Annotated in this window: 100 protein-coding genes and 1 tRNA gene (2 of these 101 running past the window's edge); 46 read left to right on the top strand and 55 right to left on the bottom strand. The window is 71.2% G+C overall.

Annotated features, from left to right (window positions below; genetic code table 11):
* Both ACTMVF_RS02040 and ACTMVF_RS02035 read left to right on the top strand, forming a co-directional pair.
* On the top strand, positions 1–99 hold the end of the coding sequence (locus ACTMVF_RS02040; RefSeq protein WP_441269198.1) for a helix-turn-helix domain-containing protein. Its footprint begins 750 nt before the window's first position; the window shows 99 of its 849 coding nt (coding positions 751–849); its start codon lies off the left edge, out of view; it ends in the stop codon at positions 97–99.
* Positions 59–256 carry a DUF397 domain-containing protein gene (locus ACTMVF_RS02035; protein WP_441269197.1) on the top strand — a complete coding sequence of 66 codons (198 nt, stop codon included), beginning with the start codon at positions 59–61 and terminating at the stop codon, positions 254–256. The genes ACTMVF_RS02040 and ACTMVF_RS02035 overlap by 41 nt, the downstream gene beginning before the upstream one ends.
* Here ACTMVF_RS02035 and ACTMVF_RS02030 read toward each other — a convergent pair.
* Positions 220–444: an nSTAND1 domain-containing NTPase gene (locus ACTMVF_RS02030; protein ID WP_441269527.1), complete on the bottom strand. Its 225-nt coding sequence runs from the start codon at positions 442–444 to the stop codon at positions 220–222. The two genes, ACTMVF_RS02035 and ACTMVF_RS02030, sit on opposite strands and share 37 nt — an antisense overlap.
* A gap of 123 nt (positions 445–567) precedes the next feature.
* Positions 568–801 carry a hypothetical protein gene (locus ACTMVF_RS02025; RefSeq protein ID WP_441269196.1) on the bottom strand — a complete coding sequence of 78 codons (234 nt, stop codon included), beginning with the start codon at positions 799–801 and terminating at the stop codon, positions 568–570.
* Positions 802–1,120: 319 nt separating this feature from the next.
* On the opposite strand from ACTMVF_RS02025, the gene ACTMVF_RS02020 reads away from it, so the two are divergent.
* From ACTMVF_RS02020 to ACTMVF_RS02010, 3 genes are all read left to right on the top strand, one after another.
* Positions 1,121–1,771, top strand: coding sequence for a hypothetical protein (locus ACTMVF_RS02020; protein WP_441269195.1), 651 nt, complete (start codon positions 1,121–1,123; stop codon positions 1,769–1,771).
* A gap of 84 nt (positions 1,772–1,855) precedes the next feature.
* Positions 1,856–2,251 (top strand): barstar family protein, encoded by a 396-nt coding sequence (locus ACTMVF_RS02015; RefSeq protein ID WP_441269194.1) that lies wholly within the window; start codon positions 1,856–1,858, stop codon positions 2,249–2,251.
* 236 nt (positions 2,252–2,487) lie between these two features.
* The gene (locus ACTMVF_RS02010) at positions 2,488–3,279 is read left to right on the top strand and encodes a hypothetical protein (protein WP_441269193.1); all 792 of its coding nucleotides are present in this window, start codon (positions 2,488–2,490) and stop codon (positions 3,277–3,279) included.
* Between the two features lie 59 nt (positions 3,280–3,338).
* Here ACTMVF_RS02010 and ACTMVF_RS02005 read toward each other — a convergent pair whose 3' ends face one another.
* The 7 genes from ACTMVF_RS02005 to ACTMVF_RS01975 all read right to left on the bottom strand — a co-directional run bounded on the left by ACTMVF_RS02005 (position 3,339) and on the right by ACTMVF_RS01975 (position 12,314).
* Entirely contained in the window at positions 3,339–3,626 is a 288-nt protein-coding gene (locus ACTMVF_RS02005; RefSeq protein ID WP_441269192.1) for a ribosomal protein L7/L12, read from the bottom strand.
* Positions 3,627–3,676: 50 nt separating this feature from the next.
* Positions 3,677–4,417 (bottom strand): GAF and ANTAR domain-containing protein, encoded by a 741-nt coding sequence (locus ACTMVF_RS02000; protein ID WP_441269191.1) that lies wholly within the window; start codon positions 4,415–4,417, stop codon positions 3,677–3,679.
* 136 nt (positions 4,418–4,553) lie between these two features.
* Complete coding sequence (locus ACTMVF_RS01995; RefSeq protein ID WP_441269526.1) at positions 4,554–5,357, bottom strand: TIGR03943 family putative permease subunit; 804 nt, start codon at positions 5,355–5,357, stop codon at positions 4,554–4,556.
* Positions 5,354–6,358, bottom strand: coding sequence for a permease (locus ACTMVF_RS01990; RefSeq protein ID WP_441269190.1), 1,005 nt, complete (start codon positions 6,356–6,358; stop codon positions 5,354–5,356). The genes ACTMVF_RS01995 and ACTMVF_RS01990 overlap by 4 nt, the downstream gene beginning before the upstream one ends.
* A 68-nt stretch (positions 6,359–6,426) precedes the next feature.
* On the bottom strand, positions 6,427–7,797 hold the full coding sequence (locus ACTMVF_RS01985) for a helix-turn-helix domain-containing protein (RefSeq protein ID WP_441269189.1): 1,371 nt from the start codon (positions 7,795–7,797) through the stop codon (positions 6,427–6,429).
* Between the two features lie 252 nt (positions 7,798–8,049).
* On the bottom strand, positions 8,050–8,190 hold the full coding sequence (locus tag ACTMVF_RS01980) for a hypothetical protein (RefSeq protein ID WP_441269525.1): 141 nt from the start codon (positions 8,188–8,190) through the stop codon (positions 8,050–8,052).
* A gap of 356 nt (positions 8,191–8,546) precedes the next feature.
* On the bottom strand, positions 8,547–12,314 hold the full coding sequence (locus tag ACTMVF_RS01975; protein ID WP_441269188.1) for an nSTAND1 domain-containing NTPase: 3,768 nt from the start codon (positions 12,312–12,314) through the stop codon (positions 8,547–8,549).
* A gap of 424 nt (positions 12,315–12,738) precedes the next feature.
* Here ACTMVF_RS01975 and ACTMVF_RS01970 point away from each other — a divergent pair, with 424 nt between their 5' ends.
* Entirely contained in the window at positions 12,739–13,587 is an 849-nt protein-coding gene (locus tag ACTMVF_RS01970) for an NPP1 family protein (RefSeq protein WP_441269187.1), read from the top strand.
* 264 nt (positions 13,588–13,851) lie between these two features.
* Positions 13,852–15,852, top strand: a complete 2,001-nt coding sequence (locus ACTMVF_RS01965; RefSeq protein ID WP_441269186.1) for an Ig-like domain repeat protein — start codon at positions 13,852–13,854, stop codon at positions 15,850–15,852.
* Here ACTMVF_RS01965 and ACTMVF_RS01960 read toward each other — a convergent pair.
* Entirely contained in the window at positions 15,842–18,046 is a 2,205-nt protein-coding gene (locus ACTMVF_RS01960) for a hypothetical protein (protein ID WP_441269185.1), read from the bottom strand. The genes ACTMVF_RS01965 and ACTMVF_RS01960 overlap by 11 nt on opposite strands.
* A 70-nt stretch (positions 18,047–18,116) precedes the next feature.
* Complete coding sequence (locus ACTMVF_RS01955; protein WP_441269184.1) at positions 18,117–19,355, bottom strand: PP2C family protein-serine/threonine phosphatase; 1,239 nt, start codon at positions 19,353–19,355, stop codon at positions 18,117–18,119.
* Positions 19,356–19,478: 123 nt separating this feature from the next.
* Here ACTMVF_RS01955 and ACTMVF_RS01950 point away from each other — a divergent pair, with 123 nt between their 5' ends.
* The gene (locus ACTMVF_RS01950; protein ID WP_441269183.1) at positions 19,479–19,928 is read left to right on the top strand and encodes a hypothetical protein; all 450 of its coding nucleotides are present in this window, start codon (positions 19,479–19,481) and stop codon (positions 19,926–19,928) included.
* 269 nt (positions 19,929–20,197) lie between these two features.
* Positions 20,198–21,133, top strand: a complete 936-nt coding sequence (locus ACTMVF_RS01945; protein WP_441269182.1) for a hypothetical protein — start codon at positions 20,198–20,200, stop codon at positions 21,131–21,133.
* Here the strand turns inward: ACTMVF_RS01945 and ACTMVF_RS01940 are convergent.
* Complete coding sequence (locus ACTMVF_RS01940; RefSeq protein WP_441269181.1) at positions 21,048–22,370, bottom strand: PLP-dependent aminotransferase family protein; 1,323 nt, start codon at positions 22,368–22,370, stop codon at positions 21,048–21,050. The genes ACTMVF_RS01945 and ACTMVF_RS01940 overlap by 86 nt on opposite strands.
* A gap of 85 nt (positions 22,371–22,455) precedes the next feature.
* Between ACTMVF_RS01940 and ACTMVF_RS01935 the strand changes: the two genes are divergently transcribed.
* Positions 22,456–23,265 (top strand): alpha/beta fold hydrolase, encoded by an 810-nt coding sequence (locus tag ACTMVF_RS01935; RefSeq protein ID WP_441269180.1) that lies wholly within the window; start codon positions 22,456–22,458, stop codon positions 23,263–23,265.
* 47 nt (positions 23,266–23,312) lie between these two features.
* On the opposite strand, the gene ACTMVF_RS01930 is transcribed toward ACTMVF_RS01935, so the two are convergent.
* The gene (locus ACTMVF_RS01930; RefSeq protein ID WP_441269179.1) at positions 23,313–23,513 is read right to left on the bottom strand and encodes a hypothetical protein; all 201 of its coding nucleotides are present in this window, start codon (positions 23,511–23,513) and stop codon (positions 23,313–23,315) included.
* A 211-nt stretch (positions 23,514–23,724) separates the two neighbouring features.
* On the opposite strand from ACTMVF_RS01930, the gene ACTMVF_RS01925 reads away from it, so the two are divergent.
* Complete coding sequence (locus tag ACTMVF_RS01925) at positions 23,725–24,675, top strand: endonuclease/exonuclease/phosphatase family protein (RefSeq protein ID WP_441269178.1); 951 nt, start codon at positions 23,725–23,727, stop codon at positions 24,673–24,675.
* Positions 24,676–24,716: 41 nt separating this feature from the next.
* Complete coding sequence (locus tag ACTMVF_RS01920; protein ID WP_441269177.1) at positions 24,717–26,663, top strand: FUSC family protein; 1,947 nt, start codon at positions 24,717–24,719, stop codon at positions 26,661–26,663.
* Positions 26,664–26,790: 127 nt separating this feature from the next.
* Here ACTMVF_RS01920 and snpA read toward each other — a convergent pair whose 3' ends face one another.
* Positions 26,791–27,453 carry a snapalysin gene (gene snpA / locus ACTMVF_RS01915; protein WP_441269176.1) on the bottom strand — a complete coding sequence of 221 codons (663 nt, stop codon included), beginning with the start codon at positions 27,451–27,453 and terminating at the stop codon, positions 26,791–26,793.
* 172 nt (positions 27,454–27,625) lie between these two features.
* Between snpA and ACTMVF_RS01910 the strand changes: the two genes are divergently transcribed.
* A complete protein-coding gene (locus ACTMVF_RS01910) occupies positions 27,626–28,570 on the top strand; it encodes a LysR family transcriptional regulator (protein ID WP_441269175.1) in 945 nt (314 codons plus the stop codon).
* A gap of 22 nt (positions 28,571–28,592) precedes the next feature.
* On the opposite strand, the gene ACTMVF_RS01905 is transcribed toward ACTMVF_RS01910, so the two are convergent.
* Positions 28,593–30,683 (bottom strand): PhoX family protein, encoded by a 2,091-nt coding sequence (locus ACTMVF_RS01905; RefSeq protein WP_441269174.1) that lies wholly within the window; start codon positions 30,681–30,683, stop codon positions 28,593–28,595.
* 276 nt (positions 30,684–30,959) lie between these two features.
* Between ACTMVF_RS01905 and ACTMVF_RS01900 the strand changes: the two genes are divergently transcribed.
* The 3 genes from ACTMVF_RS01900 (at position 30,960) to metG (ACTMVF_RS01890) (ending at position 36,245) form a co-directional block, all read left to right on the top strand.
* Entirely contained in the window at positions 30,960–32,756 is a 1,797-nt protein-coding gene (locus tag ACTMVF_RS01900; protein WP_441269173.1) for a VWA domain-containing protein, read from the top strand.
* A 157-nt stretch (positions 32,757–32,913) separates the two neighbouring features.
* Entirely contained in the window at positions 32,914–34,629 is a 1,716-nt protein-coding gene (gene metG / locus ACTMVF_RS01895) for a methionine--tRNA ligase (RefSeq protein ID WP_441269172.1), read from the top strand.
* Positions 34,630–34,670: 41 nt separating this feature from the next.
* A complete protein-coding gene (gene metG, locus ACTMVF_RS01890) occupies positions 34,671–36,245 on the top strand; it encodes a methionine--tRNA ligase (RefSeq protein WP_441269171.1) in 1,575 nt (524 codons plus the stop codon).
* A gap of 29 nt (positions 36,246–36,274) precedes the next feature.
* Here the strand turns inward: metG (ACTMVF_RS01890) and ACTMVF_RS01885 are convergent, their stop codons facing one another.
* Both ACTMVF_RS01885 and ACTMVF_RS01880 read right to left on the bottom strand, forming a co-directional pair.
* Positions 36,275–36,622 (bottom strand): DoxX family protein, encoded by a 348-nt coding sequence (locus ACTMVF_RS01885; RefSeq protein WP_441269170.1) that lies wholly within the window; start codon positions 36,620–36,622, stop codon positions 36,275–36,277.
* 139 nt (positions 36,623–36,761) lie between these two features.
* Positions 36,762–38,114 (bottom strand): pectate lyase family protein, encoded by a 1,353-nt coding sequence (locus ACTMVF_RS01880; protein WP_441269169.1) that lies wholly within the window; start codon positions 38,112–38,114, stop codon positions 36,762–36,764.
* Positions 38,115–38,338: 224 nt separating this feature from the next.
* Here ACTMVF_RS01880 and ACTMVF_RS01875 point away from each other — a divergent pair, with 224 nt between their 5' ends.
* Both ACTMVF_RS01875 and ACTMVF_RS01870 read left to right on the top strand, forming a co-directional pair.
* A complete protein-coding gene (locus tag ACTMVF_RS01875; RefSeq protein WP_441269168.1) occupies positions 38,339–38,815 on the top strand; it encodes a hypothetical protein in 477 nt (158 codons plus the stop codon).
* A gap of 85 nt (positions 38,816–38,900) precedes the next feature.
* Complete coding sequence (locus tag ACTMVF_RS01870; protein ID WP_441269167.1) at positions 38,901–39,266, top strand: PH domain-containing protein; 366 nt, start codon at positions 38,901–38,903, stop codon at positions 39,264–39,266.
* Positions 39,267–39,390: 124 nt separating this feature from the next.
* On the opposite strand, the gene ACTMVF_RS01865 is transcribed toward ACTMVF_RS01870, so the two are convergent.
* A complete protein-coding gene (locus ACTMVF_RS01865; RefSeq protein WP_441269166.1) occupies positions 39,391–39,675 on the bottom strand; it encodes a hypothetical protein in 285 nt (94 codons plus the stop codon).
* Positions 39,676–39,780: 105 nt separating this feature from the next.
* Here ACTMVF_RS01865 and ACTMVF_RS01860 point away from each other — a divergent pair, with 105 nt between their 5' ends.
* The 3 genes from ACTMVF_RS01860 (at position 39,781) to ACTMVF_RS01850 (ending at position 44,104) form a co-directional block, all read left to right on the top strand.
* Complete coding sequence (locus ACTMVF_RS01860; protein ID WP_441269165.1) at positions 39,781–40,461, top strand: nucleotidyl transferase AbiEii/AbiGii toxin family protein; 681 nt, start codon at positions 39,781–39,783, stop codon at positions 40,459–40,461.
* A complete protein-coding gene (locus ACTMVF_RS01855) occupies positions 40,454–40,600 on the top strand; it encodes a hypothetical protein (protein WP_441269164.1) in 147 nt (48 codons plus the stop codon). Before ACTMVF_RS01860 ends, ACTMVF_RS01855 begins: the two co-directional genes overlap by 8 nt.
* A gap of 315 nt (positions 40,601–40,915) precedes the next feature.
* Positions 40,916–44,104: an FG-GAP-like repeat-containing protein gene (locus tag ACTMVF_RS01850; RefSeq protein ID WP_441269163.1), complete on the top strand. Its 3,189-nt coding sequence runs from the start codon at positions 40,916–40,918 to the stop codon at positions 44,102–44,104.
* Positions 44,105–44,155: 51 nt separating this feature from the next.
* Here ACTMVF_RS01850 and ACTMVF_RS01845 read toward each other — a convergent pair whose 3' ends face one another.
* From ACTMVF_RS01845 to aspS, 3 genes are all read right to left on the bottom strand, one after another.
* Positions 44,156–45,475, bottom strand: a complete 1,320-nt coding sequence (locus ACTMVF_RS01845) for an MFS transporter (protein WP_441269162.1) — start codon at positions 45,473–45,475, stop codon at positions 44,156–44,158.
* 166 nt (positions 45,476–45,641) lie between these two features.
* Positions 45,642–46,577, bottom strand: coding sequence for an intradiol ring-cleavage dioxygenase (locus ACTMVF_RS01840; RefSeq protein ID WP_441269161.1), 936 nt, complete (start codon positions 46,575–46,577; stop codon positions 45,642–45,644).
* A 150-nt stretch (positions 46,578–46,727) separates the two neighbouring features.
* Positions 46,728–48,491, bottom strand: coding sequence for an aspartate--tRNA ligase (aspS, locus tag ACTMVF_RS01835; protein WP_441269160.1), 1,764 nt, complete (start codon positions 48,489–48,491; stop codon positions 46,728–46,730).
* Positions 48,492–48,670: 179 nt separating this feature from the next.
* Here aspS and ACTMVF_RS01830 point away from each other — a divergent pair, with 179 nt between their 5' ends.
* Positions 48,671–50,857: a SpoIIE family protein phosphatase gene (locus tag ACTMVF_RS01830; protein ID WP_441269159.1), complete on the top strand. Its 2,187-nt coding sequence runs from the start codon at positions 48,671–48,673 to the stop codon at positions 50,855–50,857.
* Here the strand turns inward: ACTMVF_RS01830 and ACTMVF_RS01825 are convergent.
* The 4 genes from ACTMVF_RS01825 to ACTMVF_RS01810 all read right to left on the bottom strand — a co-directional run bounded on the left by ACTMVF_RS01825 (position 50,773) and on the right by ACTMVF_RS01810 (position 54,413).
* Complete coding sequence (locus ACTMVF_RS01825) at positions 50,773–51,885, bottom strand: AI-2E family transporter (protein ID WP_441269158.1); 1,113 nt, start codon at positions 51,883–51,885, stop codon at positions 50,773–50,775. The genes ACTMVF_RS01830 and ACTMVF_RS01825 overlap by 85 nt on opposite strands.
* 232 nt (positions 51,886–52,117) lie before the next feature.
* Positions 52,118–53,095, bottom strand: a complete 978-nt coding sequence (locus ACTMVF_RS01820) for a pirin family protein (RefSeq protein ID WP_441269157.1) — start codon at positions 53,093–53,095, stop codon at positions 52,118–52,120.
* A gap of 104 nt (positions 53,096–53,199) precedes the next feature.
* Positions 53,200–53,898: an aminoglycoside phosphotransferase family protein gene (locus ACTMVF_RS01815; RefSeq protein WP_441269156.1), complete on the bottom strand. Its 699-nt coding sequence runs from the start codon at positions 53,896–53,898 to the stop codon at positions 53,200–53,202.
* Positions 53,899–53,930: 32 nt separating this feature from the next.
* A complete protein-coding gene (locus tag ACTMVF_RS01810) occupies positions 53,931–54,413 on the bottom strand; it encodes an SseB family protein (RefSeq protein ID WP_399103701.1) in 483 nt (160 codons plus the stop codon).
* 130 nt (positions 54,414–54,543) lie between these two features.
* On the opposite strand from ACTMVF_RS01810, the gene ACTMVF_RS01805 reads away from it, so the two are divergent.
* The 4 genes from ACTMVF_RS01805 (at position 54,544) to ACTMVF_RS01790 (ending at position 59,061) form a co-directional block, all read left to right on the top strand.
* On the top strand, positions 54,544–55,380 hold the full coding sequence (locus ACTMVF_RS01805; RefSeq protein ID WP_441269155.1) for an intradiol ring-cleavage dioxygenase: 837 nt from the start codon (positions 54,544–54,546) through the stop codon (positions 55,378–55,380).
* Positions 55,381–55,511: 131 nt separating this feature from the next.
* Positions 55,512–57,338, top strand: coding sequence for an acyl-CoA dehydrogenase (locus ACTMVF_RS01800; protein ID WP_441269154.1), 1,827 nt, complete (start codon positions 55,512–55,514; stop codon positions 57,336–57,338).
* Positions 57,339–57,450: 112 nt separating this feature from the next.
* Positions 57,451–58,749 carry a M18 family aminopeptidase gene (locus tag ACTMVF_RS01795; RefSeq protein WP_441269153.1) on the top strand — a complete coding sequence of 433 codons (1,299 nt, stop codon included), beginning with the start codon at positions 57,451–57,453 and terminating at the stop codon, positions 58,747–58,749.
* A 60-nt stretch (positions 58,750–58,809) separates the two neighbouring features.
* Complete coding sequence (locus tag ACTMVF_RS01790) at positions 58,810–59,061, top strand: DUF6458 family protein (RefSeq protein WP_441269152.1); 252 nt, start codon at positions 58,810–58,812, stop codon at positions 59,059–59,061.
* A gap of 157 nt (positions 59,062–59,218) precedes the next feature.
* Here ACTMVF_RS01790 and ACTMVF_RS01785 read toward each other — a convergent pair whose 3' ends face one another.
* The gene (locus tag ACTMVF_RS01785) at positions 59,219–59,605 is read right to left on the bottom strand and encodes a cupin domain-containing protein (protein ID WP_441269151.1); all 387 of its coding nucleotides are present in this window, start codon (positions 59,603–59,605) and stop codon (positions 59,219–59,221) included.
* A 51-nt stretch (positions 59,606–59,656) separates the two neighbouring features.
* On the opposite strand from ACTMVF_RS01785, the gene ACTMVF_RS01780 reads away from it, so the two are divergent.
* Complete coding sequence (locus ACTMVF_RS01780; protein ID WP_441269150.1) at positions 59,657–60,658, top strand: helix-turn-helix domain-containing protein; 1,002 nt, start codon at positions 59,657–59,659, stop codon at positions 60,656–60,658.
* A 58-nt stretch (positions 60,659–60,716) separates the two neighbouring features.
* Here the strand turns inward: ACTMVF_RS01780 and ACTMVF_RS01775 are convergent, their stop codons facing one another.
* A complete protein-coding gene (locus tag ACTMVF_RS01775; protein WP_441269149.1) occupies positions 60,717–61,223 on the bottom strand; it encodes a hypothetical protein in 507 nt (168 codons plus the stop codon).
* 131 nt (positions 61,224–61,354) lie between these two features.
* On the opposite strand from ACTMVF_RS01775, the gene ACTMVF_RS01770 reads away from it, so the two are divergent.
* A complete protein-coding gene (locus tag ACTMVF_RS01770) occupies positions 61,355–61,852 on the top strand; it encodes an LURP-one-related/scramblase family protein (protein ID WP_403338153.1) in 498 nt (165 codons plus the stop codon).
* A gap of 134 nt (positions 61,853–61,986) precedes the next feature.
* Here the strand turns inward: ACTMVF_RS01770 and ACTMVF_RS01765 are convergent, their stop codons facing one another.
* The gene (locus ACTMVF_RS01765; RefSeq protein WP_441269148.1) at positions 61,987–62,781 is read right to left on the bottom strand and encodes a carbon-nitrogen family hydrolase; all 795 of its coding nucleotides are present in this window, start codon (positions 62,779–62,781) and stop codon (positions 61,987–61,989) included.
* A gap of 202 nt (positions 62,782–62,983) precedes the next feature.
* On the opposite strand from ACTMVF_RS01765, the gene ACTMVF_RS01760 reads away from it, so the two are divergent.
* Together ACTMVF_RS01760 and ACTMVF_RS01755 are read left to right on the top strand one after the other, a co-directional pair.
* The gene (locus tag ACTMVF_RS01760) at positions 62,984–63,808 is read left to right on the top strand and encodes a maleylpyruvate isomerase family mycothiol-dependent enzyme (RefSeq protein WP_441269147.1); all 825 of its coding nucleotides are present in this window, start codon (positions 62,984–62,986) and stop codon (positions 63,806–63,808) included.
* 202 nt (positions 63,809–64,010) lie between these two features.
* The gene (locus ACTMVF_RS01755) at positions 64,011–64,784 is read left to right on the top strand and encodes an SAM-dependent methyltransferase (protein ID WP_441269146.1); all 774 of its coding nucleotides are present in this window, start codon (positions 64,011–64,013) and stop codon (positions 64,782–64,784) included.
* 41 nt (positions 64,785–64,825) lie between these two features.
* Here the strand turns inward: ACTMVF_RS01755 and ACTMVF_RS01750 are convergent, their stop codons facing one another.
* Positions 64,826–66,136, bottom strand: a complete 1,311-nt coding sequence (locus ACTMVF_RS01750; RefSeq protein WP_441269145.1) for an MFS transporter — start codon at positions 66,134–66,136, stop codon at positions 64,826–64,828.
* Positions 66,133–66,825 carry a GntR family transcriptional regulator gene (locus tag ACTMVF_RS01745; protein WP_441269144.1) on the bottom strand — a complete coding sequence of 231 codons (693 nt, stop codon included), beginning with the start codon at positions 66,823–66,825 and terminating at the stop codon, positions 66,133–66,135. Before ACTMVF_RS01745 ends, ACTMVF_RS01750 begins: the two co-directional genes overlap by 4 nt.
* Before the next feature lie 206 nt (positions 66,826–67,031).
* Here ACTMVF_RS01745 and ACTMVF_RS01740 point away from each other — a divergent pair, with 206 nt between their 5' ends.
* Entirely contained in the window at positions 67,032–67,934 is a 903-nt protein-coding gene (locus ACTMVF_RS01740) for a D-alanyl-D-alanine carboxypeptidase family protein (RefSeq protein ID WP_441269143.1), read from the top strand.
* A gap of 64 nt (positions 67,935–67,998) precedes the next feature.
* Here ACTMVF_RS01740 and ACTMVF_RS01735 read toward each other — a convergent pair whose 3' ends face one another.
* From ACTMVF_RS01735 to ACTMVF_RS01720, 4 genes are all read right to left on the bottom strand, one after another.
* Complete coding sequence (locus ACTMVF_RS01735) at positions 67,999–69,417, bottom strand: dihydrolipoamide acetyltransferase family protein (protein WP_441269142.1); 1,419 nt, start codon at positions 69,415–69,417, stop codon at positions 67,999–68,001.
* A 10-nt stretch (positions 69,418–69,427) separates the two neighbouring features.
* Positions 69,428–70,405 carry an alpha-ketoacid dehydrogenase subunit beta gene (locus tag ACTMVF_RS01730; protein ID WP_441269141.1) on the bottom strand — a complete coding sequence of 326 codons (978 nt, stop codon included), beginning with the start codon at positions 70,403–70,405 and terminating at the stop codon, positions 69,428–69,430.
* Between the two features lies 1 nt (position 70,406).
* Positions 70,407–71,588 (bottom strand): pyruvate dehydrogenase (acetyl-transferring) E1 component subunit alpha, encoded by a 1,182-nt coding sequence (pdhA, locus tag ACTMVF_RS01725; protein ID WP_441269140.1) that lies wholly within the window; start codon positions 71,586–71,588, stop codon positions 70,407–70,409.
* 484 nt (positions 71,589–72,072) lie between these two features.
* On the bottom strand, positions 72,073–73,629 hold the full coding sequence (locus ACTMVF_RS01720) for a protein kinase domain-containing protein (RefSeq protein ID WP_441269139.1): 1,557 nt from the start codon (positions 73,627–73,629) through the stop codon (positions 72,073–72,075).
* 363 nt (positions 73,630–73,992) lie between these two features.
* Here ACTMVF_RS01720 and ACTMVF_RS01715 point away from each other — a divergent pair, with 363 nt between their 5' ends.
* Complete coding sequence (locus ACTMVF_RS01715; RefSeq protein ID WP_441269138.1) at positions 73,993–75,633, top strand: protein kinase domain-containing protein; 1,641 nt, start codon at positions 73,993–73,995, stop codon at positions 75,631–75,633.
* Positions 75,634–75,693: 60 nt separating this feature from the next.
* On the opposite strand, the gene ACTMVF_RS01710 is transcribed toward ACTMVF_RS01715, so the two are convergent.
* Both ACTMVF_RS01710 and ACTMVF_RS01705 read right to left on the bottom strand, forming a co-directional pair.
* Positions 75,694–76,236: a bacterial proteasome activator family protein gene (locus ACTMVF_RS01710; protein ID WP_441269137.1), complete on the bottom strand. Its 543-nt coding sequence runs from the start codon at positions 76,234–76,236 to the stop codon at positions 75,694–75,696.
* 86 nt (positions 76,237–76,322) lie between these two features.
* Complete coding sequence (locus ACTMVF_RS01705) at positions 76,323–76,868, bottom strand: PadR family transcriptional regulator (RefSeq protein ID WP_441269136.1); 546 nt, start codon at positions 76,866–76,868, stop codon at positions 76,323–76,325.
* Between the two features lie 456 nt (positions 76,869–77,324).
* On the opposite strand from ACTMVF_RS01705, the gene ACTMVF_RS01700 reads away from it, so the two are divergent.
* The gene (locus ACTMVF_RS01700) at positions 77,325–77,945 is read left to right on the top strand and encodes a hypothetical protein (protein ID WP_441269135.1); all 621 of its coding nucleotides are present in this window, start codon (positions 77,325–77,327) and stop codon (positions 77,943–77,945) included.
* A 27-nt stretch (positions 77,946–77,972) separates the two neighbouring features.
* On the opposite strand, the gene ACTMVF_RS01695 is transcribed toward ACTMVF_RS01700, so the two are convergent.
* Positions 77,973–78,953, bottom strand: coding sequence for an NAD(P)H-quinone oxidoreductase (locus ACTMVF_RS01695; protein WP_441269134.1), 981 nt, complete (start codon positions 78,951–78,953; stop codon positions 77,973–77,975).
* 160 nt (positions 78,954–79,113) lie between these two features.
* Between ACTMVF_RS01695 and ACTMVF_RS01690 the strand changes: the two genes are divergently transcribed.
* Together ACTMVF_RS01690 and ACTMVF_RS01685 are read left to right on the top strand one after the other, a co-directional pair.
* Positions 79,114–80,133, top strand: a complete 1,020-nt coding sequence (locus ACTMVF_RS01690; RefSeq protein ID WP_441269133.1) for an ATP-binding cassette domain-containing protein — start codon at positions 79,114–79,116, stop codon at positions 80,131–80,133.
* Entirely contained in the window at positions 80,130–80,978 is an 849-nt protein-coding gene (locus ACTMVF_RS01685) for an ABC transporter permease (RefSeq protein ID WP_441269132.1), read from the top strand. The genes ACTMVF_RS01690 and ACTMVF_RS01685 overlap by 4 nt, the downstream gene beginning before the upstream one ends.
* Before the next feature lie 13 nt (positions 80,979–80,991).
* Here the strand turns inward: ACTMVF_RS01685 and ACTMVF_RS01680 are convergent, their stop codons facing one another.
* From ACTMVF_RS01680 to pdhA (ACTMVF_RS01655), 6 genes are all read right to left on the bottom strand, one after another.
* Positions 80,992–82,101: a potassium channel family protein gene (locus ACTMVF_RS01680; RefSeq protein ID WP_441269131.1), complete on the bottom strand. Its 1,110-nt coding sequence runs from the start codon at positions 82,099–82,101 to the stop codon at positions 80,992–80,994.
* A complete protein-coding gene (locus tag ACTMVF_RS01675; RefSeq protein WP_441269130.1) occupies positions 82,098–83,468 on the bottom strand; it encodes a molybdopterin molybdotransferase MoeA in 1,371 nt (456 codons plus the stop codon). The genes ACTMVF_RS01680 and ACTMVF_RS01675 overlap by 4 nt, the downstream gene beginning before the upstream one ends.
* Positions 83,465–84,424, bottom strand: coding sequence for an NTP transferase domain-containing protein (locus ACTMVF_RS01670; protein WP_441269129.1), 960 nt, complete (start codon positions 84,422–84,424; stop codon positions 83,465–83,467). The genes ACTMVF_RS01675 and ACTMVF_RS01670 overlap by 4 nt, the downstream gene beginning before the upstream one ends.
* Positions 84,425–84,491: 67 nt before the next feature.
* Positions 84,492–85,892 (bottom strand): dihydrolipoamide acetyltransferase family protein, encoded by a 1,401-nt coding sequence (locus tag ACTMVF_RS01665; protein WP_441269128.1) that lies wholly within the window; start codon positions 85,890–85,892, stop codon positions 84,492–84,494.
* Positions 85,892–86,896 carry an alpha-ketoacid dehydrogenase subunit beta gene (locus tag ACTMVF_RS01660; protein ID WP_441269127.1) on the bottom strand — a complete coding sequence of 335 codons (1,005 nt, stop codon included), beginning with the start codon at positions 86,894–86,896 and terminating at the stop codon, positions 85,892–85,894. Before ACTMVF_RS01660 ends, ACTMVF_RS01665 begins: the two co-directional genes overlap by 1 nt.
* Positions 86,893–88,029 (bottom strand): pyruvate dehydrogenase (acetyl-transferring) E1 component subunit alpha, encoded by a 1,137-nt coding sequence (gene pdhA / locus ACTMVF_RS01655; protein WP_441269126.1) that lies wholly within the window; start codon positions 88,027–88,029, stop codon positions 86,893–86,895. Before pdhA (ACTMVF_RS01655) ends, ACTMVF_RS01660 begins: the two co-directional genes overlap by 4 nt.
* 190 nt (positions 88,030–88,219) lie before the next feature.
* On the opposite strand from pdhA (ACTMVF_RS01655), the gene ACTMVF_RS01650 reads away from it, so the two are divergent.
* Positions 88,220–88,705, top strand: a complete 486-nt coding sequence (locus ACTMVF_RS01650; RefSeq protein WP_441269524.1) for an Lrp/AsnC family transcriptional regulator — start codon at positions 88,220–88,222, stop codon at positions 88,703–88,705.
* A 17-nt stretch (positions 88,706–88,722) separates the two neighbouring features.
* Here the strand turns inward: ACTMVF_RS01650 and ACTMVF_RS01645 are convergent, their stop codons facing one another.
* The 3 genes from ACTMVF_RS01645 to ACTMVF_RS01635 form a co-directional block, all read right to left on the bottom strand.
* Positions 88,723–89,025: a hypothetical protein gene (locus ACTMVF_RS01645; RefSeq protein WP_441269125.1), complete on the bottom strand. Its 303-nt coding sequence runs from the start codon at positions 89,023–89,025 to the stop codon at positions 88,723–88,725.
* Positions 89,026–89,100: 75 nt separating this feature from the next.
* Complete coding sequence (locus ACTMVF_RS01640) at positions 89,101–89,691, bottom strand: TetR/AcrR family transcriptional regulator (RefSeq protein ID WP_441269124.1); 591 nt, start codon at positions 89,689–89,691, stop codon at positions 89,101–89,103.
* A complete protein-coding gene (locus ACTMVF_RS01635; protein ID WP_441269123.1) occupies positions 89,688–91,214 on the bottom strand; it encodes a 3-hydroxyacyl-CoA dehydrogenase in 1,527 nt (508 codons plus the stop codon). The genes ACTMVF_RS01640 and ACTMVF_RS01635 overlap by 4 nt, the downstream gene beginning before the upstream one ends.
* Positions 91,215–91,374: 160 nt before the next feature.
* Between ACTMVF_RS01635 and paaN the strand changes: the two genes are divergently transcribed.
* Positions 91,375–93,069: a phenylacetic acid degradation protein PaaN gene (gene paaN, locus ACTMVF_RS01630; protein WP_441269122.1), complete on the top strand. Its 1,695-nt coding sequence runs from the start codon at positions 91,375–91,377 to the stop codon at positions 93,067–93,069.
* 69 nt (positions 93,070–93,138) lie between these two features.
* Here the strand turns inward: paaN and ACTMVF_RS01625 are convergent, their stop codons facing one another.
* From ACTMVF_RS01625 to ACTMVF_RS01615, 3 genes are read right to left on the bottom strand one after another with little or no spacing between them, the layout of a single operon-like run.
* Positions 93,139–93,882 (bottom strand): TrmH family RNA methyltransferase, encoded by a 744-nt coding sequence (locus ACTMVF_RS01625; RefSeq protein ID WP_441269121.1) that lies wholly within the window; start codon positions 93,880–93,882, stop codon positions 93,139–93,141.
* The gene (locus ACTMVF_RS01620) at positions 93,879–95,105 is read right to left on the bottom strand and encodes an HTTM domain-containing protein (protein WP_441269120.1); all 1,227 of its coding nucleotides are present in this window, start codon (positions 95,103–95,105) and stop codon (positions 93,879–93,881) included. Before ACTMVF_RS01620 ends, ACTMVF_RS01625 begins: the two co-directional genes overlap by 4 nt.
* Positions 95,102–95,893, bottom strand: coding sequence for a DUF5819 family protein (locus ACTMVF_RS01615; protein ID WP_441269119.1), 792 nt, complete (start codon positions 95,891–95,893; stop codon positions 95,102–95,104). Before ACTMVF_RS01615 ends, ACTMVF_RS01620 begins: the two co-directional genes overlap by 4 nt.
* 234 nt (positions 95,894–96,127) lie before the next feature.
* On the opposite strand from ACTMVF_RS01615, the gene ACTMVF_RS01610 reads away from it, so the two are divergent.
* The gene (locus tag ACTMVF_RS01610) at positions 96,128–97,261 is read left to right on the top strand and encodes an acyl-CoA dehydrogenase family protein (protein WP_441269118.1); all 1,134 of its coding nucleotides are present in this window, start codon (positions 96,128–96,130) and stop codon (positions 97,259–97,261) included.
* Positions 97,262–97,280: 19 nt separating this feature from the next.
* Here the strand turns inward: ACTMVF_RS01610 and ACTMVF_RS01605 are convergent, their stop codons facing one another.
* The 4 genes from ACTMVF_RS01605 to ACTMVF_RS01590 all read right to left on the bottom strand — a co-directional run bounded on the left by ACTMVF_RS01605 (position 97,281) and on the right by ACTMVF_RS01590 (position 101,054).
* Positions 97,281–97,610, bottom strand: a complete 330-nt coding sequence (locus ACTMVF_RS01605; protein WP_441269523.1) for a rhodanese-like domain-containing protein — start codon at positions 97,608–97,610, stop codon at positions 97,281–97,283.
* Between the two features lie 152 nt (positions 97,611–97,762).
* Complete coding sequence (locus ACTMVF_RS01600) at positions 97,763–98,665, bottom strand: hypothetical protein (RefSeq protein WP_441269117.1); 903 nt, start codon at positions 98,663–98,665, stop codon at positions 97,763–97,765.
* Positions 98,666–98,915: 250 nt separating this feature from the next.
* The gene (locus tag ACTMVF_RS01595) at positions 98,916–100,397 is read right to left on the bottom strand and encodes a DUF2252 domain-containing protein (RefSeq protein ID WP_441269116.1); all 1,482 of its coding nucleotides are present in this window, start codon (positions 100,395–100,397) and stop codon (positions 98,916–98,918) included.
* A 294-nt stretch (positions 100,398–100,691) separates the two neighbouring features.
* Entirely contained in the window at positions 100,692–101,054 is a 363-nt protein-coding gene (locus ACTMVF_RS01590) for a winged helix-turn-helix transcriptional regulator (RefSeq protein ID WP_441269115.1), read from the bottom strand.
* Positions 101,055–101,183: 129 nt separating this feature from the next.
* On the opposite strand from ACTMVF_RS01590, the gene ACTMVF_RS01585 reads away from it, so the two are divergent.
* Positions 101,184–101,834 (top strand): FMN-dependent NADH-azoreductase, encoded by a 651-nt coding sequence (locus tag ACTMVF_RS01585; RefSeq protein ID WP_441269114.1) that lies wholly within the window; start codon positions 101,184–101,186, stop codon positions 101,832–101,834.
* A gap of 459 nt (positions 101,835–102,293) precedes the next feature.
* Here the strand turns inward: ACTMVF_RS01585 and ACTMVF_RS01580 are convergent, their stop codons facing one another.
* Positions 102,294–103,634, bottom strand: a complete 1,341-nt coding sequence (locus ACTMVF_RS01580; RefSeq protein WP_441269113.1) for a glycosyltransferase 87 family protein — start codon at positions 103,632–103,634, stop codon at positions 102,294–102,296.
* A 251-nt stretch (positions 103,635–103,885) separates the two neighbouring features.
* Between ACTMVF_RS01580 and ACTMVF_RS01575 the strand changes: the two genes are divergently transcribed.
* From ACTMVF_RS01575 to ACTMVF_RS01565, 3 genes are all read left to right on the top strand, one after another.
* Entirely contained in the window at positions 103,886–104,248 is a 363-nt protein-coding gene (locus tag ACTMVF_RS01575; RefSeq protein ID WP_441269112.1) for a DUF1304 domain-containing protein, read from the top strand.
* Between the two features lie 275 nt (positions 104,249–104,523).
* Positions 104,524–108,246: an nSTAND1 domain-containing NTPase gene (locus ACTMVF_RS01570; RefSeq protein WP_441269111.1), complete on the top strand. Its 3,723-nt coding sequence runs from the start codon at positions 104,524–104,526 to the stop codon at positions 108,244–108,246.
* Between the two features lie 476 nt (positions 108,247–108,722).
* The gene (locus ACTMVF_RS01565; RefSeq protein WP_441269110.1) at positions 108,723–109,484 is read left to right on the top strand and encodes a ribosome-inactivating family protein; all 762 of its coding nucleotides are present in this window, start codon (positions 108,723–108,725) and stop codon (positions 109,482–109,484) included.
* Positions 109,485–109,689: 205 nt separating this feature from the next.
* Here the strand turns inward: ACTMVF_RS01565 and ACTMVF_RS01560 are convergent.
* Positions 109,690–109,773: transfer RNA gene (locus tag ACTMVF_RS01560), tRNA-Leu, on the bottom strand.
* Between the two features lie 522 nt (positions 109,774–110,295).
* On the opposite strand from ACTMVF_RS01560, the gene ACTMVF_RS01555 reads away from it, so the two are divergent.
* The 4 genes from ACTMVF_RS01555 to ACTMVF_RS01540 all read left to right on the top strand — a co-directional run.
* Positions 110,296–111,174 (top strand): FhaA domain-containing protein, encoded by an 879-nt coding sequence (locus ACTMVF_RS01555; RefSeq protein ID WP_441269109.1) that lies wholly within the window; start codon positions 110,296–110,298, stop codon positions 111,172–111,174.
* A gap of 10 nt (positions 111,175–111,184) precedes the next feature.
* Entirely contained in the window at positions 111,185–111,697 is a 513-nt protein-coding gene (locus ACTMVF_RS01550; protein ID WP_003999678.1) for an FHA domain-containing protein FhaB/FipA, read from the top strand.
* Positions 111,698–111,825: 128 nt separating this feature from the next.
* Positions 111,826–113,370: a Stp1/IreP family PP2C-type Ser/Thr phosphatase gene (locus ACTMVF_RS01545; protein ID WP_441269108.1), complete on the top strand. Its 1,545-nt coding sequence runs from the start codon at positions 111,826–111,828 to the stop codon at positions 113,368–113,370.
* Between the two features lie 28 nt (positions 113,371–113,398).
* A protein-coding gene (locus tag ACTMVF_RS01540) for an FtsW/RodA/SpoVE family cell cycle protein (RefSeq protein WP_441269107.1) crosses the window boundary here: on the top strand, positions 113,399–113,500 show its 5' portion. The gene runs 1,356 nt beyond the window's last position; only the first 102 of its 1,458 coding nucleotides appear in the window; its start codon is at positions 113,399–113,401; its stop codon lies off the right edge, out of view.

Genomic DNA, 113,500 nt, shown 5'->3' with positions numbered 1-113,500 from the left:
GGCGCCCTCTCGCCCGAGGACTCGGCCAACATGATCGCCCGCGTGATGGAGGAACGCTATGGACACCAGCAAGCAGCTGAAGGCCGCGACGTGGCGTAAGTCCAGCTACAGCGGCACCAGCGGCGGCGAGTGCGTCGAGGTCGCCGCCCTCACCCCCCGCATAGCCGTCCGCGACTCCAAGAACCCCGAGCACGGCACCCTCACGCTCTCCCCGGAGGCCTACGCCGCCTTCATCGGCCACGTCCGCAGGCCGTGACCGGCACGACCTTCTGGACCTCCCACCGCACCACCCAGTCCGCGGCTCCGTCGTGGCGGGACGCGGCCCCGGCGCGACGATCCGCAGCACCCCGGACGGTCGCGGCGGGCGATCTCCCTGCGCAGGCAGGGAATCAGCCTCGCCCGCAACAGTGAGGACTTCCCGCTCCCGGACGCCCCGAACAGCACCACGAACCGGTGCCCACACACCTGCTGCCGCAGCTTGGTCAGGCCCCGGTACGGCGGCGGCCCGTCGTCCTCTTTCTCCACCGGAGCCCGGTTGACCTCGGCCTCCGCCTCCTTCCAGCGCGGCTACCACTCCTCCGGGTCGCCCCCGCACGCCCGCACGTACCCCTGGACGACGGCGAGCGACGACAGCCGTTCCCCCGGCCGCCGCCTGGGACAGCGTCGTCGCCGAGAAGCCGACGCCTCCACCATGACCCGGTACGACGGACCGCCCGCGGCCCGGCGCAGCTCCCGCAGCTCGTGGGGGAGCCACTGCACGGCACCTGCCTCCGGGTCCACGAATTTCTCCGGACGCCCCATGGGTCCACCTCCCATTCACGACACACCCAGCCAAAAAGACATCGCGGGTCATACGTCCTGCTAGATGCCGATCCGGCACAGACCGCGCCCCGGGCGGCTGTGCGTTGATGACAGTGGGCGACCGGGAGGCGAACAAACCCGGCGGCGCCGGCGAGTTTGATTGCCCAGCTGAAGTGACGTGCCGATCAATGTTCCGGTTGCCAGTCTCGGTGGCAGAACCGGTTGTTCCGCGGTCTGCGGGCGCCCGGTTCCGGCCATTACCCACCCCCCTCATGTCTGGAGCACCATCGTGCGTTTGGAACGAGTCCAGGAAGAAGACGTGTCCTCCTCTCTTGCCGAGGCGTCCGCGCCTGACACGGAAGCCCGCAGGAAGGCCCGGCTGCGGGGCCACCACCGCGTCCTCGCCATAGTGGGCGTGCTGCTCAGCCTCATGACCGGTGTATTGACGACGGCGGGCACCGCGAGCGCCCAGCCGTCACAGCAGTGCTCCGCGGTCTGCCAGGCGCCGGCGGGCTTTACCCAGCAGTCCTGGAACAACGTCCTCGGGTGGGCGCACTACTGGGCGAACCACAACGTGAACTGGGGCGCGGTGAACTGGCACAACAGCACGGCCTACTACCGCATCGACTCGACTCCGGGTCGGGGATGGCCGAGCCACAGCAACCCCAGGTCCTGGTACTCGACCGGGTCTCAGGCCAACAACAACGTGAGGTACATCTTCATCGGCGGCCAGTACCGGGACAACAGCCACGCGCTCCAGAACGAGGAGATGTACCGCGGCGTGGCTGCGGGCAACGCTGTGGGCGGCGCGAACACCGTCTACGAGGAGTACGACATGGCGTCCTTCACCACCCCGGGTGGTCAGGGTGTGAACCGCGGCGCCATCCGGATGGTGCGCAACACGATTAGCGGCCACGTCTACGTCACGTTCGACCACTACAGCACGTTCTACTTCGTCGGCCGCTTCTGAGTTCGGCGGTCGAGGACACCAGTAGGCGTCGGCCGCACGGGACGTGCGGCCGACGCCGCTGCCATCCGACAAGGAGAAATTGAAATGAGCACGGCAACATGGATTCTTCCGCTGACCGCCGCAGCGGGCGAAGTGCAGGCAAGGAGGGGCGTGCGCGGCTCTCACTGCCGCACCAGCCGGGACCTGTTCACCGAATGGGCCGCCGCGCTCGGTTTCCCGGACCACTTCGGCCACAACTGGGACGCCTTCCGCGACTGCCTGCTCGACGTGGTGCAGGACACAGTGCAGGCGTCCTCGCTGCCACTCACGATCGTCGTCCGCGAGGCAGATCAGCTTCTTGCCGACGAGCCCGAGAGCGTACTGGTGGTCTTCCTGGAGATTCTGGGCGAAGCCGGAGGCGGCACCGCACCGCGGCTGCTGCTGCTCGTCGACGACACTCCGGACGGGCTCGCCCGCCTGGTGGAAGCCATCCCCTCCTGATCCGGACCCGACTGGAGCAGGCCCCTCGTCCAAGCCGCGACGGCCCGGGTGCTCCCGCACCCGGCCGCATGAAGTGGCTGTGACCAGCACATTCGATACACGCCCTCGGGCCTGTCGGCGCTGTCGCCGTCACCCGGACGGACCGGCGCGCTGGTGGTCGTACTCCCGTGATGGTGCCTTAAGAACACGCACCCGATCTTGAGCGCACCCTCGACCCCCAGCACAGGAGGCTCGCGATGCCCCGTCCCCCGGCCCGCGCCGTCATCGCCTCGACGCTCTCCGCAGCCAGCCTGCTGACCACCGCCTCCGGCTGCTCCCTCGCCCAGCCGGACAGGACGGTCTCGGGTGTCCCCGCCGCGGTCTCGCCCGCGGACACCGCCACCGGGCCCCCGACCCCGGCGGCCGCCCCGACCCTCACCGAGGCGCAGGCGCGGGCCGCGCTCATCAGTGAGGCCGATCTCGGGGAGCCCTGGGTTCCCACCCAGGGCGTCGCCACCTGGCGGGACGCCATGCTGAAGGCGAGCGCCGAGTCGGCCGAGTGCCGGCGGTTGCTGGACGCCCTGTACACGGAGGAGCTGTTCGGGCCGGACGCCAGTACGCGCGCCTCGGTCGGGCTGGACGACGAGTACGACGAGGCCCAGCTGCGCTACCAGGTCGTGGCCCACCGGCCGGACGAGGTGGACCGGACGCTGGAGTGGCTCGGCAGCCTGCCGGACACGTGCGGGCAGTTCATGGCGAGGACCGCGCGGGGCGGGATGATGACCGTGGAGGTCGGCGAGGCGCAGATGCCGGAGGTCGGCGACGCCCGGCGGGGTCTGCACATCGTCCTCAGTGGCGTCTCCGAGTACGAGGACGAGGAGCCGCCCACGCTCACCCTCCACGTCGCCGTCGTCCGCGTCGGCGACGACGTGATCACCGTCACCAACGGCGGCCTCGGCGAGGTACCGGGCGACGCCACCCTGGCCGCCGTCGAACTGGGCGCCCAACGCCTGGCGGAGGTCAGGAAACGGGGGCGGGTGGAGGTCTGACCGCTCGGTCAGATCATGGGCTCGGTCAGATCATGGGCTCGGTCAGACCATGCGCTCGGTCAGGCCATGCGCTCGGCGAGACGCTCGACCGCGTCCTTGGCCTCCTTCAGGCCCTCCCCGGTGATCTCCCGATAGACCTTGATCGCCTCGATCTTCTTGCCGTTCCGCAGGAGCGCGAGGACCTCGTCCATGCGGGGCTCGTCGGCCTGCAGCCCCAAGTGGTCGAGAACCAGGTCGAGTTTGCGCTCGACCCGGGCAACTCGCTGATCCGTCCGGGAAATCCTGCTCTGGATGGTGATGATGCCCGCGAACGCGGCCAGCACGAGGAAGAGACCCACTATGTCCATGATCGACGATCATAGGTGAGCCCGCAGGGCCCCGCAGGGCCCACTCCGGCCTACTCCCGGTCGAACCGCAACCGGTGTTCCACCACGTCCCGTGCCGCGTCGAGTGCCGTGCTTCCGTCCGCGAAGGCGTGGGCCCGTAGCCGTGCCAGTGCCTCGTCCGTGCCGACGCCCAGCTGGGCCATGATCATGCCGGTGGCCTGGTAGACCTGGTCATGGTCGGCGGCGAGGCCGCTCAGCCACTGTTCGTCCTGGTCGCCCGCGTCCTCCGCGCGCGGCAGTGCCATCAGCGCCACCGTCATCATCCCGGCCACCAGCCGTGCCGTCCGCAGGTCCCGGTCGGTGAGGTCGCCGGGGGTGTCCCGGTAGAGGTCGAGCGTGCCCACGCACACCGTGTCGTTGCCCAGCGGCATCGAGTACACCGCCCGCACCCCGGCGGCCGTGGCCTGCTGGGCGAAGACCGGCCAGCGCAGGACGTCCCGCCCGGCCGTCAGATCACAGGCCAGCACCGGCGCACCGCTCTGTGCGGCGGACTGGCAGGGGCCGTCGCCCAAGGTGGCCTGGATCTCGGTCACATACGCGGCCTGCGCACTGCTCGCGCCCAGCTGGACGGGCATGCCGTCGCTGTGCAGCGACACGCTCGCGCCGGTCACGGGCAGCAGCTCCACGGCGACGTCGCACAGCCGCGCCGGGATCTCGCCGGGGCCCGCACCGCGTACGCCTTCGGCGATCGCGTCCGTGGCACCGGTCCACTCGCGTCCCCGCTCATCACGATGACCGTCTTTGGGCCGCACGGCAGCCTCCTCATCATGAGAGCGGCCTGCTTGTCCAGGGCCCTCGGGTGGTCGTACCACCCGCTCACCCGGACGCCGCCCGACTACCCGTGGCCCGCCCCGCGAAACCCCGCCGACCGCCGCGCGGCGACCGCCTCTACCGTTTCTCGTACGGGTTCGCGGGCTGCGCGATCCGCCGCACCGACGCCGCGTCCAGGACGGGCGGCCATGCCGCCTCCGTGCCGAGAGCGCCCTTGGGGTGCCAGATGCCGGTGACGGTGACCCAGGCGTCGACGGGCGGGGCGTCCGCGACCCGGATCTCGACCTTGCCGGTGGTGGCGTCGGCGGCACAGCAGGCGACGAAGAGGCGGGTGACGTACCAGGTGCCGTCGTCGTCGCGGGTGACGAAGCCGGTCAGCCGGACCGTGCGGCCGGCCAGCGACCGTCCGCTGTCGTAGATCGCCCGGGAACTGAACTCCGCCACCGTCAGCTCCACCGGGTTCCCGGCCACCAGCGCCGGGAAGGCCCCGACCCCTTGCGCCACTCGCTGCGCCGCCTCGCGTTCGGCGCTGTAGGAGCCGAGCGCGGGGGGCGGGAAGAGGAGGAGGGCGAGGGCGGGGAGGGTGAGGAGCCAGGCGATACGCGGGCTGTGGCTGTGGTCGTGCTTGTGTTCCTGCTCGTTGTCGTGGCTGTGGTCGTGCTCGTGATCCTGCTGGTCGTCGTGGCTGTGGTCGTGCTCGTGATCCTGCTGGTCGTCGGGGCCGTGGTCGTCCTCTTCCGGCCGCTCTCGTCCTCGTACGGCCGCCGCCACTGCCAGCGCGATGAGCACGAAACCGGACACGACCAGGTAGGGCCGTAGCCCTGCCTGCACATACCGCAGGTACAGCTCGCTGAAGAGCGAGATCCGCAGGATCGCCGCGCCCGTCAGGAGCAGCAGCACCGTCGGCCCGTAGCGCCTCACAGCAGCCACCACCCCACCAGCACACTGCTCGCCACGGCCACCACCCAGGTCACGGACGAGAACCGCACGGCGAAGGACCGCCCGAACGTCCCCGCCTGGAGGGCGATCAGCTTCAGGTCCACCATCGGCCCGACCACCATGAAAGCCAGCCGCGCGGTCGGCGAGAAGCCGCTCAGGGAGGCGGCGACGAACGCGTCCGCCTCGCTGCACACGCACAGGACGACCGCCAGCAGCGCCAGGAGCAGCACCGACAGCCACACCGACCCGGTGAAGAGATCCAGCACCGACCTCGGCACCGCGATGTTGAACGTCGCCGCGGCCGCCGCGCCGAGGACGAGGAAGCCGCCCGCGTGCAGGAAGTCGTGCTGCAGCCCGGCGGTGAAGGCGCGCGGGCCGGTGGCGGTGGGGTCGGTGTGCCGTTTGGGTGGGCGCAGCCACTCCTCGCGGCCGAACCGGGCCCACAGCCAGCCCATCACCACGGCTGTGGCCAGCGAGGCGACGAGGCGGGCGAGGACCATCTTCGGCTGACCGGGGAAGGCGACGGAGGTGGCGACCAGGACGACCGGGTTGATGGCGGGGGCGGAGAGGAGGAAGGCGAGGGCGGCCGCGGGGGCGACGCCGCGCCGCATCAGGCTCCCGGCCACCGGCACGGAGGCGCACTCGCAGCCCGGCAGGACGACACCGGCCGCCCCGGCGACGGGGACGGCGAGCGCCTGGTTGCGGGGCAGGAGTCGGCTGAAGACCTTCTCCGGTACGAAGGCGCCGATCGCCGCCGAGACGACCGTGCCGAGCAGCAGGAACGGCACGCCCTGCACCGCGATCGCCGTGAAGACGGTCCACCAGGCGGCGACGGGCGGCGTGTAGAGGTCGAGCGCGAGCGTCGGCCCGAGGACCGAGACGACCGTGACGATGGCGATGAGCGCGGCGCCGCCGAGCACGGCGTACACGAGCGCGCGCACGCCGGGTCGCAGGCCGTCGGCCACGGTCCGTTGGTTCTGCACGCTGTCCCCACCTGTCGAATGTCCACGCGCAGGCTAACCGGTGGCACCTGTGCGCGGGCTTGGGTTCCTCACAGAGGAGGCTGTGCGGGGGCCGGGCCGAGGGTGGTGGTGCCGGGGGCCGTGCGGTGGCCGAGGCCCGTGCGGTACGCGTCCAGGGCCGCCTCCACCCGTCCCGTGCGGCGGAGCAGGTCGCCGAGGAGGCGGCACAGGTCGGCCAGGTCACCGGCCGCGCCCGCCCGCTCCAGGAGGCTGAGGGCGCGGACGTAGTGCTCCTCGGCGGTCTCGGTGTCGTGGGCGTCCTCGGCGATGATGCCGAGGAGGCGGTGGGCGGCTGCGGCGTGCAGGGCGCCGCGTTCGGGACCGAGAGCCTGTCCGCGAACTCCTGGGTCGTCGAGGACCTCGTGGAGGAGGGCGGCGGCCTCCTCGGACTTGCCGCGCCGGTGCAGTACGTCGGCGAGTTCGACGGCGACCTGGCTGGTGTAGAGGGCGGCGCGCTGGGCGGTGAGCATGGAGCGGGCCTCGCGCAGTTCGGCCTCGGCGCGCTCCAGTTCGCCGTTCTGGGCGTAGACGTAGCCGCGCATCCAGTGGCAGTTGGCGAGTTCGGTACGGATCTGGAGTTGCCGGTACAGCTCGGCGGCCTTGGCGAGGGAGGCGTCGGCCTCGGCGATCCGCCCTTCGGCGAGGAGGGTGCGGGCGACGGACCGGTGCATACGGGCGACCAGGGCCGGTTCCGCCGCCTGCGGGGCGAGGGCGAGGGCGTACTCGGCGGCCTGGGCGGCGCGGGCGTGGGCGCCCATGTCCATGTAGGGGCCGATGACACTGGTGTAGAGCAGGAGCAGGGCGTCGGGGTCGTGCAGTCCGCCGCGGTTCAGCTCGTCGAGGGTGGATTCGAGGAGGTAGACGGCGTATCGCAGCTCCCCGGCGAGGTAGTGGGAGACGGCGCGCCCGCGCAGGGCCGGGACGCGGGCGGGGAGCGGGGCGTCGGCCTGGGCGAGGACCTGCTCGGCCCGCTCGAAGTGGCGCCGGGCGGAGGTGAGTTCACCCCTGTCGATGCCGCACTCACCGAGCCCCAGCAGCGCGACCGCCCGCTCCTCGGCGAACCCGTGCGTCTCCGCCTCCGCGAGCAGTGCGGCGTACTGCTCGGCCGCCGTCTCGGCTTCGCCGGTGGCGAGGGCGCGTTGGGCCTCGGTCAGCCTCAGGCGCAGGTCCGTGACGAGGTGGGCGGGGCGCCCGGTGGCGAGTTCCTCGAAGGCGACGCCGAGCCGCTCGGCGATGTGCCGTAACGCGTCGTCGGAGGCGCGGACGCGGCCCGCCTCCAGGGTGGAGACGTACGCGGGGGTGTACGCCGGTTCCGCCAGCTGCCGCTGGGTCAGCCCCCGGTCGGCCCGCAGTCGCTGCACCCTTCGCCCGATGGTCTCCGGATCGTCACGGTCCGCCATCGCTCAACGCCCCCCACCTCGTCCAACTCCCCCTGTGACCCTTGCCGTTCGGGTCCGACAGCCCCTAGGTTAAACGGCGGATCAAACGCGATTAACCCATGGCTGTTGCGAGGTCGCCGTGCAGGAACGCACCAGCACCACCGAGCGTTATACCCGAGGTTTCGCGGCCGCCGTGGTCGCCGTGGCGACGTTGATTCTGGCGGCGAACGCGGGGCCGGCGCGGGCGGCGGGCCTTTCCGACGCGGAGCGGCCTCAGAACTCGGCGGTGTCCAGCTCGAAACCGAGGGGGGCGGGGAGCGGGACGGAGAGGCCGAGCTTGTACTTGGGGGTCTGGGTGTATTCGTCGCCGGACGGCTCGGAGTAGACGGTGACCTCCGCCTCTTCGCGGTCAATCAGCAGGTAGACGGGGATGCCGGCGCGGGCCTAGCCGTGGATCTTTTTGTCGCGGTCGCGGTCGGCGGTGCTCTTGGAGCCCCAGCCGGGGGTGGCCGCGTTGGCCGTGCCCGTGGAGAAGGGGATCAGGGCGAGCACGCCGAGGCGTCGGCCGCCACTCTTGATGGACTACATGTGGGGGGATCTTCCGGTTCGGTCGTGTCGGGCGCTGCCCTTCGCGGCCCTGATCGGGGCAGCCCGCCGCGGCGCGAGCGGAGGAGGTTGCCCGCGCCACGGCTGGAACGAGGCTGACAGGCCGGGGAATTGATTGGCAGCCCGTCTCATCAGGGCAATCAACCAATGGACAGCTCAGGGCGTCAGTCCCCGCACACCTTCCGGTATGCCGCGTCCGGCACATACGTCCGCCACTGCGCCCGCGTCAGCTGCTGCCCGCCCACCCGGGCGCACACCCGCTCGGCCACCCGCTCGGGGCCGACGACGTACCGCTGGAGCGGCACGTGGGTCCCCGCCGCGTACACCGTGCCGCTGTCCTCGCTGAACGCCACCGAGGCGATCTCCTCGCCCGGCGTCGGCAGGGGGTCGCCGAGCGGCTGCTGCGTGGCGACGTCCCACAGCTGGAGCGTGCCCGAGCTACCGCCCACGGCGAGCGTGCGGCCGTCGGGGCTGAGTGCCAGCGCGCTGACGCCCTCCGGGGTGTCGCCGAGCCGGGCCGGGAAGACGTTGCGCAGGACCCCGGCCTTGTGCCGCACGTCCCCGTCCCACAGCGCGACCCGTCCGGTCCCGTCGCCCACCGCCAGCCGTGAGCCGTCCGCGCTGAAGGTGATGGCGCCGATCTGGTCGCCCTGGACGAGGTCCTTTCCGGTCACCGACCCGTTCGGGAGGCGGGCGACGCGGTTGTCGCCGACCAGCAGTCCATCGTCGGGGCGGACGGCCAGGTTGCCGCTGTCCAGGCCGGTCACCACGGAACGGCGGCGGTGGCTCTCCGTGTCCCACACCTCGTCGCGCGATTCTCCGATAGCGGGCGTGCGCACGGCGTACAGCGTGCGGCCGCCGGAGCCCAGGGCGAGGTCGATGACCGCCCCGGCCGAGTCGGCGGTGGCCAGGTCCAGGGTGTCCCGGACCCTGTTGTGGCGCAGGTCCCAGATCGTGATCCGCTGTGGAGCCGCCTCTCGGCCCGGCGCCGAGACGCCGTAGGCGAGTAACCCGCCGTCCGGGCTGAACGCCGTCAGGGCCTGGGTGTCGCCGAGTATGACCTGGTCTGTGCCCTCCTGAGCGGCGGCCCCGTCTGTACCCGCCAGGGAGGCGGGCACCGGCGGCGACGGCAGCGTCCGTACGACATGGCCGTCGCGGGTGTCGCGCAGCTGGAAGCGGTAGCCGTCGTCCGTGACTTCGGCGGTGGCGAGGGCGCGGCCGTCCGGGGCGAGGCGGACGGCGGACAGGGCACTGTCGTCGTCGTGCCAGGCCGGCGTCACCGCCGTCGCCACGTCGAGCGAGTGGACCGTACCGGCCTCCAGGTAGCGAAGGACGGGGTGTTCGGGGTCCCAGGCGAGGCCGCCGTACGCGTACTGGTTGTTGAGGGAATGCCGGTAGACCGGGGCATCGGGGTACGCCAGCCGCCACACCTTGATCTCCGTACCGTCGGCCGCCGCCAGGAACTTGCCGTCCCTGCTGAAGGAGGTGTACTCGACGCCCGGGGCCGTGAGATCGGCCAGCAGCCGCCCGGAGCCGGTGTCCCAGACGCGGATGCCGGACGCGGAGACGGCGGCCATCCGCTGCCCGGCGCCCATGATCAGCGACGAGTCGTTGTCGGCGCAGACGTTCTGGTCCTGCGTCCACTCGCCGGGCAGCGGCCGGTCGCGGGCGGTGTCCCACACCTGTGGTGGCTTTGCGCCCTGGCCGCCCGTGGGGCAGATGGCGACCGTGCGGGCGTCGGGGGCCATGTCCGTGCGGTCGGCCGCCGGGCCCTCGAACATCGACTTGCCGTCGGTGACGGAGCGCACGCGGGCCCGTTCGCCTTCGGGGCCGGTCACCAGATAGGCGTGGTCCCCGATGACGACGTCGGAGAGCAGCGGCCACGGTCCACCGCCGGTCCAGCGTCCTGTGGCCGTGTCCCACAGCCGGATGCCGTCCGCTCCGCTCACCGCCACGACCTTGGCATCCGGAGAGACCGCCACCACCTCGTAGTCGTCGACCGGCAGCCGGCCCGAGCCGGTGCGGCGGTGCGTGGCCACGTCATAGGTCCGCCAGGTGCGGTCCTCGATGTTCAGCAGCGTGCGGCCGGAGGCGGTGAGGTAGCGGAAAGGGGTCTCGCCGGGGGCGGGGTCGGAGAAGATGTCCTGTTCGGGCTGGGCGAGGGCGCCGAGCAGGGCCCGGCGGGACTCGGGGAGCGGGGAGACGCGCCAGGCGGCGACGCCCAGCAGCATCGCGGCGCGCGGGTCGGTGGTGCGCAGCGAGTCGGCGACGGCGGCGATGCGGCGGGCGGCGGTGTCGGTGCGCTGCCGCTCGTTGTCGCGGTGCTGGCTCCACGCGGCCAGGCTCACCACGAGCGCCACCGCCAGGACGGCGGACAGGGCGGTGACCAGTGCCCGGGATCTTCGGGCGGTCCGCGCGGCGGCCCGCTGCTCGGCCTCCCGGGCCTCCAGCGCGGCGACGAGGAATCCCCGCTCCGACACGGTGAGCGTGCCGTCGTCGTCCCCGAACAGCTCCTCGGCCCGCGCCAGCGTGCCGCCCCGGTACAGCCCGCCCGGGTCGCGATCGTGCTCCAGCCAGGCGCGGGCGGCCTCGGTCAGGCGCCGGTGGTGGCGCAGCCGTTCGCGGTCCTCGTCCAGCCAGCCGGACAGGCGCGGCCAGCAGGTGATCAGGGCCTCGTGGGCGAGCTGGACGCCGTCCTCGTCGGCGGTGAGCAGGCGGGCGCGGGCCAGCCGCTCGACCACCTCCGGCACGCCGGGACCGGTCCACTCCGCCAGGTCGGCGCGGGTCAGCGGACGCCGGGTGTCGGGGGTGCCCTGGCCCGGCTCGACCAGCCGCAGCAGCAACCGGCGGGCCGTGCGCGCCTGGTCCTCGGTCAGCTGCTCGTACACCTCCTCCGCCGTCGCCGCGATCGCGCCGCGCACCCCGCCGGCCGCCTGGTACGCGGCCAGGGTGAGCACCCGGCCCTTGCGCCGCAGCCAGGTCTCCAACAGCGCGTGCGAGAGCATGGGCAGTCCGCCGGGCTGGTCGACGACCTCGCCGACGATCCGCGCCGCCAGCTCCCGCTCCACCAGCAGCCCGGCGGCCTGCGCCGGCTTGGTCACCGCCTCGCGCAGCTCGTCCGCCGTCATCGGCCCGAGCAGCAGCCCGGCGCCGGAGACCGCGTCGGCCAGGCCCCGGTGCTCGGAGCAGCGGGCGTAGAAGTCGGCCCGTACGCTGACCAGGACCCGCAGCCTGCTGCCCGGGGACCGGGCGGCGAGCAGCAGGTCGATGAAGCGGGCCCGTTCCTCGCGGTCCCGGCACAGGGTGAAGGCCTCCTCGAACTGGTCGACCACGACCCAGCTCTCCGGCTCGTCCTCGGCGGGGGTCAGCAGGTGTCCGTACGTCTCGGCCGGCCGCGCTCCCGGGGTGAGCACCCGCAGCACCGCCGGCCGGATCCCACGGGCCATCTCCTCGCGCAGGGCGGGGATCAGCCCGGCCCGCAGCAGCGAGGACTTGCCGCTGCCGGACGCCCCGAACAGCACCGCGAACCGGTGGTCGCACACCAGCCGGTGCAGCTCCTCGACCATCCGGTCCCGGCCGAAGAAGAGGTGCCGGTCGCCGGGCTCGAAGCGGGCCAGGCCCCGGTACGGCGGTGCGGTGTCCGCCGACTCCTGGCGCACCGCCTCGGCGACCTCCGCGTCCGCCTCCTTCCAGCGGGCCTCCCACTCCGCGGGGTCGCCGCCGCAGGCCTTCACGTAGCCCTGGACGACGGCGAGGGACGGCAGCCGTTCGCCGGCCGCGGCCTGGGACAGCGTTGTCGCGGAGAAACCGGCCGCCTCGGCCATGCGCCGGTACGAGGGGGTGCCCGCGGCCTTGCGCACCTCGCGGAGATCGTGGGCGAGCCGGGCTATGGGACCGGCTTCCGGGTCCAGGGGTCTTTCAGGGCGACCCATGCGCACGTACCTCCACACAGCCGACGAAACCGACGTCAGAGCGGTGACCATACGTCGCGGAACCTTTCGCCCGAGCACGCCCTCGGCGACGTGCAGGCAAACGAAAGGCAACAAGACGCGCATCACCGGACAACTCACCACTGATCATGGAATTTGATTGTCCTGACAAAGGAGACGAGTCAATCAATTCTCCGGTTCCAGGAGTCGGTCGCGGAGGTCGGATGTCGCGCGGCGGCCGTAGAACGCGAGGTGAACGGCACAGAAACGAGTCAGCGGCGGTCATGACGCCCGGGCGAACAGCCCTCCAAAAACGCCGCGCGGAATTGATTTCCCTGGTCAGAAGGCCTGCCGAACAACTTTCCGCTCTCCAGTCTCGATCTCGCACCGCCGGATTCCCGGCAGACCGAGCATGGAGGAGACCCTCGTGTCGCAGGCAGTCAAGACCAAGGGCAAGACCAAGAGGACGTCCCGCCTGGGCAAGGCCGCCCTCGTCCTGGGCAGCGTCGCCGCGCTGACCGTCGGCGTGGCCGGCAGCGCCAACGCCGCCCTGCTGAAGCCCTTCGGCTACATGGGCGACGGCGCCGTGAAGCAGGAGATGTTCCAGCCGTTCTTCGACTACGACGCGGACGGCTGCTACCCCGCGGCCGCCGTCGACGCGAGCGGCAGGCTCAACGGCGGCCTCCACAACAGCGGGTCGCTCGGCGGCGGATGCAAGAGCAACCACCTCGGCCAGGCCAACACCTACTCGCGGTCCAAGTGCGACAAGGGCTCCGGCTGGTGCGGCATCGTCTACACCCTGTACTTCGAGAAGGACCAGGGCGTCGCCGGCGCCGTCGACAAGTTCGGGCACCGGCACGACTTCGAGGCCACCGTGGTCTGGTACCACGGCAATGACCAGTGGCCCAGCTACGTGTCCGTCTCCGCCCACGGCAACTACACCACCAAGCGGTTCAACGACGTGGAGCGGGAGGGCAAGCGCTTCAAGGCCGTCTACCACAAGGACGGAAGCCTCCCGCGCGGCCCCTTCGGAACACACTCCTTCCGCTTCGCCAAGGCGGGAGAGCGGGCGGAGGCGTGGGGCAACGGGAGCTGGGACCGTCCGGCCCTGGTCCCCTACGACACCCTGTGGAGCAAGAACCGGACGGCCTGGAACGCGCTGGCGGGCTCCAGCTGGGACCATGCCAACTTCCCCCTGCAGGACAAGGACGACCACTTCCGCGGCACCCTGAACGCGGCCAAGCCGTCCGGCATCAGCTTCAACGCCTGGAGCTGACACCCGGCGCCCACAGCCGCCCCCGGCGGGGACACTCCCCCCCTGTCCCGCCGGGGGCTTCCCCATGCCCACCGGCTCATTCACACCGGCTCGTTCACACCCGGCTCTTACACACGGCTTAACCCTGCTGTCAGTGCGATGACCTAGCCTGCGATCGCTTACTGGCTGCGGTACACGCGCGCCCTGCTGCCGCGTCCGCTCTCATCGCTTCTTTCGCTTCTTTCGCTTCTTTCGCTTCTTTCGTTCCGGGGGGTTCGAAAAACCGTGCGCAGACGCACTCTTCCGACTACCGCGACGGCACTCGCGGTCCTCTTCAGCTCGGTCGCCCTGGTCGCGACCGGCGCCGGGTCGGCCGCCGCCGACTCCAGCACGTCCCTGCCCCTGAAGTCGACCGGCGACGTCGTCGTCGACGGGGCCCACCAGCGGGTCTTCATCAGCGACCCGACCGCCGGCCAGGTCCTGGTCACCGACTACGCCGGCACGGTCGTCGGGACCGTCGGCTCACTGCCCGGCGTCCACGGCCTGGAGCTGTCGCCCGACTCGGGCACCCTGTACGCGGCCGTCGCGGACGCCGACGCGGTCGTGGCGATCGACACGGCCACCGCGACGGAGGCCCACCGCTACGCCACCGGCACGGCCGGCCCCGAGTACGTGGCCCTCACCGGCGGCAAGCTCTGGTTCAGCTACGGCGCCGGGGGCGACGGCAACATCGGCTCGCTCGACCTGAGCGGCACCGACCCGGTCGTCACCCTGGGCCAGGACACGAGCCGCACCTTCTACGACGCCCCGATCCTGGACGCCTCCGCGGGCGCCCCGGGCACACTGGTCGCGGGTGCGCCGAGCCAGAGCCCGGTCGTCCTCGCCGTGTACGACGTCTCCTCGGGCACCGCGAGCCGGACGGCGTACGCCTTCGACCCGGGCAACACCGGCGGCGGCAACCTCGCCGACCTCGCGGTCACGCCGGACGGCAAGGACGTCATCACGGCCAGCGGGGCCCCGTACTACCAGGCGGCCTACAAGCTCTCCGACCTCTCGGCGGACGGCAAGTACGTCACCAACACCTACCCGAACGCGGTCGACATCGCCCCGAACGGCGACGTCGCGGCGGGCACCTTCTCCTGGTACGACCCGGACGTGCACGTCTTCAAGCAGGGTGTGTCGACCCCGCTGAAGCAGTACGACTTCCCCAACACCGGCACCAGCAGCGGCGCCGACACCCTCGCCGCGCGCGGCCTGGCCTGGGCGCCGGACGAGAGCAAGCTGTTCGCGGTGTCGAAGAACGACAGCGACGCGTACTCGCTGCGCGTCTTCGACGCCCCGACGAAGGCGTCCACCACCCTCACGGCCGACGCCCCCGCCACGGCGACCCGCGCCAAGCCCCTGACCGTGACCGGCACGCTGAGTTCCCCGGTGGCGTTCCCGGCGGGCACGACGCTCTCGGTCACCCGCACGGACGACGAGTCGCCCGCCGGCAAGTCCCTCGGCACGGCGACCGTCGCCGCGGACGGCTCGTACTCCTTCACGGACACCCCGCCGGCCGGTGGCAAGGTGACCTACACCGTGACCTACGCGGGCGACGCCGACCACGCGGGCGCCACGGCCGCCGACTCGGTGACCGTCGCCAAAACGGCGACCACGCTGACGCTGAACAACAACCTCAAGGTGTACGGCTACGGCAGCAATGTCAGCTTCACCGCGCACCTCGGCACCACGTACAAGAACCGCACCGTGGAGATCTGGGCCGATCCCTACGGCTCCGACAAGCCCAACACGCTGGTCAGGAAGGGCACGGTCGACTCGGCGGGCAACCTGACGGCGACCGTCCACCTCACCCGGGACACCAAGGTCAGCGCCAGGTTCACGGGGGACACGCGCTACTCCGCGAAGACGACGACCAACACCGTCTACACCAAGGTGGCGATCTCGACCTCGCTGACCGGGGCCTACAAGACGGCCACCGCCTGGAACGCGAAGTACTACTACTTCCGCCAGTCCAAGGACCCCGTCTACAACACGACGATGACGATGTACCCGGGCCGCAAGTACCAGTTCCAGATCCAGCAGTTCTACAGCGGAGCCTGGCACACGACGACCACCGAGTACTTCGGGCTGGACAGCTACGGCAAGGACTCCGTCCTCCTGGACGACAACCCGCCCACGGGCGTCCGCTTCCGGCTCCGCTCCTCCTACATCGACACGACGTCGGGCGACAACGTCAACGCGACGACGTACGGCGGCTGGAAGTACTTCACCTTCACCCGCTGACCTGCAACTGCCGCAGCCGCTGATGGACGTTCTCCAGAGCACCCCGTCGGCGGCCCGGCACCCGGCCCCTCAACTCCGCGAGGGCGGACCCCAGTTCGCGTACCGCGGCCGTTTCATGGATCTGCCCCCACTGATGATGGGCCCGATCCACCGCGGCCTCCACGGCGGGCGCGTCCGGGGCCTGCCCCGCGGAGAGCCGCGCCGACGCGACCGTCAGCCAGGTCCGGCAACTACGCACCGAGTCCCCCGCCAGCATCGCCAGATCCGCCCGGACCTCGATCCAGTGCAGGGCCTCTTCCGAGTACGGCCCATGACTACGCACAGCAACCTGCTCATGATGCGCAGCCAACGCATCAGCCTCCCCGGCCCGCCCCGCCTCGACAGCAGCAGCGATGTCGCCGTGCGGGTCACTCGGCAGGGGGGTGTGGGCGGGGGCCCACGCGGGGCTGGGGGCGAAAGCGAGGGTGGGGTTGGGGGCGGGGGTTGGCGTGGGGTTGGGGGCGGGGATTGGCGTGGGGTTGAGGGCTGCGGCCGGCATGGGGTTGGGGGCCACGGCCGGCATGGGGCTGGGCGCGGAAGCCGATGCGGGGCTGGGCGCGGAAGTCGGCATGGGGCCGGGCGCGGCGGTCGGCATGGGACTCGACGCGGAAGCCGCTGCGGGGCTGTGGGCAGGGATCTGCGGGGGACTCTGCGCCGGGATCGGCGGGAGGTTCTGCGCGGAACTGGGCGCAGAAGCCGGCGCGGGGCTCGACACGGAAGCCGCCGCGGGAGCCGGGGCCGAGCCTGGCAAAGAAGCCGACGCGGAAGCCGCCGCGGGAGCCGGGGCGGAGCCTGGCGCGGAAGCCCCCACGGAAGTCTGCACCGCGTTCAGCGCAGAATCCGGGGCGGAGCCCGGCGCAGGATCCGGGGCGGGACTCGACCCGCTAGCCGCCACGGAAGGGGACACCACATTCGGCACAGAAGCCGAGGTAGAGCCGTGGGCAGACGCCTGCGGGAGGCTCTGCCCCGCGACTGACGGGAGACTCTGCGCGGGACTCGACGCGGAACTGTGCGCGGAACTGGGCGCGGAAGCCGACGCGGCACTCGGCGCGGAAGCCGACGCGGGACTCGGCACAGAAGCCGACGCGGGGCTCGACACGGGGCTCGGCGCAGAAGCCGACGTGGAGCTCGGCGTGGAGGTCGGTCCCGAAGGCGATGCAGGGCTGTGGGCAGGGGCCTGCCCTGGCATCGGCGGGAGGTTCTGCTCGGTGCTCGACGCAGGGCCCGGTGCGGGACTCTGCGCAGGCGTCGGCGGGGGATTCCGGGCGGGACCCGGCAGGGGGGCCGATGCAGGGCTCTGCGCGCCACCCGGCACCGGCACCGGCACCGGCACCGGCACCGGCACGGAACTCTGGCCGGCACCCGGCACCGGCATCCGCACCGAACTCTGCCCAGCACCCGCCACCGCCACCGGCACCAGTACCGGCACCGAACTCTGCGCAGCACCCGGCACCGGCGGGGAGCTGTGCGCGGCATTCGGTGCAGGGGTCGCTGCTCGGGTCGGTGTAGGGAACTGGGTCGGGCCCTGGGCGGTCAGGATGATGTCGGTGCCCGGGCCGGAGTCGGGGGCGATTCGGGACAGGGCCTGCTGGTGCAGTTGGTCGAGGGGTGGGCGGTGGCCGCTGCGCAGGAGGGTGGCGACGGCCTTCATGTAGGCCGGCGTCGCCACCGTGCGGCGGTTCGGCGGGGGCGCGATGCGGCCGTACACCGTGTTGTTGCGGCCCGAGTCGAGGGGGTGGGCGAGGAGCCACTCCCAGGCCTCGGCGTCGGCGTGCAGGTCGAGGAGGAGGGTGGTCGAGCCCGGTGCGCGCAGGCGCAGTTCCTCGCGGAACCAGTGCCAGGGGAAGCCGGTGTAGCGGACGGTCGCGGGCGTCGTACGGGCCAGCGCGAGGTGGGGCAGGTGCTGGCGGCGGTCCAGTTGCAGCTGGCCGGTGACGAAGACGGTGAGCGGGGCGGGTGCGGCCGCGGCGGCGCGCAGGCGGGTGAGGACGGCCTGCGGTTCCAGCGGGTCGGCGAGCTCGACGACGTTCGCCGTGTCCGTGCCGGACAGCACGGTGGGCGGGACCGCGGCGAGGACGGGGAGCACGGAGGCGGCGTCCACCAGACAGCCCTTGGCCGCCGGTGCGGCGGCCAGCAGCAGCACGGTTCCGGGCATCGGTCCCTCCCCATCCCCCGTCGATCACGTACGGCAGCACCGTAACCGCTGCGGCTGCGAACGGGGGATCTCAGGACCGCAAACGTCCATTTCCGTCCCCATTCCCCCGCATCCCGTTCCCTCGCATCCCGTTCCGCCGCATCCCGTTCCCCCGCGCCCCGTCCCCCCGCCGCACCGCGAACACGGTCGTGTCGTCGTCCAGATGCCCCCCGCAATGCCGCAGCGTGCGCTCTCGCACGAAGGCGACCAGGCGCCCCGGCTGCGCGAGCCCCGGGTCGGCCGCGACGGCGGCGGCGACCTCGTCGGCGAGCGGGTAGAAGACGCCGTCCCCGTCCCGGGCCTCGGTCACGCCGTCCGTGGTCAGCAGCAGCGTCTCGCCGGGAGCCAGGGGCACCCGCAGCACCGGCGGCGGCCCGTCCGCGGGGACGAGTCCGCCGTAGCCGAGGGGAAGGCCGCGGCCGGGCGGCAGGGACCGTACGCCGTCGGGGCAGACCACGAGCGGGGTCTCGTGGCCGAGGACGACGGCGTCCACGGCGTCCCGCCGCTCCTCGGGGAAGCCGAGCAGGACGGCGGTGGCGAAACGGTCGCCCTCCTCCTTGCCGAGCGCCATGCGCATCCAGATGTGCCGCTGCATGCGCAGCTCCAGACACACGGCGACCGTCGTCAGATCCGGCTCGTGGTACGCGGCCTCACGAAACGTTCCGAGCAGCGCGGCCGCCGCCTCCACCGCGCCGAGCCCCTTGCCCTGCACGTCGCCGAGGATGACGCGGGTCCCGTGCAGGCCGATCTGGATGTCGTAGAAGTCGCCGCCGACCTTGGCCTCGCTGTCGGCCGCGAGATACACCGCCGCGTGCTCGAGGCCGCCCCAGCCCGCCGGCAGCGGACGCAGCACGGTACGGCGGATCGTCTCGGCGACGTCCTGCATGTGCAGCATGCGCTGCTCGCCGCGGACCCGGATCGCGCAGGCCAGTGTGGCGAGGACGCCGCCGATGCCGGCGAGGACGAGGTCGGGCAGGCCGGCCTGGTACTCGTGCGGCAGGGCGGCGTCCGCGGCGACATACGTGGCGGGCGCGAGCACCGCGAACACGGCCGTCCCCCACAACCCGCAGATCGCGGCGGCGATACCGGGCACCAGCACGATCCAGGACAGGATCCGGAAGTCGCTGCTGGTCTCGAAGTCGACCGCCACGATGCCGACGAGCAACAGCAACGGCGGCACCCAGGCGACGCTGCGGCCGCGCACGCGCAGCAGCTGCGACCGACGCGCCTCGCCCTGCGGGCCGGCTCCACCGTCGCTTACGGCCCTCATGGGCTTCAGCGAAACACGGCGTTCGGCCAGCCGCATCCGGGTAGCCGGGCTCCCCACGACTTGCCGAACGGCCGCCCTCAGGTGTGCCCTGGATGGCGGGGGCGAGGAGAGAGGAGTGCTCTCATGGCTCATGCGGCACCCGCACCCGGCAGGAGGACCTCGAGGACGGGCACGAGCGGCCTGCCCGACATCTTCAGCGCGCGGACGCACCGCGTCGCGAGCATCGCCGCACCGATCGTCCTCGGGCTCGTCTACGGCTACTGGGCCGCGGCGAACCGGCGCTCCGGAGGGGAGATCACCGGCTGGAACCTCCTCTTCGGCTTCGTCACCGCGGCCGCCTTCATGGTGCTGTACGTCGCCGTGCGCTGGGTCGCCGAACGCTCGATCCGCGAGGTGCACGCGATCCTGTGGGCCGCCTTCGCAGCCGGCGCGTTCGGGTTCCTGTACAGCCAGACCGACAAGACCGTCCTCAAGTCCGCGCTCCTGGGGCTGGTGATCGGCGCGGCCTTCTTCGCCGTGCTGTTCTACCGCTACTACACGCACGAGGACGCCCAGGGCCGCCGTATCGACTGACGGACGCGCAGGACATACGCGGCTGACGGACGCGCAGGACATGCGCGGCCGACGCACGCACAGATCGGCCCCGGCCGCACTGGCCGGGGCCGACCCGTTCCCCTTCATCCACCCACGGAACCGGGAGCGTCCTCGCACTCCTCGCGCTCCTGGCTCCTCTGATCCATGAGACACCCGTTCGGGTGAACCCTCCACCGGAGAGCGGAACAGTGCCGCCGTATGCAGGCACGCGGCTGGCCCGCCCGCCCGGATGGCCCTTGCCTGAAGAGGTGCCCACCCGTCTCACCGGTCTCATCCGTCTGCGGAACGCCCTGTCGGCAGCGCTGATCGCCCTGTCGTGCCTCCTCGTGCCGTTCGGCGTCCTGGCGGCCTGGGTGACGTACGGGCTGGCCGACACCGGCCGGTACGTCACCGCGATGGCGCCGCTCGCCGCGGATCCGGCGGTGCAGGGCGCGGTCGCGGACACCGTCGGGGCCGGGATCACGCAGGAGGTCGACCGCAGGCTGGCCGAGTCCCCCGGCTCGCCCGAGCTGCGCACCATGCGGCCCTTCGTGCACGACGCGGTGCGCTCGTTCACCCGGACCGAGGCCTTCCGCACGGCGTGGGACGCGGGCAACAGGGCGGTCCACGACGCCGTACTGAGCGCCCTGCGGGACGGGCACGACCGCACGGTCACGGTCGACGTCGCCCCCATCACCGCCCAGGTCAAGCACCAGCTCATCGACGACCACGTCTCGTTGGCGCACCGCATCCCGGTCGAGCACGCCGAGGTCCCCGTGCTGCCGGCCCACCAACTGGACCGGCTCCGAAAGGGGTACGCCGTGCTCGAAGTCGCCGGTTTCTGGCTGCCCGTCTCCGCCGTCGTGCTCGCCGCGACCGGCATCGCCGTCGCCGTCCGCCGGCGCCGCGCGGTCACGGCGACCGCGCTGGGCGCGGCCCTCGGCGGCGCGTTCCTGGCGCTGGCGGTGGCGCTCGGGCGCCGGTTCACGCTGGCCGACCTGCCCGAGGCGGCCCACCGCCCGGCCGCGGGCGCGGTCTACGACGCCCTGACGCAGACCCTGCGCACGGTGTCCTGGCTGCTGATCGCCCTCGGCCTGACGGTGGCCCTGGTCTGTCGGCTCACGGAGTACCTCGCGCGACGCCGGCGAGCGTCCGCAGCGCCCGCCGCAGATCCGGCTCGGGAACCGACGCGAGCCCGAGCCTGACGGCGTCAGGGGTGCGGTTCGGGTCGACGACGAAGGCGGGGCCCGGCGTCACCGCGATGCCGTGCGCGGCCGCGGCGGCCGTGAAGGTGTCCGCACGCCACGGGGCGGGCAGCTCCCACCAGGCGAAATAGGCGCGCGGATCGGACCGTACGGCGAATCCCCGCAGTTCCTCGCCGACGATCCGCTGTCTGCGCGCCGCGTCCGCCCGCTTCGCCGCGACCAGCCGCTGAACCGTCCCGTCCCCGATCCACCGCGTGGCCGCCTCCACCGCGAACCGCCCCGCACTCCACCCACCGGACCGTACGGCCGCCGCCACCGCTCCGAGGCGCGCCTCGGGTACGACGACGAAGCCGACGGTGAGGCCGGGGGCGACGCGCTTGGAGAGGCCGTCGACGACATGGGTGAGGTCCGGCGCGTGCGCGGCGAGGGGGTCGTCGTCGGTGAGGAAGGACCAGATGCGGTCCTCGACGACGGGAATGTCCAGGGCGCGGACGGCGGCGGCGAGTTGGCGGAGCCGCTCCCCGCTCACCGTCACGGACGTCGGATTGTGCAGCGTCGGCTGGAGGTAGAGCGCGGACAGCGGGGCACTGCGGTGCAGGGCGGCGACGGACTCCGGGCACACCCCGCCCTCGTCCGCCGCCAGCGGGACCAGGATGATGCCGAGCCGGGCGGCGATCTCCTTGACCAGGGGATACGTCAGCGGCTCGACACCGAGGCGCCCGCCGGGCCGGACCAGGCAGGCGAGGGTGGCGGCGATGGCCTGGCGGGCGTTGCCGGTGAGGAGGATCCGGTCGGGGGCGGGGCGCCAGGCCGGGGTGGCGAGCAGGGCGGCCGCGGCCTCTCTGGCCGCGGGTGTGCCGTCGGCGGCGGCCGGGCGCAGGGCCTCGGTCAGGACGTCGGGGCGCTGGAGCGGGGCGAGGGCCGGGGCGAGAAGCTCCGACTGGCCGGGTGCGGAGGGGTAGTTGAGCTCCAGGTTGACCGGCGCCTCGGTGGCTCCGCTCTCGACGAGCGCCCGCCCGGTGGCCGCCGGGGCGGCCCGCACGAAGGTGCCGCGGCCGACCTCGCCGACGACCAGCCCCCGCCGGACGAGTTCGGCGTACACCCGCCCCGCCGTCGACCCGGCGATCCCGCGCCGCCGCGCGAACACCCGCTGCGGAGGCAGTCGTTGACCCGGCTCGAGGCGTCCGGCGGCGATGTCGTCGGCTATGCGGTCGGCGAGGCGCCGGTAGTCGTCCATGAGCCATCCCCCTGACACCCTGACATTGCACCGAGGGCAAAGATCTTATTGCACCGAGGAGTTGAGCCGATCTAGGGTCGTCCACATGAGCCCCTTCCTCGCATTCGAGGACAAAGGCGTCGGACGCGAGGAAAAAGGCGTCGATTCCTCGCCGACTCCCCGTGTCCCCCTCGTCCTCGTTCACGGCCACCCCTTCGACCGCACGATGTGGACCCCGCAGATCGAGACGTTCTCCGCCGACCGCCGGGTCGTCGCCCCCGACCTGCGCGGCTACGGCGCCTCCCCGGTCGTCCCCGGCATCACCCCCCTCTCCGACTTCGCCCGGGACATCGAGGCCCTGCTGGACGACCTGAAGGTGGACACCTTCGTCCTCGCCGGCCTCTCGATGGGTGGCCAGATCGTCATGGAGTGCTACGCCCGCTTCCCCGACCGCATCCGGGGCCTGGTCCTCGCGGACACCTTCCCGGCGGCGGAGACGGCCGAGGGCAAGCGGGCGCGGAACGCCATGGCGGACCGGCTGCTGCGCGAGGGCATGCGCGGATACGCCGACGAGGTGCTGGAGAAGATGGTCGCGCCGTACGCGGACGCCGAGGTCAAGGCCCACGTCCACCGCATGATGACGGCGACGCCCCCCGAGGGCGCCGCAGCGGCCCTACGCGGCCGCGCCGAACGCCCCGACTACCGCGACCTGCTGACCCGGGTCACGGTCCCCGCCCTGGTCGTCGTGGGCGCCGACGACGCCTACACACCCGTATCGGACGCGGAGGCGATGCACGCGGCGCTCCCGGACTCGACGCTGCGGGTGATCGAGGGGGCGGCACACATGCCGAACCTGGAGCGGGCGGGGGAGTTCAACGAGGCGCTGGAGGCGTTCCTGGCCCGCGTCGACGCATGACGCTCCGCGCACTGCCCCACGTACTGCCCCGTACTGTCACGCCCCCCTCACGACCCACTCGCGGTCATGTTCATCACGGCCACGAGCAGCACGAACGCAATCGCCACCCCCTGGACCGCCTTCCCCCAGCCGGGCATCGGCTCGCCCCTCTTGGCCGCCGACCGGGCCGCCGTGAAGGCGACCACCAGCCCGACGACGGCGAGGGGAGCGAGCACCAGGGTCAACCAGTTGACCTGCACAGGCGTCATCGCGGATCTCCTTGTTCCACAGCGGTGACCGACGGTTCATCATCGGCACCCACGGCCGGGACCCCTCCCGCTCCGCCTCCGCCGATCCCGCCACCTCCGATACGGCACCTCCGCTCCGGCTCCTCCGCTCCGCCTCCGCGCAACCTTCGCCCCACAGCCCTCGTCTTTGAGGGAGGATTCGGGCATCCCACCCGCGAGCGGAGGCCGGGCCTTGAAGACTGCGGCTACCTGGTCGGCCGGTCTGCTGTTCCTGGGCGTCAGCGTGGTCGTCGGCTGCCGGGTCGCCGACACCGACGGCATCACCCCCGTCCCGCAGCTCCTCGCCTTCCTGCCGTGGCTGCTGGTGCCCACCGGAGTGGGGCTGCTGCTCGCGCTGTTCTCGCGCCGGTGGTCCGGCGTGGTGTGGGCCGTCGCCCTGTTCGGGCTGCTGGCCTGGTTCATCGAGCCGTACGGGAAGACCGGTGAGCCGGGCGGGCCCGCGCTCGTCTCCTTCCGGGTGCTGACCTCGAACGTCGAGTTCGGGCACGCCACCGACGCCCTCGTCGCGGCCGTCCGCCGGGAGAAGCCGGACCTCGTGTTCGTCCAGGAGTGCGAGTACACCTGCGACGCCAGGCTCCGGGAGGCCCTGGGCACCGGCTATCCGCACCGGGCGGCCCAGGTGGCGGGCGGCTCGGCGGGGTCGGTGGTCCTCAGCCGCTTCCCGCTCGACCCCACCGACCCGGTCCCCGGCACCATGGCCATGCCGGGCGCCGTCGCCGACGTACGCGGGCATGCCGTACGGCTCCAGCTCGCGCACCCCATGCCACCCCTGCCCGGCCGGACCGACCTGTGGCGCCGGGAGCTCGGCGAGCTGCGCGACTTCGCCGCCGAGAACACCGGGGACGGCCGGACGCCCCTCGTCCTCGCCGGCGACTTCAACGCCTCCCAGGACCACGCCGCCTTCCGCCGCATCCTCGACACCGGCCTGCGCGACGCCGCCCGGCTCACCGGCCACGACCGCACACCGAGCTGGCCCGCCCGCACGACACCGGCCTTCGGCGTGCAGATCGACCACGTGCTCGTGACCGCCGACTTCTCCGTCCGCACCGCCCGCTTCCTCGACCTGCCCGGCACCGACCATCGCGCGCTGCTCGTCGACGTCACGCTTCACCAGCGCGGATGACGTCGACGACGAGCTGAACGAGGGTGCTCATAATGGGCCGCATGTCCCGCGAGTTCCCCATCGGCCGCACACCCCCCGACTGGCTGGTGCGGAACCTCCGGCCCCAGCCGGCCCCCGTCAACTGGCCGGCCGTGGCCCGCGCCGCGCTCGCGATGGCCCTCCCGCTGGCCATCGGGCTGGCCGTCGACCGCCCCTCCTACGGCGCCCTCGCCGCCATGGGCGCCCTCAACGGCGTCATCAGCGACACCGCCGCCGCGTACCGCGTCCGTATCCCCACCATCGCGATCCCGCAGCTCTTCGGCGCCGTCGGCGTCACCGTCGGTTCCCTGGTGTACGGGCACGGCTGGGCCGCCGTCGCCGCGGTCACCGGTGTCGCGCTGGTCTCCGGGATGATCTCGACGATCGGTGCGGTCGCCTCCGCGGCGGGCCTGGTGCTGCTGCTGACCTGCGTGGTCGGCGCGGGCCTGCCGATGCCGGGCGACTGGTGGCTGGCGCCGCTGCTGATGTCCGGCGGCGGCCTGCTCGTCCTGCTCCTCGCCCTGCTCGCCTGGCCGCTCAGGTCGGGGGTGCCGGAGCGGGCCGCGGTCGCGGACACCTACCGGACGGTCGCCGAGCTGCTGGCGACGTGCGGCGGCGGCAGCACCCAGGCGTACGACGACGCCCGGCACAACGTCACCCGGTCCCTGAACCAGTCGTACGACATCATCCTCGCCCACCGCGCCCGCCATCACGGCCGCAGCCCCGAACTGACCCGGCTGCTGGCCCAGTTGAACGCCATCACCCCCGTCGTCGAGGCCGCCCCCGCAGCGCACCTCAGCGGCACCCCGCTCCCGCCCGAGGTCCCGGAGGCCGTACGGCACCTCGCCTCCGCCGTCGAGACCGGCCACCCGGTCCCGGCAGGCCCGAAGCTCCCCACTCCCACCACCGAGACCGCCCGCGCGGTCGACCACGCCCTGCGCCACACCGCCGAGGTCGTCACCACCCCGGAGGTCGACCCCCGCGGCATCGACGACCGCCTCGGCCGGCCGGCCACGCTCGGCACCCGCGCCGCCCGCGCCCTGCGAGGCGTGACGCTCTCCGCCGCCTCCTGGCGCTACGGCCTGCGCCTCGCCCTGTGCATCGGCCTGGCCCAGATCCTGGTGTCCCTCATCCCGGTCCCCCGCTCCTACTGGGTCGCCCTCACCATCACCTTCGTCCTCAAGCCCGACTTCGGCTCGGTCTTCTCCCGTGCGCTGCTGCGCGCCCTCGGCACGGTCGCCGGGCTGGTGATCGCGGCGGCGGTGCTCGCGGAGGTGCCGCGCGGTTGGTGGGACGTACCGGTGCTGTTCCTGCTCGCCCCGCTGATCCCGGCGTTCACCCCGCGCGGGTACGGCTACCAGACGGCCGCCATCACCCCGGTGATCCTGCTCGTGTCGGACGTCCTGAACCGCGAGGGCACCGCGCTGCTGCTGCCCCGCCTCGTCGACTCCCTCATGGGGTGCGCGATCGCCCTGGTCGCCGGGTATCTGCTCTGGCCGGAGAGCTGGCACACCCGGGTCGGCGACCGGCTCGCGGACGCCGTGGAGGACACGGCGCGCTATGTGGCGGGCGCCTTCGGCCCGGCCGCCGTCGACCCCCCGGCCCGCGCCCGCATGCGCCGCCGCCTCTACCGCAACCTCTCCACCATCCGCACCGAGTTCCAACGCGCCCTGACCGAACCCCCGCCCACCGGACGCCGGGCGGCGGCATGGTGGCCCCTGGTCGTCGCCGTGGAACGCATCGTGGACGCGACGACAGCGGCCCGGGTACGGGTGAAACACGGCGCGACTCGCCCGTCGGCGGCGGAGGTGGCCCAAGTGGTGCGTCAACTACGGGAGTTGGCGCAGGGAGTGCGGGAGGCCGAGACCCTGTACGAGGTACGTACAGACCTCACCGGCCCGGCGGACAGCGTCCTGGAACCCCTACGCCAGGAGGTAGCAGCGGCACGCGCAATCGCGTCCCCGCACTGAAGCGCCCCAAAGGGGCGCGGGGCTGTCTCGATATGCGGCTCCGCCTCGTGGGCGCGACAAGCCGGCGCGGCCGCCCCGTGCAGGAGGGCGGCCGCGCCATGTGGGGGGTGGGTCTGGAGAACCGGCGCTACTGGCGACCGGCCTTGTGCAGAGCCTTGTCCATCGCGGCAGCGAACCCGTTGGCCCACAGCTGCTCGACCTTGGCCTTCTCGTTGGCGTCCGGCTGGGCGTTCGTGCAGGACGGGCCGGGCCCGCCGCCCGACATCAGCTCACTGCACGGTCCCTCGTAGTGGTCCGGCAGACCGAGGACGTGGCCCGTCTCGTGCGCGGTGACGCGAGTCGAGTCGTACTCCTTGTTCTGCGCGTAGTCGAGGAAGATGTAGCCGTTGCCGTGACCGTCGGTCGAAGCGTAGGAGCCGCGCGAGTCGTTGCCCTCGCGGTAGGTGAAGTCGGCGCTGGAGCCCTCCTGGAGCTTCACGTTGGACACCGAGCTGTTCCATATCTCGGTGCTGCGGGCTATCTGGGCACTGAACGTGGGTGCGGCGGACGCGTCGTAGGTGACGGTGACGGCCGCGGCCTTCGGGTTCGCGGCACGCTTCTCGGCGACCGACTTCAGGACGGTCTGGAAGAAGGCCCGACTGGCGTCGGATTCGGCCGACTTGGCGACGTAACCGGCCTCGGCATGGACCGGGGCCGCCGTCGCCGGAGCGACCGTGCCGACGCCGAGGGCCGCGACACCGAGACCGACCGCCACCGCCGAACGGGCGGACAGAGAAAAGGACATACGCATTGATGACTCCTAGGTGGGGGGTGAGTCGTCAAGGCGAGTGTCGGCGCCTGTGCGGCGGCTGTGATGATGGCAACCGGTGATAGCCCGGCCCTATCAGGGCCCCAATTAGCAAGCGTCAGGGCGGATTTGTGCGGCTGGTGAAACCTGTGCTTCCGCTTTAGTCTCCAAGGGCATGGACCTCGAGGTGAGACACCTCCGCGCGCTGTGCGCCATAGCCGACACCGGCAGTCTGCACCGGGCAGCCCGCCAGCTGGGCGTCGCCCAGCCATCGCTCAGCACACAGCTGCGGCGCATCGAGCAGGAGCTGGGCGGCGCACTGTTCGTGCGCGCGAGATCCGGCTGCCGCCCCACCCCGCTCGGCCGTCTGGTCCTCAGCCGCGCCCGCCCGCTGGTGGCCGACATGCGCGCCCTGGTCGCCGAGGCGAGGGCGGCCGCGGCGGGCGGTCCGGAGCTGCGGGTCGGCTCGACGGCGAGCAAGGCCCTGGCGGGCTGGCTGCGCCGGCTGCGCGGCCACGGCCAGGACCCGACCCTCCATATGAACGTCTCCCCGAACGCCCTGCTCCGCATGGTCGCCGACGGCCAGCTGGACGTCGCCTTCGTGCACGAGGTGGAGGGCTCCCCCCTGCGCATCCCCCCTGAACTCCGCCTCCGCGTGCTGATGGAACGCGAGCCGCAGTTCGTGTCGCTGCCGACCGACCACCCGGCCGCGGCGAAGTCGGAGGTCACCCTCCCCGATCTGGCCGACGACCGCTGGATGGTCGACCCGACGGTGGACGGCGAGTGGGACGCCGTGCAGCGGATGTTCCGCGCGGCCGGGGTCAACCCCCATGTCCTGCACGGCGACTACTACACGGCGGACGCCCTGGTCGCCACCGGCGAGGTGGTCGCCGTATGCCAGCCGACCCACGCCGACAGCCCCACGATGGCGGTACGGCGCCTGCACGGCGACCCGCTCGGCGTACGACTGCTCCTCGCGGCCCGCACCGAGACGGACCTGGACGGCGTCTATCCCGCGCTGGAGGAGGCGTACTGGGAGGCGGCACGGCAGGCACCGGCGTACCGGGAGTGGCTGGAACGCGACGGCGAGCGGCAGCCGCCGGTCCCAGCACTCCCGTAGACCCTCTGTCGGGCCCCTGTGCTCAGACGCCGATGTCGCAGCCGTCCTTGCGCCAGACCGCCACGACCGCCGGCCGGTTGAGCTTGCCGGGGCCCTCGGGCCAGTCGCTCAGCGGCTTCTCGGCCGTCGCGCCGTCGATCTCGCCCGGGTGCTGCACGGCGACCAGCACGCGGCGGTCCTGGATGACCGGGCCGCAGGTCTCGGCGCCCTTGGGCATCGTCAGGAACTGCTTGAGCTCACCGCGCCGGTCACCGCGCGTGGCGACGCCGAAGAGGCCGTCGTGCGAGCCGAGCTGATTGCCGTCGGTGGAGATCCACAGGTTGCCGTACGAGTCGAAGGCGACGTTGTCCGGGCAGGAGATCGGGGAGACGTCCTCCTTCGGGAACCCGGCGAAGTAGGTGGCCGGGTCGTTGGGGTCACCGGCCACCAGGAACAGCGTCCAGGCGAACTTCTTGCTGTCGGCGCGGTTCCAGCGCTCGGTCAGCTCCAGGACCTGACCGTGCTTGTTGGCGTTGCGCGGGTTGGCCTCGTCGGCCTTGGCGTTCGACCCGACACCGCGGTTGGTGTTGTTGGTGAGGGCGACGTACACCTTGCCGGTGTGGGGGTTGGGCTCGATGTCCTCGGGCCGGTCCATCTTGGTGGCGCCGACCTTGTCACCGGCGAGCCGCGTGAAGACGAAGACCTCGTCGGCGGTCATGCCCTCGACGTGCGAGACGGCACCGTCGGCGGTGGCGGTGGCCAGCGGGATCCACTCACCGCTGCCGTCGAACTCACCGTCGGCCGGAAGCTTGCCGGTGCCGTCGATCTCGATGGCGGGCGAGTCGCCGGTGAGCTTGGCGACGTAGAGCGTCCCCTCGTCGAGCAGCGAGAGGTTGTGCTCCCGCACGGCCCGCGACTGGCCCTTCTTCATCCGCTTGCTGCCGATGAACTTGTAGAAGTAGTCGAAGCGCTCGTCGTCACCGGAGTAGACGACGGGCCGCCCGTCCTCGGTCAGCCGCACGGTCGCGCCCTCGTGCTTGAAGCGGCCGAGCGCGGTGTGCTTGCGCGGCTTGGAGGACGGGTCGTACGGGTCGAGCTCGACGACGTACCCGAACCGGTGCGGCTCGTTCGGCTCCTGCGCCACGTCGAACCGCTTGTCGAACCGCTCCCACTTGCGCTCGCTCGCCCCCGTCCCCAGCCCGTACCGCTTGTCGGTCGCACGGGTGGCGTTGGCGAAGTACTGGTTGAAGTTCTCCTCGCCGTGCAGCGTGGTGCCCCACGGGGTGACACCGCCGGAGCAGTTGTTCAGCGTGCCGAGGACCTTGGTACCGGTCGGGTCGGCGGAGGTCTTCAGCAGGTCGGAGCCTGCGGCGGGCCCGGTGACCTTGAACTCGGTGGTGGCGGTGACACGGCGGTTGAGCGGATGCCGCGGCACGGCGGTGAGCTTGCCGCTCCTGCGATCCCCCTCGACGACGACGGCGGACAGGCCGTGCGCGGCCCAGGCGACCTCGACCTGCTGCTTGGTCGGGTTGGCGGCGTCGTACCCACGGAACATGAGCACTTCGTCGGTGTACTCGTGGTTGGCGACGAGGATCTGCCGGTTGCGCTCGCCGGGCAGCGGGAGCAGGGCGAGGAAGTCGTTGTTGTACCCGAACTGCTGGGACTGCGCGGCGCCGGTCTGGTTCTCCGGGTCGAACGCGGGGGCGCCGCGCAGGATGGGCTCGCCCCAGCGGATGACGATGTTCTGCGCGTAGCCGTCCGGGATCGTCACGGTGTCGGCGGTGTTCGGCGCGACGGGGTCGAACCGGAGGCCACGAGCGCCCCGGGAGAAGGTGCCGCCGGTCCGCTCGGCCGCGGCGGCGTCCCCCGCGGCGGCCTCGGCGGCGTCCGCCTTCGGCGCGGCGACGGTGGTGCCGGCGCCCACGGCGGCGGCCGCGGTGACGACGGCGGCGGCGCGCAGCGTGGTACGGCGGCTTACGGCCTCGGCGATGACGTCACCGACGTACGGGTTCGTGGTGGTATTGGGCACCTCGTGGAAACAGGCGTCACCACACCGGAATCGACAGGTCAGGGCGGACCGGCCACCAGAGTGCGAGTCACTGTTGGTCCGGATGATCGGCAGCTGGATGCGCATGGCGTTTTTGTACTCCCCTTGCTTCCCCTTGAGTGCAGCGTGACGGACGGTAGGGGCACGTTTGTGCGGGAGCGGGGCAACCACATGAACTACAGGTGAATCAGGGGTGGACGTACGGCAGTTGAGGGCGGGGCCGGACTCGGCTCGATGCAGCCCTTGACGTACGGGGAGCCCCTGTACCCGCCCCTCCCCAAGATCGCCTTCCGGGGCCGCTAACCTTACGTGTCCGTCCTGGCCAGGGATTACGGGCATCAACTCATGCGAAGGGTTGCGCACATGGGCATTCTCACTCTCCTGCGGAACGCGTTCGGCCGGTCACGCAAGGGGCGCACCGCCGAAGCAGAGGGTGCGACTCCTTCGCCGGAGCCACAGCCGACGGTCCCGTCCCCCTCCCCGGAACCCCAGCCTGCGGCCACCGCCCAGGTCCCGGAACCGCGCACGTCGGAGGGCACGGCGAAGCCGACGAACACTGACAAGTCCGACAACCCCGGCGGGCCCGAGCAGACGGAGGACGGAGCGCACGAGCTGGTCTCGGCCGCCTTCGACAACGTCACGGTGCCGAAGCCGACGGAGCCGGTGGAGACGCCGACCGCCGAAGGGGCGGTGACGGAGACGCCGGCCGCTGACGAGGCGGTGGCGGAGACGCCGGCCGCTGAGGAGGCGGTGGCGGAGACGCCGGCCGCTGACGAGGCGGTGGCGGAGACGCCGGCCGCTGAGGAGGCGGTAGCGGAAGCGGCGGTCGCTGAGGAAGCGGTCGAGGCGGAGCCTGTTGCCGAGGCGCCCACCGCCGAAGAGGCCGTCGCCGAGACGCCCGCGGTCGAGGAGCCGGCGGCTGAAACGCCCGTCGCCGAGGATGCAGCCGAGGCAGAGCCCGTCACCGAAACGCCCGCAGCCGAAGAGGCCGTCGCAGAGACGCCCGCTGTCGAAGAGACCGCCGAGGCAGAGCCTGTCGCGGAGACGCCCGCTGCCGAAGAGCCCGCCGAGGAAACGCCCGTCGCCGAGGAGCCCGTACAGGCAGAGCCCGTCGCGGAGACGCCGGCCGAGGTGCCGGACGAGCCGGAGGCGGAGCAGGAGCCGGTGACCGAGGAGCCCGCGTCGGTTGCGGCGGGCGAGGAGTCGGCATCCGAGCCGGAGGCAAGCGCCGAGGTCACGCCGGAGGCGGCCCCCGAGCCCGAGGTGTCCGCCGAGGTCACGCCCGACCCTGAGCCGGTAGCTGCCCAGGCCTCCCCCGAACCGGTGGCCGAGCCGGCAGCCGCCGAAGCCACCCCCGAACCGGTCGCGGAGCCGGCGACCGACAAGCCCGCGGCCGCCGACGGCGGGGAAGCCCCACAGGAGCCACTCGCAGCCGACGACGAAGGCAGCACGAGTGGTGCGGGCGGGAACACGGACGCCGAAGGCGAAGCCGAGGACACCACCACCGGCACCACCCCCACCCTCCCCCCAAGCCTCGTCACCGCCTACAACTCCGCCGCCACCACCCTCGACAAGCTCAACCTCACCGGCACCCGCGCCAAGGTCTACCTCGTCCTCGACCGCTCCGCCTCCATGCGCCCGTACTACAAGGACGGCTCCGCCCAGGCCCTCGGCGACCAGACCCTCGCCCTCGCCGCCCACCTCGACCCAGAGCCCGCCAACCCCACGGTCCACGTCGTCTTCTTCTCCACGGAACTCGACGGCACCGCCGACCTCACCCTCACCGACCACGAGAACAAGATCGACGAGCTGCACGCCGGCCTCGGCCGCATGGGCCGTACCAGCTACCACGCAGCCGTCGAAGAAGTCGTCACGCACCACCGGAAGACGGCTCCCGACACCCCCGCCCTGGTGGTCTTCCAGACCGACGGCGCCCCCGACGCCAAGACCCCCGCCAACCAGGCCCTCACCGACGCCGCGAAGAACCACCCCTCCGTGTTCTTCTCGTTCGTCGCCTTCGGCGACCCCGAGCAGAAGGCCTTCGACTACCTCCGCAAGCTCAAGACGGCCAACACCGCCCACTTCCTGGCCGGCGAGACCCCGCTGGAGCTGACCGACCAGCAGGTCTACGAGGGCATCCTGGCGAACTGGCGTCCGTAACGCACCGCAACGAACCCGGCCGCCCGCTTTCCACCACGTAAAACGGAAAGCGGGCGGCCCACCCATGTCGGATACGATTTCAAGGTTCCAAACCGACGACAGACGCCCCACGACCCGGCGCCCGTCACCCCACGTAGCGACTTGGGAGCAGCCCGCAATGGCTCGACACCTCATCACCAGCGCCCTTCCGTACATCAACGGAATCAAGCACCTGGGCAACATGGTGGGGTCCATGCTCCCGGCGGACGTGTACTCCAGGTACCTCCGCCAGCGCGGCCACGACGTCCTGTACATCTGCGCGACGGACGAGCACGGCACCCCGGCCGAGCTGGCGGCGAAGGAGCAGGGCCTCCCGGTCGACGAGTTCTGCGCCCAGGCACATGACCAGCAGAAGGCGATCTACGACGGCTTCAACCTGGCCTTCGACTACTTCGGCCGCAGCTCCTCCCCGCAGAACCACGAGATCACGCAGGAGATCGCCCGCGAGCTGAAGGCCAACGGCTTCATCGAGGAGCGGGCGATTCGCCAGGTGTACTCGATCACGGACGGCCGCTTCCTCCCCGACCGCTACATCATCGGCACCTGCCCGCACTGCGGCTACGACAAGGCCCGCGGCGACCAGTGCGAGAACTGCACGCGCGTACTGGACCCGACCGACCTGATCGACGCCCGCTCGGCGATCAGCGGCAGCAGCGACCTGGAGGTCCGCGAGACCAAGCACCTCTTCCTCCTCCAGTCGGCGCTGGCCGGGGAGGTCGAGGCCTGGGTCGACGAGCGTGCCGACAACTGGCCGATCCTCGCCTCCTCCATCGCCCGCAAGTGGCTGACCGAGGGCCTGCACGACCGCGCGATCACCCGTGACCTGGACTGGGGCGTCCCGGTCCCGGCCGACACCTGGCCGGACCTGGCCGCCGAGGGCAAGGTCTTCTACGTCTGGTTCGACGCCCCGATCGAGTACATCGGCTCGACGAAGGAGTGGGCGGACCAGGACCCGGAGAACCGCGACTGGCGCTCGTGGTGGTGGGAGTCCGACGCGGACGTCCACTACACGCAGTTCATGGGCAAGGACAACGTCCCGTTCCACAGCGTGATGTTCCCGGCGACCCTGCTGGGCACCCGCGCCCCGTGGAAGAAGGTCGACGTCATCAAGGCCTTCAACTGGCTGAACTACTACGGTGGCAAGTTCTCCACCTCGCAGAAGCGAGGCGTCTTCACCCACGACGCCCTGGAGATCCTTCCCGCCGACTACTGGCGCTACTTCATGATGGCGAACGCCCCCGAGTCGGACGACTCGTCCTTCACCTGGGAGCACTTCACGGCCACGGTGAACAAGGACCTGGCGGACACTCTCGGCAACTTCGTCAACCGTGTCCTGTCCTTCTCCCGCAAGCGCTTCGGCGACGAGGTGCCTGCCGGCGCCGAGGCCGGTGAGGCCGAGGCGAAGCTCGGCGAGGAGATCGCCCGCCTCCTCGCCGAGTACGAGGAGCACATGGAGGCCATCCAGTTCCGCAAGGCGGCGGCCGCGCTGCGGGCCCTGTGGTCGGCGGGGAACTCGTACCTGGAGGAGAAGGCGCCCTGGTTGGAGATCAAGACCAACCCCGAGGGGGCGGCCCTCACCCTTCGCACGGCGATGAACCTCATCCACCTGTACGCGGTGATCTCGGAGCCGTTCATCCCGACGTCGTCGGCGGCCATGCGTGGCGCGTTCGGCCTGAACGACGACACGGCGACCTGGAAGACGGCCGAGGAGGCCAAGGCCCTCACCTCCGTCCCCGCCGGCACCCCCTTCACCGTCCCCCCGGTCCTCTTCGCCAAGCTCACGGACGACGACCTGCAGGCGTACAAGGAGCGCTTCGGCGGCGAGGCGGCGTAAACGGCGTGAAGGCCCTGGTGCGGGTGTGATGGAGTGAGGTCATGACGTACTACGTCACGACCCCCATCTACTACGTCAACGACGCCCCGCACCTGGGCCACGCCTACACCACGGTGGCGGCGGACGTGCTCGCCCGCTGGCACCGTGGGCGCGGCGAGCGCGTCTGGTTCCTCACGGGGACCGACGAGCACGGCCAGAAGATCCTGCGGACGGCCGAGGCGAACGGCGTGCCGCCGCAGGTCTGGGCAGACCGGCTGGCCGAGGAGTCCTGGAAGCCGCTCTGGCAGCACCTCGACATCTCCCACGACGACTTCATCCGGACGACGGAGAAGCGGCACACGGACCGGGTGCGGGAGTTCTTCCAGGATCTGTACGACAACGGCCGGATCCGCAAGGGGAGTTACGAGGGCCCGTACTGCGTCGCCTGCGAGGAGTACAAGCTCCCCGGCGAACTGATCGAGGCGCAGGACGGCACTCCTCTCTGCGCGATCCACAAGCGCCCGGTGGACCTCCTCAAGGAGGAGAACTACTTCTTCAAGCTGAGCGAGTACGGTGACCGCCTTCTCGCCCACTACGAGGCCAACCCCGACTTCATCCAGCCGGAGTCGGCCCGCAACGAGGTGGTGAACTTCGTCCGCGGCGGCCTCCAGGACCTGTCCATCTCCCGCTCGACGTTCGACTGGGGTGTCAAGGTCCCCTGGGACGACGGCCACGTCATCTACGTCTGGGCGGACGCCCTGCTCAACTATGCGACGGCCGTCGGCTACAACGAGAACCCGGAGAAGTTCGAGTCGACCTTCCCGGCCGACGTCCACCTCGTCGGCAAGGACATCCTCCGCTTCCACGCGATCATCTGGCCGGCGATGCTGATGGCGAACGGCCTCCCGCTGCCGGGCAGGATCGCGGCCAACGGCTGGCTGATGGTCGGCGGCGAGAAGATGTCGAAGTCCAACCTGACCGGCATCAAGCCGCAGGACCTGACCTCGCACTTCGGCGTGGACGCGTACCGCTGGTACTTCCTGCGCGCGATCGCCTTCGGCCAGGACGGCTCGTTCTCCTGGGAGGACTTCTCCGCCCGCTACACCAGCGAGCTGGCGAACGACTACGGCAACCTCGCCTCCCGCGTGGCGGCCATGGTCGGCAAGTACTTCGGCGGCGAACTGCCGGCGGCGACGGCCGACGGCGAGGCGGAGAAGGCGATCCACGACGGCCTGGCCGCGGCGGCCGCCGCGGCCGACCGGAGGATCGGCGACGAGCTGGACTTCCAGGGCGGCATCCTGGCCGTCTTCGACTTCATCAAGCAGGTCAACGGCTACCTCACGGAGCAGGAGCCCTGGAAGGTGGCCAAGGACGACTCCCCGGACGGCAGGGCCCGCCTCGCGACCGTCCTGTACACGGCCGCGGAGTCCCTCCGGGCCGTCGCGGTGCTGCTGAACCCGATCATGCCGGAGACCTCCCGGAAGCTCTGGGACTCCCTGGGCGCTCAGGCGTCGCTCGGTGCCCTGGCGGACCAGCGGGTCCAGGAGGCCGGCGACTGGGGCCGGCTCCCGGTCGGTTCGACGGTCACGAAGGGTGCGGTGCTGTTTCCGCGTCTGGAGGAGAAGCCGATCGCGTAGACCGGGTGGTGCGAGGCGCGCGGCGCGGTTCAGGCGGCGTACCCGAGAGCGAGGGCGCCGACGACCGGGGCGGCGTAGACCAGCGGGAACGGAATGTGCGCGTACCACCGGGCCCGCGCCACGGTCACCGCGGCCCCGAGGAAGTACAGCACCAGGCCGACCCCCGCGAGCACCCCGATCACCGGCAGGAACAGCCCGGCCACCAGCCCCACGGCCCCGGTGACCTTCGCCAGTCCGAGCCAGGTCCACCACGACCGGGGCACGGAGTAGTCGGTGAGTGCCTGAACGATCCACTGGGCCCGCATGAGCAGGACGGTGCCGGAGAATCCGGCCATCAGGGCGGCCACGACGGTGACGACGACATAGGCGGTCTGCATGAGGAACTCCTGGTCGGCTGCGGTCGGAACCGCACGGCCGGTGCCGTGCGGCGGGTCCACTGCCTGCCTGACGCCGGGCGCCGCGGAAGTGTGACAGCAACCGACCAGGAGATTTCCTCAGCCGTACGTCAGCCCGGTGTCAGGACAGCACCCCGGCGCCGGTCGTCGTCGCCAGCTCCGTCGCCAGGTTCTTCGCGGAGGTCTGCAGGCCCGCCGTGAGCGCCGGCTTCCAGTTCACCGTCGTCTTGATCTTCTTCGAGCTCGCGGCGTTGTAGGCGGCCACGATGTCGGTCGTCGTGCCGTTGACGAGGTTGCCGCTGCCGGCGATCGAGCCGGTGCCGTCGCCGCTCAGCAGCTTGGCGACCTTGGCGCCGGACGGCAGCTTCCAGGCGTTGTGCTCGGCGACGACCTGGGCCTTGGCGCGGGAGTCGATGCTGTACTTCGGCGCGTAGCCGTTGAGCGTGGCCGTGTCGTAGACGTTGTTGTAGAGGTGGATCTGGCCGATGCGGGCCAAGGGGGCGCGCTGGACGATGCCCTTCCACACGTTGTGGTGGATGGTGACCCGCAGCTTGCCCGTGCTGTCGGTGTCGCTGCTGCCGATCAGCATCGTCTTGTCGTGGTTGCTGAACACGTTGCGCTCGACGGTCACCAGGTCGGAGCCGTTGGTGATGTCGAGGGCGCCGTCGTGGACCTGGTACTTGCGGCCGAAGTAGGTCTTCTCGGAGCTGTCGAAGGTCGGCGCGTCGGTGAAGGTGTTGTGGTCCGCCCACACGTTGGTCACCCCGCGCAGGGTGACGGAGTCGTAGTTGGCGTTCCACTCGCCGGACGAGCCGTCGGTCGGGTCCCACTGCGGGAAGCAGTCCTGGGTGTCGGCGAAGGTCAGGTTGCGCACGATGACGTTCTTGACGTTCTGCACGTGCAGGCTGCCGCCCTTGATGCCGGCGTTCGTGCCGGGGACGCCCACGATGGTGGTGTTGGCGGGCACCCGGAAGACGATGTTCTTCTTCTGCTTGTCGGCGGCGACCTTGCGGGCGTTCTCCTGCGTGCCGGACGGCGCCTTCTTGCCGTAGGTCGCCGGGTCGTAGGCCTTGAGGTAGGCGGACAGCGAGTAGCCGGTGCCGGAGGCGTAGTCGGCGCAGGTCAGCTTCTTGCCGGCGTCGTCGGTGTTGGCGTCGATGGTGCCCTTGACCTTGATGATCCGGGGCGTGGTGCCGGAGACCGACCCCAGCGCCTTCACGAGCTGCGCGCGGGTGCTGACGGTGAACACATGCGCGGAGTCCGCCTTCGAGCCGCCCGTCGTACCCGCGCCGGAGGCCGCCCAGCCGTCCTTGGCGGGCAGCGCTTGGTGGTACAGGTCGACCGGACCGGCATTCGCGTTCATCACTAAGACTCCGGCTCCGATGCCGGCGGCCGCGACAGCGGCGGTGACGACGACGGTGCGGCGCTTGCGCAGGGAACGGCGGTGGGTGGGGCGGTGGGAAGGGGATGCCACGAATGAGTCCTTACATACCTCGGTGAGGCTCGCGCGTCGGCGAGCGAGCCCGCGTGAGCGGGCTTCCGATCCGTCTGTGGTCGCGGAGATCTGAAAGGTTGCCGTGAATTTTTTGTCCGATCCGTGCCCAAGTCGGGGACATCACGCGGATGTTGCCCATGCGGTTGGCATCGATCGCGCCCCGCCGCCACCATGCCCCACGGCACGACCGTATGGTTTCCGCCATGGCAGTCCCTGAGGTCATCCCGATCGCCTACGAGCCGCACGGCCGTACCGAGGCGATCGGCCGTTACGCGGACGGGCAGTTCATGGGTTCGGTCACTTACGCCTTCCCCAAGGGCTTCGACCTCGGCACCGGCTGGGAAGGGCACAAACGCCTCTACTCGGTCCTCCACACCTTCGACGCCGACGGCGGATACCGCGACTCGGAGATCTGGTGCGCCGGCACCTGGGCCGAGCAGCAGCGCGCCCCGCACGGACCCGACTCGGTCCTCGCCCGCGCCCGCGCCCACCTGGCCACCGGACTGCGCAGCCTCCCCCGGCGCACCTACACGGACATCGCGATCCGCCCCTTCCAACTCACCGTCGACGGCGTGCTGTTCGGCCTGGTGACCGGAGAGGACGACGGCGAGGACTGGGCCGAGCTCTACCCGGACCTCCTCGGCTTCGGCGCGCCCTGGGACGGTTCGTACGACACCTGATCGTTTGCGCCCCTATGCCTGGACACCCCCGAGGCGCTATACATTGCGAAGATCACGCAAAGCCATCAAGTGGGGGGATCCATCCATGGCACTGTTCGGGAACGCGCACACCGTCGACCAGGGGAAGGCGCAGCAGGACTACGCCCGTCTGCTGGGCCACGGGGAGCAGGTGCACGCCGCGTACCTGCTGATACGCGACACCATCCTGTTCACCGACCGCCGTCTGATCCTGGTCGACAAGCAGGGCATCACCGGCAAGAAGGTGGAGTACCACTCCGTCCCTTACCGCAGCATCACGCACTTCGCGGTCGAGACCGCCGGCACCTTCGACCTGGACGCCGAGCTGAAGATCTGGCTCTCGGGATCGGCGACGCCGATCCAGAAGACGTTCACCAAGGGCGTCGACATCTACGAGGTGCAGGCGATCCTGACGCAGTTCGTGGCCAAGTAGCCCGTTCTGTACGGCCGTTCGCGTTACGGCCGTTCCCTACCGCCGTCCGCCCGGTCCACCGCCGAAGCCGCCCTGAGGGGCCTCACCCGCGGTGACCGTGGCGACCCCCTCGGCCTCGCCGAGGTCACCCGCCTCGGCGAGACCGCCGGTCCACGACATGCAGGGTCGTGCCCGACGGGACGGACGAGTCGAGCGTGGCCGAGAGCCGGCCCTGTTCGGACTCGGGGTCCGGAGCGACCACCATGCCCGCGCTGCCGGCCGCGAGCAGCGTGCCGCCGCTCACGGTGAAGCTGCCGTTGACGTCCAGCGCGCCGTTGCCGTTCCTCTCCGGGCCGTTCACGACGACCGTGCCGCCGCTGATCTCGGCCACGTTGGAGTCGAAGCCATCGCCGTCGGCGTTCTTCTTCAACCGGCCTTGAGAGAAACCGGACGAGGCGGTGAAGTGAACTACACCTGTACGGCGGCATGGTGACGGCCGGACGATCCGGACACGGACGCGATAATCGGGGCCACCATGCTGCCCCCGCCCCGCGCCCTCCTGCCCGACGTCCTCATCGTCGGCGCCCGCTACCCGCTCGTCCTGGCCGGCGACTGCGCGGCCCGGGCGCATGACCTCACCGCACGGCAGGTGACGTCGGTGGAGGTGGCGACCGAGAACCCCGAGCCCATGGACCAGATCGCGGCGATGGTCCGGTACGGCCTGACGGAACGCGGCTGGCGGGTACGCCCCCTGGAGACCGACCCGCTCTCCGCCCGCCTGCTCGTCACGGACCCCGACACGGGTTCGGAACGTACGGTCGACCTGGTGAAGGAGACCTTCTGGCGCCCCCCGGTCATGACCGACTTGGGCCCGGCGCTCGCTCTCGAAGACCTCATCGGCACGAAGGTCCGCGCCCTGGCCGACCGGGGCGCCGCGCGCGACGTCGTCGACGTCCACGTGGCCGCGGCCCACTGGAGCTACCCCGACCTGGAGGAACGGGGCCGCCGCCACGCCTGGGACGACCTCGACCTGGCCGACCTCCAGTCCCGCCTGGAGGCCACGGAGCTGCTGGACGACAGGGAGTTCATCGCCCGGGGCCTGGCCGAGGAGTCGGTGCCGGTGCTCCGCCGGTGGGTCCGGGCGTGGGCGGACGACATCGCGGAGCGGTTGCTGGAGGAGGAGGCGCTCAGGCCGCCGGCGGATGCGGATGAGTGACGATGCCTTGGAGGAGGGCAGCGAGGGCGATGGGGGTGACGGTGACTGGAAGGGCTACAAGAAGATCGTCGGCGTCGGCGACATCACCGGCGACGGCAACCCCGACCTCCTCGCGCAGGACTCGTCCAACACCCTGTAGCGCTACAACGGCACCGGCACCTTCAAGGCCCGCACCAAGCTGTTCACCAACTGGGGCGGCTCGTACAACGTCGTCGTGGGCGCCGTTCGGCTCACGGGCGCGGATCGCCACCGGATGGGGCGGCTACCAGGGCGTCTCCTGACGGCTCGCCATATCCGCGACATCGCGCAGGGCGCCCGGGACTTCACGGTCTCGGGCGCCCTGCGTTCCGGGCAGGGGACAGAGCGGATATCTCCGGCCGATGCGCACCGGCCGCCTTGGTACGATCCGGCCACTTGTGCGAGGGCAGTGCCCCTCGTAGGGGAGGGAACTCACGTGGGCAGACACGCCCCGAGACGAGCCGGCCGCGCCACGCTCGTCTCCGCTCTGGCCGTGGCATTGGCGGCCGGCTCGATCACCCTGTTCTCCAGCACGGAGGACGCCGACGCGCAGGCGGCCACGACCGCCGCCGCCCAGACCACCGAGATCGTCCTGGACGATCCACGCAACGACACCACCCGCTCCGACCGGCTCCTGTCGGCCGGCGAGACCGGGTTCCTGCACCGTCAGGCCGGGGTCGCGGGGCTGCTGTGGACGGACTACGACGACGGCACGACCGTCACCGTCGAGGGCCCGTCCGGCGTCTACAGGCCGACGACGACCAGCTGCTCCGACATCGCCGCGCGCTGCCCCTCGGGCATGTACGGGCAGGCCACCGACACCGTGGCGCTGCCGCACATCACCTACACCGACCCGGTGTCGCTGTGGCGCCCGGACGGCGGCGCGCTGCGGAGCGTCGACACGGGGTCCTCCGACTACTACATCGGGACGTACGGCGACACGGTCGTCGCGGCCGAATTCGAAGGGTCCTACAACGGCGAGAGCTTCGACGGCACCTGGCTGCACCTCTTCGACCTCGTCGACGGCGAGGTGCGGCAGCGCCCGGTGAGGGGATACCCGTCGCAGCAGACCTGGTGGAAGGACAATCCGCGCACCGGCGACGAGACCGGCATGCTCCTCGCCCACCCCAACCCCGACGGGATCGGTGGCGTCGAGTCGTACTCCGTCGGCTATGTGGACTTCGCCACCGCGCAGTTCACCACGGTCTTCGCCGATCTGCCCACCAAGCCCGAGCTCGTCCTCACCGACGACCGCATCGGCTGGTACGACGTCTCCGGCGGCCTGCACCTGAAGCCGCGCGCCGACCTCACCGCCGAGGAGACGGTGCCGGTGGCCGCCGGGTTCGCGGGAGACGGCTACCCCACACTCGTCGGCGACTGGCTCGTCATCACCACCGACAGCCGGGTGTACGCCGTGTCCCTGACCGACGGCACCAACAAGACGCTGCTGACCAGGTCGTACGGCACCCCGCTGGCCACCCCCGACGGCAACGCCCTCGTCACCGGCGGCACGGGCGCCGCCGACTGGTGGGTCCAGCGGGTGTCGATCGGCGCCGACGGCACCCCGCAGCTGACGAAGCTGTACAAGGTCGCGCCGTACGAGAACGCCAAGACCGGCATCGCGCTCAGCCGCGGCACTCTGCGCGTCGCTGAGGACAACCCGAGCAGCGCCTCCGACACGACCTCGCTGCGCACCCTCACTACCGACGGCGGCGCCGAGCTCACCGCGTCCGCCGCCACGGACGCCGCCACGATCAGCCCGGAGTGCCCGTACCCGGGTGCCACCTGCTCGGCGCTGTGGGGCATGCACGACGGGGCCGGCTCCAAGGACGTCTACCTCGACACCTACTCCGACACCGACGAGGGCGGCAGCGGCCTGGCGTACGCGGACGCGCTGGTCTCCATCAGCGGCCACCGCCTGGAGTTCCACACCGAGGCCGGCGCCATCGTCGACGTCTCCGACGACTACGCCGTCTACAACTCCGGCGGCGCCACCCCGGCGCAGTACGTCGGCGAGTTCGGCCAGGGACAGCTGCTGAAGCGCTCCATCCGCGCCGCCGCCCTGAACGGCCCCACCCTGTGGAGCGCCACCACGACCGCCGGCAAGCTGACCTCGTACAGCCTCACCGAGAACAGGACCCTCGCCACGGTGACGGTCCCGGACCTCGCCTGTGTGCCGAGCGAGCTGCAGGCGGCGGGCCGCTGGCTGTACTGGGCGTGCGGAACCGCTTCGGCCGGGGTGTACGACACCAAGGCCGGTACGGCACGGTCGGTGACCCCCGGTGACGTCCTCCTCGGCGACGGCTTCACCGTCCGCCACGACCACGGCGCCGACCAGCTGGTCCTGACCGAGGCGGCCACGGGCACCACCCGGGTGATCGCGTCCGGGCTGCCCGACACGCGCCTCGCCGAGGACCGCCGCTTCCGCTGGACGGTCGACGAGTACACGGGCCTGGTCGCCTGGTTCGACGCGTACGAGCAGACGCACGTCGCCACGACCGGCGTCACCCCGTCCGCGCCGACGGCCCTGCACAAGGACGCCGAGAGCTCCGCGTATCCGCCCGGGTCGGACCCCTGGAACGGCCTGTGGTTCCTGTCCCGCCCGGTCACCTCCTGGTCTCTCACCTTCACCTCGGTCCAGAGCGGTGCCAACGGCAAGGCGACCCGCGCGATCACCGGCGGCGCGAGCACGGGCCTGGTGGAGGCGGCCTGGGACGGCAGGACGGCGAGCGGCGGCTACTTCCCGAACGGCGAGTTCACCTGGGCCCTCAAGGCGACCGGCCTCGGCACCTCCACCGCGGCCACGGTCACCACCGGCGAAGGGTTCCTCATGCGGGGTGCCGCCGTGCGCCGCGACTTCACCAGCCCCGACGGCCCCGACGGCCGCGGCGACCTGCTCACCCTGAACTCCTCCGGCGGCCTGACCTTCCACAGCGGCACCGGCACGGGCAAGGTCAACTCCAAGTACACCGGCACCGGTTGGGCGGCCACCATCACGGCCGTCCCCTTCGGCGACCTGAGCGGCGACCGCTGCAACGACGTCCTCGTGCGGTACAGCAGCGGCGCGCTGCGGCTGTACAAGCCGGGCTGCGGCTCGGCGGTCAAGCCGTCGACGTCGTACACGACCCTCGCGAGCAGCGGCTGGACCCAGTACAACGCGCTCACCTCACCCGGTGACGTGAGCGGTGACGGCCGCCCGGACCTGATCGCCCGCCAGGCGTCCACCGGCACGGTCTACCTCTACAAGGGCACCAGCACCGGCAAACTCGCCACCCGCGTCAAGCTCTATGACAACTGGAAGGGCTACAAGAAGATCGTCGGCGTCGGCGACATCACCGGCGACGGCAAGCCCGACCTGCTCGCCCAGGACACCGCGAACACCCTGTGGCGCTACGACGGCAAGGGCGACGGCACCTTCGCCGCCCGCGTGAAGGTGTTCGCCAACTGGGGCGGCAACTACAACGTCGTCGTCGGCCTCGGCGACATCACGGACGACGGCCGCCCGGACATCGTCTCCCGCGACACCAGCGGCAACCTGTGGCGCAACAGCGGCGACGGGAAGGGGTCCTTCGGCTCGCGGGCGCAGATCGCGAGCGGGTGGAGCGGCTACAAGTTCCTGTCCTGACAGGGCGTTGGTGGAGGGGGGCGGTCCTTCGGGGCCGCCCCCCTTCCGCGTTCACGCTCGCGTCGTCGCCGTCTCCGGGGCCGACACGGCCGTCGTCCGCGACCGGCGGATGAACGCCACGCCGCACACCGCGAGGACGGAGGCCGCGGAGAGGGTGTACAGGCCTCCGTTCGTGCTGCCCGTGGTGTCCTGCAGATAGCCGAAGAGGGTCGGCGAGACGAAACCGCCCAGGTTTCCCAGGGAGTTGACGAGGGCGAGACCGGGCGCCGCGATCTTCAGGTCGAGCCCCGACTGGGCCATCGGCCAGAACAGCGTGGCCGCGCACTTCCCCCCGACCGCGGCCAGCGTGAGCGCGGCGAGGCCGAACCAGGGGGAGCCGAGGGTGGCCAGGAAGGTGCCGACCGCGGACAGGACGAGGGCGATCGCCAGGTACGGGCGGCGGTCCGGGGCGCGGTCGGTGAAGTGGGCCATCGTGTACATCGCGATCACCGCGCAGATCCACGGCACGGCCGTGAGCAGCCCGACCTGGAAGGGCGACAGTCCGCCGATGTCGTCGACCAGGCTCGGCAGCCAGAAGGTGATCGCGTACCCGGTGAGGGCCATCGCGAAGAACACCGTGGTCAGCAGGGCGACCTGGGGGTGGAGGATCAGCTTCAGCCGGGACGTCCTGGGGGCACGGTCACGCGCCTCCTTGTCCCGGGCGACCGCTTCGCTGAGCGCGTCCCTCTCCTCCTGGGTGAGCCAACGGGCGTCCTGGATACGGGAGACGAGGAAGAAGCCGGCGATGAATCCGACCAGGATCGAGAAGACCCCCTCCAGCGCGAACATCCAGCGCCAGCCGGCGATCCCGCCCGCCCCGTGCAGCTCCAGCAGTGCGCCCGTGATGGGGCCGGTCACGATGTACGCGGTGGCCGAGCCGCCCAGGAAGATCGCGCTCGCCCGGCCCCGGCTGGAGTCCGGCAGCCACTGGGTGAAGTAGAGGAGCACACCGGGGAAGAAGCCGGCCTCCGCGACGCCGAGGAGGAAGCGCAGGGCGTAGAACATCCACACGTTGTGGATGAAGCACATCGCCACGATCACCGCACCCCAGGTGATCATGATGCGGGTCAGCCAGACCCGGGCGCCGAAGCGCTCCAGGAGCATGTTGCTGGGCACCTCGAACAGGGCGTAGCCGATGAAGAACAGCCCGGCACCGAGGCCGTAAGCCGTGGCGCTCACCCCGACGTCGGCCCTGAGTTCGTCCTGGACGAAGCCGACGTTCGTCCGGTCCATCTGGTTGACCAGCAGCATCAGGACGAGGATCGGCAGCATCCGGCGCAGGAACTTGCCGACCGCACGGCGTTCGGCGTCGGGTATCACGACTTCCGACATCGTTGTCTCCCCTCAGGCGTGCACATACGTGAACTCGCATCACGTACGCAGGCCTCGGGAACCTTACGGAGGCCCACCTTCCGGGTCAACGGGTTGAGCAGATGTCCATACATGTGAACGAAGGAGGGGCGCGCGGACACACGCCCCTCCACAACCACTCTCTCTGTCAGATGTCCTGACCCGTGTGGGTCGCCTCCGGGTCGACGCCCATCGTGATGGAGGCGATCACGCCCTTGGCGATGTCGTTCTTCTTGTACTTCAGCTTCAGCAGGCCACCCTCGGTCCCGTTGCCCGGGTAGATCGTGTCCTCGTCGAGCGTGGTGCGGGTGGTGGTGTTGGTGGAGTACGGCTCGACCTCGGCGGAGGCCAGCACGCTCTCCTCGTCGAAGAAGAACTGACCGGTGTGGCAGGTGGTGCCACCTTCGTAACCGGCGTCGGTCCATGTGCCGTTCACATGCACCTTGGTGTGGATGTGGACGCAGCGGCCCTGGTACCAGCCCGGGAAGACCGTCTTGAACACCACCTGGCCGTTCTTGTCCGTCTTCCACGTGCCGCGCAGATACCGCTCGTCGTCCGTCGGCTCCTGGTGGCCGCCACCGCCGCCACCCGGCTCACCCGACGGATCGCCGGACGGGGGCTCGCCCGTCGGCTCACCGGACGGCGGGGTGCCGCCCCCGCCACCGCCGCCGCTGCCCATGTCCTCGTAGCCCGAGTACACGCCCAGCGCGTTGCAGTGCCAGATGTCGACCGCGGCGTTCCTGATCGGCTTGCAGCTCTCGGAGTCGATGACCTTGAGGCGCAGGGTGAGCGGGATGCCCTCCTGGTCCTCGGTCACGTCCTGGCGGAGCTTGTCCGCGTCGATGTAGTAGGGGCCCTCGGTCGTCTCGGAGGTCAGCTTGTAGCAGACGTCGGCGCTCGACGAGCTGCTGGACGCGGTGGCACCCGCGGACGCGGATCCGCTCGTCTCACCCGCGAAGGCGCCCGCCGCGAGCGACCCGCCCACACCGACCGCCGCGGCGGCTCCCACACCGGCGACGACGACCTTGCGACGCGTGAGATCCCGCTTGTGTTTCGGCCCTTCGGCCGTCTGGTTTCCCGTCATGGGCAGGGAAGTTAGGGACCGCGCCTGTCAGGAGGTTGGGTAAGAGCTGGGTGAGAGCCCTGCATGAGCGCCGTGAACGAAAGTGGCTCGGAACCGACGCCGGTTCCGAGCCACCTACGGCTGCCTACAGCTGTCTACAGCTTCAAGGACCTACTTCGGCTGCGGCTTGCGCACCGACAGGTGCAGCTCCTTCAGCCGCGCCTCCTCCAGCTCCGTCGGCGCGCCCATCATCAGGTCCTGGGCGTTGCCGTTGAGCGGGAAGGCGATGGTCTCGCGGATGTTCGGCTCGTCCGCGAGGAGCATGACGATGCGGTCGACGCCGGGGGCGATGCCGCCGTGCGGCGGGGCGCCGAAGCGGAAGGCGCGCAGCATGCCGGCGAACTTCTCCTCGACGGTCTCGCGGTCGTAGCCCGCGATCTCGAAGGCCTTGAGCATGATCTCGGGCTCGTGGTTCCGGATCGCGCCGGAGGACAGCTCGACGCCGTTGCAGACGATGTCGTACTGCCAGCCCAGGATGTCCAGCGGGTCCTGGGTCTGGAGGGCCTCCAGGCCGCCCTGCGGCATGGAGAAGGGGTTGTGCGAGAAGTCGATCGCGCCGGTCTCCTCGTCCTTCTCGTACATCGGGAAGTCGACGATCCAGCAGAACCGGAAGACGCCCTCCTCGAAGTGCCCGGCCCGCTTGGCGGCCTCGACCCGCACCGCGCCCATGATCTTCGAGACCTCGTCGAACTCGCCCGCGCCGAAGAACACGGCGTGACCCGCGGCCAGCGACAGGCGCTTGGTCAGCTCGGCGACGTTCTCCTCGGTGAGGAACTTCGCGATCGGGCCGGACAGCGAGCCGTCCTCGGCCACCCGCACCCAGGCCAGGCCCTTGGCGCCCTGCGAGACCGCGAAGTCACCGAGCTGGTCGAAGAACTTGCGGGGCTGCGCGGAGACGTCCGGCACCGGCAGCGCGCGCACGTGCTTGCCGGCGAACGCCTTGAACTCCGAGCCCTCGAAGATGTCGGTGATGTCGACGAGCTCCAGCTGGGCACGGAGGTCCGGCTTGTCGGAGCCGTACTTCAGCATCGCCTCGCGGAACGGGATCCGCGGGAAGGGCGAGGTGACGTGGCGGCCGTTGCCGAACTCCTCGAAGAGCTCGGTCATCAGCTTCTCGACGGGCTGGAAGACATCCTCCTGCTCGACGAAGCTCATCTCGATGTCGAGCTGGTAGAACTCGCCCGGCGAACGGTCCGCGCGCGCGTCCTCGTCACGGAAGCAGGGCGCGATCTGGAAGTAGCGGTCGAAGCCGGAGATCATCAGCAGCTGCTTGAACTGCTGCGGGGCCTGCGGCAGGGCGTAGAACTTGCCCGGGTTCAGGCGGGAGGGGACGACGAAGTCGCGGGCGCCCTCGGGGGAGGTCGCGGACAGGATCGGCGTCGCCATCTCGTTGAAGCCCAGCGCCGTCATCTTGTGCCGGATCGCCGAGATGACCGAGGTACGCAGCAGGATGTTGCGGTGCATGCGCTCGCGGCGCAGGTCCAGGAAGCGGTACTCAAGGCGCCGCTCCTCGTTGACCCCGTCCTCGGTGTTGATCGTGAACGGCAGCGGGGCGGCCGCGCCGAGCAGCTCGACCTCGCCGACCTCGACCTCGACCTCACCGGTCGGCAGGTCGGGGTTGATGTTCTCGGCGCCGCGGGAGACGACCTTGCCGTCGACGCGGAGGGTCGACTCCTTGGAGAGCTTGTCGAGGGCCTCGTACGCGGGCGTGCCGGGACGGGCGACGAGCTGCGTGATGCCGTAGTGGTCGCGCAGATCGATGAAGAGGATGCCGCCCAGGTCGCGCCGATTGTGCAGCCAGCCACTCAGCCGGACGTCGGTGCCGACGTCAGAGGAGCGGAGCTCGCCGCAGGTGTGGGACCTGTACCGATGCATCGTCGTTCATCCAGTCTTCGCGGATCGAGGGGCGTGTTTCACGTGAAACTTCCCCCAAGCCTACCGGGGACCCCAAGATCGCCTCCCCACCATTTCGCGGCTCTCCGGGGACCTCGCCGACCAGATGCCCCGTACAGCTTCGGTGGCAGTGTGCGATCACCTCTTCTTACAGTGGGGCAATGCGCACTGGTGAGGCCCTGCCCGCCGTGGGGGAGGTTCTCGCCGCCCTCGCGACCGGACTGTGGCACTGGAACACCGCCACGGGACTGGTCACGGTCGACGCGGAGGCGGCACGGCTGCTCGGGCTGCCCGCCGAGCAGGCCACGCTCAGCCAGGCCCAGGTGCGCTCCCGCCTGCACCCGGTCGACTGGAACGAGATCAGCGGAGTGATTCAGCTCTCCGTCGCCGAGGGCACGCTCGGCGAAGTGCGGGTGCGGATCATGGACGACCGGGGGCGGGTCATCCGGGTCGGCCGCAGCCGCTTCCACGCGTCCTTCGACCGCGAGAAACGGTCGTACGAGGTGACCGGCTCCCTCCAGGAGGTCACCGAACCGACGCCGGGCACCCCCGCCGGGCGTACGGCGGTCACCGGTGACTGGCGGCGCTCGCGGGAGGCGTTCCTGCTGGACGCGGGCCGGGCGCTGGCCGAGGCACGCTCGACGGCGGAGGTGCTGCGGGTCGCGGCCGGTCTGTCGATGCCGGGCTTCTCACCGGACGGGCTCGCGGTGTTCGGGGTCACGGGCGACCGCCTGACGATCATCGGCCACCACGGCCACCAGCCCGGCGACGAGAGCCCCTTCACACACATGGCCCTGGACACGGACTACCCGGCCGCCGAGGTCGTCCGCACCGGCCGTGCCGTCTACCTCTCCTCGCCCGAGAAGTACAAGGAGCGCTACCCGGTCACCTGGCCGCTCGCCGCGCACTTCAACCGCCAGTCCTGGGCGTTCCTGCCACTGACCGTGGCCGGCCGCACGATGGGCGCCTGGATGGCGGCCTTCACCTACCCGGTCGCGTTCACGCCGGACGAGCGGTCCGTGCTGACGACGGTGGCCCGGATGCTCGCCCAGGCCCTCTCCCGCGCCGAGGCCACCGAGTCCGCGCGGGAACTGACGGACGGCCTCCAGCGCTCGATGCTGCCCAAGCTGGGCCCCGAGATACCGGGCATGAGCATCGCCGCCCGCTATGTCCCGACCGGCGGCGGGCTCCAGGTCGGCGGCGACTGGTACGACATGATCCCGCTCCCGAGCGGCCGCTTCGCCCTGGTCATCGGCGACGTCCAGGGCCATGACGTCCGCGCGGCGGGCCTGATGGGCCAGCTCCGCATCGCGCTGCGCGCCTACGCCTCCGAGGGCCATCGCCCCGACGCCGTCCTCTCCCGCGCCTCCCGCTTCCTGCACGGCATGACGTTCGGCTCCCTCGACGAGGACCCGTCCGACCTGCGCTTCGCGACCTGCCTGTACGTCGAGGTCGACCCCACGACCGGGCTGCTGGACATCGCCCGCGCCGGGCACCCGGACCCGGCGATCCGCATGAGCGACGGCACGGTGCTCGCCCGCCCGACGGCCGGCGGCCTCCCGCTCGGCATCGATCCGGACGCCGACTACCCGACGACCAGGATCACCCTGGAACCGGGCGAGACCATGCTGATCTGCACGGACGGCCTGATCGAGACCGGCGGCCACGACCTGGAGACCGGCTGGAAGCGCATCCGCGCGATCCTCGAGGAGCACGACGGCGACCTGGAAGCGCTCGCCGACGCCCTCGTCCAGGCCGTGCACGGTCCGTCCTCCCACCACACCACCGGCCCGCTCGCCGACCGGCGCGAGGACGACATAGCGGTGCTGCTGCTGTGCCGGGAGGGCGAGGGCTGCGGCTGCGGCGCCCCGGTGGCCGTCCGGCCGACGATCCGCCGCACCATGATGTCGGTGGCCCAGGCGGAGCCGGAGCGGGTGGCGGTGGCCCGCCAGCACCTGCGGGAGCTGCTGCACGACTGGGCGTCCGAGGACCAGGTGGACTCGGCCGTGCTGCTCCTCTCCGAGATGCTCACGAACGTCCTCGTGCACACCGACGCCGACGCCCTGCTCCTCGCCGAGGTACGGGGCGAGCCGGGGGGCCGCCGCATACGCGTCGAGGTGACGGACACCAGCGACGACCTGCCGCACAAGCGCCGTCCCGGGGAACTGGCGTCGTCCGGACGGGGCCTGATGCTGATCGAGCTGCTGGCCCAGGCGTGGGGAGTGGACCCCCGGGGCGAGGGCAAGAGCATCTGGTTCGAGCTCTACGAGGCCGTGGGCGCCGATGGTTCGGTGGGCGCGGACGGTTCCGGGGGCGCGGACGGCTCGGGGGGCTCCGGGCTCGCGTAACGGTCCTGCAGTTCGCGTACGACGCCGAAGGCCGCTGCGGTCAGCGGTACGGCCAGCAGCATGCCGAGGACTCCGGCCACGGACGCCCCCGCGGTGATCGCCACCATGACGACGGCCGGGTGCATCTGCACGGTCCGGCTCTGGATCACGGGCTGCAGCACATGCCCTTCCAGGACCTGCACGCCGAGCACGACCGCCAGCACCCACAGCGCGATGACGAACCCCCGGTCGGCGAGGGCGACCAGCACGGCGACGGCCCCCGAGATGAAGGCCCCGAGATAGGGGAGGTAGGCCCCGACGAAGACGAACGCACCGAGCCCGACCGCGCCCGGGACGTCGAGGACGAGCAGCCCGACGGTGATGCACACGGCGTCGATGAGGGCGATGAAGGTGGTCCCCCGCATGAACCCCTCCACCGCCTGGAAGGCCCGCCGGGCCATGGCCTCGACGGCGTCCGCGCCCCCACGCGGCACGACGGACCGCAGGGTGTCGGCGGCCCGGTCGGAGTCCCGCAGGAAGAAGAAGACGAGCAGCAGCGCGAGCACGGCCATGGCGATGCTCTCCGCGACGACACTCACCCCGCTGATGACCCCGGAGGCGGCCGTCCCCCCGAAGTCGGTGAGCAGCTTCTTGGCGTTGGAGGCGAGGTCGTCCAGCGAGGTCCCGGCCGCCCCGAAGTGCTCGGCGAGATCCTCGGCCGCCTGCTTGAGCGCGGCGACGATCTGGTCGCCGGTGTCGACGATCGCGGCGACGACGATGTACACGGCTCCACCGACGACGGCCACGACGGCGACGCAGGTCAGCCCGGCGGCGACGGACCGGTTCACCTTGGCCTTCACCAGCCGCCGGTGCAGCGGCCCGAGCAGCGCCGTCCCGAGCAGCGCGAGCAGCACGGGCACGACGGCCGTACGGAACTCCACGGCCAGCCGGATCCCGACATAGACGACCCCGGCGGCCAACAGCATGACGACACACCAGGCGGCGAGCCGCCGGACGGGGTCGGGGAGCAGCGGGGTGGAATCCTGCACGCCTCCAGATGATCACGCGCCCGGCTCGGTGTCCCCGCGGACGGCCCGCCCGGGTGACCGGGACACGTGTCAGCCGTCGACCGTCACCGGTCATTGAATCGGTCGTTGATCGCCCCGTTGATCGGCGCGATTGATTGGTCGCCGACCAGGGGCTGCTCATGGCCGAGCCGTAGCCGACCGGATCGTGGCGCGAAGAGGTCCCCGCCCATGCGGGCGGGGACCTCTTGCGGGGTCAGCTCTGCGGCCCGCCCTCGGTCATTCCGTGGACGGCGGGGATCGTCCCCAGCCGCCCCTTCTGGAAGTCCTCGAAGGCCTGCTGCAGTTCTTCCCGCGTGTTCATCACGAACGGGCCGTAGTGGGCCATCGGCTCGCGGATCGGCTGTCCGCCCAGGAGGACGACCTCCAGGGCCGGCGTGTGGGAGTCCTGCTTGTCGTCCGCGCGGACGGTCAGGGAGCCGCCGGCGCCGAAGACCGCGGTCTGGCCGAGGTGGATCGGGCGGCGCTCCGCACCCACCGCACCCCGCCCGGCGAGGACGTACGCGAGACCGTTGAAGTCCTCGCGCCACGGCAGGCTGATCTCCGCGCCCGGGGCGAGGGTCGCGTGGATCATCGTGATCGGCGTGTGGGTGATGCCGGGGCCCTGGTGGCCGCCCAGCTCACCCGCGATGACGCGCAGCAGCGCACCGCCGTCCGGGGACGTCAGCAGCTGGACGTTGCCACCGCGGATGTCCTGGTAGCGCGGCGCCATCATCTTGTCCCTGGCCGGGAGGTTCACCCACAGCTGCAGGCCGTGGAAGAGACCGCCGGACATGACGAGCGCCTCCGGCGGGGCCTCGATGTGCAGGAGGCCCGAACCCGCGGTCATCCACTGCGTGTCGCCGTTGGTGATGGTGCCGCCACCGCCGTTGGAGTCCTGGTGGTCGAAGATCCCGTCGATGATGTAGGTGACGGTCTCGAAGCCGCGGTGCGGGTGCCAGGGGGTGCCCTTGGGCTCGCCCGGCGCGTAGTCCACCTCGCCCATCTGGTCCATCATGATGAACGGGTCCAGGTGGCGGTAGTTGATCCCGGCGAACGCACGGCGCACCGGGAAGCCCTCGCCCTCGAAACCGCTCGGCGCGGTCGTGACGGCGAGCACGGGACGGGCCACTGCCTCCGCGGGCGCGGCGACGCGCGGCAGCGTCAGCGGGTTCTCGACGGTCACTGCAGGCATGTCGGTACCTCCTTGTGCGTCCAGTTTAGTTGAGCATTGAACTTTCTGCCACCTCTAACGAGGAAAGCCCGGAGGGCATTCCCTCCGGGCATCCACCCGCCCTCTTACGCAAGGGCGGCCTCGAAAACTTGCCGGTGTTCCGCCGTGTGCGCGTGCTCGCGCCGGGACCAGGCGATGCGCTCCGCGACCTGGCGGTCGGTGAGGCCGGGGATCCGGGCCCGCACCTGCGCCCAGAACCGGACGTTGCGGGCCTGGCGCTCCAACATCGCGTCGACCAGCACGTCCCGCTCCGGGCCCGCGAGGCCGTAGGCGTCGGCCAGGACGCGGACCTGTGCCGCCTGGACCTCCACCGCGCGCGTCGCCGCCTTCGACGAGACGCACCACAGCCAGGCCATGTACCCCACGTCCTCCAGCGGGCTGCCCGGCGCGGCCATGTCGAAGTCGATGAAGGCCCCCGGCAAGGCGTCGCCGGAGCGGAAGACGGCATTGTTGGGACCCAAGTCGTGATGGCAGACGACCTCGTGCCGGCCGGCGAGATCACTGCCCCGGGTGGCGTCGTGCATCGCGCGCGCCAGACGCCCCGCGGCGGCCACCTGCGCATCGGTCCACGGACGGAGGCGGACCGGAACCCAGCCCGGTACGTAGCTGAGGACGTCCCTGCCCGATTCGTCCCGGCCCAGGTGGCGCGGCGCCCCCTCGAACCCCCGCCGCTCCAGCAGACCGAGCAGGTCACGCACGAATGGCGAGGCCACCGACGCCGGTCTGCGGACCGTGTCGCCGATCCGGACGACGCCCCGGGTCACCCGGCCGCCCCGCAGCGGAACTGCGTCGCCGGTCAGCCGTACATCCGGCGCATCGCGAACTCGACCATCTGCTCCACGGCCTTCGCGTCGAAGACCATGCGGTGCTCGCCCTCCATGTCCAGGACGAAGCCGTAGCCGGTCGGCAGCAGGTCGATCACCTCGGCGCCGGTGATGACGAAGTACTTGGACTCCTTGCCCGCGTACCGCCGCAGCTCCTTGAGCGAGGTGAACATCGGGATCACCGGCTGCTGGGTGTTGTGCAGGGCGAGGAAGCCGGGGTTGTCGCCGCGCGGGCAGTAGACCTTCGACGTGGCGAAGACCTGCTGGAAGTCCTCGGCCGACATCTGCCCGGTGGTGAAGGCCCGCACCGCGTCCGCGAGCGAGGGCGGGGACGGCTCGGGGTAGAGCGGGGGCTGCTGGCCGTACCCGCCGACCCCGCCGGCCATGGGCTGCTGCGGCGGGGCGTACCCCTGCTGTGCGGCGCCCCCGTCCATGGGCTGGCCGTATCCATACATGGGCGCAAGCGTACCGAGAGCGGCCGGTACGCGGGCCGGTACGGGTGCCTTGGCAAACCGACAGCGACTTGACAGCGACTCGACAGTCCGCGCGCTGGTTTCCGACAGCTGCCGCTCCTAGCGTCTTTCCATGCACCGAGACCACGCCGAAGCAGTCCACGAGCACGACCGTGGGCTCTCCTACGACCTCCCGGTCCTCGCCCGTCGCCGGATGATCCGGCTGATGGCGGGGGCGGGCCTGATCCCGCTGGTGGGCTGCACCTCGGACGAGGACACCTCCGCATCCTCCACGGCCACCTCCTCCGCCAAAGGCACCTCACCCTCCCCGTCCGCCGAGTGCGCGACCATCCCCGACGAGACCGCCGGCCCCTTCCCGGGCGACGGCTCGAACGGTGTGAACGTCCTGAAGGAGAGCGGTGTCGTCCGCAGCGACATCACCAAGAGCTTCGGCGACTCCGCGGGCGGCACCGCCGAGGGCGTGCCCCTGACCGTCACGCTGACGGTCGTGGACGCCGCCTCCGGCTGCGGGACGCCGAAGAAGGGCGCCGCCGTCTATATCTGGCACTGCGACCAGGACGGCAACTACTCCCTCTACTCCGAGGGCGTCACCGACGAGAACTACCTGCGGGGCGTCCAGGAGACCGACGACAAGGGCCAGGTCACCTTCACCAGCATCTTCCCCGGCTGCTATGCGGGCCGCTGGCCGCACATCCACTTCGAGGTCTACGGCAGCCTGGCCGACGCCACGGCCGCCACCTCCATCACCAACACCTCGCAGCTCGCGTTCCCGAAGGACATCTGCGACACGGTGTACGACACGGACGGCTACGACCAGAGCGTGACGAATCTCGCTGAGCTGTCCCTGGAGACCGACGGCATCTTCAGCGACGGTTACGAGCAGCAGCTGGCGGCGATGACGGGCAGCGTGGCCGACGGCTACACCGCGACGCTGACCGTTCCGGTGTGACCTGTCACAGATGACGGGATCGGGGTTGCGTCTTATTACTGGCGGGTAGCATCATCGTAGCTACTTGTTGGTACGTGAACTAGCGCGAGGAACCAAGTGCCTCGCCGATCCCTCTCTACGGAGCCGTGACCATGGGGCACTACAAGTCGAATCTCCGCGACATCGAGTTCAACCTCTTCGAAGTACTCGGGCGCGACAAGCTGTACGGCACCGGCCCGTTCGAGGAGATGGACACCGAGACCGCGAAGAGCATCCTCGAGGAGCTCACCCGCCTCGCCGAGAACGAGCTGGCGGAGTCCTTCGCCGACGCCGACCGCAACCCGCCGGTCTTCGACCCCGAGACGAACACCGCGCCGGTCCCGGCGTCCTTCAAGAAGAGCTACAAGGCCTTCATGGACTCCGAGTACTGGCGCCTCGGCCTGCCCGAGGCGATCGGCGGCACGACGGCTCCCCCGTCCCTGATCTGGTCGTACGCGGAGCTGATCCTCGGCGCGAACCCGGCCGTGTGGATGTACTCCTCCGGCCCGGCGTTCGCCGGGATCCTCTACGACGAGGGCAACGAGGTCCAGAAGAAGATCGCGCAGATCGCCGTCGAGAAGACCTGGGGCTCCACCATGGTCCTCACCGAGCCGGACGCCGGCTCGGACGTCGGCGCCGGCCGCACCAAGGCGGTCCAGCAGGAGGACGGCTCCTGGCACATCGAGGGCGTGAAGCGCTTCATCACCTCCGGTGAGCACGACATGGAGGAGAACATCCTTCACTACGTGCTCGCGCGGCCGGAAGGTGCCGGTCCGGGCACCAAGGGCCTGTCCCTCTTCCTCGTCCCGAAGTACCTCTTCGACTTCGAGACCGGCGAGCTGGGCGAGCGCAACGGCGTCTACGCCACGAACGTCGAGCACAAGATGGGCCTGAAGGCCTCCAACACCTGCGAGATGACCTTCGGCGACCAGCACCCCGCCAAGGGCTGGCTGATCGGCGACAAGCACGACGGCATCCGCCAGATGTTCCGCATCATCGAGTTCGCCCGCATGATGGTCGGCACGAAGGCGATCTCCACGCTGTCGACGGGCTACCTGAACGCGCTGGAGTACGCCAAGGAGCGCGTCCAGGGTCCGGACCTCGCGAACTTCATGGACAAGACCGCGCCCAAGGTCACCATCACCCACCACCCGGACGTGCGCCGCTCGCTGATGACGCAGAAGGCGTACGCGGAGGGCATGCGTGCGCTGGTGCTGTACACGGCCTCGATCCAGGACGCGATCGCGGTCAAGGAGGCGGCCGGCGAGGACGCCAAGACCGAGCACGCGCTCAACGACCTGCTCCTGCCGATCGTCAAGGGCTACGGCTCCGAGAAGGGCTACGAGCAGCTCGCCCAGTCGCTGCAGACCTTCGGCGGCTCCGGGTTCCTGCAGGAGTACCCGATCGAGCAGTACATCCGCGACGCCAAGATCGACACCCTGTACGAGGGCACCACGGCGATCCAGGGCCAGGACTACTTCTTCCGGAAGATCGTCCGCAACCAGGGCGCCGCGCTGAACTCGCTCGCCGAGGACATCAAGAAGTTCCTGGCGCTCGGCGAGGGCGGCGAGGAGCTGGCCGGCGCCCGCGAGCACCTCGCGAAGGCGGCCGTCGAGCTGGAGGCGATCGTCGGCCTGATGCTGACCGACCTCGCGGCCACCGAGCAGGACGTCAAGAACATCTACAAGGTGGGCCTGAACACCACCCGTCTGCTGATGGCCTCCGGAGACGTCGTCGTCGGCTACCTGCTCCTCAAGGGCGCCGCGATCGCCGCCGAGAAGCTTCAGACGGCGTCGGCGAAGGACAAGGCCTTCTACACGGGCAAGATCGCGGCGGCGAAGTTCTTCGCGGCCAACGTCCTGCCGGGTGTCACCGGTGCGCGCAAGCTCGCCGAGAACATCGACCTGGACCTGATGGAGCTGGACGAGGCCGCGTTCTAGGCGGCTCGTTCCAGTCAACTCGGTTCCAAGCGGCAGAAACCCACATCGCCCTTGCGAGGGCCCGCTCCCCATCACCGGGAGCGGGCCCTCGTACGTCGTTAAGGTGAACCCCATGAGCGAACCCCCCCGCTTCGACCGCGGCCACACCGACGACCTCATGTCCTTCCTCGCGGCCAGCCCGTCGCCGTACCACGCCGTGGCGAACACCGCCGAGCGGCTGGAAAAGGCCGGTTTCCGACAGGTCGCGGAGACGGACGCCTGGGACGGGACGAGCGGCGGCAAGTACGTGCTGCGTGGTGGCGCGATCGTGGCCTGGTACGTCCCCGAAGGCGCGGCGCCCCACACGCCGTTCCGGATCGTCGGCGCGCACACGGACTCCCCCAACCTGCGGGTGAAGCCGCTGCCGGACACCGGGGCGCACGGCTGGCGGCAGGTGGCCGTGGAGATCTACGGCGGCCCCCTCCTCAACTCGTGGCTCGACCGCGACCTGGGCCTGGCGGGCCGGCTGACCCTGCGGGACGGTACGACCCGGCTGGTGAACGTGGACCGTCCGCTGCTGCGCGTCCCCCAACTCGCCATCCACCTGGACCGTTCCGTGTCGGCGGAGGGGCTCAAGCTCGACAAGCAGCGGCATCTGCAGCCCATCTGGGGCCTGGGCAACGATGTGCGGGACGGCGACCTGATCGCCTTCCTGGAGGAGACGGCGGGTCTCGCGGCCGGCGAGGTCACGGGCTGGGACCTGATGACGCACTCCGTGGAGCCGCCGGCGTACCTGGGCCGGGACAAGGAGCTCGTCGCGGGCCCGCGCATGGACAACCTGCTCTCGGTGCACGCGGGCGCGGCGGCGCTGGCCGCGGTGGCAGGCTCGGGTGCCGGTCTGCCGTCCATCCCGGTGCTGGCCGCCTTCGACCACGAGGAGAACGGCTCGCAGAGCGACACCGGCGCCGACGGACCGCTGCTGGGCGGCGTCCTGGAGCGTTCGGTGTTCGCACGCGGCGGATCGTACGAGGACAAGGCACGTGCCTTCGCGGGCACCGTCTGTCTCTCCTCCGACACGGGCCACGCGGTCCACCCCAACTACGCCGAGCGCCACGACCCGACGCACCACCCGCGCGTCAACGGCGGGCCGATCCTGAAGGTCAACGTCAACAACCGCTACGCGACCGACGGTTCGGGCCGCGCGGTGTGGGCCGCCGCCTGCGAGAAGGCCGACGTGCCCTTCCAGTCCTTCGTCTCCAACAACTCCATGCCCTGCGGCACGACGATCGGCCCGATCACCGCGGCCCGGCACGGCATCAAGACGGTCGACATCGGCGTGGCGATCCTTTCGATGCACAGCGCGCGGGAGTTGTGCGGTGCGGACGACCCGCATCTGCTGGCGAACTCGTTGGTGGCGTTCTTGGAGGGGTAGCCCCGCGGAGCCGGGGTACTCGCCTCCGACCGGAACCACCGGACAGGGAGGCGACAACTCATGGGCCTCGGCGGGTGCATCATCCTCATCGCCGTGGGAGCCATCCTCACGTTCGCGACCGACTGGGACATGCAGGGTGTCAATCTCGACCTCGTCGGCATCATCCTGATGATCGTCGGACTCATCGGAACCACGACGTTCAGCAGCATCGCCAGGCGCCGACGCGTGGTGGTCCCTCCGTCGACGTCGGTCGTCGACGAGACCGGACACCACCACAGGCGGGACGGCTACAGCGACGGTTACGGCGTCTGAGCGTCCATCCCCGCGAGCACCAACGGCAGGCAGGGCGTGCCGGTCCGTGTGAGACGGACCGGCACGCCCCAGTCCTGCTGGTGCACATGGCAGGCCGGGTGCTCGTTCGAAGCGTCGTCGTCGCATGACGCCGCCGGTGTTCGGCCGGCCGCCCTTGTCACGTCAGCGCGTGCCCCGTGGTGGCGTCCACGTGGTCCGGTACGTCGTCGTGGCGGTCCCCCACAGTGAGGGTGCCAGTGGGCTCCAGGACCAGGATCGCGGAGGGCGTCGGGGCGTACGGCTTGTGCTCGGTGCCGCGGGGGACGGTGAAGACGGAGCCCCTGGGGAGGACGACCGTGCGCTCGCCCTGTGCCTCGCGCAGGGCGATGTGCAGTTCGCCGTCGAGGACCAGGAAGAACTCGTCGGTGTGGTCGTGGACGTGCCAGACGTGCTCGCCGTCGACCTTGGCCACGCGAACGTCGTAGTCGTTGACGGCCGTCACGATGCGCGGGCTCCAGGTCTCCGTGAAGGAGGCGAGGGCGTCGGCGAGGGATATGGGTTCCATGCGCTCATCGTGCGGGGTGACTCGCAGCCGTACGAGTGCTAGGAATCGCATATGGCGCAAGGATCCTCTCAGCTGGCTCGAACCCATCGGGTCGCCGTGATCGTCGACGAAGGCACCAACCCGTTCGAGGTCGGCGTGGCGACCGAGCTGTTCGGGCTGCCGCGGCCGGAGCTCGGCCTCCCCGGACCGCTGTACGACGTGACGCTGTGCACGCCCACGCCCGAGGTTCGGATGAACCACGGCTTCTTCACCCTGACCGGCGTGCCCGGACTGGAGGTGGTGGACGAGGCGGACACCCTCGTCGTCCCCGGCCGCCCGGACAACGTCGTGCCGCGCGGCGCCGCCGTACTCGACGCCATCCGGCGCACCCACGCGCGCGGTGCCCGCGTCATCAGCCTGTGCACCGGCAGCTTCGCGCTCGCCGAGGCCGGACTGCTCGACGGGCGCCGGGCGACCACCCACTGGCGCTGGGCCGACATCTTCCGCGAACTGCATCCGAAGGTGCTGCTGGAACCGGACGTGCTCTTCGTCGACGAGGACGACCTCCTGACGGCCGCGGGCAGCGCCGCCGCGCTCGACCTCTGTCTGCATGTCGTACGGCGCGACCATGGCGCCGAGGTCGCCAACGCGGTCTCGCGCAGACTCGTGTTCGCCGCGCACCGGGACGGCGGGCAGAAGCAGTTCGTGGAGCGGCCGGTGCCGGACGTGCCGGACGAGTCGCTGGGCCCCCTGCTGGCGTGGGCGCAGGAGCGGCTGGGCGAGCCGCTGACGGTGGCGGACCTGGCGACGCGGGCGGCGGTGTCGCCGGCCACCCTGCACCGCCGCTTCCGGGCGCAGCTGGGGACGACGCCGCTGGCCTGGCTGACGGGGGAGCGGGTGGCGCTCGCGTGCCGCCTGATCGAGCGCGGGGAGGGGCGGCTGGACGTGGTCGCGGCGAGGAGCGGACTCGGCACCGCCGCGAACCTCCGCGCGCGCGTGCGGCGCGAGACGGGGCTCAGTCCGTCGGCCTACAGGCGGCGTTTCGGGCCGGGCGGCGGGGAGTCGGTGGCCTGAGAAGGCAGGCCGGACCACACCGCCTGCCGGCCGCCGCCCAGGGCCGCGCGACGGTGTCTCAGGAGGACGACTCCGACGGTGCCGCGAGCGACTCGATGTGCCCCCGCCACGCCTCCGCCACCTTCGCCGGGATCTTCACCGTAAGACCGCCCTCCTTGGTGAAGGCGAGTCCCCGGTTGTACGCGCCGCCGCCGCAACCGTCGGACTGGTGGGTGAGCTTGACGTCGGTGGACGCGTCGACGAGAGGGCTGGTGTCGTTCTTGCGGGTCACCCGGAAACGGACCGGCCCGGCGTCCGGATCCACGTCGGCCGGGAGCAGGAGGTTCACCCTCGTGATCTCCTCCTGCTTCAGCTCGCCCTTCGCGCACTTGCCCCGCGCGCACAGCTCGTAGGAGGCGCCCGCGAGACCGGCGTACCCCTCATGCAGGAACATCACGCCGACGCCGGAGACGACGCCCACACCGGCGCAGGCCTTCGGTGCGGAGCACCCGGTGACGGCCGCGACGGCCGCGAGCAAGGCCGCCGCGACGGCGGGGAACTGTGCCCTCCTGCTTGACCTGACCATCTGCGGCTCCTCCCCTGCGTGGCCGGATATCGGCGTCCGACCCGAGGGGGAGTGTCACAACTGACGCTGTCAAAGCAGCCGAATGTGATGGATCCGTGATGATCACCGCCTGCCGGGGAAGCGGTAACGGCATGAGATTCCTCGTACGCGACCGACTCCTCGGCATCGGCGACGACTACTGGATCGAGGACGACCGGGGCAACAAGGTGTTCCTCGTCGACGGCAAGGCGATGCGGCTGCGGGACACCTTCGAGCTGAAGGACACCCAGGGGCGCGTCCTCATCGACATCCACCAGAAGATGCTCTCCCTGCGCGACACGATGGTGATCGAGCGGGACGGCGAGCCACTCGCGAAGATCCGCCGCAAGCGGCTGTCCCTGCTGCGCAACCACTACCGGGTGTCCCTGGCGGACGGCAGCACGGAACTCGACGTCAGCGGCAAGATCCTCGACCGGGAGTTCGCCGTCGAGTACGACGGCGAACTGCTGGCCGTCGTCTCCCGGCGCTGGCTGCACGTCCGGGAGACGTACGGCGTGGACGTCGTACGGGACGACGCGGACCCGGCGCTGCTGATCGCGGTGGCGGTGTGCGTGATCCACCTCGCGGAGAAGGAACACGGGGACGACTGAGGGGCGGGCGGCGAACCGCCATCGCCGCGCCCCTCGGCCACGACCGGGACCTCCGCCACGGCTCGGCACGTCCGCCACGACCTCCGCCACGACCGCCGCCACGACCGCCGCCACGACCGCCGCCTCGGCGACCGTCAGCGGCGCGGCGCCGCCAACCCCAGCGCCCGGTCCTTCAGCGCCGGGAACTGATCCCGCGTCACCGCGACCTTCCCCGGGTCGAACTCCACCGAGAGGACCTGCTCCCCCGCGCCGGCCTGCGCCAGCACCTCGCCCCACGGATCCACCACGATCGAGTGACCGGCCTGCGGAACTCCCGCGTGTGTCCCGGCCGTTCCACAGGCGAGCACGAACGCCTGGTTCTCCACCGCCCGCGCCTGAGCCAGCAGCGTCCAGTGCGCCCGGCGGCGCTCCGGCCAGCCCGCCGGAATGACCAGGGTCTCGGCGCCGGCGTCGACGAGGCCGCGGAACAACTCGGGGAAACGGAGGTCGTAGCAGGTGGCCACACCCAGGATCGTCTCGGGCAGACGCACCGTCACCAGTTCTTCGCCCGCGCCCATCAGCACGGCCTCACCCTTGTCGAAGCCGAACCGATGGATCTTTCGGTACGCGGCGGCCAGATCACCGGAGGGGGAGAAGACGAGGGACGTGTTGTAGAGGGGGCCCTCGGGGTCACGCTCGGGAATCGAGCCCGCGTGCAGCCACACGCCCGCGTCGCTCGCGGCCTTGGCCATCGCCTCGTACGTCGGTCCTTCGAGCGGCTCGGCCTCGCTGCCGAACTCCTCGTAGGCGAACGCCCCGGTCGTCCACAGCTCGGGCAGGACCACCAGATCCGCCCCGGCCTGTTCCCGCACCAGCGAGGCCACCCTCACCCGACGCGATTCGACCGATTCGCCCTCATTGACATCGATCTGGAGCAAAGAGGCGCGCACACTACCACCGTCCTGGCATTCGAGCGGTCCACACGGGCTTCCACACACGCCTACGATCGTCACACGAAAGCACTGCCGGGGTGCCTCACAGCAGCGTAACTTAGCGTTCCAAGACACCCGCCGACAGCAGCCGCCGCCCACTGGCAACGCCGCCAGAAACCGCCCGCGTACCGACGTTCCAACCGCCGAGGGGTCCCGTTCCGTGAGTCTGCATCCCACCCTCCAGCCCTACGCCGACGCCTGGACCCACTCCATCGAAGCGATATCCGAGCTGGTGACACCGCTAGTGGAGGGCGAGTGGAACCGGCGTACCCCCTGCCCCGGCTGGTCGGTACGCGACGTGGTGTCCCATGTCATCGGCCTGGACTGCGAGATGCTCGGCGACCCGCGCCCCATCCACACGCTCCCGCGCGACCTCTTCCACGTCACGAACGACCACCAGCGCTATATGGAGATGCAGGTCGACGTCCGCCGCCACCACACGGCGCCGGAGATGACCTCCGAGCTGGAGTACACGGTCATCCGCCGCAACCGCCAGCTGCGCAACGAGTCCCGTGACCCCGGCACCAAGGTGCGCGGCCCGCTCGGCACGGAGCTCACCCTCGAAGAGTCCATGCGGAGCCACGCCTTCGACGTCTGGGTGCACGAGCAGGACCTGCGCACCGCCCTCGGCCGCCCCGGGAACCTCGACTCCCCCGGCGCGCACGTCGCCCGCGACGTCCTGCTGGCCCAGCTGCCCGACATAGTCGCCGTCCGGGCCGACGCCCCCCGCAGCTCGGCGATCGTCTTCGACGTCCACGGCCCGATCGAGTTCCTCCGCACGATCCGCGTCGACATCCAGGGCCGAGGCACCCTCGAAACGGCCCCCGCCCTGGGCCCCGCCGCCACCCTCACCCTCGACTGGGAAACCTACGTCCGCCTCGCCTGCGGCCGCGTCACGCCGGAGGCGGCGGCGGACCGGGTGAAGGCAGAGGGCGACCCGGAGCTGACGGCAGCGATTCTGCGCAACTTCACGGTGACGCCGTAGGGCCAACTCCTTTTCGACGCCGGTCCAGGCATTCCAGCCCGTCCGGCGTTTGAGGACGAGGCCCGTTCAGGGCCGAAGCGGGGTCTGGGGCGGCAGCCCCAGCGGGGTCGAAGGGGCGGAGCCCCTTCAGGATGGGACGGGTAGGGGCGGCGGGGGCGAAATCCACTGTCGCCCACTCCGCGCCCGAGGCTAACGTCTCGCTGTGACCGACACCTCCGCGGCAACCGCCCAGCCCCCACGCCTGACCCGCCTGACCTTCCACGGCCCCCTGTCCGAGGCACGAGCCAACAGCCTCGTCCAACGACTCACCCGCACGAACCCCACCACGGTCCTGGACATCGGCTGCGGCTGGGCCGAGTTGATGCTCCGTGTCCTGGCCGCCACCCCCGAAGCGACCGGGACCGGCATCGACATCAAGACCGAGGACCTGGCCCGCGCCCGCCGCAACGCCGAGACCCGAGGGCTGACACAGAGGGCCACGTTCGTCGAGGAATCCGCCGTAGCGACCTCGCACGGCCCCGCCGACCTCGTCCTGTGCGTCGGAGCGAGCCAAGCTCTGAGCACGGCCGAGCCACCGGACCACACCATCGAGGCGCTGCGCGCACTGCGCCGCCTGGTCACCGACGGCGGCCGCGTACTGCTCGGGGAGGGTTTCTGGCAGCGCACCCCGACCCCCGCCGAACTCGCCGGCATGTGGCCGGGAGCCGCCGCCACGGACCACTACGACCTCGCGACCCTGCTCGACCTCGCGGTCGACGCCGGTTTCCGCCCGGAGTGGACCGAGACGGCGAGCCTGGACGAGTGGGAGGAGTTCGAGTCGGCGTACCAGGCGGACCTCGAGATATGGCTGGCCGAGCACCCGGACCACCCGCTCGCGGCCGAGACACGCGAGCGCCTCGACCGCCATCGCGCCCAGTGGATGAGCTACCGCGGGGTCCTGGGACTCGCGTACCTCACGCTCGTCCCAGCCCTCTGACGCACCGCCTCACCGCCCCACCAGCTCACCGCCTCACCGGCTCACGCGGGAACGTGCACGGTCTCCACCCTGCTGGCGACCAGCCGTTCCCGCTCCCTGCGCGCCGCCCGCTTACGCAGCCGCAGGATCTGGCTGACCCCCAGCGCCTGGAGGAGGAACACCACCGAGAAGGCGATGGCGTAGTCGTCCCCCGTGGCGTCCAGCAGCACCCCGATCGCGAACAACGTCGTCATCGAGGCGACGAAACCGCCCATGTTGGTGATGCCGGACGCCGTCCCCTGCCGCTCCGGCGGATTCGCCGGCCGCGCGAAGTCGAAGCCGAGCATCGAGGCCGGCCCGCACGCCCCGAGCACCGCGCACAGCACGACCAGCAGCCACATCGGCGCCGTATCGCCGGGCCAGGCCAGCGTCGTCGCCCAGAGCACCGCCGTCGCGCCCACCGTGCCCAGCGCCAGCGGCAGCCGCGCCCCGTGATGCCGGGCGACGACCTGGCCGTAGACCAGGCCCACGACCATGTTGGACAGGACGACCAGGGTGAGCAGTTCACCGGCCGTCGCCCGGGACAGGCCCTGTGCCTCCACGAGGAACGGCATCCCCCACAGCAGCAGGAACACCATCGCCGGGAACTGCGTCGTGAAGTGCACCCACAGCCCCAGCCGCGTGCCCGGCTCCCGCCAGGAGGCGGCGATCTGACTGCGTACGTAGGCCGCGCCCAGATGCGGCAGCGGCTCCGGCTCGTGTCCCTCGGGGTGGTCCTTGAGGAACAACAGCAGCAGGACCAGTACGACGACGCCCGCCGCCGCACTGCCCGCGAACGCCGCCGTCCAGCCCACACCGTGCAGCAGCCGGGCCAGCACCAGCGTGGAGACGAGGTTGCCGGCCATGCCCGCGAGCCCCGCGAGCTGCGCGATCAGCGGCCCGCGCCGGGCCGGGAACCAGCGGGAGCCGAGCCGCAGCACACTGATGAAGGTCATCGCGTCGCCACAGCCCAGCAGCGCACGCGAGGCGAGGGCCATGCCGTACGACGGCGAGAAGGCGAAGCCCAGCTGGCCCGCCGTGAACAGGACCACGCCGATGGTCAGCACCTTCTTGGTGCCGAGCCGGTCGACGAGCAGGCCGACGGGTATCTGCATGCCCGCGTAGACGAGCAGTTGCAGGATCGAGAAGGTCGACAGGGCGGAGGCGTTCACGTCGAAGCGGTCCGCCGCGTCGAGGCCGGCGACCCCGAGGGACGTACGGAAGATGACGGCGACGAAGTAGACCGAGACGCCTATGCCCCAGACGGCGGCGGCGCGGCGGCCGCCCGGGGGTGCCCCCTTTGGGGGAGGGGCACCCGGCAACCCGGCCTTCATCGTTCTTCACCCCGCGCCAGGTGCGAGAACCAGCCGATGTGCCGGTGGACCATCCCGACGGCGGCCTCGGCGTCCCCGGAGCGCAGGGCCTGGAGGATCTCCTCGTGCTCGACGAGGGTCTTGGCGATCCGGTCGGGGTGGGAGTGCAGGACGGCGACGCCCATGCGCAGTTGCCGGTCACGGAGCTGGTCGTAGAGCCGCGACAGGATCTCGTTGCCGCCGCTGCGGACGATCTCCGCGTGGAAGCACCGGTCGGTGACGGCTGCCCCGGCGAGATCGCCGGCGGCGGCCTGGGCCTTCTGCTGGGCGAGCAGTTCCTCCAGGCGCGCGATGAGGCCGGGGGGCGCGGGTACGGCCTTGCGCGCCGCGTGCTCCTCGACGAGCATCCGTGTCTCCACCACGTCCTTGATCTCCTGTGCGGAGACCGGCAGGACCAGTGCGCCCTTCTTCGGATAGAGCTTGATCAGCCCCTCGACCTCCAGCCGCAGCAGCGCCTCCCGCACCGGCGTGCGCGAGACCCCGACTGCCTCGGCGAGCTCGCCCTCCGTGAGGAGGGTCCCGCCCTCGTAGCGGCGCTCCAGGACACCCTGCTTGACGTGGGTGTAGACGCGGTCGGCGGCGGGGGGCTGCTTCATGGACGTCTGCCTCATGGACGACTGCTTCGCGGGAGCGGGCGGGGCGGAAGGCATGCCCACAGCATAGATACAACACGTACGCATGAGGGCACCCGTCCAGCATACGGACGAGAAACCTGATCAGGAATCAGACACGGGGACCCACCGCACCCGCCCCACAACCTTCTGTGCTACTTACGTGTCACACATGTGCGGCCCACATGTCTCCCCCTCCAACTCGGCCGCACACAGGGGCATTCGACGTAATCGGGGTATTTCAGTTGATAACCGCCATCAAGGGCTTCCGTGTCCGCAGAGCCGCAGCCGTCGCCGTGACGACCGGTGCGGTGCTCGTCACCGGCGCCCTCACCGCGGCACCCGCGCAGGCTGTGACGACGCCCACCATCACTGCCAAGAGCGGGTTCCTCATGAACAGCGCCACCGGCACGACGCTCTTCAAGAAGTCCGAGAACACCCACCGGCTCACCGCCTCCACGACGAAGATCATGACCGCGAAGGTCGTGCTCTCGCAGTCGAACCTGAACCTGGACGCCAAGGTCACGATCCCGCAGGCGGTCAGTGACTACATGGTCCGCAAGGGCTATCCCTCGACGGCTCACCTGATCGTCGGTGACAAGGTCACGGTCCGTCAGCTGCTCTACGGGATGATGCTGCCGTCCGGCTGTGACGCCGCGATGACCCTCGCGAACAAGTTCGGCTCCGGTACGACGGTCGCGGCCCGCACCAAGAGCTTCATCGGCAAGATGAACACGATGGCCAAGAACCTTGGCATGACCAACACGCACTTCGACTCGTTCGACGGCATCAGCAACGGCTCGAACTACTCGTCCGCGAAGGACCTGACGATCCTCGCCCGCAGCACGATGAAGAGCTCCACGTTCAAGACCGTCGTGAAGACCAAGCAGTACACGGCAAAGACGATCACGAAGACCGGCGCCACCCGCACGATGGCGCCGTGGAAGAACACCAACGCCCTGCTCGGCTGGAACGGCACGCTCGGCATCAAGACCGGCTCGGGCACCGAGGCCAAGTACTGCCTCGTCTTCGCCGCCACGCTCAACGGCGAGTCGGTGATGGGCGCCGTCCTCACGGCCTCCTCCGAGGCCAACCGTACGACGGACGTGAAGAAGCTGATCAACTACGGCTACGCCAGGATCAGCTGACGTACGCGATCGACGAAGGGGCGGCCACTCGGCAGTGGCCGCCCCTTTCGCTACCGCCTGTGGCTCACGCCCAGCTGATCAGCCGCTTCGGCTGCTCCAGGATCGCCGCCACGTCGGCCAGCACCTTGGAGCCCAACTCGCCGTCCACCAAGCGGTGGTCGAAGCTGAGCGCCAGCGTGGTGACCTGACGCGGCTTCACCTTGCCCTTGTGGACCCACGGCTGGAGCTTGATCGCGCCGACCGCGAGGATCGCGGACTCGCCGGGGTTGAGGATCGGGGTGCCGGTGTCGACGCCGAAGACGCCGACGTTGGTGATGGTGACGGTGCCGCCCTGCATCGCGGCGGGGGACGTCTTGCCCTCCTTCGCCGTCGACACCAACTCGCCCAGCGCCCCGGCCAGTTGCGGAAGCGTCTTGGCGTGGGCGTCCTTGATGTTCGGGACGATCAGGCCGCGCGGGGTCGCCGCCGCGATACCCAGGTTGACGTAGTGCTTCTGCACGATCTCCTGGGCCGCCTCGTCCCAGGAGGCGTTCACCTCCGGGTTGCGCTTGATGGCGACCAGGAGAGCCTTGGAGATCAGCAGCAGGGGGTTCACGCGCAGGCCCGCGAACTCCTTGTCCTGCTTGAGCTCCTCGACCAGCTTCATCGTGCGCGTCACGTCCACCGTCACGAACTCCGTGACATGCGGCGCCGTGAACGCCGACCCGACCATCGCCGCCGCCGTCGCCTTGCGGACACCCTTCACCGGGATGCGGGTCTCGCGGACCGCGTCGTACGTGGCCACCGGCGCCGATGTGGCCGCCGCGGGGGCGGCGACCGGAGCGGGCTGGGACACCGGCTCGGGAGCCGGGGTCGGCGGGGCCACCGCCGCGTGGACGTCCTCGCGCGTGATGATGCCGTCGGGGCCGGTGGGGGTCACCGTGGCCAGGTCGACGCCCAGGTCCTTCGCCAGCTTGCGCACCGGCGGCTTCGCCAGCGGCCGGGGAGGCTCCACCGCCGCGGCGGGGCCGTGGCCGTTCAGCTCGCTCTGCAGGGCCTGCGCCGCCGTCGAGGGCTCCTGGGACGGGACCCCGGCCCCCTTGCGCGGGCGGCGCTTGGTCGAGGACGCCGCCACGCCGTAGCCGACCAGCACCGGCTGGCGGCCCTGCGGCTTGGCCTCCTCCGGCTGCTTCTCGGCGGGAACCTGGGCCTGAGCCGGTGCCTGCGCGACCGGGGTCGCACCGCCCGCCACGTCCACCGCGATGATCGCCATACCGACGTCCACCGTCGTGCCCTCGGGGAAGTGCAGCTCCCGGACCACCCCGTCGTACGGGATGGGGAGCTCGACGGCCGCCTTGGCCGTCTCGACCTCGCACACCACCTGACCGTCGGTGACCGTGTCGCCCGGCTGGACGTACCACTTGAGGATCTCGGCCTCGGTGAGTCCCTCGCCCACGTCGGGCATCTTGAACTCGCGCACGGACGCTTCCGTCATCGTCGTCATGCCCCTCTCCTCAGTACGCCAGGGCACGGTCGACGGCGTCGAGCACCCGGTCCAGGCCCGGCAGGTACTCCTCCTCCAGGCGCGCCGGCGGATACGGGGCGTGGTAACCGCCCACGCGCAGCACCGGGGCCTCCAGGTGGTAGAAGCAGCGCTCCGTGATCCGGGCGGCGATCTCCGCGCCCGAGCCGAAGAACACCGGTGCCTCGTGGACCACGACCAGGCGGCGGGTCTTCTCGACGGAGGCCTGGATGGAGTCGAAGTCGAGCGGGGAGACCGAGCGCAGGTCCAGGACCTCCAGATTCCGGCCTTCCTCGGCGGCCGCGTCGGCGACCTCCTGGCACAGCTTCACCATCGGGCCGTAGGCGGCCAGGGTGAGGTCCGAGCCCTCACGGACGACCTTCGCCTTGTGCAGCGGGCCGGGGATCGCCTCCGTGTTGACCTCGGCCTTGTCCCAGTAGCGCCGCTTCGGCTCGAAGAAGATCACCGGGTCGTCGCTCTGGATGGCCTGCTGCATCATCCAGTACGCGTCCGACGCGTTCGAAGGGCTGACGATCTTCAGACCGGCCACGTGCGCGAAGAGCGCCTCGGGGGACTCCGAGTGGTGCTCCACCGCGCCGATGCCGCCGCCGTAGGGGATGCGGACGACGATCGGGAGCTTGACCTTGCCCAGCGAGCGCGCGTGCATCTTCGCCAGCTGCGTGACGATCTGGTCGTACGCCGGGAAGACGAAGCCGTCGAACTGGATCTCCACGACCGGGCGGTAGCCGCGCAGGGCGAGGCCGATCGCGGTGCCCACGATGCCCGACTCGGCCAGCGGGGTGTCGATGACGCGGCTCTCGCCGAAGTCCTTCTGCAGTCCGTCCGTCACACGGAAGACGCCGCCGAGCTTGCCGACGTCCTCGCCCATGATGAGGACCTTGGGGTCCGCGTCCAGGGCACGGCGCAGCGACTCGTTGATCGCCTTGGCAAGAGCCATCTTCTCTGCCATCTCAGTGACCCCCCTCGACGTCCGCGAACGACGCCTGGTAGGCGGCGAACTGGGCGCGCTCCTCGTCGACGAGCGCATGCCCGTCCGCGTACACGTTCTCGAAGATGGCGAAGTGGTCCGGGTCCGGCATGGCGCGGACCGCTTCGCGCACTCGTTTGCCCAACGCCTCGCTTTCGGTCTCCAGTTCCGCGAAGAATGCCTCGTCCGTGTGGTTTGAAGCCTCCAGGTAGCGGCGAAGGCGCAGGATCGGGTCCTTCGCCTCCCAGGCCAGGCGCTCCTCGTCACCGCGGTAGCGGGTGGGGTCGTCGGAGGTGGTGTGGGCGCCCATGCGGTACGTGTACGCCTCGACCAGCGTCGGCCCCTCGCCGCTGCGGGCGCGCTCCAGCGCCCACTTCGTCACGGCGAGGCAGGCCAGGACGTCGTTGCCGTCGACGCGGACGCCCGGGAAGCCGTAGCCCTGGGCACGCTGGTAGAGCGGCACCCGGGTCTGCTTCTCGGTCGGCTCGGAGATCGCCCACTGGTTGTTCTGGCAGAAGAACACCACGGGGGCGTTGTAGACCGCGGAGAAGGTGAACGATTCCGCCACGTCGCCCTGGCTGGAGGCACCGTCGCCGAAGTAGGCGATCACCGCGCTGTCGGCGCCGTCCTTGGCGATGCCCATGGCGTAGCCGGTGGCGTGCAGCGTCTGGGAGCCGATGACGATCGTGTAGAGCTGGAAGTTGTTGCTGTTCGGGTCCCAGCCGCCGTTGTTCACGCCGCGGAACATGCCGAGCAGGTTGGCCGGGTCGACCCCGCGGCACCAGGCGACGCCGTGCTCGCGGTAGGTCGGGAAGACGTAGTCGTCCTCGCGGGTGGCCCGGCCGGAGCCGATCTGGGCGGCCTCCTGGCCGAGCAGCGAGGCCCACAGGCCCAGCTCGCCCTGGCGCTGCAGGGAGGTGGCCTCCGCGTCGAAGCGGCGGGTGAGCACCATGTCGCGGTAGAGGCCGCGGAGCTCGTCGGGGGTGATGCCGGCGACGTACTTGTCGAACTCGGCGTTCTTGACGCGCTTGCCCTCGGGCGTCAGCAGCTGGACGAGTTCGGGGTCGGTGCCTGGCGATTTCTTTGCGGTTGTGCGCTTGCCGGCCGTGCTCTTGGTACCGGCGCTGCGTCGCGGCTTTGGCGCGGCAGTGCTCTCCACGGTCACGTGTGCTCCTCCGTCGGTCCGGCTACCCGGGTTCGCCGGGTGCCAGTGCGGCTCACCTGAAGCCCTACGGACGCACAGGGTGGGTGCGGCTCGTTGGGGGACAGGCGTGACAGGTGCCCCGGCGAGCGCCCTGCAATAGGCACGTTACCCAGTGCTCCACATTTCTGTGAAACCCCTCCTGACCTGCGTTTTTGCTTGGATTTCCAAGTAAATCGCGAAAGTCCGGAACAACTCCTGGTCACAGCCTTGCAGGGGGCCGGAACAACGGCACGTTATATCGGTGACCCAGGTCACGGGAAGAGCCACCGAGGGCGAGGTCACTGAACCGGTGTGACGCTGATCTCGTGCATGAAAGCGGATAAATCAGATTATGCCTGCAGAACGATCCAGCCACCCGCCGTAAACGGCACGCGCGCGTGAAGCCCGTTTCCGGGCCGCACGCGCGCGTGGGGTGACTTCTCGGTGAGCCGTGCCGGGAGACCGGTCAGGCGCCGTCGCCCGTCGGTGCCGTCGGCAGCGTCGCCGGATCCGTCGGCTCCTCCGTGGGGTCCTCCGTGGGGTCCTCCGTCGGCTCCTCGGTCGGCTCGGCCGTCGTCGGCTCCTCGGTCGGCTCGGCCGTGGTCGGCTCCTCGGTGGGCGTGTACGAGGGCTCGTACGACGGCGTGTAGTCCGGGTCGGTGCCCGTTCCGGTGCTGTCGTCCGTGTACTCGTCGGTCGGCTGCTCGGTCGCCTCGTCGCTCGGCGTCTCGCTGGCCTGGTCCTTGTCGGCGGTCTGCGAGGTGGTGGGCGTCGGCGTCGTGTCGGCCCCGCCGCTGCCCGAGCCGGTGCCCTTGAGTGCCAGCGCGACACCCGCCGCGATCGCGATCACCGCGAGGACGGCGAGGATCCACAGCTTGCCGCGACCGCTGCCCCTGTTGCCGTGCCCCTCGAAGCCGCCGTCGTCCCCGCCGCCGTACCCGGCGGGCAGGATCGGCTTCGGGATCTGCGTCGTACCCGAGCCGGGGTCCGAGGGGTGCCCCATGACGGTCGTGTTCGCGAAGCCCGCCGACGGGGTGTGCCGGCCGTCGTGCATCGTCACCGGGCCGGTGTTCCAGGTGCCGGTGTGGCCGCCCTGGTCGTACAGCATCTGCAGGCCGTACTGGACGAGGCCGCGCATCTCCTCGGCCGTCTGGAACCGGTCGTCCGGCTCCTTGGCGAGCGAGCGCATGACCAGGCCGTCGAGCTCCGGCGGCGCCCCTTCGGCGACCTCGGACGGCGGCGTCGGGATGTCCTGGACGTGCTGGTAGACCACCGACAGCGGGGTCTCGCCGGTGAACGGCGGGCGCAGCGCGAGGAGTTCGTAGAGCAGGCAGCCCGTCGCGTACAGGTCGGAGCGGTGGTCGACCGCCTTGCCGAGCGCTTGCTCGGGCGAGAGGTACTGCGGGGTGCCCATGACCATGCCGGTCTGCGTCATCGTCGACTGCGCGCCGTGCAGGGCGCGGGCGATACCGAAGTCCATCACCTTCACGGCGCCGTTGTGCGTGATGATGACGTTGGCGGGCTTGATGTCACGGTGCACGATGCCGTGCTGGTGCGAATAGGCGAGCGCCTCAAGGACGCCGGAGACGATGATCAGGGCCTGCTCGGGGCCGGGCGCCTCGGCGTTGAGGAGCAGGTCGCGGATGGTCCGCCCCTCGACGATCTCCATCACGATGTACGGCACGCTGTGGCCGCCCACGAAGTCCTCGCCGGAGTCGTACACGGCGACGATCGCGTGGTGGTTGAGGCCGGCCACCGACTGGGCCTCGCGCGTGAAGCGGGCCTTGGACACCGGGTCCTCGGCGAGGTCGGAACGCAGCAGCTTGACCGCCACGGTGCGGCCGAGGCGCACGTCCTCGGCCGCGAACACCTCGGCCATACCGCCCCGGCCGAGTCTGCGGGTCAGCCGATAACGGCCGTCCCCGACAAGCCCGCCATTACCCCACATCTCCGGCGCGTCTGACATACCGCCGCCAGCCGCCTCGGGGTCGGACGGGCCCTGAGCGCGCTGCTGCTGTGCCATCAGTCCTCGCCGTCGTTTCTGCCCGCGGTGCGCGCGGTGTTGTTACGGTCTCCGTCGGCCACGCTACAGCCTCCACGCAAGCCGTCGGTCCGAGACGGCCGCCCCAACCGGAGGGAGACGGACCGGCCATCAAACCGGTACCGCGTCCGCTCGTGCAAATTCTGTGTACCGCCCGTACTGCCCCGGTAACTCTTCCGCGACGCTTCTTTCGCGTACGGTCACGGAACGGGCACCGCGCTTGACCTGTCAGTGCCGTGGGGCAGACTTGGCCGGGAATAGCACTTGGATCACTCGGGATCAAACCCGATCCACGGCAATCCACGGCAATCGCAGGCGCCTAAGAGGCTACGGGGGACGCAGCACATGAGCCAGGACGGCGCACAGGGCCGGTATGCGGGGCGGGCGCTCGCCGGCGGCCGCTATCAGCTGCGCGACTTGCTCGGCGAGGGCGGCATGGCCTCGGTGCACCTCGCGTACGACGCCGTGCTCGACCGGCAGGTGGCGGTCAAGACCCTGCACACCGAACTCGGCCGCGAGCAGGCGTTCCGCGAGCGCTTCCGCCGCGAGGCCCAGGCCGTGGCCAAGCTCACCCACACCAATATCGTCTCCGTCTTCGACACCGGCGAGGACGATCTCGACGGCATGACGACGCCGTACATCGTCATGGAGTACATCGAGGGCCGGCCGCTCAGCTCGGTCTTCGACGAGGACGTACGGCAGTTCGGCGCGGTGCCCGCCGACAAGGCACTGAAGATCACCGCGGATGTCCTCGCGGCGCTGGAGATCAGCCACGAGATGGGGCTGGTCCACCGGGACATCAAGCCGGGCAACGTGATGCTGAACAAGCGCGGCGTGGTCAAGGTCATGGACTTCGGCATCGCGCGCGCCATGCAGTCCGGTGTGACCTCGATGACACAGACCGGCATGGTGGTCGGCACGCCGCAGTACCTCTCGCCGGAACAGGCGCTGGGCCGCGCCGTGGACGCCCGCTCCGACCTGTACTCGGTCGGCATCATGCTGTTCCAACTGGTCACCGGGCGGCTGCCGTTCGACGCGGACTCGCCGCTGGCGATCGCGTACGCGCATGTGCAGGAGGAGCCGGCCGCTCCGTCCTCGATCAACCGCGCCCTGCCGCCCGCCGTGGACGCGCTGGTCGCCCGTGCCCTGAGGAAGAACCCGAACGAGCGCTTCCCGAGCGCCGAGGCCATGCGCGACGAGTGCCTGCGCGTGGCCGCGTCCTTCCAGGCGGCCCCGCCGAGCATCGTGCCGGGCTCACAGGCGCAGAGCGGCCAGGGCGTCGGCGCCTCGGTGTTCCCGCCGGTCGGCCAGACGCCGCCGCCCGGGGGCCCGGTCCAGACGCCGTACCAGCCGTCCGCGACCCCGGCCCCGAACCCGTACGGCACCCCGCCGCCCGGCACGCCCCCGCCGGGGTACGGCTACCCGCAGCAGCCCGGCTACCAGACACCTCCGCCGGCGGCGTACTCCCCGCAGCCGGGCCATCCGACCCCGCCGCCGTACACCATCTCGCCCCAGCCGGGGGCCACTTCGGGCGGCGGCAAGAACAACCGCGCGGTGATCATCGGCTCGATCGTCGTGTCCCTCGTCGCGGTGGGCGGCCTGATCGCGGCACTGACACTGCCCGGCGGCGGGTCCGAGGACGACGCGGGCGGGGACGGCACGAGCACGTCGGCGCCGGCCACGAAGGCGGCCGGATACCGGGCGGGGGACAGCTCGAGGACGGTCGAGACGACGACGTGCACCGAGCCGCGGGAGTCGTTCCTCGACCCCGACCAGGTACGGATGCCGGACTTCTCGTACCAGTACTGGCCTTCGGTCGTCGAGTGTCTCAAGGCTGCCGACTGGAAGTACGAGAAGACCTCCAAGGACGAGAACACGTACGGCGACGGCACGGTGCTGGTGCAGTCTCCCGAGGCGGGCACGGACTTCGACCCGGAGAACCCGCCGACGATGAAGTTCACGGTCTCGACGGGCAATCCGGAGTGACGCCCATGTGAAAGGGCCCGGCAGCGCAGGCTGCCGGGCCCTTCGCGTACGGATGGGGTCTTACAGGTACGGCCCGCCCGTGCGGCCCGCCTGGTGCTGATCGCCGTCCTCGTGACCGCCGACTCCCGGCGGCAGGGCGCGGCGCATCTGCTCCAACTGGGCCCGGGCGGCCATCTGCTGGGCGAAGAGCGTGGTCTGGATGCCGTGGAAGAGGCCCTCCAGCCAGCCGACCAGCTGGGCCTGCGCGATGCGCAGTTCCGCGTCGCTCGGGGTCGCCTCGTCCGTGAACGGCAGGGAGAGCCGCTCCAGCTCCTCGACCAGCTCCGGTGCCAGGCCGTCCTCCAGTTCCTTCACGGAACTGGCGTGGATCTCCTTCAGCCGGACCCGGCTCGCCTCGTCCAGGGGAGCCACGCGCACTTCTTCGAGCAGCTGCTTGATCATGCTGCCGATCCGCATGACCTTCGCCGGCTGCTCCACCTGCTCCGTCACCGGGACCTCGCGGGAGTCCTCGTCTCCATTGCCGCCGGTGAGCGCCATCCCGTCCTGGCCCACGACCAGGATCTGGGGGTTCTCGGACGGCCTTTCGTTCCTCGGCATCTCCATGCCGCCATTCTCTCGCACCCGTACAGCTCATCATCGTGGTGCCCCCCGTGTGGGGTGATCCACCGTTTACGCCGGGGGAGATTCCGTCAGCCGCTCTCTGTCCGAGTGAGCCGCAGCAGGCGGGCCTCGCAGATGTCGAGCCAGCGACTCTCCGCCTCGGCATGGAACACGAGCTGCTCCAGGACGAGCAGCCGGGCCATCTCGTCAGGGTGCTCGTGCGCCCGCGCCAGGGACTCGGCCCGCCGCCGTACGCAATCGTGCAGGGCCTGGGCCACATGCCTGCGCTGCGCCCCCACGACCTCCCGCACGTCGACGCCCGGCGCCCCGGCCGCCATCACCAGCTTGATCGCCAGCTCGTCGCGCGGCGGGCTCGCCCGCTCCACGGGCCGCGCGAACCAGGCCCGCAGCTCGGCACGGCCCGCCCCCGTCAGCGCGTACAGCACCCGCCCCGCCTCGTCCACGCCGTCCTGGACGACCATGCCGTCCCGCTCCAGGAGGCCCAGGGTCGTATGGACCTGGCCGATGTTCAGCGGCCAGGTCCCGCCGGTACGCGCCTCGAACTCGGTGCGCAGCCGCGTGCCGTAGCGGGGGCCGGGCTCCAGGAGTGCCAGCAGTCCGTGTCGTATCGACATAACCGGATTGTGCGCCGGATTCGGTCGGGTGGCGGAGTCCGGAATGCCGGGTGCGTGGGGTGCTGTGAGGCTTGTGCCGTGACTTCATGGCTGGGGGTGACGCGGGGGTGGCGGTGCGTCCCGGGTACCGGGTTCGCGACCTCGCCGAGCGCGGGGCGCGGGCTCGCGCGCTCGTCGTCGCCGGGGGCTGCGCATGGGCTCAGGGCGGGGTCGGAGGTGTTGCGGGCTCTGCGGGCTCTGCGGGCTCTGCGGGCTGGGGGGACACTGGTCGTGCTGGTGGTGGGGTTGGTCGTGGGGTTGTGCGGGAGTGGGGCGTCGTACGGCCTTGACGGCCCGCGTGGTGCCGGCGCATCCGGAGATTCCTCCGGCTCCGGGGCTCCGCACCGGGCCTCCTCCGGCTCCACGGGTTCGCCCCCGTCCGTCTCCCCCCGTGCGGCCACGTCCCCCTCCGCACCCGTGGCTGACTCCGAGGCTTCCCCCAGTTCCGCGGTCGATCCCCTGCCTTCCTCCGCCGTCGAGGCTCCGTCCGGGGCGCCCTCCGCCTCCTCCGTCTCCTCCACCTCCTCCGCCCCGTCCACGGAGTCCCGGGCATCCCAGGCCTCGGCCACCTCTCCGGCCCACGCGCCCACCGCCTCCCCTGCCGCCCCCTCCGACAAGCCGTCCCGGGCCGGGAGCCGGGCCGGTGAGGGGCGGGAGCGGCCGGGGCGGGAGAAAGGGCCGCTGGAGGACGAGGAGGCGGCGGACGAGGAAGCGGGGGGCGAGGAAGCCGCGGAGGAGGAGTCGGACGGCGGCACGGGCGACGAGGACGGCGAGGGCTCGGCCTTGCCGGAGGACGAGGCTGAGGGTGAGGACGACGGCGGGGGCGTCGCCGAGAGCCCGGACGGCACCGGTGACTCCGCCGGGGACGCCCCCACGGTGCCCTCAGCCCCGTCGAACCGTCCCGTACGGCAGCCCGCCCCGCACGCCCAGAGCCCGGCCGAGCCCGTGCTGCAGGTCCTGCCCCTCGGCAGCGGGCTGGTGCTCATCGGGCTCGGTCTGGGACTCGCCTTCGTCGCTCTCCGGTTGCGGCGCGGCTAGGGCGCGTTCGTGCACCGCGCCACAGCCTTACGGCGCGACCAGGAGCACCTTTCCGACGTGCCCGCTGTCCTCCACCACCCGGTGGGCCTCGGCCGCGTCGTTCATCGGGATCTCGCGGTCGACGACCGGGCGCACATGGCCGGCGTCCAGCAGAGGCCACACGTGCTCGCGTACGGCCGCGACGATCGCCGCCTTCTCGCCGAGCGGTCGGGCCCGCAGCGAGGTCGCGCTGATGGCGCCGCGCTTGGCCAGGAGTGCGCCGATGTTGAGCTCGCCCTTGACGCCGCCCTGCATGCCGATGATCGCGAGGCGCCCGCTGACGGCGAGGGCCCGGACGTTGCGGTCGAGGTACTTGGCACCCATGTTGTCGAGGATGACGTCGGCTCCGGAGCCGTCGGTGGCCTTCTTGACCTCGTCGACGAAGTCCCGCTCCCGGTAGTTGATCAGGATGTCGGCGCCCAGCTCGGCGCACCGGTCCAGCTTCTCCTGCGTGCCCGCCGTGACGGCGACCTTGGCACCGACGGCCTTGGCGAGCTGGATGGCCATGGTGCCGATGCCGCTGGAGCCGCCGTGCACGAGCAGGGTCTCGCCCGGGCGGAGGTGGGCGATCATGAAGACGTTGGACCAGACCGTGCAGACCACCTCGGGCAGGGCGGCGGCCTGCGTCAGGCTCACGCCCTTGGGTACCGGCAGCAGCTGGCCGGCCGGCACGGCGACCTTCTCGGCGTAGCCGCCGCCCGAGAGCAGCGCGCACACCTCGTCGCCCACGGCCCAGCCGGAGACGCCGGGGCCGAGCTCGGCGATCCGGCCGGAGCACTCCAGGCCGGGGTAGGGGGAGGCGCCGGGCGGCGGGTTGTAGAAGCCCTGGCGTTGCAGGATGTCGGCGCGGTTGACGGCACCGGCCGCCACCTCGACCAGCACCTCGCCCTCGCCGGGCACGGGATCGGGGACCTCGTCCCACACCAGCGCCTCGGGCCCACCAGGTTCGGGAATCGTGATCGCATGCATGGCACGGACGCTACTCCCCGGCCTTCGGCCCCCTGTCCCTCGGTCCTTGGACGGGTTCGCTCGGAAAATCCAGTGCGGCACCGATGAGTTTGCGCGACCGTAAAAGTCTCCCCCTGCGCAGCCCAAGAACGCGGAAGGACCACTCGGAAGGACCCGAAGCATGAGCACGCAGACGACGTCCGGTCTAGCGATCGAGACGGCAGGCCTGGTGAAGACGTTCGGTGAGACACGGGCCGTCGACGGCGTGGACCTCGCGGTTCCGGCCGGCACGGTCTACGGCGTCCTCGGCCCGAACGGCGCCGGGAAGACGACCACGGTGAAGATGCTCGCCACCCTCCTACGACCCGACGGCGGCGAGGCGCACGTCTTCGGCCACGACATCGTGCGCGAGGCCGACGAGGTGCGCGGCCGAGTGAGCCTCACCGGCCAGTACGCCTCCGTGGACGAGGACCTCACCGGCACCGAGAACCTGGTCCTGCTGGCCCGGCTCCTCGGCCACGGCAAGCCCGCCGCACGGGAGCGCGCCGGACAGCTGCTGGAGGCCTTCGGGCTTTCGGACGCGGCCGGGAAGCAGGTCAAGAACTACTCCGGCGGCATGCGGCGCCGTATCGACATCGCCGCGTCCATCCTCAACACCCCCGACCTGCTCTTCCTCGACGAGCCGACGACCGGTCTCGATCCACGCAGCCGCAACCAGGTGTGGGACATCGTGCGCGCGGTCGTCGCGCAAGGCACCACCGTGCTGCTGACCACGCAGTACCTGGACGAGGCCGACCAGTTGGCGTCCCGGATCGCCGTCATCGACCGCGGCAAGGTGATCGCCGAGGGGACCAAGGGCGAGCTCAAGGCGTCCGTCGGAGCCGGTTCCGTTCATCTGCGGCTGCGTGACGCGGCCCAGCGGCCGGAGGCCGAGCGCGTGCTGCGGCTGACGCTCGACGCGGATGTGCAGCTGGAGCCCGATCCCGTGGCTCTCACCGCGCGCGTAGGTTCCGGGACGGCCAATGGCCAGGGCGCGGCGGAACAGGCCGCCCGCGGGCTCGCCGAGCTGGCCCGCACCGGCATCACCGTCGACAACTTCTCGCTGGGCCAGCCCAGCCTGGACGAGGTGTTCCTCGCCCTCACCGGACATGACACCCACGACGAGCGCGGCAACGACGACAAGGACGAGGTGGCGGCATGAGCACCGCGACGCAGACCGAGAGCAAGGAACTCGCCCCCGTCAGCGCCGAGTCGCTCGCCGCGCTGCTCGTCTCCGGGGAACGGCCGCCGCGGCCCAGCGCCTGGTCGGCCTCGATGACCTTCGGCTGGCGGGCGATCCTCAAGATCAAGCACGTACCCGAGCAGCTCTTCGACGTCACCGCGTTCCCGATCATGATGGTGCTGATGTACACGTACCTGTTCGGGGGCGCCCTGGCCGGGTCCCCGAAGGAGTACATCCAGTTCCTGCTGCCGGGCATCCTTGTGATGTCGGTCGTGATGATCACGATGTACACGGGCGTCTCGGTGAACACCGACATCGAGAAGGGCGTCTTCGACCGGTTCCGGTCGCTGCCCATCTGGCGGCCGTCGACCATGGTCGGCTATCTGCTGGGCGACGCCCTGCGCTACACGATCGCGTCCGTGGTGATGCTGACCGTCGGCATCATCCTGGGTTACCGCCCGGACGGCGGGGTCCTCGGGGTGCTCGCGGGCATCGCGCTGCTGGTCGCCTTTTCGTTCGCGTTCTCGTGGATCTGGACGATGTTCGGGCTGATGCTGCGCTCCGAGAAGTCGGTGATGGGCGTCAGCATGATGGTGATCTTCCCGCTCACGTTCCTGTCCAACGTCTTCGTCGACCCGAAGACCATGCCGGGCTGGCTGCAGGCCTTCGTCAACAACAGCCCGATCACCCATCTGTCCTCGGCCGTCCGCGGGTTGATGGCGGGTGACTGGCCGGCGGACGAGGTCGCCTGGTCGCTGGGCTGGGCGGGCCTGTTCGTGCTGGTCTTCGGGCCGATCACGATGCGGCTGTACAACCGCAAGTAGTCGAAGTGGCCCGTCAGATGGGCTTCATCCCTGGGGGCAGACGCCGGTCATCGGGTGTGACCTGAGTGCCCGGCGTCGCCCGCACGATGGTGATGAGCCGGTCCGTCAACTCCAGTCGCTGGACGTCGGGATCGTCGTATCCGAGCACCCGGTGCCCGCGTACGACGCTCACCACCAGGTCGTCCGTCTGCCGCGGGCTCTTGCCCACCTCGGCCTTTATGACCGGTCGTTCGACGATGTCGAGCCCGCTGCCCTGCTGGATCAGGTCCTCCAGGACCATCCCGGCGGCGGGGCTGAGCACGGAGAGGCCGAGGAGCCGGCCGGCCGCGCTGGCGCTGGTGATGACCGCGTCGGCGCCGGACTGCTTCAGCAGCGGCGCGTTCTCCTCCTCGCGCACGGCGGCCACGATCTTGGCGCCGCGGTTGAGCTGCCGGGCCGTCAGCGTCACCAGGACGGCGGTGTCATCGCGCTGGGTGGCGATGATGATCTTCCGCGCCTTGTGCACCTCGGCGCGCATCAGGACCTCACTGCGCGTGGCGTCCCCGGTTACCCCCGCGTACCCGTCCGCGACCGCCGCATCGATCACCTTGGAGCTCGGGTCGACCACGACGACCTGGTCCTTCCTCAGGCCGGTGGCGCAGACGGTCTGGATCGCCGAGCGCCCCTTCGTGCCGAAGCCGACGACGACGGTGTGGTCACGCAAGGTGGACCTCCAGCGGGTCAGACGCCATTCCTCCCGGGTCCGTTCGGTGAGGACCTCGAGTGTGGTGCCGACCAGGATGATCAGGAACAGCACTCGCATGGGCGTGATGACGAAGATGTTGGTGAGCCGGGCGGCGTCACTGACGGGGGTGATGTCGCCGTATCCGGTGGTGGAGAGGCTGACGGTCGCGTAGTAGAAGGCGTCGAGGAGATCGACGGAACCGTCGGAGTTGTCGTTGTAGCCGCCGTGGTCGGCGTAGACGATCAAAGCGGTCAGCACGAGCAGCGTCAGGGCCAGCACGACCCGCTTGGCGACCTGCTGGAACGGATGCTCCACGATCTTCTTCGGGAGCCTCACCCGATAGGTCGCGACCCGCTCGTCCGCCCGACGGGCGATCGCGTCCTGGCCCGGAAGTTTCACGTGAAACACACCTCGATGCCGGCACTCGCCCAGGGCAGGTCGAGCAGTTCGGTCTCCTGACCCGCGCGGACACCGCCGGGTGGTACGACGGCGACGGCGTCGGCCGCCGCCATGCCCCGCAGCATGGCCGGCCCGTGGTAGTGCAACGGCACGGCGTGGTCGCCGCGCAGCACGACGGGGATGAGCCGGGTGTCGTACGGATGCCCGTGGGCCGCCTCCTTCAGGGGGAGCGCGTACGGCTCCGGGGACGGGTGGGCGGCGAGCGTGCGCAGCAGAGGCTCCGCGAGTGTGAGCAGGCCGGAGACGGCGGCGAGGGGGTTGCCGGGCAGGCCGACGAGGTGCTGGTTCTCCTTGGTGCGGGCCAGCAGCATGGGGTGGCCCGGCCGTACCTTGACGCCGTCCACCAGGAGTTCGGCGCCGATGCGCCGCAGCGTGGGGTGGACGTGGTCGACGGGGCCGGCCGCGGTGCCGCCGGTGGTGACGATGAGGTCGGCGTTGGAGCGGGTGAGGGCCTTGTGCAGGGCCTTGGCGTCGTCGCCGAGCCGGCGCACGGAGGTGACGTCGGCGCCGAGTGCGCGCAGCCAGGGCGGCAGCATCGGGCCGAGGGCGTCGCGGATCAGCCCGTCACGCGGAAGCCCCGCGGTGAGCAACTCGTCGCCGAGGACGAGGACTTCGACGCGGGGACGCGGCACGGCGGTCACGGTGTCGTATCCGGCGGCGGAGGCCAGGCCGAGGACGGCCGGGGTCACGAGGGTGCCGACGGCGAGCAGTTGATCGCCGTTACGGCATTCCTGGCCGCGTGGGCGGATGTCCTGGCCGGGCTGGATCTCCCGGGTGGCGTGCAGCCGGTCCTTGGCGTCCGTGCGGCCGTGCTCGCTGCGCAGGACGGCGGTGGTATCCGGCGGGATCCGGGCGCCGGTCGCGATCCGGACGGCCTCTCCGTCGGTGAGCGGCTCCGGCTCGGCGTGCCCGGCCAGCACGCCCTCGTCCCGTACGTCCCAGGGGCCGGGGCCCGCGACCGCCCAGCCGTCCATGGCCGAGGTGTCGAAGGAGGGCAGGTCGGTGAGGGCGGTGAGGGGGGCGGCCAGGGTGAGGCCGAGGGCCGCGTCGAGGGGGACGGAGACGGGAGCGCGGCCGGCGGCCCGGGTGGCGGCGCGCGCGGCACGGGCGGCGGTCTCGCGAGCCTCGCGCCAGGGGGTGGCCCGGTGGTGCCGGTCCGGGTTGGAGGAGCCCGGGGCGGGTGCGCCGGGTGCGGGCACGTCGTCGCCGGGGGTGTGGGGGCCGTTGTGTTCGTTCACGAGGGCGAGCACCTCCTCGACGTCGAGGTCCTCGGCGTCCTCGTCCGCCTGGACGCCACGGGCGGTCATCCGGCGTCCGGGCGGGTGTCGGGCGTGGCGTCGGGGGCCGCGTCGGACTTGGCGGCGGCCGCTTCCTCCGCCCAGCGCAGGGCGAGGGCGGCGGCCTTGCGGGAGGCCTCGGCGACGGCTTCCGGGCCGCCCTCTCCTCCCCTTGCCTGCGCCGCCGCGTACCCGACGAGGAAGGTGGTCAGCGGGGCCGCGGGCCGCGCCACGCCGTGGGCGGCGTCGCGGGCGAGATCGAGCAGGACCTTGATGTCGACGTCGAGCTCGATGCCGAGCTCGTCCTTGACTGCGGAAATCCATTCATCCAACACGTGCCCATGCTCCCTGATGCGTGCCCTGGCGGTGGCGATGTCGTCCCAGGTGTCGCAGTCGAAGGACGCGACGGGGTCGGGGACGCGGGTGAGGCCGAGCGCGCCGGTCAGTCGGCGCAGGGGGAGGCCGGTGAGGCCGCCGTGTCCCTGGGTGAGCGCCGCCAGTTCGCGGCGCAGCGCGGGCGCGCGGTACGCGGCGACGAGCGGCTGGTCGCGGCCGTCGGCGTCGGTGAGCAGCGCGCCGTCGGTGCCGCTGGTGCGCAGGGCAGCCAGCAGCCGCCGTACCGTGCCGTCGTCGAGGAACGGCAGGTCGGCGGAGAGGACGACGACCCGCTGTGCCGTGGTGTGGCGCAGCCCGGCGTCGAGTGCGGCCAGCGGGCCACCGCCGGGCGGGTCCTCGCGCGCCCAGGTGACCGGGCGTGCGGTCGGGCGGGGGTCGGCGACGACGACGGTGGACCGCGCGTCGGCGCAGGCGGCGAGCACCCGGTCGAGCAGCGCCCGCCCGCCGACGCGCACCCCGGGCTTGTCCGCGCCGCCGAGCCGCCGCGCCGCACCTCCGGCGAGCACGACGGCGTCGTACGCGACGTCGTGCCCGGCCTCCTGCTGGGCGTCGGCGGCGCCTTGTCCGCCCGGCGGTTCGTACGCGGTCACCCCCCGAGTATGCGTGCCTCCACGATCACAGGGAACGCAGGGGAGGCAGCCGGCCGCGGCGGATGTGTCACAGCGTGCGCAGCAGCACCGCCGGCTGTTCCACGCAGTCCGCCACGTACCGCAGGAAGCCGCCTGCCGTGCCGCCGTCGCAGACCCGGTGGTCGAAGGTGAGCGAGAGCTCCACGACCTGGCGCACGGCCAGTTCGCCCTCGTGCACCCACGGCTTGGGGATGATGCGGCCGACGCCGAGCATCGCGGCCTCGGGGTGGTTGATGATCGGTGTGGAGCCGTCGACGCCGAACACGCCGTAGTTGTTCAACGTGAAGGTGCCGCCGGTGAGTTCCGCGGGCCTGAGGGTGCCCGTGCGGGCCGCCTCGGTCAGCCGGGCGAACTCCGCCGTCAGCGACTCCGCGTCCCGCGCGTGCGCGTCCCGTACCACCGGGACGACCAGGCCCCGCTCGGTCTGCGCCGCGAACCCGAGGTGCACGTGGTCGAGCTGGACGACCTCCCTGGCCTCCATGTCCACCGTGGAGTTGAGTTCGGGGAACCGGGCGAGGGCGGCGGTGCAGATGCGGGCCAGCAGGGCGAGGAGGGAGATCTTCGGCCCACCGGCGGCGTTCATCGCGGTCCGCGCCCGCATCAGCTCCGTGGCGTCGGCGTCCACCCAGCAGGTCGCGTCGGGGATCTCCCGCCGGCTGCGGGACAGCTTGTCGGCGACGGCGCCGCGGATGCCCTTGAGGGGGGTGCGGATGCCTTCGGGGGCGGCCTTGGCGTGGGCAGGGGGAGCCGGTGCCGGGGTGACTGCCGGTGCCTTGGCGACGCGCTCCTGCGCGGAGGCGGCCCGCAGCGCGTACTCCACATCCGCCCGCAGGATCAGCCCGTCGGGTCCGGAACCGTGCAACTCCCGCAGGTCCAGGCCGTGCTCGCGGGCCAGGCGGCGCACCAGGGGGGAGATCACCTGAACGGGGCCCTCGTGGTTGCCGTTGCGGGCGTCGGTCCGGTCCGGGCCGACCGGTGCGGTGGCGGGCGCGGCACCGGCCGCCTGCGGCCGCACTGGAACCGTCGGCCGTACCCTGCGCCGCCGCGAGGGCGCCTCGGAGGTGCCGTACCCCACCAGCACGTTCCCGGAGCCCTCGGTCGTACCGCCGGAGGCGGCCGCACTCTCGGCCGCACCCCGGGCAGTGCCCTCGCCCGGACCCTCCGCCGGTCCACCGGAGGCAGGCGCCCCCACCGCCACCGTGAGCAGCGGCGCCCCGACGGGCAGCTCCGTGCCCTCCTCACCGAAGCGGGCGGTGACCACACCGGCGTAGGGGCAGGGGATGTCGACCATCGCCTTGGCCGTCTCGACCTCGACGACCGGCTGGTCGACGGCGACGACCTCACCGACCTCCACCAGCCAGCGGACGATCTCCGCCTCGGTGAGCCCCTCCCCCAGGTCGGGGAGCTTGAACTCGAACACCTGTGGCATCAGCTTTCGGCCTCCCACTGCAGACGCCCCACGGCGTCCAGGATCCGGTCCACGCCGGGCAGGTGGTGACGCTCCAGCATCGGCGGCGGGTAGGGGATGTCGAACCCGGCCACGCGCAGCACCGGTGCCTCCAGGTGATGGAAGCAGCGCTCCGTGATCCGGGCCGCGATCTCCCCTCCCGGGCCGCCGAACCCGCCCGACTCGTGCACGACGACCGCTCGCCCGGTCCGCCGTACCGAGGCGGCGACCGTCTCGTCGTCGAACGGCACCAGCGAGCGCAGATCGACGACTTCCAGGTCCCACCCCTCCTCGCGCGCCGCCTCGGCGGCTTCGAGGCAGACGGGCACGGACGGTCCGTACGTGATGAGCGTGGCGCTCCGGCCCGAGCGCCGCACCACCGCGCGGCCAATCGGTTCAACGGTCTGCGGATCCTCCGGGTTCCAGGAGTCCTTCGACCAGTACAGACGCTTGGGCTCCAGGAAGACGACCGGGTCGTCGGAGGCGATGGCGGCGCGCAGCAGCCCGTAGGCGTCGGCGACGGTCGCGGGCGTGACGACATGGAGCCCCGGAGTCGCCATGTAGTACGCCTCGGAGGAGTCGCTGTGGTGCTCGACGCCGCCGATGCCGCCGCCGTAGGGGACGCGGACGGTGATCGGGAGCGGCATCTTGCCGCGCGTGCGGTTGCGCATGCGTGCCACGTGCGAGATGAGCTGCTCGAAGGCCGGGTAGGCGAAGGCGTCGAACTGCATTTCCACGACCGGGCGCAGGCCGTACATGGCCATGCCCACCGCCGTGCCCAGAATCCCCGCCTCGGCCAGCGGCGTGTCCGTGCAGCGGTCCTCGCCGAACTCCTTGGCGAGCCCGTCGGTGACGCGGAAGACACCGCCGAGGGTGCCGACGTCCTCGCCCATGACGTGCACGGTGGGGTCGTCCGCCATGGCGTCGCGCAGCGCGCGCGTGAGGGCCTGCGCCATGGTGGCCGGCTTGACGGCGACGGTGGTCATCGGTGCGACCCTTCCGACTCGGCGTCGAGCTCGGCACGCAACTGGGCCTGCTGTTCGCGCAGTTGCGGGGTGGGCTCGGCGTAGACGTGGGCGAACAGGTCCATCGGGTCGAGCACCGGATCCTGGTTCATGCGCTCGCGCAGGTCGGCGGCCATCGTCTCGGCGGCGTCCCGGGCAGCCTGTTTGCCGACCTCGTCGAGGAGCCCGCGCTCGGTCAGCTCGTGCTCCAGGAGCGCGATCGGGTCGTGCCCGCGCCAGGTCTCCACCTCGGAGTCGCCGCGGTAGCGGGTCGCGTCGTCGGCGTTGGTGTGGGCGTCGATGCGGTAGGTGATCGCCTCGATCAGCGTCGGTCCGCCGCCCGCACGCGCGTGCCGTACAGCGTCGCTGAGGACCTCGTGCACGGCGGCCGCGTCGTTGCCGTCGACCAGGCGGCCGGGCATGCCGTAGCCGACGGCCTTGTGGGCCAGTGACGGGGCCGCGGTCTGCTTGGCGAGCGGTACGGAGATCGCGAAGCCGTTGTTCTGGACCAGGAAGACGACCGGCGCCTGCCATACGGCGGCGAAGTTGAGCGCCTCGTGGAAGTCGCCCTCGCTGGTGCCGCCGTCGCCGACCATGGCGAGCGCGACCACGTCGTCGCCCTTGAGGCGGGCCGCGTGCGCGAGGCCGACGGCGTGCGGGAGCTGGGTGGCGAGCGGCGTGCACAGGGGGGCCACGCGGTGCTCGTGCGGGTCGTAGCCGGTGTGCCAGTCGCCGCGCAGCAGAGTCAGCGCCTGAACGGGGTCCAGGCCGCGGGCCACGGCGGCGAGGGTGTCGCGGTAGCTGGGGAACAGCCAGTCGCGGTCCTCCAGCGCCAGCGCGGCGGCGACCTCGCAGGCCTCCTGGCCGGTGCTGGACGGGTACACGGCGAGGCGACCCTGCTTCGTGAGCGCGGTCGCCTGCGCGTTGTACCGACGGCCCCGCACCAGCTCGGCGTAGAGCCGGCGCAACAGGCCCGGATCGGCCTTCGCGGCGGCCTCGGTGCCGAGGACGCGATACGGCTCCGCGTCGGGCAGCAGCGGCGCGGGGTCCATGCGGGGCTGCCAGGCGGGCGGCGGCGATGGCCGGTACGCGCCTCGCTGCTCCATGACCGTCATGACGGCACCTCCTCGTGGGAGCGGCTACGGGAGGCGCGGCTTCAGTGACGCGCCTCACCTACCGATTGTTCGGTCGTCGGCACATTTTGGCTACAGGCACCCTCAGGCTGTGGACAAACGGTTCTCCACAACCTGCAATGAACGCAGTACGTCCACGGCAGGAAGGTGGGGGGACATGGCGCCTGAACAAATGGCCGAGAGCCCGGACAGCGGCACCCCCTTGCCGCCCCCGCGCCCGCTCGACGCCATCGATCAGGACATCCTCCAGATGCTCCAGGCGGACGGCCGCGCGTCGATACGGTCGGTCGCCGAGCGGGTCCATGTCTCGCGCGCCAACGCCTACGCGCGCATCAACCGTCTCGTCGAGGACGGCGTCATACGTGGTTTCGGCGCCCGCGTCGACCACGAACGCGCAGGCCAGGGCACCTCGGCGTACATCACCCTGAAGATCGTCCAGAACTCCTGGCGCACGGTGCGCGAGCAGCTCAGACAGCTGCCGGGTGCTTCTCACATCGCCCTCGTCGGGGGCGATTTCGATGTGCTGCTGCTGGTCCACACCCCTGACAACAGGGCGCTGCGCGAACTGGTCCTCACCCGGCTCCAGGCGATCCCCGAGGTGCTCAGCTCGCGCACGCTGCTGGTGTTCGAGGAGGAGGACCTGGAGCCGCAGGGCTGAGCGTGCCCCACCGGTCGTCAGCCGGAGGCCATCGCCCAGGCCATCAGCACCACGAGCAGCAGCGGAAGGACCGCGCACACAAGACCGGCGACAGCCAGGGTGACCCGCAGCATCCGCGCCGACCGGCGGTGCGGCAGCGCCCAGGCGGTCGCGAGCAGGAGGACGGCCCAGTAGACGGCGCCGCCGAGGACGCCGACGGTGCCCGTGCCCCACATGGCGTGCCCCCACAGGATGAGCGGGAGCCCGAGCAGCGTGGTCACGAGCGGCGCCGTCCACCACCTCGGGTCAGCGGCAGAGAGCCGTACGTCATTCTCGATCATGCGTCACAGCCCACCAGCCGGGAACACCCGCGGACATCGGGCGGCGTACTCAGCCGGCCGCCGCACCAGGGGTCGTCAGCCCGCCTGCCGCAGTCCCCCGAAGACCAGCCGCACCACCGTGTCGGCGACCTCGCGCTCGTTCATGCCGCGGCCGTCCGGCCGGTACCACTCCACGATCGAGTTGATCATCCCGAAGACGAGCCGCGTCGCCAGCCGCACCTCCACGTCGGCGCGCACCTCCCCGTCCGCGGCGGCCGCCTTGAGCAGTTCGGCGACCTGGTGGTCGAAGTCGCGGCGCCGGTCCAGGGCCCACCGCTCGGTGTCGGTGTTGCCGCGCACGCGCAGCAGCAGCGTCACATAGGGCAGGTCGCCTATGAGCACCTCGACCATGCGCCGTACGACGTACTCCAGCCGGTCGGCGGCGTGCCCCACGCGCGCGTGCTCCTCGTCGAGGATCGCGAAGAGCCCGTCGAGCGCGCGGCTGACGGCGCGGCGCAGCAGCTCTTCCTTGCCCGTGACGTGGTGGTAGATCGACGACTTGGAGATGCCGGCCGCCTTGGAGAGATGCTCCATGGAGGTGCCGTCGTAGCCACGCTCGTTGAAGACCCGCACCGCGACGGAGAGCAGCGTCTCCGGGGTGTACGTGTCGCGCTTGGCGGTGGTCATGAGGTGTTGCCCTCCCGCTTGTCGGAGGCGTACGCGTGGCGGTACAGCGCGAGGGACGGCGCGTAGCGCCCCGAGGGGTCGCGCAGGTGCAGGTCGTCGAGGAGCGCGTACGCCCAGTTGCGGCCGAGCCTGCGGCTCCACTCGAAGGGGCCGAGCGGGTAGTTGACGCCGAGGCGCATCGCGGTGTCGATGTCCTCCTCGGTGGCCACGCCCTTGGCGACGGCGTCGTGCGCCAGGTCGACGATCCGGGCGACGGTGCGGGCGACGATCATGCCGGGGACATCGCCGATGACGCTGACGTCCTTGCCGAGCGCCTGGAAGAGGCCGGTGGCCTCGGCGAGGGTCTGCGGCGAGGTGTCCTGGGAGGCGGACAGGGCGATGCGGGTGGCCCGGCGGTAGTCGAGGGCGAGGTCGAAGTAGACGACGTCCCGGAACTCCACCGAGGTCTGACCGTCGGCGAGCGCGAGCTGGCCACCGCTCGGCAGCACCAGGCGGGTGCCGTGGTCCTCGTCCTCCTCGCGCACCGGGATGCCCGCCTCCCGGATCAGCGCGAGCAGTTCGCAGGCCGGGCCCAGGTCGCCCTCGGCGACGACGTAGGCGGGCGTCCGGCCCTTCTCCGCGGTATGCGGCTCGGCCCGCTCGGCAGCCCCGTTCCCATCGGAGTAGTCGTACCAGCCGTGCCCGCTCTTGCGGCCGAGCCGGCCGGACTCCACCAGGCGGCGCTGGGCGAGCGAGGGCGTGAAGCGGACGTCCTGGAAGAAGGACTGCCAGACGGAGTGGGTGACGGACTCGTTGACGTCCTGCCCGATGAGGTCGGTGAGCTCGAAGGCGCCCATCTTGAAGCCGCCGCACTCGCGCAGGACGGCGTCGATGGTGGCCGGGTCCGCGCCTTGCGCCTCGTAGACGGCGAAGGCCTCGGCGTAGAAGGGCCGGGCGATGCGGTTGACGATGAACCCGGGGGTGTCGGCGCAGGCGACCGGCGTCTTGCCCCAGGCGCGTGCCGTCTCGTACGCGCGCGTGGCCGACGTGACGTCGGTGGCGAACCCGGAGACGACCTCGACGAGCGGCAGCAGCGGTGCGGGGTTGAAGAAGTGCAGCCCGACGAAGCGGCCCGGGTTGGCGAGGGCGCCGCCGATGGCCGTGACGGACAGGGAGGAGGTGTTGGTGGCGAGCAGACAGTCCTCGCCGACGATGCCCTCCAGCTCCCGGAACAGCTCCTGCTTGACGTCCAGGCGCTCCAGGACGGCCTCGACGACCAGGGCGCAGTCCGCGAGGTCGGCGAGCGACTCGGCGGGCGCCAGCCGGGCGTGGGCCGCGTCGCGGTCGGCGCCGGTGAGGCGGTCCTTCTCGACGAGCCGGTCGAGGCGCGCGCCGATCGCGTCGGCCGCTGCCTGGGCGCGCCCGGGAGCGGCGTCGTACAGCCGTACGGGATGGCCCGCGACCAGCGCGACCTGGGCGATGCCCTGGCCCATGGTGCCGGTGCCGACAACGGCCACGGGGCTGCTGAGGTCGAGTGCTGTCATGTGCGCGATCCTCCCGCACGGGGTTTTCCACAGATGCGGCGGACCCCCTTGAACCGACCGATCGTTCGGTTACTCTAACTCTGACCGCCTGTTCCTGCCCATGTTTCTGCCCAGGTCATGAGCTCAACGAAGAGCTCTTCAGACGAGGAGTTGGTCCCGCATGGCCACCGCCGAACTGACCGCCCACGAGCTGATCGCCAAGCACCGGCCCACCCTCGACCAGGCGCTGGAGGCGATCCGTACCCGCGCGTACTGGTCCCCGCACCCCGAGCACCCCAAGGCCTACGGCGAGAACGGCAGCCTGGACGCGGCATCGGGCAAGGCCGCCTTCGACGCCCTCCTCGGCAACCGCCTCGACCTCGGCCAAGCCGGCACGGACGACTGGGTGGGCGGCGAAGTCTCCCCGTACGACATCGAGTTGGGTGTCGAGTACCCGCACGCGGACATCGACCAGCTGTTGCCGGCCATGCGGTCCGGTATGCGTGAGTGGCGGGACGCGGGCGCGGAGATGCGCGCGGTGGTCTGCCTGGAGATCCTCAAGCGGATCAGCGACCGGACGCACGAGTTCGCGCACGCGGTCATGCACACCTCCGGCCAGGCCTTCATGATGGCGTTCCAGGCGGGCGGCCCGCACGCGCAGGACCGCGGCCTGGAAGCGGTGGCCTACGCGTACGTCGAGCAGGTCCGCACCCCCGACACGGCGGAGTGGACCAAGCCGCAGGGCAAACGCGACCCGCTCGCCATGAACAAGCAGTTCACGCCGGTCCCGCGCGGGATCGCGCTGCTCATCGGCTGCAACACCTTCCCCACCTGGAACGGCTACCCGGGCCTCTTCGCCTCCCTCGCCACCGGCAACGCGGTCCTCGTGAAGCCCCACCCGCGCGCGGTACTGCCGCTCGCGCTCACCGTGCAGGTCGCGCGGCAGGTGCTGACCGAGGCCGGCTTCGACCCGAACCTGGTGGCACTGGCGGCCGAGCGACCCGACGAGGGCATCGCGAAGACGCTGGCTCTCCGCCCCGAGATCCGGATCATCGACTACACCGGCTCGACCGTGTTCGGCGACTGGCTGGAGGCCAACGCCCGCCAGGCGCAGGTCTACACGGAGAAGGCCGGCGTCAACACGGTGATCGTCGACTCGACGGACAACTACAAGGGGATGCTGTCCAACCTGGCCTTCTCCCTCTCCCTGTACAGCGGCCAGATGTGCACCACCCCGCAGAACCTGCTCATCCCCCGCGACGGCATCCGCACCGAGGAAGGCCCCCGGACCTTCGACGAGGTCGTCGACGACCTCGCACGCTCGGTCGACGGCCTCCTCGGCGACGACGCCCGCGCGAACGCCCTGCTCGGCGCGATCGTCAACCCCGACGTCAAGGCCCGCCTGGAGGCCGCGGCGGGGCTGGGCGAAGTCGCCCTCGCCTCCCGCGAGATCAGCAACCCGGAGTTCCCGGACGCGGTGGTCCGTACGCCAGTGATCGTCAAGCTGGACGGGGCCAAGCCGGACGACGAGGCCGCCTACATGAGCGAGTGCTTCGGGCCGGTCTCGTTCGCCGTCGCGGTCGACTCCGCGTCGCAGGCGGTGGAGTTGCTGCGGCGGACCGTACGGGAGAAGGGCGCGATGACGGTCGGTGCGTACACCACCGACGAGGAGGTCGAGCAGGCCGTACAGGAGGCCTGTCTGGAGGAGGCGGCCCAGCTGTCGCTGAACCTGACGGGCGGGGTGTACGTCAACCAGACGGCCGCGTTCTCCGACTTCCATGGGTCGGGCGGTAACCCGGCGGCCAACTCGGCTCTGTGCGACGGGGCGTTCGTCGCCAACCGGTTCCGGGTCGTCGAGGTGCGTCGGGAGGCCTGAGAGCTCGGGAGTTCGGGAATTGCGCGGCTGCGGTCCGTATGTGGCTTGTCGCGCAGTTCCCCGCGCCCCTCAAGGGGCGTTGTCCGACCCGGCGCTCCAGTGGTAGAGCGTCATGGCGACGCTCGTCGCCAAGTTGTAACTGGAGACCTGAGGGCGCATCGGCAAGGACACCAAATGGTCGGCACGCGCGCGTAGTTCGGCCGACAGGCCGCTTCGCTCCGACCCGAAGGCGAGGACGGCGTCGTCCGGGAGCTTGATGCCCCGGATGTCGTCGCCCTCCGGGTCCAGCGCGAAGACCGGGCCGGGTGGCAGCTCGTCCACGTCCAGCCGCTCCACCGCCGTCGCGAAATGCAGGCCCGCCCCGCCTCGGACGACCGTCGGATGCCACGGGTCGAGGGTGCCGGTCGTGACCACGCCCGTCGCGCCGAAACCGGCGGCCAGGCGGATCACGGCTCCCGCGTTGCCGAGGTTGCGCGGGTTGTCGAGGACCACGACCGGGGCGGTGCGCGGGGTGTGCGCCAGCTTTTCGAGGTGGGCGGCTCGGGGCGGCCGTAGGGCCAGGGCCGCCACGGCGGTCGGATGCGGGCGCGGCACCAGGGACGTGTACGTGGACTCCGGGACCTGTATCAGGAGCGCGTCCAGGGCGTCCCGTACATCCGGCGCCAGCTCCTCCGCGAGGGCCAGTGCGGCTTCCCGGTCGACGGTGACCGCCACCGGGACCTCGGCGCCGAAGCGCACGGCGTGCTTGAGGGCGTGGAAGCCGTCGAGCAGCACGGAGGTGCCGGCGAGCCGGTTCCAGGAGGTCACGGTCATGCCGTGAAGCCTACGTGCGCCTGCTCGGGGTTCTCCGGGGCACGCGGCTCGGGGAGCGCCCTGCGGTCGTCACCGCCCCGGACCGGACGCGCCAGCCGTCCACGCGCGCGTGCCGCCCACTCGCCCAGGCGCCGCAGGAACGACGTCGGCAGGAAGACCGCGTCCGCCGCGATCATCGCCAGCGAGAAGAACGGCAGGCCGAGGACGACCGCGATCACGGCATGCTCGGTGATCATCGCGGCGAGGAGGACGTTCTTGACCCGCCGGTTGAACAGCGTGAACGGGAAGGCCACCTGCACGACGACCGTGCCGTAGGTGATGAGCATCACCATCGTGCCGCTGGACGACAGTACATCGGCGAGGGCGGGCCAGGGCGAGAAGTAGTCGAGGTGCAGCGGGTAGTAGACGGCCGTGCCGTCCTGCCAGCGGGAGCCCTGGATCTTGTACCAGCCGGCCGTCGCGTAGATGAGGCAGGCCTCGGCCATGATCACGAGCAGGGCGCCGTTGTGCACGATGTTGCCGACGACGTCGAGCAGGATGCGCGGCTGGGCGGTCCGTTCACGGCGGCCCACGATCCACCACACGGCCTGCCCCAGCCAGACGCCCCACAGGATCACCGGCACGGTCAGATCGCCGTCGAGGCGGCCGGCCGCGGTCACCGCGACCAGCGCGACCCCGAACACGCCCCACAGGGCCGGGCCCACCCGGTCGGGCCCGGCCCGCTCGCCGCGCGCGTGTGCCTCGCGGGCGAGCCGTGCCCGGCGCTCGTCCAGCGACCAGACCTGACCGCAGCGCGTGAACACCAGGTAGACACACATCAGGTGCAGGACGTTGTCGCCGCCGTCGCCCATGAAGATGGAGCGGTTCTGCAGCGAGAGCACGCCGACCATGAACAGCACGGACATCGTGCGGGTGCGCCAGCCGAGCAGCAGCAGAACGCCGGCCAGGACGGCGAGGGCGTACACGGATTCGAACCAGAACCGGCTGCTCGACCACATCAGCGCGGTGAACGAGCCGTTCGTCCCGATCAGCTGCTGGGCGAGGTCGAAGTCCCAGGGACCGTCGGGGCCGTACAGCTCCTGGCGGTGGGGGAACTCGCGCAGCAGGAACAGCAGCCAGGTCGCGGTGAAGCCGATGCGGATCACGGCCGTCTGGTACGGGCCGAGGGCGGACTCGGTGACGCGGGCGATGCCCGAGGAGATCGCGAGGGTGAAGCGGTTCACCGGGCGCCCTCCTGGGTGGCGGCCTCAGGGGCGGTCCCGTCCTTCGGCACCCACCACCACGGCAGCACGCGGTAGGTCGGCTTGTCCGAGACCTGCTCCTCGCTCCACTTGGGCGGGCGCACATGGGTGGTGCGGGAGCGGACCTGGACGCGTTCGACGACGCCGCCGTCACCGGCCGCGTTCACGCGGTCGAGGCGCAGCTGCACGATGTGCCGCAGATACGTCTCGGACAGGGCGCCGCGCAGGCCCACGGGACGGTTCTGGGCGTCGTGCGTGGCGAGGAAGAAGTCCCAGGCCCGGCGCAGCTCGTTCTGCTGGGTGTGGCTGGGCAGCAGATTGCCGTCGATGGCCCGGCCGTCCTGGGCGGACAGGTCGTACCAGCCGGTGGTACGGGTGCCGCCATCAGCTGCGGCGACCTGGGCACGGACCTGCACGGCGATGTTCTGCTGCAAGGGGTTCGGGGCGAACAGCTTCCAGTTCTGCTCGAACTCCGGGTATATCCAGTCGTCGATCGCCTTGCCGTGCTGCTTGGTGACCGTGTTCGGCGGCGCGACGTGCAGGAAGACCATGCCTATGTGGACACAGACGGCGATCGCCACGACCGCGAGCGCGAGGGCGGCGCCGATCTGGTACCGCAGGGAGAGGGCGGCCACGCCGGTGCGGGGTTCCGGGGCCGGCGGGGGCGGCGGGGCCGGCTGGGCAGGCGGGGCCGCGATGGTGGACGGGGCGTCCTGCGGCTCCTCGTCCGGCCCGTGACGGGCGGCCGAGCCTGCGTCGTAGGCGTCCATTCTGCCCCGTTCCCTGATTCCGGTTCGTCTTCCCTCAGCGCTCGCACGGGAACGGTACTCAGGCCCACCCGCCGGGCACAGCCCCTGCCGGGCCGCCGTTGCCCACACCTTACGGGGGTCCTACGAGACCTTACGGGGGTCCGACGAGGACCATTCCCTTCTTCTAGAACCTGTTCTATCTTGACGCTCCGTCAGATTGCCGTGCGTGTGCGTGAGTGTGGAAGGGCAGGCATCGTGGACTTCACCTTCACCGAGGAGCAGCAGGCGGCGGCCGAGGCGGCGCGCGGAGTGTTCACCGGGGTCGCGCCGGACGCGGTGCCCTCTCCCGCGCTCACCCCGGGCGCCGTCGCCGACGGCTTCGACCGCCCGCTGTGGGGCCGCCTCGCGGACGCGGACCTGCTGAGTCTGCTGCTCGCCGAGGAGTACGGCGGGGCGGGCCTCGACGCCATCGCGCTGTGCCTGGTGCTGCGCGAGTCGACGAAGGTACTGGCCCGGGTGCCGCTGCTGGAGAGCAGCGCGGCGATGGCCGCGGTCCAGGCGTACGGCGGCCCGGACCTGAAGGCCGAGCTGCTCGCCCGTGCGGGACGCGGCGAGGTGGTGCTGACGGTCGCCGCGCACGGCCGCACCGGCCACGACCCGGCGGAGCTCGCGGTGACCGCGCGGCAGGACGGCTCGGGGTGGGTCCTGGACGGGGTGCAGACGGCGGTGCCCTGGGCGTACGACGCCGATCTCGTCCTGGTGCCGGCCCGTACGGCCGCCGACCGGACCGTCCTCGCGCTGGTGCGGCGCGAGGCGGAGGGGGCCACGCTCGCCGAACAGTTCTCGACCAGCGGGGAGCGGCTGGGGGAGCTGCGGCTGGAGTCGGTGCGGCTCGCGGCTCGGGACGTCGTCGACACGGAGGGGGCGTGGGAGTGGCTGCGGGAGCTGCTGGCCACCGGGACGTGTGCGCTGGCCCTCGGGCTGGGTGAGCGGGTGCTGGGGATGACCTCGGAGTACGCGAGCAAGCGGGAGCAGTTCGGGCACCCGATCGCCACGTTCCAGGCGGTCGCCGTGCAGTCCGCCGACCGCTACATCGACCTGCGCGCGATGGAGGCCGCGCTGTGGCAGGCCGCCTGGCGGATCACCTCGGGGGCGCCGGGGGCGCTGCCTGCCTCCGCAGACGTGGCCGTGGCCAAGATCTGGGCCTCGGAGGGCGTACGGCGGATCGTGCAGACGGCTCAGCATCTGCACGGCGGCTTCGGCGCCGACGTCGACTATCCGCTGCACCGGTACCACGCCTGGGCCAAGCACCTGGAGCTGGCGCTCGGCCCGGCGGCGGCGCACGAGGAGGCCCTGGGGGACCTGCTGGCGGCGCATCCGCTGGGGTGACCCGCGGACACCGGGTGCCCTACAGCACGTACCCGGGCTGTCCCTCGTCGTTCACCACGGGGCGTCCCGCCGCTGCCCACACCTGCATGCCGCCGTCGACGTTCACGGCGTCGATGCCCTGCTGGACGAGGTACATCGTGACCTGCGCCGAGCGGCCACCGGAGCGGCAGATCACATGGACGCGGCCGTCCTGCGGGGCGGCCTCGGTCAGCTCGCCGTAGCGGGCGACGAACTCGCTGATGGGGATGTGCAGGGCGCCCTCGGCGTGACCCGCCTGCCATTCGTCGGCCTCACGGACGTCCAGGAGGAAGTCGTCGTCCTTGAGGTCGGTGACCTCGACTGCGGGCACGGCAGATCCGAAATTCATGCCTCCGACGCTACCTGACGGGGGCGGGGCCGTGCCGGGCTCCCGAGGGGGAGGGTGGATCTGCCGTCTCGAGGCTGCGGGTTCGTCGTGGCTGGTCGCGCGGTTCCCCGCGCCCCTAGGGACGTTGCCGTCCCCTACCCGAGCAGAGCCGCGAGCTCCGCTTCCCGCGCCGCCACCTGGGCCAGGAGCTGATCGGCGATCTCGTCCAGGAGGCGGTCCGGGTCGTCCGGGGCCAGGCGGAGCATCGCGCCGATCGCGCTCTCCTCCAGCTCCTTCGCGACGAGGGCGAGCATCTCCTTGCGCTGGGCGAGCCACTCGAGGCGGGCGTAGAGCTCCTCCGCGGGGGTCGGTCCCTGTTCCTTGGGCGCCGGTCCCGCGGCCCATTCCTCGGCCAGCTCCCGCAGCAGCGCCTCGTCGCCACGGGCGTAGGCGGCGTTGACGCGGGTGATGAACTCCTCACGCCGGGACCGCTCGGCCTCTTCCTGGGCCAGATCGGGGTGTGCCTTGCGGGCCAGCTCACGGTAGAGCTTGCGGGCCTCGTCGCTGGGGCGCACCCGCTCCGGGGGCCGCACGGGCTGGTCCGTGAGCATCGCGACGGCCTCCGGGTACAGCCCCCCACCGTCCATCCAGCCGTGGAACAGTTCCTCGACGCCGGGCATCGGCATCACCCGGGCACGTGCCTCGTCGGCCTTGCGGATGTCCTCGGGATCACCGGTGCGGGCGGCCGTGGCCTCCGCGATCCGGGCGTCCAGCTCGTCGAGGCGGGCGTACATGGGGCCGAGCTTCTGGTGGTGCAGGCGGGAGAAGTTCTCCACCTCGATGCGGAAGGTCTCCACCGCGATCTCGTACTCGATCAACGCCTGCTCGGCGGCCCGCACGGCCCGCTCCAGCCGCTCCTCGGGTCGCCCCGCACCGTCCTCGGCGGTCACCTGCGCCTCACCACCCTGCTCAGCTCCACCGGCGGGCACCTCGGCACCGCCCCGCGTCCCCGCACCAGCGGGCTCGGCCTGGGACTGCTCAGCTTCCGGCGTCGTCACCCGACCAGCCTAGGCCACGCCGTGACCGCGTCGGCTGAGCCGAGCCCCGGGCACCGCCGCCTGGAAGACACTGGCGCGGTCGCAGGCCCTGCTGGGGCTGGCGCAACGGCGTGCCGGCCGCGGCCACCCGTAGGCAATGCGCCCACCCGTAGGCACTGCACCCACTTAAAGACGCCGGGCGTACCCCGACCGCCCCCACAGGCACAAGCCACCGCAGGCATCCAGGCCCCGCCCACGCATCCGCCCTACGTCACACCCCCACCTCCGCCGCGATCCGCCCCGCACGCACCGCCGTCACCAGTGCCGCGTGGTCCGCCTCCGTGCGGTCGGCGTAGGTGACGGCGAACGTGGCGATCGCCTCGTCCAGTTCCTCGTTCTTGCCGCAGTAGCCGGAGATCAGGCGGGGGTCGGCGCTGTGGGAGTGGGCACGGGCCAGGAGGGCACCGGTCATGCGGGCGTAGTCGTCTATCTGGTCGGCGGCCAGCGCGGCCGGGTCGACGCTGCCCTTGCGGTTGCGGAACTGACGTACCTGGAAGGGCAGTCCGTCGACCGTCGTCCAGCCCAGCAGTATGTCGCTGACCACCTGCATGCGCTTCTGCCCGAGAACCACGCGCCGTCCCTCGTGCCCCGCCTCCGGCGCCTCGAAGCCGGCCGTCACCAGGTGCGGGACGAGGGCCGAGGGGCGGGCCTCCTTCACCTGGAGGACCAAGGGCTCGCCACGGTGGTCCAGGAGGAGCACGACGTACGAGCGTGTGCCCACGCTGCCCGTGCCCACCACGCGGAACGCCACGTCGTGCACCGAGTGGCGGGAGACGAGGGGATGGCGGTCCTCGGAAAGCGTGGTGACCCAGCCCTCCAGCGACGCCGCCACCGCCGCCGCCTCCGCGTCCGGTACCCGGCGCAGTACCGGCGGCGCGTCGACGAAGCGGCGGCCGCCGTCCTCGGTCGGCTCCGTCGACTTCGCCGCGAAGCGCCCGCTGGTGTTGGCCCGCGCCTTCTCCGCGACCCGCTCCAGCGTGCCGAGCAGGTCATGGGCGTCGGTGTGGGAGACGAGCTCCTCGTCCGCGATCGCGTTCCACGCGTCCAGCACCGGGAGCTTGGCCAGCAGCCGCATGGTGCGCCGGTAGGCACCGACCGTGTCGTGCGCCGCCTTGCGGCACGCGTCCTCGTCCGCGCCCGCCTCCCGGCCCGCGAGCACGAGCGAGGCGGCGAGCCGCTTGAGGTCCCACTCCCAGGGGCCGTACAGCGTCTCGTCGAAGTCGTTCAGATCGATGACCAGGCCGCCGCGCGCGTCCCCGTACAGACCGAAGTTCGCCGCGTGTGCGTCACCGCAGATCTGTGCGCGGATCCGGGTCATGGGGGTGCGGGCGAGGTCGTACGCCATGAGCCCCGCCGAGCCGCGCAGAAACGCGAAGGGCGTCGCCGCCATCCGGCCCACCCTTATCGGGGTGAGCTCGGGGAGCCGGCCGAGGTTGGACTCCTCGACGGCCGACACGGCGTCGGGGCGGGCGGCATCGAGGTCGAAGAGCGCATGCTCACCGCGCGGCACGCGCCCGCGCAGCGCCTTGCCCTCCTCCTTGGGCGACCCACCGCCGGGCCACTGCGCGAAGCCACGCACCGGGGGGAGCCGACGCGCCACGGATTCCGACGATGCCTCGGATTCCGACGCCGACGCCGACTCGGAGACCCCCGCAACCGCCTCCGCCGTAGCCCCGCCACCGACCTCGGTCATCCCGACCGCCTCCCCCGCTCACGCACGAACATCAACTCGTGCCGACGGTACAGCCGGTGGCCGAAACGCGTCACACCCTGTGGACAACTCCAGGGCTGTGGACAACTCGACGACTGTTCACGACTCCACAGCTTGTGGAAAACGTGACTCGGCGGCTCGGCCTGTGGAAAACGCCCGCACCGGCAGCGGCTTCGTATCGACAACGGCCTCGTGCCGGTAGCGGCTTCGTGCCGGTAGCGGCTTCGCCGTGGTAGCGGTAGCGGCTCACGGAGAACCCCCGCCGAATCACCGACCTCAGCAGTCCTCGGGCCCCGCCCCGGCCGCCAGATACTTCTTCGCCCAGCCACCCAGTTCGGTCAGCGCGGGCTCCAGCGCGGCGCCCGCCTCCGTCAACCGATACACCACCCGCAGTGGCGGGCCCTCGTACACCTCACGCACGACGAGTCCGGCGGCGGCCAGCTCGGTGAGCCGGTCGGAGAGCATGCGCTCGCTGATACCGGGAATCGCCCGGCGCAAGGAGACGAAGTACGCGGGACCCCTGGTCAGGACGGACACGATCGGGCCGGTCCAGCGCTTGCCGAGCAGTTGGAAGACGCGGGTGATGCCGTCGTCGACCCGCTTGCACGCCGCTACGTCGTGACTCTGCTCAGCCGCCATGCCTTCAGGGTACTGCCCTGTCGTAGGGGGATGAAAAAAAGTAAGTGACTGTGTTATTCATAGTCGAGTACGAATTCTTAGCCCGCGTGGCCGGAGCCCCGGCCGCTGCCGTCCCCTTTTGGAGACCTCATGGCAACGCTCCTGCACATCGACTCCTCGGTCTTCCCCACCGACGCCTCCACCTCCCGCGCCGTCACCGACGCCTTCCGCCGCACCTGGCAGGAACAGCACCCCGAGGGCACGGTGATCCACCGCGACCTCGCCATGAACCCCGTGCCGCACATCTCCGCCCACGCCCACACAGCCGGCTTCACCGACCCGGCCACGCACACCCCCGAACAGGCGGCGGCCTTCGCCGAGCGCGTGCAGCTGATCGAGGAGCTGGAGCGTGCGGACGCGGTGCTGATCGGCGCCCCGATGTACAACCTGACGATCCCGTCGACGCTGAAGGCCTGGCTGGACAACGTGGTCCTGTTCGGCCGTACGGCGGGCGACGCCCAGTCGGTCAAGGGCACCCCGGTCACCGTCATCGCGAGCCGCGGCGGCGCCTACGGGCCCGGGACGCCCCGCGAGGGCTACGAGTACGTGCAGAACTACCTGTCGGCGATCCTGGCCGACTTCCTCGGCACCGACCTCGACTTCATCGTCCCGGAGCTCACGATGGCCCCGGTCAACCCGGAGATGGCCGACCTGGTCCCCCTCTTCGAGGCCTCCCGCGAGCGCGCCCTCGACGAGGCCGCCGCGAAGGCTAAGCAGCTGGCCCAGCGGCTCGCGGCGTAGCCGGGGCGCGAGCCCGGAGTAGCTCGGGTTCGCGGCGCGGCACGGTCGGTGGCCGCACGCGCGCGTGGGGGCCCGCTCCAGCGGTACGGCCTTCCAAGGCGTCCCTACGCGCGCGTGGCAGGGAGTTGGAGCCCGAAGCCGGAGTCGAAGCCAGAATCGAAGCCGGAGTCGGCCACGACGCTTCACCGAGCCTCGTCGACTCCCCGCACCGACACACCGGTTGAGTACCCCGACGGGCTCCCCGGCGGGGAACCCGGCGAGTCCGCCGCCGCGTACTGCCCCACCGACGGCAGGCACAGCGCCACGACCAACCCGACCACCGCGAGCACGGTGACCCGCGCCGAATACGCGCCTCGGCGCTCCACCACTCCCCCCGAACGCCCACCCCGGCGCTCCACCACTCCCCCCGAACGCCCACCCCGGCGCTCCACCACTCCCCAGGGACGCGCGCCCCGCTCCTCACCCACGCCCGACACCCGCCCCCACCAACCGCCCGACCCGACGAGCGGCCGCCACCAGCTCCGTACGCCGGAACCAGCTGGCCAGCACCAGGGGATAGACCAGGTATCCGAACCGCGTCGCCGGGATCAGGCACATCGCCAGCCCCAAGCCGAGCGCCAACCGGTCCGCCGCCGCGACGACGGTCCGGGGCGGCCGTACCGCCAACGACACCGCCACGCCGACGGCGGCGGCCGCGAGGGCTGCCATGGCGAGGACGGAACCGCCGGGGACGTACGTGGCCAGCAGGTACCCCGGCAACGGACTGGCCGCCGGCGAGCGCACCCCGCCCTCGCCGAGCGGGAAGAGCACCACGTGCTCGACGAAGGCATGCGGGTCGGCCAGGGCCACCGGCACCACCGCGACCGCGGCCACCAGCACGGCGACCACACCGGCCCGTACCGCAGCCCGCCGCCCCGCCGTCACCGCGAGCAGTACCAGCCCGACCGGCAGCAGCGGCCAAGCCGTCCACTTCAGCGCGGCCGCGACCCCCATCGCCAGCCCGGCCGCCGTACCGGAACCGCCCCGGCCGGCGAGCGCCAGCCCCAGGCACATCAGCCCGATAACCGGAAGGTCGACGCCACCGACAGCCAGCGGCAGCGCTACGGCCGGGAAGGCCGCGAGGAGGAGCACGGCGGTGCGCGCCCTCGAGTCTCCGTCCGCTCCCGAGTCCCCGTCCGCTCCCAGGAAGTCGCGCCCTGGACGCCGGGCGGCGACGAGCATGCTCGCCAGGAACGCCGCGCAGAACCACAGCCGGGCGTCCGCGAGCGGCGTACCGCCGAACAGCGCGTGGGGTATCCCGAACAGCGCCATGCCGGGCAGGTAGGGGTTGTAGTCGTCGACGCCGGCGGGATGCGGCAGGTACGGGCTTCCCGAGTGCAGCAGCAGACCGCCCGAATGCTCGACGACCCGCACCTCCGACTGCGCGGCGCCCGCGACGATCATGAACGCCAGCGGGACCACGACGGATCCGAGCAGCGCCGCGACCGCACTGCGTCCGCCCCAGGGGCGCGGCGCCCGGCGGGCGAACTCCGCCGCGACGGCGTATCCGACGGCGGCGCAGGCACCCCAGATCCGGTGCGGGGTGAGGGTCGTGACCAGGGCAAGCGACAGCGCGAAGCCCGCGCAGCCGAGCCAGAACAGCACGTCTCGGCGCACCCGGGGAGCCACACGGGGAGCGCTGCCGGACGGCTTACGGCGGTCTTGGAGGGACGCCTGCCGGGCGGGGGCGCGGTCGGGGGCAGGCAGGGCGACGCCGGGCCTGACTCCGGAAACGACGAAGGCGAGTGACTCGGGTGGCATCGGTGGGCTCCTGGAGAAGGGGAGCTCCAATCTCGCGCCGAGGCCCCAGCGGCCACTTCGGCCGAACGGCCACCGTTCACCACCCCCGCGACGGGCAGCTCAGCCGAAAGACCGACCCGGCAACCGCGACGGACAGCTCAGCCGAAAGACCGACCCGGCAACCGAAGGACCGACCGGGAAGCCGAAAGACCGACCGGAGAACCGGAAGACCGACCGATCGGCCACAGCCCCCGCACCGGCACAATCACCGCATGCATCTGATCTCTGTCGTCCTCGTCGCCCTCATGGCGCTGCTGCACGCCTACATCCTGGTCCTGGAGATGTTCCTGTGGCAGCGCGGCCCGGGCCGCCGCTTCTCCGGCTTCGACGCCGAGATGGCCCGTTCCACCGCGGCGCTGGCGGCCAACCAGGGCCTCTACAACGGTTTCCTGGCCGCGGGCCTGGTCTGGGGCCTCATCGCCGACGACCCCACCGGCTACCGCGTCCAGATCTTCTTCCTGTCCTGCATCATCGTCGCGGGCGTCTACGGCGCGGCCACCGCCAACCGCCGCATCCTCTTCGCCCAGGCCCTGCCCGCCGCCGTGGCCCTCGCCACGGTCATCGCGGCCGGCTGACTCCCGCGCCGTGACCTGAGAGCTTCGTCACAGGTCACGGCCGCCGAGTGGCCAGGTGTTCGCTCGGCAATGAGAGCGCCAAGGCGGGACCGAGCCCGGCAACCCGGGAGTTGTCAGCCGTCCCCTCTCATCAGGGAAAACAGACTCAGCACCGCTGGTACGAACAACTTCTCCGGCGGACATCACAGCCGGAGAGGGTTCTCGCCCGAGGGGGACGAAAAGTACCTTGTGCTGCTGATCAGCTTTTTCTTCTTGTGTGCGAAAGAGGCTTCGCGATGGGCCGTCCCGAACTACCGGTCGACCCGGCGGCCGGGCCCGTGCAGCGACTCGCCCACGATCTTCGAGAGCTGCGCCGTTCGGCGGGTGGCGTGTCGTACCGGGCCATGGCGAAGAAGGCCGGCTTCTCGGTGACGACCCTGGCGAAGGCGGCGAGCGGCGAGCGACTGCCGTCGTTGGCCGTGCTCCGGGCGTACGTCCAGGCATGCGGCGCCGACCCCGTTCCGTGGGAGGCACGGTGGGCGGAGGCCGAGGCGCTGGCCGGGGAGGAGAGGCAGGAGGATGCCGACGCCGCACCGCCCTACCGTGGCCTCGCGCGCTTCGAGCCGGACGACCGTGAGCTGTTCTTCGGCCGGGACCGGCTGATCGACGAGCTGAGCGAGCTGGGGTGCGGGTCCCCGTTCGCGGTGGTGTTCGGGGCGTCCGGCAGCGGCAAATCCTCCCTGCTGCGGGCCGGTCTGATTCCGCTGTTGCGGGAGAAGATCGCGCAGCAGGGGCGTACGGCGGTGCTTCGGATCCTCACTCCGGGAGCGCGGCCCGCCACCACCTACGGACATCTGCTGACGCCGGAGGCCGACGATCCGGAGAGCTGGGTGGTGGTGGATCAGTTCGAGGAGGTCTTCACCCTCTGCCGCGAACGCGCCGAGCGGGACCGCTTCCTCGACCTTCTGCTCACCGCCCGTGACCCGGGAAGCCGACTGCGCGTGCTCATCGCCGTACGGTCCGACTTCTACGCGCGGTGCGCCGAGCACCCGCGACTGGCGGAGGCGCTGCACGGGAGTGGGCTCCTGGTCAGGTCCATGACCGCGGACGAGCTGCGCGAGGCGGTGATCGGTCCCGCGCAGGCGGCCGGGCTCATCGTGGAGCGGACCCTGACCGCGCGGATCGTCGAGGACGTGCTCGACGAGCCCGGCGGACTGCCGATGCTGTCCCACGCCCTGTTGGAGACCTGGCGGCGACGCAAGGGACGGATGCTGACCCTGGCCGCGTACGAAGCGGCCGGCGGGGTACGCGGCGCGATCGCGGCCAGCGCCGAGGAGGCGTACGCGGAACTCTCACCGGCGCAGGCGCACGCCGCCCGGCACCTGCTCCTGCGGATGGTCGAGCCCGGCCAGGGCAACGCCGACACGCGCCGCCCGCTCAGCTGGGAGGAGATGGCCGGGTGGGAGGACCCCGAAGTGCGAGCGGTCGTCGGGCGGCTGACCCGGGCCCGGCTGCTGACCACCGACGACGACGGAGTGCAGCTCGCCCACGAGGCGCTCATCACCAGCTGGCCGCGGCTGCGCGAGTGGATCGACGCGGACCGGGAGCGGCTGCGCCACCACCGGCAGCTGACCGACGCCGCCCGCACCTGGCTGGAGCACGACCGCGACCCGGGCACGCTCTACCGGGGCACCCGCCTGGCGCGGGCCGAGGAACTGTTCGCGGGCGACGACCGCGGCTACGACGGTCTGACGTCCGAGGAGACGGCCTTCCTGGTCACCGCGGCGGAGCAGCGTGCGACTGAGGAGCGGGCCGCCACCCGGGCCCGGCGCCGCAGCCGCACGCTCACGGCCTCGCTCTGCGCCGTGCTGGCCGTGGCCCTGGTCGTCGGCCTGGCCGCCGTACGACTGCGTCAGGACAGCGAGAAGCAGACCACCGACACGGCGGCCCGCCGGGTGGCCGCGGTCGCCGACGCGCTGCGGACCACCGACCCGCGCACCGCGATGCTGCTCGGCGTCGCCGCATGGCGCATCTCCGAGCTGCCGGAGTCCCGCCGCGCCCTGCTGGGCGCGCTGGCCCAGCCCGAACTGGGCAACTTCACCGACCCTGCGCCCGGTGACGAACCGAACCGGTACCTCGACAGCTCCGGGCGCACTCTGCTCAGCATCGGCGACAACACCTGGCGGACGTGGGATGTGGGCACCCACCGCCGTATCGCCTCGGGGCCGGTACCTCACGGGACGATACTCGGCGCGGGTTCGGGCGGCCGGGTGCTCGTCATCCAGACCGCCCAGCAGATCCAGCGGCTGTGGGACACCCGAACGAGGCGCTGGATCGGGGGCCCGTTGCCGTTCAGGGACACCGTGACCTTCGGGGCGAGTGGCCGCAATTTCCTGGTGAGGAGCCCGGACGACGACCGGGCCGGGCTCTACTCGGTCACCGACGGCCATCTGGTCTTCCGGACCCCGTCGGCCGGCCGGGGGGAGCTCACCCACGCGGCGGCCGACGACCGGCTGCTGGCCGTCTGCCCGCGCGGCCGGGCCCTGCAGGTCTGGGACACCTCCGCGCGCAGCGTCCGCTCCGGTGCCTGGACGAGAGCTCGCGGCGTCTGTGGCGACGGCGCCTTCCTGGGCCTCACCGGCGGCCGGCTCCTCGCTCTCGCCGGGGACCGGGTGCGTGTATGGGACACCACGTCGGGACGAGAGCTCGCCGATGTCGTCCACCCGGGTGCCGTTGGGGCCGTCCTGAGCGCGAACGGCTCGTTTCTGGCGACCGGCGGCGGCCAGGAGATCAGAGTGTGGCGTCTGCCCAGCGGCGGCGCCCCCGTTTTCCGGCACTCCTTGGACAACGAGACGCTCTCCGATCTCGCCTGGGACTCCTCGCGGCCCCTGTTGCGGTATCTCGAAGGGGGCACGGTCCACACCCTCGACCTCACCACGACGCTCACCCGCGCCTGGCGGACGAGTCCGCTCACCGGGGTCCGGCTCAGCCCCGACGGCAGGACGCTCGCCACCGCCGAACGTATCGGCGACCGCGACGTCTTCCGGCTGCGAAGCACACGCGACGGCCGTCTGCTGCGCACCCTGCCGGACCCGTCCCATCCCGCCTCCCGCACCGGCATACCGACGGCCCCCGCGGACGTCACCGAGCCCTTGCTGTCCTTCAGCCCCGACGGCGGCATGTTCGCGTACGGAGTCTCCGCGACCGGCTGGGACCCGGTGCCTCAGCGTCTGACGGTGTGGGACGTGGCCGCCGGACGGGCGAAGACCACGGTGGACCTGGCGAGGCCGTCCGCGACGCCGCCGGACGCGATCGCCCTGGGACCGGGCGGTCGTACGCTCCTCACCGCACGTCTGACCGACGACGGCTTCGTCAACGAGACATGGGACACCACCCAGCGGCGGAGGACGGCGCTCCTCCCCGCCCCGGCCGGCCGACATCTGGCCGTCAGCCGAGACGGCGGTCTCCTCGTGACCGACAACCGCGTCGTCCGAGCGGGCCGGTCCCACGCCCATGACCTCGTCCAGCACGACGACATCACAGCCATCGCCTTCGCTCCCGACGGCTCCGGCCTGGCGGCCGGCGACGGGACGGGGCGGGTGGCCGTCTGGGACGGCGACCTCCGGCACCGAGCGGGCATCCTGAGGAACGTCTTTCTGGCGCCCGTCGATCCGTCCTCCGACTCAGCCGAGACGATCACGGCCCTCGCATTCAGTCCGGACGGCAGCACGCTCGCCGTGGGCGGCGACGCGGGCACCGTCCAACTCTGGGACACCTCGACCCAGCAACCTCTCGGCCCTTCTCTGCCCACCCCCGGTGAAAGCATCGACACGCTCGCCTTCAGCCCGGACAGCACCATGCTGTACGCGGGCGGCGAGCACGTCCCGCTCCAGCGGTACGTGGTGGATCCGGACCGAGCGGTGTCCCTTGTCTGCGCCCGTGCCGGGAAGGCCGAGCTGACTCGTGCGCAGTGGCGCACCTACGTTCCGGACCGGCCGTACAGGCGGGTCTGTCCCTGACCGTCTCCGGTGCCGTGAATGACGGTCGGCTGTGCGCCTCGGGGCCGGTAGGGCGATGCGGCCCCGAGAGCCACTGCGGCGCCGGCGGCTCCCGAGGTGCCACCGCCCCGGCCGCGTCCTTGCCCACATCCAGGTGAGCCCGGCGACGTGGGAGACGACCGGACGGATCGTCCTGGGTCGCTCCGGGAAACGTGCGCGGGGCGAGCGCGCGGGCGAGGGCTTCGGCCCCCGGCGCGAAGAGGCGGGCGGGGCGTCGAGCAGGTTGCCGGGCAGCCGCCGTACGCCGGTGACGTCCTGCACCAGCGTGTCGCCCGCAAGGCAGAGGCGTGGAGCGACGACAGCGTTACGTCCGGACAACTAATGTGGAACTCGATCCTCCGGAATTGTATGCGGCGGCAAAAGGGGCCTGCCAGACAACCTCCCGGCTGTGAGCGTCGGTCGTGACATCGCTACACGTCGAACAACCGGAGCACACCATGCCCACCAGCGTCCTGATCGCGGTCACCTTGTCCGTCCTGCTCGGGATCCTGGTGTTCTTCACAGTGCCCAGGGACACCGAGACATCCGCCTCGACGGCGGCGGACCAGGTGAGGATCAACGCCGAGACCGTCGCCGGCAAGAAACACGTCGACTTCCCACAGGTCCGCTGGAACATCAACCGCGGCTCGGGCGCCTATCTGACCATGCTCGACCAGCTGCGCAACCTCGCCGAGACCTCGGCCAACGGCCGCGTCATGCCCGACGCCGACACCGAGGCGAACGTCGCCATCACCGGCAACACGGAGAGCCAGAGTTTCGCCGACATCGTGATCAGCAGCGGCAACCCCACCCCCGCGGTGCATGCGATCGTACGGCTCAGCGACTTCTGCGTCGTGCGGTTCTTCTCCCACGACATCCCGCACAACTTCGTCCTGAACCTCGCCCCCGACGTCCCCAACCATGAGGACGCCGACGACAACTGGTTCCTCGGCAAGGAGAGCTACGACGCCCTCACCCGCGTCGCGAACCAGTCGCTGACCGCCGTCAACCTGAACGAGTCCAGCCTCGAGAACAGCCTCAGCGACCTCGGCATCCGCAGCACCGACCGCACCGCCCAGGCGCGCGGCATGCTGCGCTACATCATCGCCATCACCGAGGCCTCCCGGTCCCGCCCCATCGCCAACCGCATCGCGAACGGCATGGACAACGGGTCCGACGTCTTCGTCACCGCACAGCAGGTCGGCCTGATACGTAACTAGGCCGGCATCAGCGGCATAGATCCCTCCGCCTCGGCACTCCAGCACCAACGAGACAGGCCCCACCCGTGAGATAGCTCACGCGTCGGGGCCTGCCGTATGCCCTGCTCAAGCTGTGTGATGCCTCACAGCGATCATGGAAACGAGAAACGGGCCCCTGCCGTGACTTCCGTCACCTGCAGAGACCCGTTTCATCGGTTTCTCAGCGTGCGCGAGGGGGGAGTTGAACCCCCACGCCCTTGCGGGCACTGGAACCTGAATCCAGCGCGTCTGCCTATTCCGCCACCCGCGCATTGGGTGTGTCTTCGGGCTTCTTTCCTTGCGGTCCGGCGCCTTCCGACACGCAGAACATTAGCACGCCGGCCAGGGTGGGTTCACATCCCTTACCCCCGGGCAGCCGCCCCACAGCCGCCCACCAGCACCGTCTGCACTCCCCCCGACAACCCCCGACAACCCCCGGACCAACCCGCGGCGCCCGCCGTTCCGTATCAACGAGTACCTGTTCACGTATCAACCTCGTACCGGTACCACGCATCTGTCCAGGAGCCGGTAGGGGTCCACAGCCAGGTGCGGGACACTGGTTTGCGGCCGCCTCTACGATCCATGGCAGGACGATGTCCCTGAGGAGTTCGAAGCGAGGAGTTCGAAGCAGAGCCCCACAGGGAACTTCGAGGGCGTCGACACCCGTCGACCGGGCCGACAGGGGGAACCAGCCGATTGACCGGCGCGTGGATACGATCAGTAAGCAGTACCAGGTGAAGCAGTGCCCGCCACGCGGGATGCAGGACGAAGCAGGCTACGGAGGAGGTGCCCCATGGGAGTCCTGAAGAAGTTCGAGCAGCGTCTCGAAGGTCTGGTCAACGGCACCTTCGCCAAGGTGTTCAAGTCAGAGGTCCAGCCCGTGGAGATCGCGGGAGCGCTCCAGCGCGAGTGCGACAACAACGCGACCATCTGGAACCGCGACCGTACGGTCGTCCCCAACGACTTCATCGTGGAGCTCAGCGCGCCGGACCACGAGCGCCTGAGCCCCTACTCCGGCCAGCTCGGCGACGAGCTCGCCGGCATGGTCCGCGACTACGCCAAGCAGCAGCGCTACACCTTCATGGGCCCGATCAAGGTCAATCTGGAGAAGGCCGACGACCTCGACACCGGCCTGTACCGCGTACGCAGCCGTACCCTCGCCGGCTCCACCGACCAGCAGAGCGGCGGCAGACCGGCTCCGGCACCCGCCGCCCCGGCCGGGCGGCCCGGCGGCGCCCAGGGCCAGGGCGGCTACGGCTATCCGCCGGCCGCCGCACCCGCGGGCGCCCCGCCCATGCCGGCCGCGCCGCCTCCGGGCGGCCGCCCCGGCGGTTACGGCTACCCGCCGGCCGCGGGCGGCCAGCGTCCCGCGGCACCCGCGGCCGCCGGACGTACCCGCTACTGGATCGAGATCAACGGCACCCGCCATCAGATCTCCCGCCCGACGCTGGTGCTGGGCCGCAGCACCGAAGCCGACGTGCGGATCGACGACCCCGGCGTCTCGCGCCGGCACTGTGAGATCCGGACCGGAACGCCCTCGACGATCCAGGATCTCGGGTCCACCAACGGCATCGTGGTGGACGGGCAGCACACCACCCGCGCTACGCTCCGCGACGGCTCGCGGATCGTCGTGGGCAGCACCACCATCATTTACCGGCAAGCCGAAGGGTGAAGCGGGGGCAATGTCAGAGCTGACCCTCACGGTCATGCGGCTGGGTTTCCTGGCCGTACTGTGGCTGTTCGTGATCGTGGCCGTGCAGGTCATCCGCAGCGACCTGTTCGGTACGCGCGTCACCCAGCGCGGCTCCAGGCGCGAAGCCGCCCGGCCGCAGCAGGCCGCCCGGCAGGCGGCGCCTCCGCAGCAGCGCGGCCAGCAGGGCGGCGGCCGCCAGCGCCGTAACGCCCCCACCAAGCTGGTCGTGTCCGAGGGCACCCTCACCGGCACCACCGTCGCGCTCCAGGGCCAGACCATCACCCTGGGCCGGGCGCACGACAGCACCATCGTGCTGGACGACGACTACGCCTCCAGCCGACATGCCAGGATCTACCCGGACCGCGACGGCCAGTGGATCGTCGAGGACCTGGGCTCCACCAACGGCACGTACCTCGACCGAACGCGGCTGACGACCCCCACACCGATTCCGCTGGGCGCGCCGATCCGCATCGGCAAGACCGTCATCGAGCTGCGGAAGTAGTGCTACATCATGAATAGGCGCGAGCGGAGCGAGCACGCGGCGTGGGCCCCCACCCCGGGCCCCGGCGCGCTCCCGACCGGAGGGTGGGCACCGTGCGGATGTACCCGGAGCCGACGGGCGAGGTGCGCATGAGTCTGTCACTGCGCTTCGCCGCCGGATCGCACAAAGGCATGATCCGGGAGGGCAACGAGGACTCCGGATACGCCGGACCCCGCCTGCTCGCCATCGCCGACGGCATGGGCGGCGCGGCCGCGGGCGAGGTCGCCTCCTCCGAGGCCATCTCCACCATCGTCGCGCTCGACGACGACGTCCCCGGCTCGGACATCCTCACCTCGCTCGGCACCGCCGTACAGCGCGCCAACGACCAGCTGCGCTCGATGGTCGAGGAGGACCCCCAGCTCGAGGGCATGGGGACGACCCTGACGGCCCTGCTGTGGACCGGTCAGCGCCTCGGCCTCGTCCACGTCGGCGACTCGCGCGCCTACCTGCTCCGCGACGGCGTCCTCACGCAGATCACGCAGGACCACACGTGGGTGCAGCGCCTCGTCGACGAAGGCCGCATCACCGAAGAGGAAGCCACCACCCACCCGCAGCGCTCCCTGCTGATGCGCGCGCTGGGCAGCGGCGACCACGTCGAGCCCGACCTCTCCATCCGCGAAGTCCGCGCCGGCGACCGGTACTTGATCTGCTCCGACGGCCTGTCCGGGGTGGTGTCCCACCAGACCCTGGAAGACACCCTCGCCAGCTACCAGGGCCCCCAGGAGACCGTCCAGGAGCTCATCCAGCTCGCGCTGCGCGGCGGCGGCCCCGACAACATCACCGTGATCATCGCGGACGTCCTCGACCTGGACACCGGCGACACCCTCGCCGGGCAGCTGTCCGACACCCCGGTCGTGGTCGGCGCCGTCGCCGAGAACCAGCACCAGCTGCACGACAACGGCATCATGCAGACCCCCGCCGGACGCGCCTCCGGGCTCGGCCGCCAGGTGCCCGGACAGGGCGGCGGAGGCGGCGAGTTCGGCCCGCCCGGCTCCGGCGACACCACCGGCTACATCCCGGCGGGCAGCTTCGGCGACTACGGCGACGACGACTTCGTCAAGCCCCGCAAGGGCCGCAAGTGGCTGAAGAGATCCTTCTACATCGCCCTCACGCTCGGCGTGATCGGCGGCGGTCTGTACGGCGGCTGGCGCTGGACGCAGACCCAGTACTACGTCGGCGCCAACGAGGAACACGTCGCGCTGTACCGGGGGATCAGCCAGGACCTGGCCTGGGTCTCGCTCTCGAAGGTGGAGAAGGACCACCCCGAGATCGAACTCAAGTACCTGCCGCCGTATCAGAAGAAGCTGGTCGAGGGGACCATCACCGAGGGCGGCCTGAAGGACGCCCAGGCGAAGATCGACGAGCTCGCCCTGCAGGCCTCCGCGTGCCAGAAGCGGGCCGAGCAGCAGGCCGCCGAGAGCGAGAAGAACTCCAGGACGGGCGAGGGCGAGGCCGGAGGCACCACGGGAACCACCCGTACCTCTCTTACGTCCAAGGCGACACCCACGCCGAATCCGTCGGCCACCAACTCCCCGAACCCGTCCACCTCCCCGACACCGACTGCGACGCCAAACCCCGGCCCGACTCTCTCGGAGGAAGAGCAGAAGGTCGTCTCGAACTGCGGTACGCAGTAGGCAAGCCGTGAGAGGCCCCGTCACATCCATGAGCGGTACGAATTCAACGAACTCGCCGACGCACCACACGTCCACGATCGGCGCGATCGGCGCACCGAGCCGACGCAACACCGAGCTCGCGCTGCTGGTC

It is taken from the genome of Streptomyces sp. SD31, from assembly GCF_052068475.1.
Lineage (GTDB): Bacteria > Actinomycetota > Actinomycetes > Streptomycetales > Streptomycetaceae > Streptomyces.
Note: the sequence above shows the minus strand (reverse complement) of the source record. Positions and strands in the feature narration are given on the sequence as shown.

Bases quoted from the DNA above. Each gene is read 5' to 3' on its own strand.
- ACTMVF_RS01640 (WP_441269124.1), bottom strand. From the start codon at position 89,691: ATGACCACCGCCAAGCGCGACACGTACACCCCGGAGACGCTGCTCTCC.
- ACTMVF_RS01830 (WP_441269159.1), top strand. From the start codon at position 48,671: ATGCGCACTGGTGAGGCCCTGCCCGCCGTGGGGGAGGTTCTCGCCGCC.
- ACTMVF_RS01930 (WP_441269179.1), bottom strand. From the start codon at position 23,513: ATGACGCCTGTGCAGGTCAACTGGTTGACCCTGGTGCTCGCTCCCCTC.
- ACTMVF_RS01900 (WP_441269173.1), top strand. From the start codon at position 30,960: ATGGGCATTCTCACTCTCCTGCGGAACGCGTTCGGCCGGTCACGCAAG.
- ACTMVF_RS01775 (WP_441269149.1), bottom strand. From the start codon at position 61,223: ATGGTCAGGTCAAGCAGGAGGGCACAGTTCCCCGCCGTCGCGGCGGCC.
- ACTMVF_RS01905 (WP_441269174.1), bottom strand. From the start codon at position 30,683: ATGCGCATCCAGCTGCCGATCATCCGGACCAACAGTGACTCGCACTCT.
- aspS (WP_441269160.1), bottom strand. From the start codon at position 48,491: ATGCATCGGTACAGGTCCCACACCTGCGGCGAGCTCCGCTCCTCTGAC.
- ACTMVF_RS01805 (WP_441269155.1), top strand. From the start codon at position 54,544: ATGCACCGAGACCACGCCGAAGCAGTCCACGAGCACGACCGTGGGCTC.
- ACTMVF_RS02010 (WP_441269193.1), top strand. From the start codon at position 2,488: ATGCCCCGTCCCCCGGCCCGCGCCGTCATCGCCTCGACGCTCTCCGCA.
- ACTMVF_RS01545 (WP_441269108.1), top strand. From the start codon at position 111,826: ATGAGTCTGTCACTGCGCTTCGCCGCCGGATCGCACAAAGGCATGATC.
- ACTMVF_RS01580 (WP_441269113.1), bottom strand. From the start codon at position 103,634: ATGCCACCCGAGTCACTCGCCTTCGTCGTTTCCGGAGTCAGGCCCGGC.
- ACTMVF_RS01910 (WP_441269175.1), top strand. From the start codon at position 27,626: ATGGACCTCGAGGTGAGACACCTCCGCGCGCTGTGCGCCATAGCCGAC.
- ACTMVF_RS01715 (WP_441269138.1), top strand. From the start codon at position 73,993: ATGAGCCAGGACGGCGCACAGGGCCGGTATGCGGGGCGGGCGCTCGCC.
- ACTMVF_RS01855 (WP_441269164.1), top strand. From the start codon at position 40,454: ATGAGTGACGATGCCTTGGAGGAGGGCAGCGAGGGCGATGGGGGTGAC.
- ACTMVF_RS01920 (WP_441269177.1), top strand. From the start codon at position 24,717: ATGTCCCGCGAGTTCCCCATCGGCCGCACACCCCCCGACTGGCTGGTG.
- ACTMVF_RS01790 (WP_441269152.1), top strand. From the start codon at position 58,810: ATGGGCCTCGGCGGGTGCATCATCCTCATCGCCGTGGGAGCCATCCTC.
- ACTMVF_RS01615 (WP_441269119.1), bottom strand. From the start codon at position 95,893: ATGGACGCCTACGACGCAGGCTCGGCCGCCCGTCACGGGCCGGACGAG.
- ACTMVF_RS01555 (WP_441269109.1), top strand. From the start codon at position 110,296: ATGGGAGTCCTGAAGAAGTTCGAGCAGCGTCTCGAAGGTCTGGTCAAC.
- snpA (WP_441269176.1), bottom strand. From the start codon at position 27,453: ATGCGTATGTCCTTTTCTCTGTCCGCCCGTTCGGCGGTGGCGGTCGGT.
- ACTMVF_RS01730 (WP_441269141.1), bottom strand. From the start codon at position 70,405: ATGGCAGAGAAGATGGCTCTTGCCAAGGCGATCAACGAGTCGCTGCGC.
- ACTMVF_RS01960 (WP_441269185.1), bottom strand. From the start codon at position 18,046: ATGCCCGGAACCGTGCTGCTGCTGGCCGCCGCACCGGCGGCCAAGGGC.
- metG (WP_441269171.1), top strand. From the start codon at position 34,671: ATGACGTACTACGTCACGACCCCCATCTACTACGTCAACGACGCCCCG.
- ACTMVF_RS01985 (WP_441269189.1), bottom strand. From the start codon at position 7,797: ATGGCGGACCGTGACGATCCGGAGACCATCGGGCGAAGGGTGCAGCGA.
- ACTMVF_RS01565 (WP_441269110.1), top strand. From the start codon at position 108,723: ATGCCCACCAGCGTCCTGATCGCGGTCACCTTGTCCGTCCTGCTCGGG.
- ACTMVF_RS01585 (WP_441269114.1), top strand. From the start codon at position 101,184: ATGGCAACGCTCCTGCACATCGACTCCTCGGTCTTCCCCACCGACGCC.
- ACTMVF_RS01885 (WP_441269170.1), bottom strand. From the start codon at position 36,622: ATGCAGACCGCCTATGTCGTCGTCACCGTCGTGGCCGCCCTGATGGCC.
- ACTMVF_RS01800 (WP_441269154.1), top strand. From the start codon at position 55,512: ATGGGGCACTACAAGTCGAATCTCCGCGACATCGAGTTCAACCTCTTC.
- ACTMVF_RS01860 (WP_441269165.1), top strand. From the start codon at position 39,781: ATGCTGCCCCCGCCCCGCGCCCTCCTGCCCGACGTCCTCATCGTCGGC.
- ACTMVF_RS01685 (WP_441269132.1), top strand. From the start codon at position 80,130: ATGAGCACCGCGACGCAGACCGAGAGCAAGGAACTCGCCCCCGTCAGC.
- metG (WP_441269172.1), top strand. From the start codon at position 32,914: ATGGCTCGACACCTCATCACCAGCGCCCTTCCGTACATCAACGGAATC.
- ACTMVF_RS01840 (WP_441269161.1), bottom strand. From the start codon at position 46,577: ATGACGGGAAACCAGACGGCCGAAGGGCCGAAACACAAGCGGGATCTC.
- ACTMVF_RS01570 (WP_441269111.1), top strand. From the start codon at position 104,524: ATGGGCCGTCCCGAACTACCGGTCGACCCGGCGGCCGGGCCCGTGCAG.
- ACTMVF_RS01590 (WP_441269115.1), bottom strand. From the start codon at position 101,054: ATGGCGGCTGAGCAGAGTCACGACGTAGCGGCGTGCAAGCGGGTCGAC.
- ACTMVF_RS01635 (WP_441269123.1), bottom strand. From the start codon at position 91,214: ATGACAGCACTCGACCTCAGCAGCCCCGTGGCCGTTGTCGGCACCGGC.
- ACTMVF_RS01950 (WP_441269183.1), top strand. From the start codon at position 19,479: ATGGCTCATGCGGCACCCGCACCCGGCAGGAGGACCTCGAGGACGGGC.
- ACTMVF_RS01710 (WP_441269137.1), bottom strand. From the start codon at position 76,236: ATGGAGATGCCGAGGAACGAAAGGCCGTCCGAGAACCCCCAGATCCTG.
- ACTMVF_RS01745 (WP_441269144.1), bottom strand. From the start codon at position 66,825: ATGCCTTCCGCCCCGCCCGCTCCCGCGAAGCAGTCGTCCATGAGGCAG.
- ACTMVF_RS01625 (WP_441269121.1), bottom strand. From the start codon at position 93,882: ATGACCGTGACCTCCTGGAACCGGCTCGCCGGCACCTCCGTGCTGCTC.
- paaN (WP_441269122.1), top strand. From the start codon at position 91,375: ATGGCCACCGCCGAACTGACCGCCCACGAGCTGATCGCCAAGCACCGG.
- ACTMVF_RS01975 (WP_441269188.1), bottom strand. From the start codon at position 12,314: ATGGGTCGCCCTGAAAGACCCCTGGACCCGGAAGCCGGTCCCATAGCC.
- ACTMVF_RS01845 (WP_441269162.1), bottom strand. From the start codon at position 45,475: ATGTCGGAAGTCGTGATACCCGACGCCGAACGCCGTGCGGTCGGCAAG.
- ACTMVF_RS02025 (WP_441269196.1), bottom strand. From the start codon at position 801: ATGGGGCGTCCGGAGAAATTCGTGGACCCGGAGGCAGGTGCCGTGCAG.
- ACTMVF_RS01705 (WP_441269136.1), bottom strand. From the start codon at position 76,868: ATGTCGATACGACACGGACTGCTGGCACTCCTGGAGCCCGGCCCCCGC.
- ACTMVF_RS01940 (WP_441269181.1), bottom strand. From the start codon at position 22,370: ATGGACGACTACCGGCGCCTCGCCGACCGCATAGCCGACGACATCGCC.
- ACTMVF_RS01810 (WP_399103701.1), bottom strand. From the start codon at position 54,413: ATGTATGGATACGGCCAGCCCATGGACGGGGGCGCCGCACAGCAGGGG.
- ACTMVF_RS01795 (WP_441269153.1), top strand. From the start codon at position 57,451: ATGAGCGAACCCCCCCGCTTCGACCGCGGCCACACCGACGACCTCATG.
- ACTMVF_RS01660 (WP_441269127.1), bottom strand. From the start codon at position 86,896: ATGACCACCGTCGCCGTCAAGCCGGCCACCATGGCGCAGGCCCTCACG.
- ACTMVF_RS01675 (WP_441269130.1), bottom strand. From the start codon at position 83,468: ATGACCGCCCGTGGCGTCCAGGCGGACGAGGACGCCGAGGACCTCGAC.
- ACTMVF_RS01720 (WP_441269139.1), bottom strand. From the start codon at position 73,629: ATGGCACAGCAGCAGCGCGCTCAGGGCCCGTCCGACCCCGAGGCGGCT.
- ACTMVF_RS01780 (WP_441269150.1), top strand. From the start codon at position 59,657: ATGGCGCAAGGATCCTCTCAGCTGGCTCGAACCCATCGGGTCGCCGTG.
- ACTMVF_RS01955 (WP_441269184.1), bottom strand. From the start codon at position 19,355: ATGAGGGCCGTAAGCGACGGTGGAGCCGGCCCGCAGGGCGAGGCGCGT.
- ACTMVF_RS01690 (WP_441269133.1), top strand. From the start codon at position 79,114: ATGAGCACGCAGACGACGTCCGGTCTAGCGATCGAGACGGCAGGCCTG.
- ACTMVF_RS01595 (WP_441269116.1), bottom strand. From the start codon at position 100,397: ATGACCGAGGTCGGTGGCGGGGCTACGGCGGAGGCGGTTGCGGGGGTC.
- ACTMVF_RS01870 (WP_441269167.1), top strand. From the start codon at position 38,901: ATGGCACTGTTCGGGAACGCGCACACCGTCGACCAGGGGAAGGCGCAG.
- ACTMVF_RS01820 (WP_441269157.1), bottom strand. From the start codon at position 53,095: ATGCCTGCAGTGACCGTCGAGAACCCGCTGACGCTGCCGCGCGTCGCC.
- ACTMVF_RS01735 (WP_441269142.1), bottom strand. From the start codon at position 69,417: ATGACGACGATGACGGAAGCGTCCGTGCGCGAGTTCAAGATGCCCGAC.
- ACTMVF_RS02005 (WP_441269192.1), bottom strand. From the start codon at position 3,626: ATGGACATAGTGGGTCTCTTCCTCGTGCTGGCCGCGTTCGCGGGCATC.
- ACTMVF_RS01550 (WP_003999678.1), top strand. From the start codon at position 111,185: ATGTCAGAGCTGACCCTCACGGTCATGCGGCTGGGTTTCCTGGCCGTA.
- ACTMVF_RS01645 (WP_441269125.1), bottom strand. From the start codon at position 89,025: ATGATCGAGAATGACGTACGGCTCTCTGCCGCTGACCCGAGGTGGTGG.
- ACTMVF_RS02015 (WP_441269194.1), top strand. From the start codon at position 1,856: ATGAGCACGGCAACATGGATTCTTCCGCTGACCGCCGCAGCGGGCGAA.
- ACTMVF_RS01875 (WP_441269168.1), top strand. From the start codon at position 38,339: ATGGCAGTCCCTGAGGTCATCCCGATCGCCTACGAGCCGCACGGCCGT.
- ACTMVF_RS01650 (WP_441269524.1), top strand. From the start codon at position 88,220: ATGGCCGAGAGCCCGGACAGCGGCACCCCCTTGCCGCCCCCGCGCCCG.
- ACTMVF_RS01750 (WP_441269145.1), bottom strand. From the start codon at position 66,136: ATGAAGGCCGGGTTGCCGGGTGCCCCTCCCCCAAAGGGGGCACCCCCG.
- ACTMVF_RS01665 (WP_441269128.1), bottom strand. From the start codon at position 85,892: ATGCCACAGGTGTTCGAGTTCAAGCTCCCCGACCTGGGGGAGGGGCTC.
- ACTMVF_RS01695 (WP_441269134.1), bottom strand. From the start codon at position 78,953: ATGCATGCGATCACGATTCCCGAACCTGGTGGGCCCGAGGCGCTGGTG.
- ACTMVF_RS01575 (WP_441269112.1), top strand. From the start codon at position 103,886: ATGCATCTGATCTCTGTCGTCCTCGTCGCCCTCATGGCGCTGCTGCAC.
- ACTMVF_RS01785 (WP_441269151.1), bottom strand. From the start codon at position 59,605: ATGGAACCCATATCCCTCGCCGACGCCCTCGCCTCCTTCACGGAGACC.
- ACTMVF_RS02035 (WP_441269197.1), top strand. From the start codon at position 59: ATGGACACCAGCAAGCAGCTGAAGGCCGCGACGTGGCGTAAGTCCAGC.
- ACTMVF_RS01935 (WP_441269180.1), top strand. From the start codon at position 22,456: ATGAGCCCCTTCCTCGCATTCGAGGACAAAGGCGTCGGACGCGAGGAA.
- ACTMVF_RS01770 (WP_403338153.1), top strand. From the start codon at position 61,355: ATGAGATTCCTCGTACGCGACCGACTCCTCGGCATCGGCGACGACTAC.
- pdhA (WP_441269126.1), bottom strand. From the start codon at position 88,029: ATGACGGTCATGGAGCAGCGAGGCGCGTACCGGCCATCGCCGCCGCCC.